This is a genomic window from Romboutsia sp. 1001285H_161024_C4, from assembly GCF_015550185.1.
In the GTDB taxonomy this organism is placed as follows: Bacteria; Bacillota; Clostridia; order Peptostreptococcales; family Peptostreptococcaceae; genus Romboutsia_C; species Romboutsia_C hominis.
In genome coordinates this window covers 1-115,343 of sequence record NZ_JADNAJ010000001.1, presented here as the reverse complement: position 1 = coordinate 115,343, position 115,343 = coordinate 1, and the positions used below count along the sequence as shown (strand labels likewise).

General features: G+C 28.3%; 117 protein-coding genes, 3 tRNA genes, 1 other RNA gene, 1 pseudogene and 1 other annotated feature (1 of these 123 running past the window's edge). Of the genes and pseudogenes, 20 read left to right on the top strand and 102 right to left on the bottom strand.

The features are described 5' to 3' along the window. From I1959_RS00605 to I1959_RS00575, 7 genes and pseudogenes are all read right to left on the bottom strand, one after another. Positions 1-527, bottom strand: partial view of a LytR/AlgR family response regulator transcription factor gene (locus I1959_RS00605; protein WP_166504927.1) — the 5' portion only. 172 nt of this gene lie to the left of the window's left edge; 527 of the gene's 699 nt are visible here — the first part of the coding sequence; it begins with the start codon at positions 525-527; its stop codon lies beyond the left edge, outside the window. Positions 528-899: 372 nt separating this feature from the next. Continuing rightward, positions 900-1,004 (bottom strand): annotated as a pseudogene (locus I1959_RS00600) (hypothetical protein); the annotation flags it as partial. A 142-nt stretch (positions 1,005-1,146) separates the two neighbouring features. Further along, complete coding sequence (locus I1959_RS00595) at positions 1,147-2,208, bottom strand: SH3 domain-containing protein (RefSeq protein WP_166504926.1); 1,062 nt, start codon at positions 2,206-2,208, stop codon at positions 1,147-1,149. Between the two features lie 951 nt (positions 2,209-3,159). After that, a complete protein-coding gene (locus tag I1959_RS00590) occupies positions 3,160-3,927 on the bottom strand; it encodes an ABC transporter ATP-binding protein (RefSeq protein WP_195236828.1) in 768 nt (255 codons plus the stop codon). Next, positions 3,927-5,018: a FecCD family ABC transporter permease gene (locus I1959_RS00585; RefSeq protein ID WP_176579601.1), complete on the bottom strand. Its 1,092-nt coding sequence runs from the start codon at positions 5,016-5,018 to the stop codon at positions 3,927-3,929. Before I1959_RS00585 ends, I1959_RS00590 begins: the two co-directional genes overlap by 1 nt. Positions 5,019-5,027: 9 nt before the next feature. Beyond that, the gene (locus I1959_RS00580; protein WP_195236827.1) at positions 5,028-6,041 is read right to left on the bottom strand and encodes an ABC transporter substrate-binding protein; all 1,014 of its coding nucleotides are present in this window, start codon (positions 6,039-6,041) and stop codon (positions 5,028-5,030) included. Between the two features lie 348 nt (positions 6,042-6,389). Next, positions 6,390-7,328: an ROK family protein gene (locus I1959_RS00575; protein WP_195236826.1), complete on the bottom strand. Its 939-nt coding sequence runs from the start codon at positions 7,326-7,328 to the stop codon at positions 6,390-6,392. A gap of 248 nt (positions 7,329-7,576) precedes the next feature. On the opposite strand from I1959_RS00575, the gene I1959_RS00570 reads away from it, so the two are divergent. Continuing rightward, entirely contained in the window at positions 7,577-8,119 is a 543-nt protein-coding gene (locus I1959_RS00570) for a hypothetical protein (RefSeq protein WP_195236825.1), read from the top strand. Positions 8,120-8,226: 107 nt separating this feature from the next. Further along, a complete protein-coding gene (locus tag I1959_RS00565) occupies positions 8,227-9,414 on the top strand; it encodes an SAM-dependent methyltransferase (RefSeq protein ID WP_092927158.1) in 1,188 nt (395 codons plus the stop codon). A gap of 125 nt (positions 9,415-9,539) precedes the next feature. Here I1959_RS00565 and dnaJ read toward each other — a convergent pair whose 3' ends face one another. The 10 genes from dnaJ to gpr form a co-directional block, all read right to left on the bottom strand. Beyond that, positions 9,540-10,694 carry a molecular chaperone DnaJ gene (gene dnaJ / locus I1959_RS00560; RefSeq protein WP_195236824.1) on the bottom strand — a complete coding sequence of 385 codons (1,155 nt, stop codon included), beginning with the start codon at positions 10,692-10,694 and terminating at the stop codon, positions 9,540-9,542. Positions 10,695-10,842: 148 nt separating this feature from the next. Then, positions 10,843-12,681, bottom strand: coding sequence for a molecular chaperone DnaK (dnaK, locus tag I1959_RS00555; protein WP_195236823.1), 1,839 nt, complete (start codon positions 12,679-12,681; stop codon positions 10,843-10,845). 156 nt (positions 12,682-12,837) lie between these two features. Next, on the bottom strand, positions 12,838-13,395 hold the full coding sequence (gene grpE / locus I1959_RS00550) for a nucleotide exchange factor GrpE (protein ID WP_207733496.1): 558 nt from the start codon (positions 13,393-13,395) through the stop codon (positions 12,838-12,840). 18 nt (positions 13,396-13,413) lie between these two features. Then, positions 13,414-14,430 (bottom strand): heat-inducible transcriptional repressor HrcA, encoded by a 1,017-nt coding sequence (hrcA, locus tag I1959_RS00545; protein ID WP_092927166.1) that lies wholly within the window; start codon positions 14,428-14,430, stop codon positions 13,414-13,416. 99 nt (positions 14,431-14,529) lie between these two features. Continuing rightward, positions 14,530-15,672: a radical SAM family heme chaperone HemW gene (gene hemW / locus I1959_RS00540; RefSeq protein ID WP_092927167.1), complete on the bottom strand. Its 1,143-nt coding sequence runs from the start codon at positions 15,670-15,672 to the stop codon at positions 14,530-14,532. Positions 15,673-15,821: 149 nt separating this feature from the next. After that, on the bottom strand, positions 15,822-17,138 hold the full coding sequence (locus tag I1959_RS00535) for an APC family permease (RefSeq protein WP_195236822.1): 1,317 nt from the start codon (positions 17,136-17,138) through the stop codon (positions 15,822-15,824). Positions 17,139-17,315: 177 nt separating this feature from the next. Then, positions 17,316-19,121, bottom strand: a complete 1,806-nt coding sequence (gene lepA / locus I1959_RS00530; RefSeq protein ID WP_166504910.1) for a translation elongation factor 4 — start codon at positions 19,119-19,121, stop codon at positions 17,316-17,318. A gap of 133 nt (positions 19,122-19,254) precedes the next feature. Beyond that, on the bottom strand, positions 19,255-19,515 hold the full coding sequence (locus I1959_RS00525) for a hypothetical protein (protein WP_092927173.1): 261 nt from the start codon (positions 19,513-19,515) through the stop codon (positions 19,255-19,257). A gap of 9 nt (positions 19,516-19,524) precedes the next feature. Further along, the gene (gene spoIIP, locus I1959_RS00520; RefSeq protein ID WP_166504909.1) at positions 19,525-20,466 is read right to left on the bottom strand and encodes a stage II sporulation protein P; all 942 of its coding nucleotides are present in this window, start codon (positions 20,464-20,466) and stop codon (positions 19,525-19,527) included. Between the two features lie 12 nt (positions 20,467-20,478). Beyond that, on the bottom strand, positions 20,479-21,435 hold the full coding sequence (gpr, locus tag I1959_RS00515; protein ID WP_195236821.1) for a GPR endopeptidase: 957 nt from the start codon (positions 21,433-21,435) through the stop codon (positions 20,479-20,481). A gap of 279 nt (positions 21,436-21,714) precedes the next feature. Here gpr and rpsT point away from each other — a divergent pair, with 279 nt between their 5' ends. Then, on the top strand, positions 21,715-21,981 hold the full coding sequence (gene rpsT, locus I1959_RS00510; RefSeq protein WP_092927179.1) for a 30S ribosomal protein S20: 267 nt from the start codon (positions 21,715-21,717) through the stop codon (positions 21,979-21,981). A gap of 148 nt (positions 21,982-22,129) precedes the next feature. Here the strand turns inward: rpsT and holA are convergent, their stop codons facing one another. Continuing rightward, positions 22,130-23,182 carry a DNA polymerase III subunit delta gene (holA, locus tag I1959_RS00505; RefSeq protein WP_092927181.1) on the bottom strand — a complete coding sequence of 351 codons (1,053 nt, stop codon included), beginning with the start codon at positions 23,180-23,182 and terminating at the stop codon, positions 22,130-22,132. Next, positions 23,151-24,416, bottom strand: coding sequence for a ComEC/Rec2 family competence protein (locus tag I1959_RS00500; protein ID WP_092927183.1), 1,266 nt, complete (start codon positions 24,414-24,416; stop codon positions 23,151-23,153). Before I1959_RS00500 ends, holA begins: the two co-directional genes overlap by 32 nt. Before the next feature lie 611 nt (positions 24,417-25,027). Between I1959_RS00500 and I1959_RS00495 the strand changes: the two genes are divergently transcribed. After that, positions 25,028-26,674 (top strand): EAL domain-containing protein, encoded by a 1,647-nt coding sequence (locus tag I1959_RS00495; protein ID WP_176698705.1) that lies wholly within the window; start codon positions 25,028-25,030, stop codon positions 26,672-26,674. A 228-nt stretch (positions 26,675-26,902) separates the two neighbouring features. On the opposite strand, the gene I1959_RS00490 is transcribed toward I1959_RS00495, so the two are convergent. Beyond that, positions 26,903-28,060 carry a GNAT family N-acetyltransferase gene (locus I1959_RS00490; protein WP_195236820.1) on the bottom strand — a complete coding sequence of 386 codons (1,158 nt, stop codon included), beginning with the start codon at positions 28,058-28,060 and terminating at the stop codon, positions 26,903-26,905. 1 nt (position 28,061) lies between these two features. Then, a complete protein-coding gene (locus I1959_RS00485) occupies positions 28,062-28,967 on the bottom strand; it encodes a DUF2156 domain-containing protein (protein ID WP_092927189.1) in 906 nt (301 codons plus the stop codon). 189 nt (positions 28,968-29,156) lie between these two features. On the opposite strand from I1959_RS00485, the gene I1959_RS00480 reads away from it, so the two are divergent. After that, complete coding sequence (locus I1959_RS00480) at positions 29,157-29,999, top strand: ComEC/Rec2 family competence protein (protein WP_195236819.1); 843 nt, start codon at positions 29,157-29,159, stop codon at positions 29,997-29,999. A 55-nt stretch (positions 30,000-30,054) separates the two neighbouring features. Here the strand turns inward: I1959_RS00480 and I1959_RS00475 are convergent, their stop codons facing one another. The 12 genes from I1959_RS00475 to I1959_RS00425 form a co-directional block, all read right to left on the bottom strand. Further along, the gene (locus tag I1959_RS00475) at positions 30,055-30,387 is read right to left on the bottom strand and encodes a winged helix-turn-helix transcriptional regulator (protein WP_092927193.1); all 333 of its coding nucleotides are present in this window, start codon (positions 30,385-30,387) and stop codon (positions 30,055-30,057) included. A gap of 188 nt (positions 30,388-30,575) precedes the next feature. After that, a complete protein-coding gene (locus I1959_RS00470; RefSeq protein WP_330615146.1) occupies positions 30,576-30,980 on the bottom strand; it encodes an FAD-dependent oxidoreductase in 405 nt (134 codons plus the stop codon). A 118-nt stretch (positions 30,981-31,098) separates the two neighbouring features. Then, positions 31,099-31,188 carry an FAD-binding protein gene (locus I1959_RS15850; RefSeq protein WP_330383778.1) on the bottom strand — a complete coding sequence of 30 codons (90 nt, stop codon included), beginning with the start codon at positions 31,186-31,188 and terminating at the stop codon, positions 31,099-31,101. A gap of 19 nt (positions 31,189-31,207) precedes the next feature. Beyond that, positions 31,208-31,525 (bottom strand): thioredoxin, encoded by a 318-nt coding sequence (trxA, locus tag I1959_RS00465; RefSeq protein WP_092927195.1) that lies wholly within the window; start codon positions 31,523-31,525, stop codon positions 31,208-31,210. A 145-nt stretch (positions 31,526-31,670) separates the two neighbouring features. Continuing rightward, positions 31,671-32,378, bottom strand: coding sequence for a tRNA threonylcarbamoyladenosine dehydratase (locus I1959_RS00460; protein ID WP_092927197.1), 708 nt, complete (start codon positions 32,376-32,378; stop codon positions 31,671-31,673). Positions 32,379-32,726: 348 nt separating this feature from the next. Next, positions 32,727-32,823 (bottom strand) — tRNA-Sec (locus tag I1959_RS00455). Positions 32,824-33,180: 357 nt separating this feature from the next. Beyond that, positions 33,181-33,495, bottom strand: coding sequence for a rhodanese-like domain-containing protein (locus tag I1959_RS00450; protein WP_092927199.1), 315 nt, complete (start codon positions 33,493-33,495; stop codon positions 33,181-33,183). 170 nt (positions 33,496-33,665) lie between these two features. Beyond that, positions 33,666-34,340 carry a uracil-DNA glycosylase gene (locus tag I1959_RS00445; protein WP_092927201.1) on the bottom strand — a complete coding sequence of 225 codons (675 nt, stop codon included), beginning with the start codon at positions 34,338-34,340 and terminating at the stop codon, positions 33,666-33,668. A gap of 14 nt (positions 34,341-34,354) precedes the next feature. Continuing rightward, positions 34,355-36,244, bottom strand: a complete 1,890-nt coding sequence (gene selB / locus I1959_RS00440; protein ID WP_092927203.1) for a selenocysteine-specific translation elongation factor — start codon at positions 36,242-36,244, stop codon at positions 34,355-34,357. Between the two features lie 21 nt (positions 36,245-36,265). Continuing rightward, complete coding sequence (gene selA, locus I1959_RS00435) at positions 36,266-37,666, bottom strand: L-seryl-tRNA(Sec) selenium transferase (protein WP_166504903.1); 1,401 nt, start codon at positions 37,664-37,666, stop codon at positions 36,266-36,268. Positions 37,667-37,886: 220 nt separating this feature from the next. After that, a complete protein-coding gene (gene selD, locus I1959_RS00430; protein WP_166504902.1) occupies positions 37,887-38,927 on the bottom strand; it encodes a selenide, water dikinase SelD in 1,041 nt (346 codons plus the stop codon). A 100-nt stretch (positions 38,928-39,027) separates the two neighbouring features. After that, on the bottom strand, positions 39,028-39,690 hold the full coding sequence (locus tag I1959_RS00425; RefSeq protein WP_207733495.1) for a helix-hairpin-helix domain-containing protein: 663 nt from the start codon (positions 39,688-39,690) through the stop codon (positions 39,028-39,030). Between the two features lie 78 nt (positions 39,691-39,768). On the opposite strand from I1959_RS00425, the gene I1959_RS00420 reads away from it, so the two are divergent. After that, the gene (locus I1959_RS00420) at positions 39,769-41,079 is read left to right on the top strand and encodes a D-alanyl-D-alanine carboxypeptidase family protein (protein WP_166504901.1); all 1,311 of its coding nucleotides are present in this window, start codon (positions 39,769-39,771) and stop codon (positions 41,077-41,079) included. 111 nt (positions 41,080-41,190) lie between these two features. Beyond that, positions 41,191-41,436 (top strand): hypothetical protein, encoded by a 246-nt coding sequence (locus I1959_RS00415; protein WP_092927211.1) that lies wholly within the window; start codon positions 41,191-41,193, stop codon positions 41,434-41,436. A gap of 112 nt (positions 41,437-41,548) precedes the next feature. On the opposite strand, the gene sdaAA is transcribed toward I1959_RS00415, so the two are convergent. The 8 genes from sdaAA to nadD form a co-directional block, all read right to left on the bottom strand. Beyond that, positions 41,549-42,427, bottom strand: a complete 879-nt coding sequence (gene sdaAA / locus I1959_RS00410) for an L-serine ammonia-lyase, iron-sulfur-dependent, subunit alpha (protein WP_092927213.1) — start codon at positions 42,425-42,427, stop codon at positions 41,549-41,551. A gap of 21 nt (positions 42,428-42,448) precedes the next feature. Continuing rightward, positions 42,449-43,123, bottom strand: a complete 675-nt coding sequence (gene sdaAB, locus I1959_RS00405; RefSeq protein ID WP_092927215.1) for an L-serine ammonia-lyase, iron-sulfur-dependent subunit beta — start codon at positions 43,121-43,123, stop codon at positions 42,449-42,451. A gap of 357 nt (positions 43,124-43,480) precedes the next feature. Beyond that, positions 43,481-43,861, bottom strand: a complete 381-nt coding sequence (locus I1959_RS00400) for a RidA family protein (protein ID WP_092927217.1) — start codon at positions 43,859-43,861, stop codon at positions 43,481-43,483. A 160-nt stretch (positions 43,862-44,021) separates the two neighbouring features. Then, positions 44,022-45,239: a threonine ammonia-lyase gene (gene ilvA, locus I1959_RS00395; RefSeq protein WP_092927219.1), complete on the bottom strand. Its 1,218-nt coding sequence runs from the start codon at positions 45,237-45,239 to the stop codon at positions 44,022-44,024. A 347-nt stretch (positions 45,240-45,586) separates the two neighbouring features. Continuing rightward, positions 45,587-48,007: a leucine--tRNA ligase gene (leuS, locus tag I1959_RS00390; protein ID WP_195236818.1), complete on the bottom strand. Its 2,421-nt coding sequence runs from the start codon at positions 48,005-48,007 to the stop codon at positions 45,587-45,589. Between the two features lie 56 nt (positions 48,008-48,063). Then, positions 48,064-48,256 (bottom strand) — a binding site (T-box leader). A 29-nt stretch (positions 48,257-48,285) separates the two neighbouring features. Then, positions 48,286-48,636, bottom strand: a complete 351-nt coding sequence (gene rsfS / locus I1959_RS00385) for a ribosome silencing factor (RefSeq protein ID WP_092927223.1) — start codon at positions 48,634-48,636, stop codon at positions 48,286-48,288. A gap of 70 nt (positions 48,637-48,706) precedes the next feature. Further along, positions 48,707-49,282, bottom strand: a complete 576-nt coding sequence (gene yqeK / locus I1959_RS00380) for a bis(5'-nucleosyl)-tetraphosphatase (symmetrical) YqeK (RefSeq protein ID WP_092927225.1) — start codon at positions 49,280-49,282, stop codon at positions 48,707-48,709. A gap of 2 nt (positions 49,283-49,284) precedes the next feature. Then, positions 49,285-49,971, bottom strand: a complete 687-nt coding sequence (gene nadD, locus I1959_RS00375; RefSeq protein ID WP_092927227.1) for a nicotinate-nucleotide adenylyltransferase — start codon at positions 49,969-49,971, stop codon at positions 49,285-49,287. A gap of 117 nt (positions 49,972-50,088) precedes the next feature. Here nadD and recX point away from each other — a divergent pair, with 117 nt between their 5' ends. Both recX and I1959_RS00365 read left to right on the top strand, forming a co-directional pair. Next, positions 50,089-50,727 carry a recombination regulator RecX gene (gene recX / locus I1959_RS00370; protein WP_092927229.1) on the top strand — a complete coding sequence of 213 codons (639 nt, stop codon included), beginning with the start codon at positions 50,089-50,091 and terminating at the stop codon, positions 50,725-50,727. Positions 50,728-51,003: 276 nt separating this feature from the next. Beyond that, the gene (locus tag I1959_RS00365; RefSeq protein ID WP_092927231.1) at positions 51,004-51,921 is read left to right on the top strand and encodes a ribonuclease Z; all 918 of its coding nucleotides are present in this window, start codon (positions 51,004-51,006) and stop codon (positions 51,919-51,921) included. A 101-nt stretch (positions 51,922-52,022) separates the two neighbouring features. Here I1959_RS00365 and I1959_RS00360 read toward each other — a convergent pair whose 3' ends face one another. From I1959_RS00360 to I1959_RS00320, 9 genes are all read right to left on the bottom strand, one after another. Further along, complete coding sequence (locus I1959_RS00360; RefSeq protein WP_092927233.1) at positions 52,023-53,357, bottom strand: CoA-disulfide reductase; 1,335 nt, start codon at positions 53,355-53,357, stop codon at positions 52,023-52,025. Positions 53,358-53,540: 183 nt separating this feature from the next. Continuing rightward, positions 53,541-53,912, bottom strand: a complete 372-nt coding sequence (locus I1959_RS00355; protein ID WP_092927234.1) for a YhbY family RNA-binding protein — start codon at positions 53,910-53,912, stop codon at positions 53,541-53,543. A gap of 18 nt (positions 53,913-53,930) precedes the next feature. Then, entirely contained in the window at positions 53,931-55,208 is a 1,278-nt protein-coding gene (gene obgE / locus I1959_RS00350; RefSeq protein ID WP_092927236.1) for a GTPase ObgE, read from the bottom strand. Positions 55,209-55,345: 137 nt separating this feature from the next. After that, positions 55,346-55,636 carry a 50S ribosomal protein L27 gene (gene rpmA, locus I1959_RS00345; RefSeq protein ID WP_071121257.1) on the bottom strand — a complete coding sequence of 97 codons (291 nt, stop codon included), beginning with the start codon at positions 55,634-55,636 and terminating at the stop codon, positions 55,346-55,348. Positions 55,637-55,649: 13 nt separating this feature from the next. After that, complete coding sequence (locus I1959_RS00340) at positions 55,650-55,967, bottom strand: ribosomal-processing cysteine protease Prp (RefSeq protein ID WP_092927238.1); 318 nt, start codon at positions 55,965-55,967, stop codon at positions 55,650-55,652. A gap of 13 nt (positions 55,968-55,980) precedes the next feature. Further along, positions 55,981-56,292, bottom strand: coding sequence for a 50S ribosomal protein L21 (gene rplU, locus I1959_RS00335; RefSeq protein ID WP_092927240.1), 312 nt, complete (start codon positions 56,290-56,292; stop codon positions 55,981-55,983). A gap of 116 nt (positions 56,293-56,408) precedes the next feature. Then, positions 56,409-57,812: an Rne/Rng family ribonuclease gene (locus I1959_RS00330; protein WP_195236817.1), complete on the bottom strand. Its 1,404-nt coding sequence runs from the start codon at positions 57,810-57,812 to the stop codon at positions 56,409-56,411. A 65-nt stretch (positions 57,813-57,877) separates the two neighbouring features. Further along, the gene (locus I1959_RS00325; RefSeq protein WP_092927244.1) at positions 57,878-58,579 is read right to left on the bottom strand and encodes a TIGR03936 family radical SAM-associated protein; all 702 of its coding nucleotides are present in this window, start codon (positions 58,577-58,579) and stop codon (positions 57,878-57,880) included. After that, entirely contained in the window at positions 58,579-60,423 is a 1,845-nt protein-coding gene (locus I1959_RS00320) for a TIGR03960 family B12-binding radical SAM protein (RefSeq protein ID WP_092927245.1), read from the bottom strand. The genes I1959_RS00325 and I1959_RS00320 overlap by 1 nt, the downstream gene beginning before the upstream one ends. Positions 60,424-60,763: 340 nt before the next feature. Between I1959_RS00320 and I1959_RS00315 the strand changes: the two genes are divergently transcribed. Further along, a complete protein-coding gene (locus I1959_RS00315; RefSeq protein WP_092927247.1) occupies positions 60,764-61,957 on the top strand; it encodes an FprA family A-type flavoprotein in 1,194 nt (397 codons plus the stop codon). A gap of 115 nt (positions 61,958-62,072) precedes the next feature. On the opposite strand, the gene mgsA is transcribed toward I1959_RS00315, so the two are convergent. From mgsA to polA, 26 genes are all read right to left on the bottom strand, one after another. Then, positions 62,073-62,486, bottom strand: coding sequence for a methylglyoxal synthase (gene mgsA, locus I1959_RS00310; RefSeq protein WP_166504898.1), 414 nt, complete (start codon positions 62,484-62,486; stop codon positions 62,073-62,075). Positions 62,487-62,515: 29 nt separating this feature from the next. After that, a complete protein-coding gene (gene rodA / locus I1959_RS00305) occupies positions 62,516-63,634 on the bottom strand; it encodes a rod shape-determining protein RodA (RefSeq protein WP_195236816.1) in 1,119 nt (372 codons plus the stop codon). Positions 63,635-63,717: 83 nt separating this feature from the next. Then, the gene (gene minE / locus I1959_RS00300) at positions 63,718-64,002 is read right to left on the bottom strand and encodes a cell division topological specificity factor MinE (RefSeq protein WP_092927253.1); all 285 of its coding nucleotides are present in this window, start codon (positions 64,000-64,002) and stop codon (positions 63,718-63,720) included. A 19-nt stretch (positions 64,003-64,021) separates the two neighbouring features. Further along, positions 64,022-64,819: a septum site-determining protein MinD gene (minD, locus tag I1959_RS00295; protein ID WP_092927255.1), complete on the bottom strand. Its 798-nt coding sequence runs from the start codon at positions 64,817-64,819 to the stop codon at positions 64,022-64,024. Between the two features lie 31 nt (positions 64,820-64,850). After that, entirely contained in the window at positions 64,851-65,522 is a 672-nt protein-coding gene (locus I1959_RS00290; protein ID WP_092927257.1) for a septum site-determining protein MinC, read from the bottom strand. 59 nt (positions 65,523-65,581) lie between these two features. Beyond that, complete coding sequence (locus I1959_RS00285) at positions 65,582-68,581, bottom strand: penicillin-binding transpeptidase domain-containing protein (RefSeq protein ID WP_092927259.1); 3,000 nt, start codon at positions 68,579-68,581, stop codon at positions 65,582-65,584. A gap of 11 nt (positions 68,582-68,592) precedes the next feature. After that, positions 68,593-69,081, bottom strand: coding sequence for a rod shape-determining protein MreD (gene mreD, locus I1959_RS00280; RefSeq protein WP_092927261.1), 489 nt, complete (start codon positions 69,079-69,081; stop codon positions 68,593-68,595). Positions 69,082-69,095: 14 nt separating this feature from the next. Then, positions 69,096-69,992, bottom strand: coding sequence for a rod shape-determining protein MreC (gene mreC / locus I1959_RS00275; protein ID WP_240276287.1), 897 nt, complete (start codon positions 69,990-69,992; stop codon positions 69,096-69,098). A 10-nt stretch (positions 69,993-70,002) separates the two neighbouring features. After that, positions 70,003-71,079 (bottom strand): rod shape-determining protein, encoded by a 1,077-nt coding sequence (locus I1959_RS00270; RefSeq protein WP_092927265.1) that lies wholly within the window; start codon positions 71,077-71,079, stop codon positions 70,003-70,005. Positions 71,080-71,108: 29 nt separating this feature from the next. Further along, a complete protein-coding gene (gene radC / locus I1959_RS00265; protein WP_141664395.1) occupies positions 71,109-71,768 on the bottom strand; it encodes a RadC family protein in 660 nt (219 codons plus the stop codon). Between the two features lie 44 nt (positions 71,769-71,812). Beyond that, positions 71,813-72,397, bottom strand: coding sequence for a Maf family protein (locus I1959_RS00260; RefSeq protein WP_195236815.1), 585 nt, complete (start codon positions 72,395-72,397; stop codon positions 71,813-71,815). A gap of 197 nt (positions 72,398-72,594) precedes the next feature. Further along, positions 72,595-73,566: an RnfABCDGE type electron transport complex subunit B gene (locus I1959_RS00255; protein ID WP_166504896.1), complete on the bottom strand. Its 972-nt coding sequence runs from the start codon at positions 73,564-73,566 to the stop codon at positions 72,595-72,597. A 15-nt stretch (positions 73,567-73,581) separates the two neighbouring features. Further along, positions 73,582-74,157 carry an electron transport complex subunit RsxA gene (rsxA, locus tag I1959_RS00250; protein WP_092927272.1) on the bottom strand — a complete coding sequence of 192 codons (576 nt, stop codon included), beginning with the start codon at positions 74,155-74,157 and terminating at the stop codon, positions 73,582-73,584. 13 nt (positions 74,158-74,170) lie between these two features. Next, on the bottom strand, positions 74,171-74,764 hold the full coding sequence (gene rsxE, locus I1959_RS00245; RefSeq protein ID WP_092927274.1) for an electron transport complex subunit RsxE: 594 nt from the start codon (positions 74,762-74,764) through the stop codon (positions 74,171-74,173). Positions 74,765-74,774: 10 nt separating this feature from the next. Then, a complete protein-coding gene (locus I1959_RS00240) occupies positions 74,775-75,353 on the bottom strand; it encodes an RnfABCDGE type electron transport complex subunit G (protein WP_092927276.1) in 579 nt (192 codons plus the stop codon). Then, positions 75,353-76,333 carry an RnfABCDGE type electron transport complex subunit D gene (locus tag I1959_RS00235; protein WP_092927278.1) on the bottom strand — a complete coding sequence of 327 codons (981 nt, stop codon included), beginning with the start codon at positions 76,331-76,333 and terminating at the stop codon, positions 75,353-75,355. The genes I1959_RS00240 and I1959_RS00235 overlap by 1 nt, the downstream gene beginning before the upstream one ends. A 21-nt stretch (positions 76,334-76,354) precedes the next feature. Then, the gene (gene rsxC, locus I1959_RS00230; protein ID WP_092927280.1) at positions 76,355-77,692 is read right to left on the bottom strand and encodes an electron transport complex subunit RsxC; all 1,338 of its coding nucleotides are present in this window, start codon (positions 77,690-77,692) and stop codon (positions 76,355-76,357) included. A 129-nt stretch (positions 77,693-77,821) separates the two neighbouring features. Beyond that, positions 77,822-78,754 (bottom strand): hypothetical protein, encoded by a 933-nt coding sequence (locus I1959_RS00225; protein WP_195236814.1) that lies wholly within the window; start codon positions 78,752-78,754, stop codon positions 77,822-77,824. Positions 78,755-78,859: 105 nt separating this feature from the next. Next, positions 78,860-79,624, bottom strand: coding sequence for an endonuclease/exonuclease/phosphatase family protein (locus I1959_RS00220; RefSeq protein WP_240276147.1), 765 nt, complete (start codon positions 79,622-79,624; stop codon positions 78,860-78,862). Positions 79,625-79,703: 79 nt separating this feature from the next. Next, positions 79,704-80,306: a hypothetical protein gene (locus tag I1959_RS00215; protein ID WP_195236813.1), complete on the bottom strand. Its 603-nt coding sequence runs from the start codon at positions 80,304-80,306 to the stop codon at positions 79,704-79,706. 340 nt (positions 80,307-80,646) lie between these two features. Next, entirely contained in the window at positions 80,647-80,859 is a 213-nt protein-coding gene (locus I1959_RS00210) for a heavy-metal-associated domain-containing protein (RefSeq protein ID WP_092927286.1), read from the bottom strand. 146 nt (positions 80,860-81,005) lie between these two features. Beyond that, positions 81,006-81,092 (bottom strand) — tRNA-Leu (locus I1959_RS00205). A 63-nt stretch (positions 81,093-81,155) separates the two neighbouring features. Next, complete coding sequence (locus I1959_RS00200; RefSeq protein ID WP_195236812.1) at positions 81,156-82,736, bottom strand: ABC transporter substrate-binding protein; 1,581 nt, start codon at positions 82,734-82,736, stop codon at positions 81,156-81,158. Further along, on the bottom strand, positions 82,736-83,296 hold the full coding sequence (locus tag I1959_RS00195) for a lytic transglycosylase domain-containing protein (RefSeq protein WP_195236811.1): 561 nt from the start codon (positions 83,294-83,296) through the stop codon (positions 82,736-82,738). The genes I1959_RS00200 and I1959_RS00195 overlap by 1 nt, the downstream gene beginning before the upstream one ends. Beyond that, a complete protein-coding gene (gene coaE / locus I1959_RS00190; protein WP_195236810.1) occupies positions 83,289-83,891 on the bottom strand; it encodes a dephospho-CoA kinase in 603 nt (200 codons plus the stop codon). The genes I1959_RS00195 and coaE overlap by 8 nt, the downstream gene beginning before the upstream one ends. Before the next feature lie 8 nt (positions 83,892-83,899). Then, positions 83,900-86,548, bottom strand: coding sequence for a DNA polymerase I (gene polA / locus I1959_RS00185; RefSeq protein WP_195236809.1), 2,649 nt, complete (start codon positions 86,546-86,548; stop codon positions 83,900-83,902). A gap of 152 nt (positions 86,549-86,700) precedes the next feature. On the opposite strand from polA, the gene I1959_RS00180 reads away from it, so the two are divergent. Beyond that, positions 86,701-86,786: transfer RNA gene (locus tag I1959_RS00180), tRNA-Leu, on the top strand. Between the two features lie 45 nt (positions 86,787-86,831). Here I1959_RS00180 and I1959_RS00175 read toward each other — a convergent pair. From I1959_RS00175 to I1959_RS00165, 3 genes are all read right to left on the bottom strand, one after another. Then, a complete protein-coding gene (locus I1959_RS00175) occupies positions 86,832-87,710 on the bottom strand; it encodes a metallophosphoesterase (RefSeq protein WP_195236808.1) in 879 nt (292 codons plus the stop codon). 64 nt (positions 87,711-87,774) lie between these two features. Beyond that, positions 87,775-87,957, bottom strand: a complete 183-nt coding sequence (locus I1959_RS00170; RefSeq protein ID WP_092927298.1) for a hypothetical protein — start codon at positions 87,955-87,957, stop codon at positions 87,775-87,777. 53 nt (positions 87,958-88,010) lie between these two features. Further along, positions 88,011-88,718, bottom strand: a complete 708-nt coding sequence (locus I1959_RS00165; protein ID WP_195236807.1) for a hypothetical protein — start codon at positions 88,716-88,718, stop codon at positions 88,011-88,013. 199 nt (positions 88,719-88,917) lie between these two features. Between I1959_RS00165 and I1959_RS00160 the strand changes: the two genes are divergently transcribed. Continuing rightward, the gene (locus tag I1959_RS00160; protein ID WP_195236806.1) at positions 88,918-89,823 is read left to right on the top strand and encodes a selenium metabolism-associated LysR family transcriptional regulator; all 906 of its coding nucleotides are present in this window, start codon (positions 88,918-88,920) and stop codon (positions 89,821-89,823) included. Positions 89,824-89,874: 51 nt separating this feature from the next. Here the strand turns inward: I1959_RS00160 and I1959_RS00155 are convergent, their stop codons facing one another. From I1959_RS00155 to pdxR, 3 genes are read right to left on the bottom strand one after another with little or no spacing between them, the layout of a single operon-like run. Further along, positions 89,875-91,269 (bottom strand): aminopeptidase, encoded by a 1,395-nt coding sequence (locus I1959_RS00155; RefSeq protein WP_092927304.1) that lies wholly within the window; start codon positions 91,267-91,269, stop codon positions 89,875-89,877. A 39-nt stretch (positions 91,270-91,308) separates the two neighbouring features. Next, positions 91,309-91,527 (bottom strand): DUF896 domain-containing protein, encoded by a 219-nt coding sequence (locus I1959_RS00150; RefSeq protein WP_092927306.1) that lies wholly within the window; start codon positions 91,525-91,527, stop codon positions 91,309-91,311. 58 nt (positions 91,528-91,585) lie between these two features. Beyond that, entirely contained in the window at positions 91,586-93,007 is a 1,422-nt protein-coding gene (gene pdxR, locus I1959_RS00145) for a MocR-like pyridoxine biosynthesis transcription factor PdxR (protein WP_092927308.1), read from the bottom strand. 108 nt (positions 93,008-93,115) lie between these two features. On the opposite strand from pdxR, the gene I1959_RS00140 reads away from it, so the two are divergent. Genes I1959_RS00140 through I1959_RS00130 form a run of 3 tightly spaced genes read left to right on the top strand, consistent with a single transcriptional unit; the run spans position 93,116 to position 95,943 of the window. After that, a complete protein-coding gene (locus I1959_RS00140) occupies positions 93,116-93,910 on the top strand; it encodes a histidinol-phosphatase HisJ family protein (RefSeq protein WP_092927310.1) in 795 nt (264 codons plus the stop codon). A 50-nt stretch (positions 93,911-93,960) separates the two neighbouring features. Further along, positions 93,961-95,298 (top strand): polysaccharide biosynthesis protein, encoded by a 1,338-nt coding sequence (locus I1959_RS00135; protein ID WP_195236805.1) that lies wholly within the window; start codon positions 93,961-93,963, stop codon positions 95,296-95,298. A 9-nt stretch (positions 95,299-95,307) separates the two neighbouring features. Then, a complete protein-coding gene (locus I1959_RS00130; RefSeq protein ID WP_195236804.1) occupies positions 95,308-95,943 on the top strand; it encodes a hypothetical protein in 636 nt (211 codons plus the stop codon). 42 nt (positions 95,944-95,985) lie between these two features. Here the strand turns inward: I1959_RS00130 and I1959_RS00125 are convergent, their stop codons facing one another. Continuing rightward, positions 95,986-97,107, bottom strand: coding sequence for a hypothetical protein (locus I1959_RS00125; RefSeq protein ID WP_195236803.1), 1,122 nt, complete (start codon positions 97,105-97,107; stop codon positions 95,986-95,988). Positions 97,108-97,284: 177 nt separating this feature from the next. Here I1959_RS00125 and I1959_RS00120 point away from each other — a divergent pair, with 177 nt between their 5' ends. Next, positions 97,285-98,295: a hypothetical protein gene (locus I1959_RS00120; protein WP_195236802.1), complete on the top strand. Its 1,011-nt coding sequence runs from the start codon at positions 97,285-97,287 to the stop codon at positions 98,293-98,295. Between the two features lie 37 nt (positions 98,296-98,332). Here I1959_RS00120 and ssrS read toward each other — a convergent pair. Further along, a non-coding RNA gene (gene ssrS / locus I1959_RS00115) (6S RNA) lies at positions 98,333-98,517 on the bottom strand. An 83-nt stretch (positions 98,518-98,600) separates the two neighbouring features. Further along, entirely contained in the window at positions 98,601-99,383 is a 783-nt protein-coding gene (locus I1959_RS00110) for a hypothetical protein (RefSeq protein WP_195237118.1), read from the bottom strand. A gap of 232 nt (positions 99,384-99,615) precedes the next feature. Between I1959_RS00110 and I1959_RS00105 the strand changes: the two genes are divergently transcribed. Further along, positions 99,616-100,056, top strand: a complete 441-nt coding sequence (locus tag I1959_RS00105; RefSeq protein ID WP_092927320.1) for a hypothetical protein — start codon at positions 99,616-99,618, stop codon at positions 100,054-100,056. 36 nt (positions 100,057-100,092) lie between these two features. Here I1959_RS00105 and I1959_RS00100 read toward each other — a convergent pair whose 3' ends face one another. From I1959_RS00100 to I1959_RS00045, 12 genes are all read right to left on the bottom strand, one after another. Further along, positions 100,093-100,734 carry a cyclodeaminase/cyclohydrolase family protein gene (locus tag I1959_RS00100; protein ID WP_195236801.1) on the bottom strand — a complete coding sequence of 214 codons (642 nt, stop codon included), beginning with the start codon at positions 100,732-100,734 and terminating at the stop codon, positions 100,093-100,095. Between the two features lie 14 nt (positions 100,735-100,748). Further along, positions 100,749-102,014: an imidazolonepropionase gene (gene hutI, locus I1959_RS00095; protein WP_195236800.1), complete on the bottom strand. Its 1,266-nt coding sequence runs from the start codon at positions 102,012-102,014 to the stop codon at positions 100,749-100,751. A gap of 4 nt (positions 102,015-102,018) precedes the next feature. Continuing rightward, positions 102,019-102,912, bottom strand: coding sequence for a glutamate formimidoyltransferase (gene ftcD, locus I1959_RS00090; RefSeq protein ID WP_092927326.1), 894 nt, complete (start codon positions 102,910-102,912; stop codon positions 102,019-102,021). Positions 102,913-102,994: 82 nt separating this feature from the next. Continuing rightward, on the bottom strand, positions 102,995-105,034 hold the full coding sequence (locus tag I1959_RS00085; protein WP_195236799.1) for a urocanate hydratase: 2,040 nt from the start codon (positions 105,032-105,034) through the stop codon (positions 102,995-102,997). 21 nt (positions 105,035-105,055) lie between these two features. Further along, positions 105,056-106,624 carry a histidine ammonia-lyase gene (gene hutH / locus I1959_RS00080; protein WP_166504886.1) on the bottom strand — a complete coding sequence of 523 codons (1,569 nt, stop codon included), beginning with the start codon at positions 106,622-106,624 and terminating at the stop codon, positions 105,056-105,058. A gap of 154 nt (positions 106,625-106,778) precedes the next feature. After that, complete coding sequence (locus I1959_RS00075) at positions 106,779-107,789, bottom strand: LacI family DNA-binding transcriptional regulator (RefSeq protein ID WP_166504885.1); 1,011 nt, start codon at positions 107,787-107,789, stop codon at positions 106,779-106,781. A 245-nt stretch (positions 107,790-108,034) separates the two neighbouring features. Then, complete coding sequence (locus I1959_RS00070; RefSeq protein WP_092927334.1) at positions 108,035-108,229, bottom strand: hypothetical protein; 195 nt, start codon at positions 108,227-108,229, stop codon at positions 108,035-108,037. 137 nt (positions 108,230-108,366) lie between these two features. Further along, positions 108,367-108,552, bottom strand: a complete 186-nt coding sequence (locus tag I1959_RS00065) for a hypothetical protein (RefSeq protein WP_092927336.1) — start codon at positions 108,550-108,552, stop codon at positions 108,367-108,369. A 154-nt stretch (positions 108,553-108,706) separates the two neighbouring features. Next, positions 108,707-108,928 carry a hypothetical protein gene (locus I1959_RS00060; RefSeq protein WP_330383780.1) on the bottom strand — a complete coding sequence of 74 codons (222 nt, stop codon included), beginning with the start codon at positions 108,926-108,928 and terminating at the stop codon, positions 108,707-108,709. Between the two features lie 165 nt (positions 108,929-109,093). Further along, a complete protein-coding gene (locus tag I1959_RS00055) occupies positions 109,094-109,306 on the bottom strand; it encodes a hypothetical protein (protein ID WP_092927338.1) in 213 nt (70 codons plus the stop codon). Between the two features lie 175 nt (positions 109,307-109,481). Continuing rightward, positions 109,482-109,685 carry a hypothetical protein gene (locus I1959_RS00050; RefSeq protein ID WP_092927340.1) on the bottom strand — a complete coding sequence of 68 codons (204 nt, stop codon included), beginning with the start codon at positions 109,683-109,685 and terminating at the stop codon, positions 109,482-109,484. Positions 109,686-109,737: 52 nt separating this feature from the next. Next, on the bottom strand, positions 109,738-110,139 hold the full coding sequence (locus I1959_RS00045; RefSeq protein WP_092927342.1) for a hypothetical protein: 402 nt from the start codon (positions 110,137-110,139) through the stop codon (positions 109,738-109,740). 150 nt (positions 110,140-110,289) lie between these two features. Here I1959_RS00045 and acpP point away from each other — a divergent pair, with 150 nt between their 5' ends. After that, entirely contained in the window at positions 110,290-110,517 is a 228-nt protein-coding gene (gene acpP / locus I1959_RS00040) for an acyl carrier protein (RefSeq protein WP_092927344.1), read from the top strand. 44 nt (positions 110,518-110,561) lie between these two features. On the opposite strand, the gene I1959_RS00035 is transcribed toward acpP, so the two are convergent. The 3 genes from I1959_RS00035 to I1959_RS00025 form a co-directional block, all read right to left on the bottom strand. Continuing rightward, positions 110,562-110,786 (bottom strand): hypothetical protein, encoded by a 225-nt coding sequence (locus I1959_RS00035; RefSeq protein WP_092927346.1) that lies wholly within the window; start codon positions 110,784-110,786, stop codon positions 110,562-110,564. 252 nt (positions 110,787-111,038) lie between these two features. Beyond that, positions 111,039-112,043 (bottom strand): nucleoid-associated protein, encoded by a 1,005-nt coding sequence (locus tag I1959_RS00030; protein ID WP_195236798.1) that lies wholly within the window; start codon positions 112,041-112,043, stop codon positions 111,039-111,041. Positions 112,044-112,066: 23 nt separating this feature from the next. Beyond that, on the bottom strand, positions 112,067-112,969 hold the full coding sequence (locus I1959_RS00025; protein ID WP_195236797.1) for an RluA family pseudouridine synthase: 903 nt from the start codon (positions 112,967-112,969) through the stop codon (positions 112,067-112,069). A 278-nt stretch (positions 112,970-113,247) separates the two neighbouring features. Here I1959_RS00025 and I1959_RS00020 point away from each other — a divergent pair, with 278 nt between their 5' ends. Then, positions 113,248-114,048 (top strand): NAD(+)/NADH kinase, encoded by an 801-nt coding sequence (locus I1959_RS00020; RefSeq protein WP_092927352.1) that lies wholly within the window; start codon positions 113,248-113,250, stop codon positions 114,046-114,048. Between the two features lie 22 nt (positions 114,049-114,070). Beyond that, complete coding sequence (gene yfcE, locus I1959_RS00015) at positions 114,071-114,631, top strand: phosphodiesterase (protein WP_092927354.1); 561 nt, start codon at positions 114,071-114,073, stop codon at positions 114,629-114,631. A 48-nt stretch (positions 114,632-114,679) separates the two neighbouring features. Here yfcE and I1959_RS00010 read toward each other — a convergent pair whose 3' ends face one another. Together I1959_RS00010 and I1959_RS00005 are read right to left on the bottom strand one after the other, a co-directional pair. Further along, positions 114,680-114,886, bottom strand: coding sequence for a hypothetical protein (locus tag I1959_RS00010; RefSeq protein ID WP_195236796.1), 207 nt, complete (start codon positions 114,884-114,886; stop codon positions 114,680-114,682). 55 nt (positions 114,887-114,941) lie between these two features. Then, a partial coding sequence (locus I1959_RS00005) for a hypothetical protein (protein WP_195236795.1) occupies positions 114,942-115,343 on the bottom strand: 402 nt, incomplete at its 5' end.

Sequence of the window (115,343 nt, the reverse complement as noted above, 5' to 3'; positions counted from 1 at the left end):
AAAACTTTTCCTTCTAATCTTCTCATACTAGCTTCGATAGTATAAGTTTTTTCTTCTGTATATATTGTAACTTCTTTTTTCCTAACCTCAGCATAAAGTATATCTCTAACTGGCAATACTAAAGTTTTTTTCCTAGATTGTATGGATATTATACTATGTTTTTCTAAATATTCTTTTATAGACTTTCTAAGCTGAAGTCTTATTTCCTCATACTTTAAAGGCTTAGCTAAGCATCTATAAGCTCTTGTTTCAAAAATATAATCTGCTGGCGTAGTAAACATTACCTCTACATTCTTATCAATTTCCCTTATTTTTCTGGCAATATCCGTGCTGCTTATTCCGTTAATTTTAATGTCTAAAAATAATATATCTAAATTTTTAGGATAGTCATTTAATAATTCTTCTTTACAAGAGTATTTAAGCAAATTATATTCTATACTCTCATCTTTTAAAATTTTATCTATATGCTTTTCTAATATTCCTATATTTAATACATCATCATCGCAAATGGCTAATGTAAAGCTCATATTTACTCCCCCTATGTTTCTATATTTAAATTAAAATAAATATCAATAGAGATTTATAAAATTAAAATCTTTATATGTAAAAAAATATTGTCATCTTTATATTACTATATTTTTAATTTATAAACTACTTTTATCTAATATATAATTAGTAGGATATACATTTTTGCATTAATTAATAAAACAAATAACTAATATAACCTTCCTAAATAAAAATAAAAGCCTTCTTTTTTAATATTTTAAAAGAAGGCTTTTGTTTAAGTTTAATCATATATTATATTTCTATTTTTTTCAAAACACCTAAAAATGTTGCTAAGTCATTATCTGGCGTACTTATATGTCTTATATTAAATGTATCTACTAAGTATTGAAGCACATTAGGACGTCTTGAAGTGCTGCTATTTCTGAAGTCTTTCCACATACTCCAACTTTAGTACATCCCTTACTTCCTGATGTTTGTTCACATTGATAACAAAACATCGGATAATCAATATAGTACCTCCTTATTTTTTCATTCTATAATAGATTTACTATATCTCGTCTATATATAATTACTTATAAAATTTTATTTAAACAAAAGCCAAGATTAAATTAATTTAATCTTGGCTTTTTCAATTTATATTTATCCTAATATTTGTATTTCTATATTTTGTCTACCAAAGTTTGTACATTGTTGCTCACTACCCATGAATATATCTATCTTATTACCTTTTATAGCTCCACCACAGTCTTCTGCAACGAATACTTTGTCAAACATAGGTATATAAACTTTAGTTCCATAAGGTATAACAGATGGATCTACTGCTATTGTTCCCCACTTAGGAGTAGTTCCTGTAGCTGTTATGCTATGTCCTGAATAAGCACTTGCATTTACAGTAAGTTTACGCCCTTTAGTGTTTGATGTAGCTTTCTCTTCCTTAACTGGCTCTTTTTTCTCAACTACATTAGATTTACTTGCTGAAGTCTTTGGACTATCTGACGTAGTATTTGATACTACATTATTTACTTTTTCTACTCTTTCTAATTGTTGCATTTGAGCTAATTCTTGTTGTCTTTTAGCCTCTTCTTCTTTTTGCTTTCTTTCTTGAGATTCTGTTAATACATATTCAGCAGAAACCCAACCAGTTTTTTCTTCTTTTTTATCATCATTTGAAGCTTCTTTTTCTGATTTTGTAGCTTCATCTTCTACTAACTTAACTTGGTGCCATACTTCTTTTGTATCTTTATTTTCATCTTTAATCTCTGCTGTTTTTAACACTTCAACAACAGTATTATTCTTTAATGTTTCTAACTTTTCTTCATCTGTAGATGGTCCTTTTCTTAAGTTTAATTCATCTACATTTACCTTAGCTTTTTCTTTAACTGTAAATTCACCACTTACCCAACCTTCTTTTCCATCAGAAAGTTTTATCTTATCCCATCCATCTTTAGTTTCTAATACTTCTACGACAGAACCTTCTTTTAAAGCACCTATTTTGTCTTCATCTTCAGATGGTCCTTTTCTTATATTTAATATATCTGCAACTACTATTTCATTGTTTTCTATTTTCATTTCTTGTTTTTTATCTGAATTTACTTCCACTTTGTTATCTGCATATATATTCCCAGCTGATGCGTACATCCCACCTATTACTAATCCTAATGCCAATATCGTTGATTTATTCATTCTCTTTTTCAAACTCATAAAAACCTCCTAATAAGTAAAATTATATATTATTAACTATCTCATATTTTTTAATTCATATTCTTTTGTTTGTTACTTTTTTGTAACTTTTCTTAACTTGTTATTAATCTTAATACACTTTTTAGGATTTGTAAACACCATTTTAGGCAAAAATTAAAAAAGGGTAACAAATTAGTTACAAATTGTAACAGTCTTAATCTATTGAAGTTCCAACGTTTCTTAAACATTAGATTTTGCTAAAAAATTTTAAAAAATTTTTTTTAAAAAATAGCTATTTAAGCATAAATTTTTGCCTAAATAGCTATTTTAATCATACTTACTAACTATTATTTTTACTAGTAATTAGTAAAAAATAGTTACAATATTAGCTTCATTTTTTATTTTTATATTCATATATAAATTTTATTAAAAACATTAAATTTATATATTAAATTTATAGTCAAATTAAGCTGTAACTTTTGCTTTTTTAGCTTTTACCATTCTTAGTTGATAATAATTTACTCTTAACAACTTATAAAAAATATTCATGTATAAAATCATCTAATGATAAAATATTTAATAAAAAATTAACGATATTATATGATTTAAAGTCTTATATCAGTGTTATTTTATCTGTTAATTTATACTAATATTTAATACTAAAATAAGTTTATAGATATCCATGTAAATTAATTTATAAAACCTAGTTATTTCAAGATATCCACCTTATTTTTTATTATTTTTTTCAATTTTTTCTTCTATTTAAAATGAAACCTGTAAAATATATTTATTTTTTATATTTAATATAAATTTTATAATTTAAGTCTATTAAGTTATTTTTAAAGTATAAGTAAACTATAAAGAACGAATTTTTTGACTTTTGTACAATAATTAAACAATATCTTCAAATATAAAAGTAGTAGTTTTAAATCCTATTAAAACTACTACTTTATTTATATATTATTTATTTACCTACTTATATATATTATAAGAAATACTCACTAATTTACCATTTTCATCCTTGTTAATTATAGCATCAACCTCGTAAACTTCTTTTATAAGTTCTTTAGTCATAACTTCACTAGGAGTCCCATATGCTATAATTTTTCCATCCTTTAAAACATATATTTTATCACAATACATTAATGCAATATTTAAATCATGTATTGCAGCTATTACTTCTATATTTAATCCTTTTACAATACTCATTAACTTCAATTGATGCTTGATATCTAAATGATTTGTAGGTTCATCTAATACTAAGCAATCCGTTTGTTGAGCAAGTGCTCTTGCTAGTATTATTCTCTGTTGCTCTCCTCCTGATAAAGTATTGAAACTTCTTTCCTTAAAATCTATCATACCTACTTTTTCTAAAGCATCATCAACTATTTCAAAATCTTCTTTAGAATCTCTCTCCATTATCTTTTTATGAGGTGATCTTCCCATAAGAACAATATCATATACCTTAAAATCAAAATCATAATAGTTATGTTGAGATAATACAGCTAATTTCTTAGCACTCTCCTTAATAGGTATAGTTGATAAATCTTCATCCCCTAACATAATAACTCCGCTAGATGGCTTTAAATTTCTGTAGATACATTTTAAGAGAGTGGATTTTCCACTCCCATTTGGACCTATTATTCCAACAAATTCTTTATTTTCAACATTTATATCTATTCCTTTTAATATGTCATTGTTACCAATACTTAGTTTTACACCTTCTGTTTTTATATGCATTAACTTTTACCTCCAAAACCATAAGTCTTTCTAATCATCAACCAAACAAAACAAGGTGAGCCTATAATAGATATAAGAATTCCTATAGGTATTTCCGTTCCTTTTATTATACTTCTTGATAATACATCTGCCCATATCAAAAATATTGCACCTAATATAGAAGCTACTGGAATTAATTTTTTATGATCTGTCCCAAATATCATTCTAACTATATGAGGTATAATAAGACCTACAAATCCTATCATTCCAGATGAATAAACTAATAGTCCTATCATAAGAGAGGTTATAATAAGGTATAAATGTCTATATTTATGAAGATCAGTTCCTAGCGTAACTGCAACTTCATCTCCAAGCAACATTAAGTTTAAAATTCTAGATTGAGTAGCAAAAAATATTGCCCCAAATAATATAGAAGGAAGTATAAATACTATTTGTTCCCATTTAGCACCAGCTAAGCTTCCCATAAGCCAAAAAGTTATCTTTTGCATACCTTGTGCGTCATCTGCGATATAAACTATAAAACTAGAAAATGCACTACATACAGAACTAAGTGCCATACCTGCTAATAATAACTTTACAGAGTTTGCTCTTCCTCCTATATTTGCTATAATTAAAACTAATATAGACACAAGAAATGCTCCTATAAATCCAGCTATTCCAATATAGTTTCCACCAAATACGCTTCCGACTCCTAACATTATGGCTAATGTTGCACCTAGTGATGCTCCTGATGATACTCCTAGTATATATGGATCTGCTAATGGATTTTTCACTATAGCTTGCATAACTATTCCAACTACAGATAGACCTATTCCAACTGCAATAGCAAGGACTATCCTTGGCAATCTTATAAGCCATACTACATCATGAATTGCACCATTCGATACTGCTTCATTTTGACTTAAGTTAAATATTTTATTTATTATAATGCTATAAACTTCTCTAATACTTATATCTACCGAACCGATTGTTACAGCAAATCCTATTGATAAAAATAATAATATTAATAATACAACAGAAACACCTATATATATAGGTGTCTCCTTAAATATATTTTTTTTACTTGATGATAGATTGATTCTATTCTCCATAAACTACTCCTACTTATTTAAGTTTGGATATAACCCTTTTGCAAATGCATTTATTCCATCTATTGTTCTTATACCACTACAATACATATCTCCTAGTGGTATAGGGTTTACTCTATTATTTTTAACTGCTTTTAAGCTTGAAAGTGCAGGATTTTTAAGTATTTTATTTACTTCTTCTTGGCCTGCTTTTTCATCTCCTCTGTTCATATAAACAACAAATATTGAATCTGGATTTAATTTTATTAAATCTTCTTCTCCAATATTTCCGCCTTCAGGGTTTAATACTTTACCACCCAATCTAGTTACCATATCTCCACCTAAACTTTTAGCTCCATAAGTATATATTTTCCCGTCCATATACTCTATTATTAAAGTTGTTTGCTCTTTTTGGTCTTTGACACTTTTAGAGACTTCATCTATCTTAGTATTTATTTCATTAGCTATTTTCTCTGCTTTATCTTCTACATTAAATATTTTTCCTAGGTTTAATATATCTGTAATTTCATTTTCAACAGTTCTATCTTCAGCTGCCCCACTATTTAAGGCCATATATGTATTTATATTATTTTTATGCCAATAATCAACATCACCTAATCTCTTATCATCAAATATAGAGTACCAAGATAATATAAAGTCTGGTTGCTCCATTAATACAGTTTCTTTATCTGGTGTAAATTGTTCTGAATAATTTACTTTAGAGAAAGCTTCTTTATATTCATCTTTAACATCATGGTCAAGTCCTGCTGCTAATTTTATTTTATCCTCTAACCCTAATGCTAACATAGTTTCTATTGAGTTTTGATATACAGCAACGACATTTTCTGGCTCTTTATCAAAAGTTATTTCTACTGGTTCTTTTTCATAATTATGAGTTGTTATAGTAACTGGATAATGTGAATTTGTTTTACTTGATGCTTGTACATCACTTTCAGTTTTTTCAGTTTTTGCTCCACTACATCCTGTTATTCCTAGTATCATTATAGAACTTAATATTATAGCTATACTTTTTTTCAATTTTTTCATATTATTCCCCCAAATTTCGTCATTTAACTATTGATATTATAGCACACATTTATTTTATTTTATTGTCGAAATTTCCGAAAAATTATGTCATTATTGTGTCATTTTTAGGACATTTTATATAACTTTAATATTTGTTCAAATTTTATCTACTAATTATGTATTTATTTTGGGATATAAACCTTTTGCAAAAGTTTTTATAATAAAAGTATAATCACTTTATTTTAATGTTAGCTCTAAATAAAAATTTAAAAACACTATGTCCTAAGTATTGCCTTTAAAAATTTACATAAAAATAAATCTTAAGAATATTTTTTCTTAAGATTTATTTTTAGATAGTTATGTTTATTTTTAACTTAAAAATGCTGCTCCTATTATACCCGCATCGGCTCCTAAATTTGCACATACTATGTCTGCAAATTCATTGTTTTTGAATACAAGCTGCTCTCTTACTAATTCTTTTAATCCAGGAAGTATAATGTCACTAGCTCCTGACACTCCTCCACCTAGTGATATTATATCTGGGTCTAATGTACTTACCATATTAGCTATTGCCTTAGATAAGTAAAGTTTAAATCTATTTATAGTTTCTACTGCCACTTCATCATTTTCTCTATAAGCATCAAACACTATTTTAGCATTTATATCTTCTGCATTACCATTTGCCATATCTAATATTATACTTGCTCTTCCTTCATTTATTAGCCTTTGTGCATACTTTATTATGGCTGTTGCCGAGCAAAAGGTTTCTAAACACCCGTTATTTCCACAATTACAGTCAAAGTAATTCTCACCTATTATAACATGTCCTAGTTCAGATCCCATACCATGTGCACCTGAAAATGCTTTACCGTTTATTATTATTCCACCGCCTACACCAGTTCCTAGTGTATACATAACAGCACAATTTTTTCCTTTCATACTTCCTGATTTAGCTTCTGCCAATGCTGCAACTGTTGCATCGTTTTCAGCATACACATCAACTTCATTAAATCTATTTTTTAAAGACTCTATAAAATTAACGTCTTCCCAACCTAAGTTTACAGCAGTCGCCATACCTTGTTTGTTTATAAAACCTGGTACACCAAATCCTATAGACTTTATATCTCTCATGTCTAAATTATTTTCTTTTAGTAATCCCCTTACTAAATGTTCTATATCATTCATAACATTTTCAAATCCATTTGAAGAATTAGTCTTACACTCTTTTCTAAAAAGTATTTCACCGTTTTCATTAACTATCCCTGCTTGTATTCCTGTTCCTCCAATATCTACTCCTACAAAATACATGCTTCTCCTCCTTAGTAAATCTAATCATAACATGGTAATTTTTTAACTTAATTATATTATAAATGCTACTTTAATTTAATTCTATCTTATATTATTAATTTTTTTACCAAAATTTAAATTATTTATTTTTTTCTAAAAATACCTTCCTTTTCAATTGAAAATATAATCTAAAAAACATTTTCTTTATTATATATTTCTAATGATTTATACTATATAGTATATATAATAACAACTTAAGGGGGTTTATTATGGAAAGGTTTGAGACATTAAATTTATTTAAAGATATACAAAAAGTATCAGATGTGTATAAAAATTTACAACTTAAAGATGATAATAAAGAAATAGAAGACAATAAAAAATTAAATTCATTACTTGGATTTTATAAGGAAAAGATGGATGATATAACAAACCGCTCTAATCTTTTATTAAAACAAACTAAAGATGAATTAAAAGATAAAAGTTCTAAAGATATACATAAAGTTTTAGTAGATTTAAATACTTTCTCACTTCAAAAACTTAAATCTGTAAAAGGTGCGAATATAGATTCAACTACTGTTATGGCAGTAACTCATGCTACAGTTGATGAACTTAATCTTATAAATGAATCTATAAGAAATAAAGAGTATTTAAACGATAAATATACATACTTTTATATTTATGAAAAAGTTTTATTAAATGCATTCATAACATTCCTGGCTTTAAAGGAGATGGATATGAATAAAAAAACTATCTCAGACCTTTCTCAGGGTATATTTACCCAACTTCAAACATTAGCGATAATATCTATATAAAATTAAAAAAATAGCAATGTATTTAAATATATTTCTATTTTTTATATAATATTTTGTTTTCATATGGTAATTTTTGGGTATGGTTTTTATAGAGGTGAAAAATTATTATGAACAGCATAGACAAAATATTTATAAAAGAATTTCTTTCAAAACTTGACTCAAGTACATTTGAGGTAAAACTTTGGGATGGAGAAGAATTCTTAATTGGGCAAGATGAGCCTAAGTTTAAGGTTTACTTTAATAAGCCAATTAGTAAAAAAGATTTATTAAATAGTACATCGTTGGCTTTAGGGGAAGCATACATGAAAAAAGATATTGATATTGATGGTGATTTACTACTAGTCTTAGATGCTTTATTTAGCTGTCAAAAAGAACATTTTCATACTAACTTTGCAAAATTATCAAAACTATTCCATAAAGCAGGAAATGAAAAGAATCAAAAATTAGAGGTTTGTTCTCACTATGATATAGGAAATGATTTCTATAGCCTTTGGCTAGACGATACTTTAAGTTATTCTTGTGCTTACTTCGAAAATGATGATGATACTTTATACCAAGCTCAAATGAACAAAATACATCATATTTTAAAAAAATTAGATCTATCAGAAGGTGAAACTTTACTAGATATAGGATGTGGTTGGGGATATCTTCTTATAGAAGCCGCTAAGAAATATAAAATTAAAGGAACTGGTATTACACTAAGTGAGGAACAATATAAAAGATTTAATGAAAGAATAGTAGAGGAAGGACTTCAAGACTATTTACAAGTAAAACTTATGGACTATAGAAATCTTGAAACATCTGGTATGATGTTTGATAAAATTGTAAGTGTTGGTATGTTAGAACATGTTGGTCGTGAACACTATGATTTATACTTTAAAAATGTAAATAGTGTATTAAAACCTAAAGGGTTATTCTTATTACATTATATAAGTGGTTTAGTTGAATCTCCTGGCGATGCTTGGATTAGAAAATACATATTCCCAGGTGGAGTTATTCCTTCACTACGTGAAATTATAGACTTACTTCCTAAATATAATTTTTATACATTAGATGTTGAAAGTTTAAGAAGACATTATACTAAAACTTTAGTTGAGTGGTATAAAAACTTTGATAAACAAAGAGATGTTGTAGAGGATATGTTTGATGAAGAATTCGTAAGAATGTGGGACTTATACCTTTCTTCTTGTGCTGCTTGTTTTAATAATGGAGTTATAGACCTACATCAGATCTTAATGAGCAAAGGTGTTAATAATGAAATAAGTATGACAAGAGAATATATTTATAAAGATTAAAAAATGAGTAAATTTTATTCTATAATTTTTTAAATTATATTATGAAATGTGTACATTTTAAAAAAAAAGAGACATAGTTTAAACTATGTCTCTTTTATCTTTTGTTATATTTACTTGTTTATAAATTACTTTCTTTTAAACATGTCTTCTATTTTTTGTCCAAAAGTCTTTTTCTTTTCGTGAACATCTTCTCCACATTCTTTAGCAAATTCTCTTAGTATTTCTTTTTGCTTTTCATTTAATTTCTTAGGAGTATCAACTATAACCTTAACGTATTGGTCACCTCTTGAGTTACCTCTAAGTCTTGGTATACCTTTTTCTCTTAGTCTAAATACAGTTCCAGTTTGAGTTCCTTCTGGTATTGTATACTTAACTTTTCCTTCTAGTGTTGGAACTTCTATTTCATCTCCTAATGCAGCTTGAACAAATGTTATTGGCATGTCAAAGTATATATCAGTTCCTTCTCTTGTAAATAATGGATGAGGTTTAACATTAACTATTATATATAAATCTCCTCTTGGTCCACCTTTAGATCCAACTTCACCTTGACCTGATAATTTTATCATTTGTCCATCATCTATACCTGCTGGTATATCAACTTCTATAGTCTTAACTTTTCTATTATATCCCTTACCGTGACACTTTGGACATGGTGATTCTATAACTTCACCCTCTCCATTACAAGCACTACAAGGTCTGCTTGATGCTATGTTACCAAATGGAGTTCTTTGAACAGTTCTAACTTCTCCTGTACCATTACATGTTGGACAAGTTTTCTTAGATGTTCCTGGCTTAGCTCCGCTTCCATGGCATTCTTCGCACTCTTCACTTCTATTTATCTTTACAGATACTTTCTTTCCAAATGCAGCTTCTTCAAAGCTTATACTAACACTTTGTTTTATATCTGCTCCACGCTCTGGACCTCTTCTTCTGGCTCTACCACCACTAAATCCGCCTCCGAATATATCACCAAACATGTCACCAAATATATCTTCAAATCCGCCGAATCCTTGACCACCAAATCCTCCTTGGCCACCAAATCCTCCTTGACCGTTTACACCATCATGTCCGAATTGATCGTACATTTGTCTTTTACTATCATCTGATAATACTTCGTACGCTTCATTTATTTCCTTGAACTTTTCTTCTGCTTCTTTATCACCAGGATTTCTATCTGGGTGATATTTCATAGCAAGTTTTCTATATGCTTTTTTAAGGGCTTGAGCATCGGCACTTTTATCTACACCAAGCACCTCATAATAATCTCTCTTAGCACTCATTATTTGTCACCACCTTTATTATTACAAAATAATAGCTTGTAGAATATCATACTACAAGCTATTATTATTTTTAAGCATTAGTCTATGACTATATACTTATGAAAAGATACTCTTTTCTATTATATATTAAACTATATATTTTCGTAACCTATTTTTCGTCATTTACTTCTGTGAAGTCAGCATCTACAACGTTATCGTCTTGAGCCCCTTGACCAGCTTCGCTACCTTGAGCCCCAGCTTCAGCTTGTGCTTGTTGATACATCATTTCAGAAACTTTATGGAATTTGTTCATAACTTCATCCATAGCTTTTCTTATTTCTTCACCTGTTGACTCTTCTTTATCTTTAACTGCCTTAAGTTCAGCTATTGCAGCTTCTATAGCGCTCTTATCTTCAGCACTTACTTTGTCACCTAATTCATTTAAAGTTTTTTCTGTTTGGTATATAGTTGAATCAGCTTGGTTTAATGCTTCTATTTTATCTTTCTTTTGCTTATCAGCTTCAGCATTCATTTCAGCTTCTTTAACTTTCTTTTCTATTTCTTCTTCACTTAAATTAGTTCCAGAAGTTATAGTAACTTTTTGCTCTTTTCCAGTTCCTAAGTCTTTAGCAGTAACGTGAACTATACCGTTAGCATCTATATCGAAAGTAACTTCTATTTGAGGTATTCCTCTTGGAGCTGGTGGTATATCAGTTAATTGGAATCTACCTAAAGTAGTGTTGTCATATGACATACTTCTTTCACCTTGAAGAACATGTATATCAACAGCAGTTTGGTTATCAGCAGCAGTTGAGAATACTTGTGACTTCTTAGTTGGTATTGTAGTATTTCTTTCTATTATTTTAGTCATTACGTTACCCATAGTTTCTATACCTAATGATAATGGAGTAACATCTAGAAGTAATAAATCATTAACATCTCCAGATAATACACCTGCTTGTATAGCAGCACCTGCAGCAACACATTCGTCTGGGTTTAATCCTTTGTGTGGCTCTTTTCCTATGAATTTCTTAACAGCTTCTTGAACAGCTGGTATTCTTGTAGAACCACCAACTAATAATACATCATCTATATCAGAAGTTGAAAGACCTGCATCTTGTAATGCTCTTCTTGTTGGTTCCATAGTTTTTTCTACTAAGTGAGCAGTTAACTCATCAAACTTAGCTCTTGATATATCCATAGTTAAGTGTTTTGGACCCTCAGCAGTAGCTGTTATGAAAGGTAAGTTTACGTTAGTTGTCATTGTTGATGATAACTCTTTTTTAGCCTTTTCAGCAGCTTCTTTTAATCTTTGAAGAGCCATATTATCATTTCTTAAGTCTACACCTTCAGCTTTTTTGAATTCTTCAGCTAAGTAGTCTATTAATACTTGGTCAAAGTCATCTCCACCTAATCTGTTGTTACCAGCAGTAGCTAAAACTTCGAAAGTTCCATCTCCTATTTCAAGAACTGAAACGTCAAATGTTCCTCCACCTAAGTCAAATACTAATATTTTTTTATCTTGGTCTAACTTATCCATACCATAAGCAAGTGCAGCAGCAGTTGGCTCATTTATTATTCTCTTAACATCAAGTCCTGCTATTCTACCTGCATCTTTTGTTGCTTGTCTTTGAGCATCTGTGAAGTATGCTGGAACTGTTATAACAGCTTCAGTTACAGGTTGCCCTAAGTAGCTTTCTGCATCTGCTTTTAATTTTTGTAAGATTATAGCTGATATTTCTTGTGGTGTATAATCTTTACCATCTATATTAACTTTGTAATCTGTTCCCATGTGAGTTTTTATTGATATTATAGTTCTATCTGCATTTGTAACAGCTTGTCTTTTTGCAGGCTCCCCTACTATTCTATCTCCGTCCTTAGTAAATGCTACTACTGATGGAGTAGTTCTCATACCTTCTGCATTAGTTATTATTTGTGGTTCTCCACCTTCTAATACCGCTACACAAGAGTTTGTTGTTCCTAAGTCAATTCCTATTATTTTTCCCATGACCAAATTCCTCCTAAATAATTTTTTATGATTTTTATTCTATATAGAATTTAGTTATTATTTATTTTATACATTTAAATATCTAAGTTCTAATTTTGCTAGAACATAAGATATATTTTAGCTAAATTCTTAAACTTTATTGCTATTTATATCAAACTAGCAAGATACTTTAACCATACTTGGTCTTAATACTTTATTTCCTAGTTTGTATCCTTTTTGAAGTACCACTACAACCTTATTTGCTTCAACTCCATCAACACTTTCTTGCATTACTGCTAAGTGTAAATTTGGATCAAAGTCTGCATTTTCAGCTTCTATTGCTTCAACTCCATACTTTGTAAGTATTCCTTGAAGTTGCTTATATACTAAGTCTATTCCTTGGTACATACTTCCTTCTTTGTCATCACAAGCTTCTAAAGCTCTTTCCATACTATCGATAACAGGTATTATATCATTCAGTATTTTTTCATTTGCAAATAATCCTATAGTTTCTTTTTCTTCATTTGTTCTTCTTCTATAGTTTGCATATTCTGCTTGAAGTCTTTGATGCTTATCATTAAGAGCCTCTAATTCTTCTCTTAATTTATTTTCTTCTAATTTGTCATTTATATCTGTAACATTGTCTTCTACAACTTCTTCAGTTGTTTCTTCAATCTCACTTGAAGTTTCTAATTCTTCTTTTACATTTTCATTTTCTAAATTATTCTCTTGCAATATGTTACACCCCTTAATCTATTTTTTGTTAAAAATCAAACTCATATAATTAACAATTGTATAAATCTTAGCATAGTCCATTCTTGTAGGCCCTATAAAACTTATACGCCCTACTAGATCTCTACTTATATTATAAGTTGCTGTAACTATACTACAATCTTGCGCTAACTCAAAATCATTATCACTACCAATGATTATATTAACATTATCCTTCTGTATACCTTTTGACTTAGCCATACTAGATATCATTTCCTTATGTTCTAGCATATGTAAAAATGACTTGGCCTTAAGTACATCATTAAATTCGGGATAGTTAAATATATTAGTTGCTCCACTTAGTGAAATTGATGTATCATCATTGGTATCAAAATTTAGTGCATCTATTAATTCATCTATTAACACTGCATGTTCACTTATTTCATATTTTATAAATGCTATAAGTTTTTCATCTAAATCAACTATACTTTTTCCTGATAATTTTCTAGTTAGATTGTCAGAAATTATGTTTAATTTTGATTGATCTAAATGAGTGTTAGTAGCTAAATTTACATTTTTTATATCACCTTTATCTGTAACAACTATTAATAAAATGTTGTTATCACTCATACTAACTAACTGTATGTGTTTTATAACACTTTGATTAACTAAGTTTTTAGTAACAGCTACAGTTGTATAATTAGTAATTTCTGATAATAGCTTAGAAGTCTCATGAATTAAATCTCTTATATCATTAACATTTTTATTTATACAACTCTCTATTAAAATTTTCTCTTCGTCACTAAGTTCACTTTGACTCATAAGAGAATCTACATAAAGCTTGTATCCTTTCTCAGATGGAACTCTACCTGCCGAGGTATGTGGCTGGATTAAATATCCTAATTCTTCAAGGTCAGCCATTTCATTCCTTATAGTGGCAGCACTTACACCTAAGTCATGTTTTTTTGATATAGTTCGTGAGCCTACAGCCTCAGCTGTTTCTATATAATCTTTAACTATAGCTTTGAGGATCTTTAATTTTCTTTCATTTAATTCCATCACCTTCACTCCTCGCTGTTAGCACTCACTACTTTCGAGTGCTAAAAAGATTATATATATTATATATCATTTTATTTTATTCTTGTCAACACTTTCTAATTAATTTATGAATTCAACAAATACAGAATTTGATATTTCTCGTCCCTTTTGGGTAAGCTTAATACCTACTTTGCTTTCTTTTATTAAGTCTTTATTTTTCAAATCCTCAATTTGCTTATTATATTTATTTTTGAATTCTATATTAAATTCTTTTTTAAAGTCTTCAAAATATATCCCTTCATTCATTCTAAGTCCCATAAATATTTTTTCTTGTATTTTATCTTCTATACTTAAATTTTCTAAATTGCTTATAGGTTTTTCATTTTTTTCTATCATATTATGATACTCATCTAGATTTTCTACATTATTATATCTAATATTTCCTAGATATCCAGATGCCCCTGCACCTAACCCTATATAATGATAACACTTCCAGTATAGTATATTATGCTTACACTCAAAACCTGGCTTTGAATAGTTTGATATTTCATATTGATTGTACCCATTTTGTTTTAGGTAATTTATTGTGTGATTATACATATTTATATCTGTATCTTCATCTATAAGTTCAAATTCATTGTCTTCATACATATCATATAACTTTGTGCCCTCTTCTAATATAAGTGAATAAGCTGATATATGTGATGGGTTTAATGAAATAATTTTTTCTAAGCTTTCTTTCCATTCATCAATGTTATGATTTGGAAGTGCATACATTAAATCTACATTTATATTATCAAAACCAACCTCTAAAGCTTCTTTATAATTTTTCTCAAACTCTTCATATGTATGGATTCTTCCTATTTCCTTTAATTTATTATTTTGCACTGCCTGAAGACCTATACTTAATCTGTTTACTCCACACTTTTTCATAGTTTCTAATTTTTCTCTTGTTAATGTTCCTGGATTGCACTCCATAGTTACTTCAGCATTATCCTTTATATTGAAGTTCTTATAAATATTATTAAATATTTCTTCAATTTCATTAGATGTTAGTATGCTTGGAGTTCCTCCCCCTAAAAATATACTACATATTTCTTTTTCATAATTTTCTTTTTCTATATCTTTCTTATAAAGTTCCATTTCCTTTTTTAAATCATCTATGTATCTTTTCTTTAAGTTTACATCTAATTTGTATGAATTAAAGTCACAGTAGTTACACTTACTCACACAAAATGGAATATGTATATATAATCCTAACATTTATTTTTCTCCTATTCATATATTGCTTACATTATTAAATATATTTTACTATATTATAACAATATATATGTAATAGTTGTTATCTATTTAAAAATGCTTTATTAATTTAAAATATATAAAAGGCACCTAAATGTAAAGATGCCTTTTACTTATCTTAATTTAATTTTATAAGAATATACTAGTAAACCAATAAGTGTAACTATTATTCCTCCTAATGAAACTAAAGTCATTGTTATTAATTGATTTATTATAACAAAAAGTCCACCTAGTATAGCAACAATAGGAACAATTGGGTATAATGGAACCTTATAAGGTCTTACCATATCTGGTTTTTCTTTTCTAAGCTTAACTACTCCATAGAAAGTAAATATATAAAATACCCATATTATAAATATAGTTAGATCACTTAACAGGTTAAATTGTCCAGATAAAGCATATATACATCCAAGACCGGCTATTAACCAAATAGAGTTGTATGGAGAACCACCTTTATTTAACTTAGAAAATATTTTTGATCCTGGTAATAATCCCTCTTTTGAAAGTACATATGGTACCCTAGGTGCTTTAAGTAAATATCCATTTAGAGCACCAAATACTGATATTAGTATACCTATGGATATTAATTTTCCACCTGTATTTCCAAATATTTTTTGTGCGACAAGTGCAGCTGGAGCTACTGATGTAGCAAGTTCTGATGCTGGCGCTACCCATAAATATGCTAAGTTTATCAATATATATACAGCCATAACTATTGATAAACCTCCAACTATAGCTAGAGGTAAATTTTTTTCTGGACTTTTCATTTCACCAGCTATAGCTCCAACATTTATCCAACCATCATAAGCAAATAGTGTAGCTATTAATACTTGTCCTAAAGATCCTATGACAGTAGTTTCACCTCCTACTAATGGTGTTAATATTGGGTTTCCATTTCCTTTTATAAATCCAAATATTATTATAAGTATTAAAGGTAATAACTTACAGATAGTAGATACAGTTTGTATAAATCCACCAAAAGATGATCCTACTGTATTTAGCAAAGCTATAAATATTATTATTCCTAAAGATGCTGGTAAAACTACTACCATATTTTGCGGACCATACCCCATAAGTTCTGATACCTGTTGCGAAAATATAACTGCAAGCGCTGCAATAGTACCTGGAAAATATAATACTGTTTGCATCCATCCTGTCAAGAATCCTATTTTTTCTCCATATATTTCACTGAGATAAGTCATCATTCCACCAGTTTTAGGTATGGCTGCTGATATTTCAGCTGCAGTTAATCCTGCTGTAATAGTTATAATACCACCTAATATCCATGCTATTATACCAAGACCTGGTGCACCATTAGTTGCCGTGTATATTGCTTGAGGCTTAAAAAATACTCCAGACCCTATAACCATACCAACAACTGTTGAAAGAGCTGCTGGTAGTCCTATGGTACTATTAAGCTTACCATTCATATATGTCCTCCTTGTGCTGTTTATATTTATGATATTTTTGTATACTTTGCATTTTTTAGTATTCCCAAGTTTTTATCTATTATTAGAATTTAGATATGAGGACAGGTTTTACACACGATTTTAGTTAATAGAACTTATAATAAAAAAGCCAAAGGAAAAATCCTTTGACTTTAGCTATTATTCATCTAATTTTAATACTGACATAAAGGCCTTTTGAGGAACTTCTACAGATCCGATTTGTCTCATACGTTTCTTACCTTCTTTTTGCTTTTCAAGAAGTTTCTTCTTACGAGATATATCTCCTCCGTAACACTTAGCTAAAACGTCTTTTCTAAGTGCACTTATAGTTTCTCTAGCAACAACTTTATTTCCAACAGCTGCTTGTATAGGAACTGCAAACTGATGTCTTGGTATTTCATTTTTTAATTTTTCACACATAGCTTTACCTCTTGGATAAGCACGAGATTCATGTACTATAAAGCTAAGTGCATCTACTTGCTCTTTATTTATTAATATATCAAGCTTAACAAGTTTAGAAGGAGTGTATCCCTTAATTTCATAATCTAAAGATCCATATCCTCTTGTTCTAGACTTTAATGCATCAAAGAAATCGTAAACAACTTCATTTAGTGGTAAATCATAATGAAGCATAACTCTCTTTTCATCTATGTATTCCATATTTATCATTGTTCCACGTCTTTCTTGACAAAGCTCCATAACAGTACCAACATAATCTTTAGGAACTATTATATCACCTTTAACGATTGGCTCTTCTATCATATTTATTTCTGATGGTTCTGGTAAGTTTGTTGGATTTTGTATCATTACAACTTCCCCATCATTTTTAGTAACTCTGTATATAACAGATGGTGCTGTTGTTACTAAGTTTAAGTCATATTCTCTTTCTAGTCTTTCTTGGATTATTTCCATATGAAGTAGACCTAAGAACCCACATCTAAATCCAAATCCTAATGCAGCTGAAGTTTCAGCCTCAAATTCCAGCGCTGCATCATTTATTTGCATTTTTTCTAATGCATCTCTTACATTTTCGTACTTTTCACCTTCACCTGGGTATATACCACAATAAACCATTGGAGTAGCTTTTTTGTATCCTGGCATAGGTTCATCAGTTGGATTATTTGCATCTGTTATTGTATCACCAACTTGACAACTTCTTATATCCTTTATACTTGCAGCTATGTATCCAACATCTCCTGCAGCTAACTCATCAAGTTCTCTTTGACCAGGAGCCATAACACCAACTTCAGTTACCTCAAACTTTTTGTTAGTATTCATCATTTTTATAGTCATACCTTTTTTAACAGTTCCTTCATAAACTCTAACATACGCTACAACACCTTTATATGCATCGTAATATGAGTCAAATATTAAAGCTTTTAAAGGAGCATCTTTATCACCTTGTGGTGCTGGTACTTTTTCTACTATGGCTTCTAATACATCTTCTATATTTAAACCACTTTTAGCTGATATTAAAGGTGCATCACTTGCATCAAGTCCTATTATATCTTCTATTTCTGTCTTTATTTCATCTGGTCTAGCACTTGGAAGGTCTATCTTATTTATAACTGGTAGTATTTCTAAATCTTGATCTAACGCTAAATAAACATTAGCTAATGTTTGAGCTTCAACACCTTGTGCTGCATCCACTACTAATAATGCACCTTCACAAGCTGCTAAACTTCTTGATACCTCATAGTTAAAGTCAACATGACCTGGAGTATCTATAAGATTTAAATAATATTCATTTCCATCCTTAGCCTTATAAACTAACCTAATATTTTGTAACTTTATAGTGATTCCTCTTTCTCTTTCAAGATCCATATTATCTAGTAATTGATCTTTCATTTCTCTTTCACTAACAAGTCCAGTTTTTTGTATTAATCTATCTGCTAAGGTAGACTTACCGTGGTCTATATGTGCTATTATACTAAAGTTTCTAGTTCTACTTTGTTTACTGTCCACCTTTATTCCTCCTTTTTAATACTTAAAAATTTTATTCTTATTTATCATAACTTTTATTTTATAATATATCCGCATTTATGTAAATAATAAGGACAAAAAATAAGACTTAAGTGCCTATAAGTCTTATTTTTTACTATATATTAAGTTGAGAGATTAGTTTTTTAGTCTTATCTGAAAGTATCTCTAACTTATTTTCTATAAATTTTTGTAAATCTTTAATATTTTCTTCTATATTATATGTATCCTCACCTAACATACTTTTGGCACTTTGATTTATTGTAAATATACATATAAATAAATTTGCAGTCATAAGCAATATAAATAGTACTTTACTTATGAATTTTCTTTTTCTTTTCTTTATTTTTTTTTGTATATTTCTTTCAACTCTACTCATACTTCAAGTCTACTTCTTTTCTTTAAAATATTCGTCTAGTACATTAGCTATATATTTTACACTATTTTGAGCCTGTTCTAAGGTTGTCCCATTACTTCCTACTTCTATAAGAATATGATTATCAGCTACATACTGATTAAATTTACCATATGGCTTTTCTATTACTGGTAAAACTAAATCTGGGTACTTTTTCTTTGCAAAATTTGTAATATCATTAGCTAGTGCTCTTACTTCTTTTACATTTGGATTTCTTTGTCCAACTACAAATAAAAACTTAGCTACTTCTTCACCATTATAATTAGCAACCATTCTATTAGTTTCTTTATCTTTTTTTGCCTTTGTATCTAATGTTCTAGCATCTCTATGTAAGTCAATGGCTATATCTATGCTATTTTGTTCACTCATTATGCTATTTATAGTTTTTAGACTATTTGAATAAGATGAGTTATAATCTGGAAAATCATGATACTTTGTACTATGAACTATACCCCATCCTTTTTTATTTAATTCTTCTGTTAAAAGACTTCCAACAGATACTATCGACTTATTATTATCTTGGCATCTATAATTATTTTCTGGAGAATCTGAATAACTTTCAGATGCATGAGAATGATATATCATCATTGTTGGTTTTTCTCTTGTTATCCTTATGTTGTTAGTGTAATTTGATGCTAATGTATTTGAAGCTTCCTTACTTTCTTCTTCATCACTATTATTTTCTTCCTTTATAGTAGGTATATTTTCTTCTCCTATAAAGAATTCTATATATTCTTCATCTTTACTAGTACTTTCTTTTTTTTCATCTTCTTTTACTTCTTCTTTAGCCTCTGGATACGATGAATTAACTAAAAATTTTAGGAAATCATCTTTACTTATGGCATATGAGACCGTTGGTAAAATACAAATTAACACACATGACACAATAGATGTCTTAATGCGTTTATTAAACATATTTTCTCCTCCTTACTTGGTTATCCTCCCTGGATGAAGAGACCTATTTAAGCCCTCGCTTATTATTATAGATAGGTTTTCTATTGTTTCGTCTATATCTTTTGGTGTAACTATAAGATTTTTATCATATGGTTCTAATGATTCTTTAATAAGATGATACTTTTCTTCTTCTTTAAGCGTTTTTAACATATTATAGAAGTTATCTGCGCCCTCTGATTGATTTATAAGATTATCTATCGCTAAATCTAGTACATCACTAGTTAATGTAGCTGCATCTACTACTGTTGGAACTCCAATCGCTATAACATCTACGCCTAAATATTCTTTATTTAAAGCTTTTCTTTTATTTCCAACTCCCCCTCCAGGAGATATTCCTGCTGTTGATATTTGAATAGTTTGATTTACTCTTTCCATTTTTCTAGATGCTAATGCATCTATTGCTATAACTCTATCTGGTTTTATTCTATCAACTAATGACTTTACAGTTTCACTTGTTTCTATACCAGTAAGTCCCATTACTCCAGGGCTCAGAGCTGATACTTCTGTAAAATCATCATCGTAATCTTTATTGTAATTTTTAAATATATGTCTTGTTACTAACGTCTTAGAGACTGATTTAGGGCCTAAAGCATCTGATGTTATATTCCAATTTCCTAACCCTATAACTAATGTTTTTTTAGTTTTGTCAGTCCCTAATATATCTACAAGTTCATCTTTTAAGTATGTTATAACCTCTTCTCTTGATTCATCATCATCAAACTTCATTAAATTGCTTTCTAATGTTACATATTTTCCTATTCCTTTATTCATTATTTCTGCGCCTTGTTCATTTATAATCTCAACTATTGTTACTGTTGCATTGCCTAATTCTTTTTTATCTAATTTAACTCCAGGTATTTCTTTTGGTTCTTGGCTTTCCTGAACTACTTCACTTGCTTCTAGCGCTAAATCTGTTCTTATATTAATCATACTAAACCTCCAGGTGTAATTTAAATGATACTTATAATTGTTGACAGTTTTTAGCATTTTAAAACCAAATCATATTTAAAAAGTTTAAATTTATAAATCTCTGAATATTTAATTTGGATGTTGTAAATTATTTTTATATAGGTTATAATCTAAAAAGTCAAAACAAAAAGATATTATAAACTTATAAATAATTATCCTTGATTTTTAGATTTATTTCTGTTAAAATCTAATATGTTGACGATGAATAAGATAATAAAGTAAACGAGGGGGTGAACCACGGTGGCAAACATAAAATCAGCTAAGAAGAGAATAAAAGTTATCGAAAAGAAAACTGCTTTAAATAGAGCTAGAAAATCTCAAGTTAAAACTGCAATAAGAAGATTCGAAGAAGCTGTTACTGCAGGAAACAGAGAGGAAGCTACTCAAAGATTCCAATTCGCTCAAAAGAAGATACAACAAGTAGCTTCAAAAGGAACTATACACAAGAACGCTGCAGCTAGAAAAGTTGCTAAGTTAGCTCAAAAGTTAAACGGAATGAACGCTTAATTAACCGTTTAAGTATAGATTTAAACCCTTGATTTATTTCAAGGGTTTTTTGTTTTGCTCAAAATTCAAAATTACCTTATAAAATTTCACCAATATATATCTAAATTTTTTATATAGAAATAAAAAATGAACCCTATTTAGAGTTCATTTATATTACATTATTAAATTCTCTTTTACAATATTTACTAACAAGCATCTCTACTGCTAATGTATCCCTAATTAACCCATTTTTTATCTTATAATCACATTCTAATATATAATTTAACATATCTATTATTATTTCATCTGAAAAGTTTCTACTTTGTTTTATAGCTTTCGTAGCTACAAATGGATGAATTTTCAGTTTTTCAGCTATTACTTTTGATGTGTACCCATCACTTTGTAATTTTCTTGATTGTACAACTACTTTAAACTGTCTTGCTATCATAGAAAATATCCCTAAAACAGATTCACCTTCATTTATCATATCGTTTAATATTTTCATGGCATTAGATGAATTTTTTTCACCTATATAATCTATTAACTTAAATATATCATTTTCTACCTTCTTTTGGGAAAGTTTATCTATTACTTCTCTACTTACAATATTTCCCTTTCCTACAAACGAACTTATTTTATTTATTTCATTTTCTAAATCCGATAATGTTTTTTCACTACTTTTATCTCTATATCCTTCTTGTTCTATAAAATACATTATCTCAGAGTTCTCTACTATTACATTATTGAGTTCAAATTTTTTTCTAACCCATTTAAATAAGTCCATATCAGATAATTTATCACAATTAAATACTATTCCTTTTTTATCTATCTTTTTTACTAGTGACTTTCTTTTATCTATATCCCCATATACTATAAATACTAAAACAGTTGTATCTGGTATATTATCTATATGGTCTATAAAATACTTTTCATCACTATCGCTAAAGTTCTTCTTTTTACCTTTTAATAATTCAAAATCTTTTACTATTACTATTTTTTTATCATCCATAAAAGGGAGTGTCTCTATAGAACTTATAACCTGATCTATAGCAGTTTCCCTTCCATCTATTATATCTAAGTTAAAATCAAGCATTCCTTCGCTTAAACTTTCTTTAAATACTTTTATTGCATTTTCTATTAAATAATATTCTTTTCCATAAAAAAGATATACATTTTCAAAGTTTCTATTTTTAATATTGCCTATAATATCCTTGTAATTCATTTGCCTGCTCCTTCATAACTTTCATTTCTCTATATATCATATATGAAAAAACTACAACATAGTAAATTATTACATATATCAAATTTGGATTTACAATCTCTAAATACAAAAAATCCAACTCACTTATTTTATTTAATATATAATATATATTATCTATTATAATATTATTAAAATACGCTATAAGCTTAGAAATACCCATGTTTACATTAAATAAAATTACACTTACAATACTCATATACATAATAATGCCTATAAAAGGAACTATTATAATATTACTAATTATTGAACTTATTGGTATTCCATTAAAATTATAATATATAATCGGTAATGTTAATATATTTGATGCTATAGTTATTGAAACTAAACTCATATTGATGCTCTTATTTATATATCCGTAAAAGTATATTATAGACAATGTAGAAAGAAAAGACAATTGGAAACTTATATTATATATAATATATGGGTTATTTATTACTAAAAATATGCCTATGAATGATAATGTACTTATACCATCTCTCTTCCTATCAGTAAATATGGATAAGTATAATATAGCAGTAAAAAATATAGCTCTAATTATAGATGGTGACTTATCAATCATCATAGAGTAAAGTGTTAGTAGAGATATAAGTATTATTAATTTATAATATTTATTAATTTTGCCTATTAAAATTGCTATAAAAACACATAAAATCCCCGTATGAAGTCCTGATATAGCAATTATATGACTTGTTCCTGTTCTTGAAAAAACTTCTTTTTGCTCACTAGTCATTTCATATTTTTCACCTAATATCAAAGAATTTATAAAATCAGAATTAACTTTGTATAAATATCTAGTTGTACTTCTTATATATATTTTTAATCTTCCTAAATATTTAAAAATCTTACTTTCACCTATAACTTTATAATCATTTAAATTTATTACTCCTTCATATCCATTGCTTCTCAAGTACTTACCATAATCAAAATCATCAAACTTCATACTATTTAGAGAATTAAATTTTCCATCTACATTTACTTTTAATCCAACCATAATATTTTTTCTCTTGGTATAATCTCTTACTAAGAATTTATCTATTATATATTCATCGTATTTCGCTTTTGTTTTTTTCCCTTTAACTATACCTATTAAATTTATATTAGATTTATCTTCATAAACATCTTCACAAAAAATATTAGTTATAGGGTATGACACTATTAATACTAATATAAATATTATAAGAAGCGGCCTTCTCATTTTTCCTCCTGCTGGTTTTTATCTTGATTATATTCAAATTTTATATTTTATAAACTAATTTCTTATAATTAACTTATACTTAATTTACTTACCGTTAGTTTCAGACTATTCTTCAACCAAGAAAATACATCTTTCCTCTAATATTTACATAGATTCAAATTACATAAAATTTAGTACTCATAAAAAATATACTAAAATATAAGTTAAAACCAAGCATTCTCAATAAAAATAAATAAATGATTTTTGAACTATCTATCAGTGATTTTTTATTTATAATAATGAAATTTCAAGTAAAGTTTTTAAATCGACAATATTATTGTAATATAACTAAAATATGAAATTAAATTACAAAATAAATAAAATATATGAAAATTTTTGTATGAAAGTGCTAAAATAAATATAAGGTAAAATAAGGTAAATAAAGGGTGATTAGTAAGAAATATATTTTAATAAATATAAAGTGCTTGATAGATATTAATTTTTAATATGGAGTAAATTAAAATGGGTGTAAAGCATATAAGAATTTTTATATAGTTAAATTAAGTAAAATACAAGTTTATGGTCACTACTTTATGAATTATATTTTTAAGGGCAAAAGGAGATTATTGACTATGGGAAAACACAAAATTAAAAGTATATTAATTTTAATTATAGTATTTTTAATAACTATATCAAGCTACAATACTTTATATGCCAATGAAAAAGATAGAACTGTAAAAGTAGGAGTGTATGATTTAGATCCATATTTTAATATAAAACCAAATGGTAAAGTAGAAGGTTATTACAAGGATATTTTAGACAAGATTATTTTTAATATAAATAAAAAATTGCCTATAAATAAAAAAGTAAAAGTTAAATATGTAAAAGGTAACATTCCTTCTTTAATTGAAGATTTAGAAGAAAATAAAATCGATATGATGATTGGACTTCATTACACCAATGAAAGAAAAGATAAGCTTATTTATTCTAAAGAAACTATAGGTACTGAACTATTAGGAGTTTACGTTAATAAAGATTATAAAGATATAAAATCTCTTAATAATAAGAAAGTTGCTTTTATAAAAAGTGAATATGAATCTAAATGGTTAATGGATGAGTTAAAAAGAAAAGGAACAAAGCCAATACTTGTATGGGGAGAAAATTTAGATCAAATAATAGATATGCTAAAAGATAAATCTGTAGTAGCAATTATAGCTCCTGTAAATCAAAAGAAATTAAGTAGATTTAAAAAAATCTATGAATTTTCACCAGGACCTGTATATATAACAGCATCAAAAAATAGCAAATGGATTATAGAAGAGATTGATAACTCACTAGAAAACTCTACTAAACATGAAAAAAATGAATTGGAAAAAATACACCTAAATTATTTTTTTAAAGGTATAAACTCAAAAGAAATAGTAACCTTATCTATTATAGCATCAACATGTATTTTATTTATATTGATAAAGCATATAATACCAGCTATAAAGATAAATAAATTAAGAAAAAATATAAAGGAAAACTTATCAAAAAATAGGTATAAACTTTATTATCAACCTATAATTAATCCTAAAAACGATAAGGTTGTAGGGTTTGAAGCTTTAATTAGATACATAAACCATGATGGAAAAATAATCTCTCCTTATTTTTTTATAAGTGATATTGAAAAATGTAATATGACAGAAGAATTATCAATATGGATATTTAAAACTGTATTAGAAGATTATGAATGGTTTAAGCTAAATACAAACTTAAAAAATGAGGAGTTTTATATTTCTATAAATATATCATACAATGAAATAAGGAGCAAAGAATTCTTAGAAAAAGTTAATTATATAATTGATAATGACAATGATTTTAAGTCGAAAAAAATTGTTTTTGAAATTGTTGAAAATATAGAATCAGGTAACTTTAAACAAATAAAAAGCGGAATGGAATTTTTGCAAAGTAAAAATATAAAAATAGCTGCTGATGATTTTGGTATTCAATATTCAAATCTAGATATATTATCTAAATTTGATTTTGATGTTGTTAAAATAGATAAATATTTTATAGATGAGATTAAAGAAGGTAATTTTAATTATGAGCTTATAATATTTTTAAGTAAAATTTGCAAATTATCTGGCACTAAGATAATCGCAGAAGGTGTTGAAAATAAAGAGCAAGTAGATATTATAAAAAATATAGATAGTGATAATATATTTATACAAGGATATTTTTATGCACAGCCTCAAGATAAAGAGGATATAGCTTTAATTAAAATAATTAAAGAATAAAATTTGATAAAACAACAATATAAAGCAAAAAGGAGCTGACAAAGTCAGCTCCTTTTCTATAATTAGATCTTCCCAATTTACACACTGGTATAGACATATTATCTATAATTCTAAGATTATGCTTTTATATCTAATTAATTTTTTTATTATCAAATTCATTCCATCTAAACCTTAGTAATCCATCTATTATATACTATTAAATACATTTAATATACAATTTAGCATCTTTTATACATATTCATTTATATAATTATCTTTCTTATCAAATATAGTTTTAAACAGCTTTATAACATTATCACTAGCTTTATTATTATTTATAATTAAAGCATCTTCTATGTCTATATATGAAAATCCTAACTGAGTCATTGTGTTTATGTTAAATGTAACATCAGCTTCAGATTGTATTTTTTCAACATAAATTCTTTTATTTTCTAATTTTATATTAAATATTCCATTATTTTCTTTTATAAACTTATCTTCAACTTCTATATTAGCACTTAAGATTAAGTCACTTTCTATATTTAAACTTTCTAAATATCCTTTTAAATTTATTATTCTTCCCATCATAAAAGGCTTAATTTTTATGTCTGACGTTTTAGGATTATCTAGTATAAATCTTATCTTATCATTTATAGGAGCTGATATAGTAACTTTCTTACATTGCGTATTATGATTATATATAAACTTAAGCATAGTTTTTAGAGAATCTATATTTTTATAATATATTTCTCTTACAAACATATTATCTCCATTTAAAAAATATATTATATATCCTTTTGCTTTTTCATCTTCATGAATATATATATGACCATTTTCACTTTTTACTTCTTTAAATAAGTTTTCATAGTATGCTTGATCTCTTTCTATATTTCCATTTGTATCCTTAAGAAAAGAATTACTTATATTTATTAAATCTTTAATGTTAGAATCCTTTGCTTTTATCATCTTTCCTTTTATTTTAAAGTTCTTTAATTCTTCTACATCTAAGTTATATTCTATCTGATCGTAACATTGTTCATATCCATATTTTCTATATAATCTATAATCAATAGGCATTAATATAGATACAAATTGACCTTTATTGTACATTTCATTAAGAGAAAATTCCATGATATTTTTCATATATCCCATCCCTCTTGCTTCTGGGAATGTTGATACTCCTACAACATATGATGTATCGTATATTTTGCTATTTAATTTTAACTTATATTGATTTAGTTGAAGAGAAGAAACTATATTTTCATCTTCTTCTATGACAACTGTATTATAATTTTTATATTTATAATTAAAGTAGTAATCTACGAAACCTTCTTCATCATTAAAACAATAATTCCATATATCTTTTATACTATCTATATCATTGTCTTTGGCATATCTTATATTCATATTATTTCTCCCTAACAGTATACTTTTCAACAAATTTACATGGGTGATATGATAATTTAGCTTTTCTAAGGCCTTCTATACCCATATCTTCTTCTCTATTTACAAATTCTACATCTGGAAATTCATTTACTATAAATTGTTGATTTATATAAGGATATAAGCCTCTTATATCTGGATTCGCTTTTTCTATATGAACTAGTGCCATGTTTTTATTTAAAAGTTCTCCTATTGTAAATGCCTCTAACTTTCCATCTACATATATACCAGCTATTTTTACTCTATCTTTTAGTATGTCATAGCTATCAAATATTTTTTTTATTCCTATTAACTCATCATCCATACCTTCATCAAATTCATTGTGTTCTTCCTTATTTATACTCCACTCTTTTAGTAAATTTAGACACTCCCCAAAGTTTTCTTTATCTAAAAGCTTATATTCAAATCTTCCTTCATATTCCTTTAAGAAGTAATTTATATGATTTCGCTTCTTTTGATTTTTTCTTCCCCCTAAAGTTCTTAAGCTCTCTCCTTCATATATATAATCAAATAAATCTCTTTCTTCTATATATTCAAATCTATCTTTAAAATCTTCTTTAAGTGCTTCTATTACCTCTTTTGTTACACCCCTTAAATATATTTTCTTATTTTCTTTTTCAAAATATTCTATAACAAAATCTATAACTTTGTTTAAATTCTCTTTTTTAGTTAATGGTAATATAGAGAAACTATCTCCTTCGTATTCACCAACTAATACTGCGAAATCTTCTTGTGTATAATAACTTGTTTTGTAAACATGTTGCCACATATATAATGTAGCAAAACAATACTCACATGCTTCATAGTCTACCAAATCAAAATATGGATCTAATTCCTTTTTTGCATTTATATCTATTTCTTTAAAAAACATAACTTCCTCCTGTTTACTATCTTCTGTATAATCTTGACTTTCATAATTTTTATCTATGTATAACTTTAAAAATCTCTAAAGTTGAATTTTTCTTTATTTTTTTGTTTAAAATCTTAACATAATAATCAATATTAACTTATATTACCCAAATTATTTTTTAATAAACATTTAAGTGAGGTGGTTTATCACTTGAGAAGTATAATTTTCTCGCTAATACTTATTATAATATCACTTTTATCTGGTTGTGACAAAGTTTCTCATTTAGAAATTCATATTATCGATGTTGGACAAGGCGATAGCATTCTAATCCAAACACCATATAATAAAAATATCTTAATTGACGGTGGAGACGAAGATAGTGATAACATAGTCAAAAGATATCTCAAAAAACAAAATGTAGATGTTATAGACTATTTAATAGCTACACACCATGATTCAGACCATATCGGTGGTCTTGATAACATAATTAATAACTTCAAAGTTAAATCTATTTATATGCCTGAATATAAGCATGATTCAACTTCCTACTCAAACTTAATATCAGCATGTTCTAATAAAAATCTATCTATAAATTACCTGTATAAAAATGATACTTTGCATGTAGAAGATAATATAATTTTATCAGTGTTAAGTCCTTCTTTTATACAAAAAGATAGCAATTTAAATTCTATAGTATTTAAGCTATCTTACCTGAACAAATCATTTTTATTTACTGGTGATGCTGAAGAACCAAATGAAATTGATATTATAAATTCATTTGATATTAAGGATATAGATTTTTTAAAGGTAGGCCATCACGGCAGTAGCTCTTCAAGTAGTGATCTATTCTTAGATGAAGTTAATCCAGATATAGCTGTTATATCTTGTGGTTATAAAAACCAGTATGGACATCCTCACAGAAATATATTAGAAAATCTTTCTAATAAAAATACCCTAGTTTACAGAACTGACATTTTAGGTGATATTGTTTTTTATAGTGATGGAGACATTATCTACACTAAAAATAACTACGAATATAATACCCATAAATAATATAACAATACATTATATTTATATCAATTAGTTACTTTTTAGTAACTATGCAATTTTATTCTTCACAAGTTATGTGTTGATTACTCCACTCTATCATTTTTGCCATTACATTTAAAAGTGCTAACCCTGATTCGCTAAGATAATACGTAGATTCAACAGTATTTTTTATTAATTTTTTATCATTTATAATAATATTATTTTCTATTAATAAATCTAGCTGCTGGATTAGCATTTTCTTGCTACATTTATTCATCTTCCTTTGTAAATCACCAAATCTTACTTTATCATCTTGTATAGCCCATATAATTCCCCCAACCCATTTTTTACCTAATATACTAGCTAATGCTTCAACGGGGCAATCATATACCATATCACTTATATTGTACATTTTTTGTCCTCCTTATTAAATCTTTGTATATATTAAGTTATAATATTATTTCTATTTTGTCCAATTTTAATCTTTTAAATTTTACTTTAATTTATTTTAGATATTATCTCTTTAAATTTTTTAACGATTTAAATTTTTTTAATAATAAAAAAACCTATGGATAAGTAAATTATACCGTAGGTTTTTTATTATTTCTGTAAACTCATTTGGTTTATTCTCAATTTGTCTAAGTGAGATATTGCACTTGATACCGCCATTTGACCTTCTCCTGATGACTTTAGATATTGATATGGCTTACCTGCACAATCTCCAGCTGCATATAACCATTCTACATTAGTTTTCATTTCTCTATCTGCTTTTATATGAGGTCCTTCAACTTCTAACCCTGGTACCATATAACTTGGCGATACACTATCCTCCATAATAAATATACCATCTGCATATAGTTCTGTATTTTTTAGAACTAATTTATTAACTGTTTTTTCTCCTTTTATTTCTAAAGGTTTATCGTTAATTATTTCTATAGATGAATCTAGTGAATTAGTTAATTTATACATTGGTATATAATATATCTTTGAAGCTATTTCACTCAAGAAGTTTGCATCTTCTTCTCCTTCATGATTGTATCCTACTACTGCAACTACTTTATCTCTATATAATCCCGCATCACAAGTTTCACAATATCCTACACCTTTTACTAGATATTTTTCTTCACCTTTTATTTTTATTTCTTATTTTAGCATTTAATGCAGCAGCCATACCTGCTGATCCACTACCTACTATTGCTATATCATATCTCATATTACTTACTTTCTTATATTTATATATGTGATTTAACAATTTCTTCTAATTTTTGTTTTGGTATAAACCCTACTAATCTATCTACTTCTTTTCCTTCTTTAAAAACTATAACTGTTGGTACAGTATGTATCTCAAATTGTCTAGCTAATTCTAAACTTTTATCTATATCAACCTTTAAAAATTTTGCATCTTCTTTCATATCTTGTTCTAATCCTTCAAATATTGGTGATAACATCTTACATGGTCCACACCAAGTTGCAAAAAAATCTACCACTGTTGTTTCATTTGATAATTCTACCTCATTAACAAATTCTTCTGTATTTATTATTCTAGTCATTACATTATCTCCTTTGTTTATTTTGATAAATATACTATACCAACTATAGTTTCTTATAACAATTAGTTACTTATTTGTAACCACCTATAAATATAACTTTTTAAAAAATAAAAAAGAAGAACACAAAGCATTCTTCTTTTTTATGTTATTTATTTATTAAATCATTTATAACAACAGATGCTATAACTAGACCTCCAACAGATGGTACAAATGAAACACTTCCTGGTGTAACCTTTTTGCCATTCATTATTTTTTCTTTAAGCTCTCTTGGCTTTTCAGTTGAAAATACTACCTTTAATTTTTTTATTTTTCTATCTCTTAGTTCTTTTCTCATCACCTTAGCTAATGGGCACATAGTTGTTTTATGCACATCTGTAACTACTATTTTAGTTGGATCTAATTTATTTCCCATTCCCATAGAACTTATTATTTCAAGTCCCTTCTTTTTGCAAGTTTCTATTAAATGTATTTTAGAACTAACCATATCTATTGCATCTACTACATAATCATACTTTTCACTTAATAGTTCTTCACTTGTTTCTTCATTATATAAACTTTTTATAGCTTTTATATTTATATCTGGATTTATATCAAGTATCCTTTCTTTCATAACATCAACTTTATCTCTACCTACAGTTGAGTGTAGTGCTGGAAGTTGTCTATTTATATTAGTTATATCTACATCATCAAAGTCTACTATAGTAAGATTTCCTACTCCTGCTCTTGCTATAGCCTCTGCTGCAAAACTACCTACTCCTCCAACTCCAAATACTATTACATTTGAATTTTTTAGTTTCTCTATACCTTCTTGTCCTATTATTAGACCGGTTCTAGTTGTAAAGTTTTTTTCCATATCTTATTTCTCCTGAAATTATTTATTATTGTTTTAAAAAAATATATTCTACCAAGTTATATAATGAGATTTACATAAAATTTATAAATCTACCTTTTAACTTATTATTAGTTTCATCATTTAATCTTATTATTTATTTTTATACGATAACTGATTGTATTTTTTATTATGTTAAAATTAAATATAATGATAATTATAATTTAATTGTACGAATTTTAAAAGATATAAATAAAAATAATTCAATAAAACATAAAATCATTTTTATATTAAACATTTATATATATTTATTGTATAGTAATTTAATGTACTCTTATAATAAAAAAAGAACTCATAAGAGTTCTCACAAATTGGCGGGAATGCGTGGGAGTCGAACCCACCTAAGAGGCTCTTAACCCCTCATACTAGTTTTGAAGACTAGAGAGCACACCGGCACTCATCCATCCCCATATTAATCATTTAATAAAAATATCATATTTCTATGCATATTTTATTATATTGACATAAAAGTATTTTTAATACCTTAATAATTTGTAATTATACCATAAATATACTCTATTAACAATCTTTATGCAATATATTTTAATAAAAAATTAAGTTCATAGTTTATTTTAATTGTAAACTATGAATCTCTGTACTATTATTTAATCAGATAATATTTATATTGCATTTCTAATAGATATTTACCATTTAAATTGTGACTTTTTAATATATAATATCAATTTGATAAAAATAAAATGTGCTTAGTAAGTTTTTTCAATAATTCTAGCACATCTTATTATATCATTTATTCTTAATATTTTCGTTATTTTTCAAGTTCATATTTATAGCCTTTTATACCTCCAAATAAACTATATAATTTATTAAATCCATTTATACTTAATACCTTACATGTAGCTTTACTTTGGCTCCCTATTCCACAATATAATAATATTTTCTTATCCTTGTAATCTGCCAAGAAATCCATCTCATCATTTATCTCATTCATTGGTATATTTATAGCCTTTGGCAAATGACCATTTAGGTAATATTCTTCATTTCTAATATCTATAATAAGATCGAATTCATTGTTATCTATCATTGACTTTATTTTTTCTGATTCTAATATATATATACTCATATACAGCCTCCTCTCTTATTTAATATATTATGATTTTTTTCACAATAAGTTACATAGTTAAAGTTAATATTATATATCTAATTATATTTTGACAAATATTTATTGATTTTATCTATAATCATATATTCTTTATTAACAAAATAACTACACCTATATAGGTGTAGTTATTTTTATATATTAGGTATTTGCCACTGTATAGGGCTTTTACCTATTGATTTTAATATTTTATTAGTTTCTAAGAAATGGTTACATCCAAAGAATCCTCTTCTTGCAGATAAGGGACTTGGATGAGGAGATTCTAATATATAATGATGATTAGAAGTTATAAGCGCCTTTTTGCTTCTTGCATTTGCTCCCCATAATATAAATATTACAGGATCTTTTCTATTATTTAAAATTCTTATTATTTCATCAGTGAAAATTTCCCATCCCTTCCCTTTGTGAGAATTAGCTTCATGAGCTCTAACTGTTAGAGCTGTATTTAATAGTAATACACCTTGATCTGCCCACGGAATTAAATAACCATTGTTTGGTATAAAACATCCTAATTCACTATTTAACTCTTTATATATATTTAATAAAGATGGTGGTATTTTTTCTCCTGGTTGCACTGAAAAAGCCAGTCCATGCGCTTGATTTTCACCATGATAAGGATCTTGTCCTAGTATAAGTACTTTTGTATCTTTATATGATGTATGCTTTAAAGCTTCAAATATATTATTCATATTTGGGTATATTATTCTTTCGCTATATTCTTTTTTTAAAAATTCTCTTAATTTTAAATAGTAATCTTTTTTAAATTCTTCTTTTAATAATTCGTCCCAGTCATTATTTAAATTTACCATTTTGTCACCCTTATCTAAAATAGTACTCTGCTATTTTCTTTTCTCTTAGTTATTTTATTTCTATCAAAGTTTTCTAATAATATCACACAATTTTTTCGGCTAGAATTAAGTAAGTCTCTGTATTCGCCTAAAGTTATTTCTTTATTTTCTTTTAAATAATTAATCAAATTATTTTTTAGTGTTTCATACAGCTCTTTATCAATAACATGCTTTTCATCTAATTGTTCTACTTCTTGTCCTATCATAGATTCTAGTACTTCTTCATAAAATTTATTTTTGTTACATATACCATCTATTGTTAATATATTTTCTGATTTATTCATGCTAGAATTTAACTGATTTTTTATAGTGTTTTTTATTTCTAGCTGCTTTGAGTTTAACCTTACTTCAAATTCATATAAAGATATTAGATTATCGTTTACTTTTACTACTTTTTCTTTACTTAACTTATCTATTAATAAGTCCATCTCCTTAGTCTTAAACTTACCTTCAACTTTAGATCTAAACTCTTCTTTTACCATACCATTTCTAAGTCTGTAAGATTTATGATACTTAGTAAGTAAGTCTACACTTTTAAATTTTAGAGTCTCATATTTATTAATATGCATATACATACTATTTATACAGATAGCTTTATCCATATTTATAAGCTCTTGTAAAGCTTTATCTACATTTTCTTCATTTTCTCCAATATAGGCCATTATCTCTTTTTTACTTGGATATATTTCAGTATTTTTTTTAAGATACTCTTCTAATATATCTTTTAATTCACCTTTTTCTTTTATCTTTAATGAATTTATAACGTTTGTATCAAATTTTTTATGCTTTTTAGGGTTTGTGTCTATTATAGTTCCTCCACCTATAGTTTCCATAGGTGAATAACTTCTAATAACAAATTTATCTCCTTTTTTAGCTACTATACTTTCTTCTAATCTTAATTGTACATATCCATCTTCTGATGAGTTTATTATTTCTTTGTCTAATGGTACTGCCCTGCACAAAATTTCTTTTGTACCATGGTAAAGCCTTAACCTATCCCAATGTTTTAAGCTTTTGTTTGAATGATTTACAATAGATATTTTAACATCTAACATCATGGATTCTTCTAAAGAATTTTTTGCACCTAAAACATCTCCTCTTTTTAGATCTTCAACTTTGACATTAGATATATTTATTGCAGTTCTTTGTCCTGCATAAGCAGTGTTTACATTTTCGCCATGAACTTGAATACTTCTTATTTTCGTTTCTATATTTGAAGGATATAGCATTAAATCATCTTCAACACTTATTTTTCCTTCTGTTAGGGTCCCTGTTATTACAGTTCCAAATCCTTTTACAGAAAATACTCTATCTATATTAAGCCTTGCAGGTGAACTTATATCATTATCTTCTATATCTTTACTTATTTCATCAATTTTGTTTATAAGTTTATCTATACCCCTTTTAGATATAGAATCAACTTCTATTATATCTGCATCTTCAAGAAAAGTTCCTTTTACCTTTTCTATTACATCTTCTTTTACTAATTCTATAAATTCTTCATCTACTGTATCACATTTTGTTAAAACTATTATTCCATTTTTGACATTTAAAAATTTTAATATATCTAAATGCTCAATAGTTTGAGGCATTACACCTTCGTCAGCTCCAATTACAAATAAAACCATGTCTAAACCAGATGCTCCTGCAAGCATGTTTTTTATAAATTTTTCATGCCCTGGAACATCAACTATACCTGCTCTTTTTTTGCTCGGCAAATCAAAATATGTAAATCCTAAATTTATTGATATTCCTCTCTTTTTTTCTTCTGCTAAAGTATCTGTTTCTCTTCCTGTAAGTGCTTTTATAAGGGTAGTTTTTCCATGGTCTATATGACCTGCTGTACCTATTACTATATTTTTCATGTTAATCTCCCCTCTTGTATACTATTTAAATATATTTTTAAGTTCATTTATTATTAAATCATATTCGTCTTCAAATATAGTCCTTACATCTAATATGTATTTATTTTCATACACTCTTGCTATTATATGAGCATTACTTAATCTTAGTCTTCTCTCTAGTGTTGATACATTCATATTATTTGGAGTTATCGCGACTACCTTACTTTTTATAGTCTCTAAAGGCATAGATCCTCCCCCAACTTGAGATAAACCATCTTCTACACATACTTTTGCATCTATTTTTAGTTCTTTTATTTTATTTAATAAATCGTTAGCTTTTTCTTCTAATTCATCTATTTTATAAGTTAACATTCTAAGCGTTGGTATTTCTTTAATTGCTTTTTCTTCATCTAAATAAGTTCTAAGTGTAGATTCTAGAGCGCATATAGTTAACTTATCTACTCTTAGGGCTCTTGTTAATTGATTTTTTTTCATTTTATCTATGTACTCTTTTTTACCAACTATTATACCAGCTTGTGGTCCACCTAGCATTTTGTCTCCACTAAAAGTAACTATATCAGCACCTTTTCGTAGAGAATCTAAAACAGTAGGTTCATAAGACAGTCCATATTTTGATAAATCGATAAATACTCCACTACCTAAATCTTCTATCACAGGTATATTATGCTTTTTGCTAAGGATAGATAACTCATCTATATCTACACTTTCTGTAAATCCAAGTATTCTATAATTACTAGTATGAACCTTCATAATAGCTTTAGTATCTTCACTAATCGCTTCTTCATAATCTTTTAAATGTGTTTTGTTAGTAGCACCAACCTCTAAAAGTTTTGTACCACTTAATTCCATTATACTTGGTATTCTAAAAGAGCCACCAACTTCTACTAACTCACCTCTTGATACTATAACTTCGCCATCTTTAGCTAATGTGCTTAATACAAGCAGTACAGCTGCTGCATTATTATTTACCACTAATACATCCTCAGCATTTGTAAGCCTTTTTATTGTATCTGCTAGATGATCGTACCTCGAACCTCTTTGACCTTTTTCAATATTGTATTCTAAATTAGAATATCTAGATGCAGAATTCCAAAGTTCTTCTTTTATACTTTCACTAAGTAATGATCTTCCTAAATTAGTATGTAATACTGTACCTGTAGCATTTATAACCTTTTTTAAGGATAATGCATAGCTTATATTAATCTCATTTTTTATATCTTTAATTATATTATTTAAATCTAAATTTATATTATTTTTATCATCCTTAATATCTATTATTTCTTTTCTTTTTCTATCTATAACCTTCCTTATGCACTCTATGACTAAATTTCTAGGATACTCTTCTAATGTATTTTTTATATCTTCTTGGTTTAAAACTTCATCAACTGAAGGTAGCTTAGAAAATAATTCTCTTTTATTCAAATAAATCACAACCTTTGCTCTAAATTTCTAATTATTTAATAATATTTTATATTATTCTATTTTATAGCTAACCCACCTTCTATGTAGTACATAATATTTTCAAAATAAAATTTTATTTGTTTAGCTATTTTATTGATCTATTTTAGTATGTTTTATGCAAATTTTTTCATATATAAAATATGGAAATCATATGCTGTATGATTTCCATATTTTATATTATCTATATAACAGTTATGTACTTACTAGATTTTTCTTTAACTTCACCAATTACTTTAGCCTCTATAGATCCATTTTTCTTCATATCTTTTATTAGCATATCTGCTAATTCTTCTCTAACAGAAATTAGTAATCCACCTGATGTTTGAGGATCGTACAATATATCTTCTATTTCAGTTGCTATATTATTTGTACTAACATCTTTTCCTATGTATTCTTTATTTCTATACATACCTGCAGGTATTATACCCATTCTTGCCATATCGACAGCTCCCTCCAATATAGGAACTTCCTTCGAATCTATTTCAATACTTACATTTGATGCCTTTGCCATTTCTAGGGCATGTCCTAAAAGTCCAAATCCTGTTATATCTGTAACTGAATTAACTTCTATATTATCAAAACTCATTGCTGCATACTTATTTAAATGTATCATAGTTTCTATTACTTTTTCAGAAACTTCTTTATCTACTAATCCTTCTTTCATAGCTGTATTTAATATACCTACACCTATAGGTTTAGTTATAATTAACTTATCACCTACTTTAGATGTTGCATTTGATAATACTTTATCTGGATGAACTATACCAGATACTGAAAGTCCATATTTGGGTTCTTTATCATCTACAGTATGCCCCCCAACTAAAAGTGCGCCACTCTCCTTAACTTTATCAAATCCACCCTTTAATATTTCTGCTAAAACATTCATATCATGACATGATGGAAAACAAACTATATTCATAGCTACAATTGGTTTTCCGCCCATAGCATAGACATCTGATAAAGAGTTTGCTGCTGCTATTTGACCAAATATATATGGGTCATCTATCATTGGAGTGAAAAAGTCTAGTGTCTGAATTAAAGCACTATCATTATTTAATTTATATACAGCTGCATCATCGGATGTTTCTAATCCAACTAATAAATTGTCTGTGCTTTCATTTCTAGGTAGTTTACTTAATACTGATGCCAGAACCTCTGGCCCAATCTTAGCCGCTCAGCCACCTGAAGTAGTCATATCTGTAAGTTTTCTTAACATCTCCATATATATCTCTCCTTGTTATGTCTTATAATAATTATAATATCATATTTTTACTTTTAAATTTACAAGTTTATATCAAATATTATTTTATTTAATGGTTATTTTACTCTATAGTAATCATATCCTTAATATCTTCATATTTTTTATCTCCAATTCCATTTACATTTTTTATTTCCTCAATACTCTTAAACTGACCTTTTTCTTCCCTATAATTTAATATTTTGTTAGCCGTAGCCTCTCCAACCCCAGGCAGTTTGTCTAAATCGCTTACGTTAGCTATATTTATATTGATTTTTGAATTATCTTCTTGAGACTTAGTATTATTTTGTGTTACATTTTCGTTATTATTATTTATTTCTTCACCTATTTTAGGTATTATATAATGCATTTCATCTTCTATAGTCATAGCTAAATTTATTTTATTTAAATCTGCCTCTTCTGTAAATCCTCCTAGTAAATCTATAGCATCTATTAACCTTTTGCTATTTTCAATTGTGACCACCCCAGGATTTTTAACCTCTCCACTTATAAATATCCTTATTTCTTTTGATTTATTTTCATTTATATCATTTTTATTTGCTGTTTTTTCCAATATTTTATCTTTGTCCATTTGTTCATCGTACTTTAAATTTTTAGTTTCTTCTTTCTCACTTTTGCTAACTACATATACATTATCTCTAACTTTTAACCCTCTATTAATTATAGTAGCAGATATAGAAAATACGGTTATGAGTATTACTATTGCAACCTTTTTTTGCTTGTTCAAATAAAATCACTCCTTCATTTTAATTATTGACAAAATTATGTTATACTAAAATATAAGTTTTGTTTTGGAGGTTAGTAAATGAAGAAAATTTTATCAATTTTGGCATCCTTGATGATTATACTCTCACAAATTTTAGGAGCTACTAATGAGGCTTTTGCTCAGGATAAAAAGCCTGACCTTACAGCAGAATATGCAGTATTAATGGACTATGAGACTGGAAAGGTTTTATACAATAAAAATGGACATTCCAGAATATATCCTGCATCAACTACTAAGGCATGGACAGCTTATGTAGTTATAAAGCACGTATCTGATTTAAGTTCAATGGTAACAATAAAAAACTTACCACCTATAGATGGATCTAGTATGTACTTAAAAAATGGAGAATCTTTTACAGTTAAGCAATTATTACAAGCTCTTTTAATACATTCTTCTAATGATGCTGCCTTTGTTTTAGCCAAATATGTTAGCGGTTCTGTGGACAAATTTGTAGACCTTATGAATAAGGAAGCTAAAGCTATTGGAGCTGAAGGTACTCATTTTAACAATCCACACGGTTTACCAGATGAAAAGCACTGGACTACAGCTTATGATATGGCTTTAATGGCCAGACAAGCTATGAGTAATGATGTCTTTAGAGATATCGTTAACACTAAATCTATAAAGTTTGAACCAAATGAGGCTTATCCTCATGAAAGATATTTTATAAATACTAATAAATTTTTAACATCTAATGAGAAAATAGACTACAAGGGTGAAAAAATCGATATTAAATATGATATAGTTGATGGTATTAAGACTGGTTATACAGATGATGCTGGTAGATGTCTTTTAAGTAGTGCTGTAAAAAACGATATGAGATTTATAGCTGCTGTTTTTAAAGCTGTTGGAAATGATTTATATCTAGATTCTAGAACACTACTAGATTATGGCTTTGATAACTTCTCTAATACTACTGTTATTGATAAATCTGACTATATAAAACATAAAAAAGTAATTTTTAGTAAACAAGGAGAATTAATTTACGAACCTGAATATAGTTATAAAGTAGTTCTTCCTAAGGGTACTAAAGATGGAATATATACTACAAAAGTTAAATTAGATGATATTAGTTTACCTATAAAAAAAGGGGACAAAGTTGGTGAACTAGAAGTTTATAATAAAAATAAACTAGAAACTACTATCAACCTTGTAGCTACAGATGATGTCAATAGCATTTTTAGCTTTATAACAGAAAATAAAATCATAATGACAATAATAAAAGTTGTATTGTTAATTGGAATTATTGCTTTTGTATTATTTATAACTATGAGAAGAAAATCAAATAAAAATAGACGTTATGCAAGTATCTATTCAAATAAAAACAAAAAATATAAAAGAAGAAGATAAGAGTAGCAATTTATTGCTGCTCTTTTATTTTGTGTAACATTTGTTACAGACAAGTTTTAACTTTTAAGTTATAATGTATTTTTTAATATATTAAATTATTGGAGGTTTATTATGAGCTGTGGATGTTCAAACATGGATAAAAATAACGGTAGAAATGTAGTAGATTTAGTTAGAAGTAAAGGTAAAGGAGATTTTCCTCTAAGAACTACTCATGATATAGAATGTGTTAATTGTAGTAAAGTATTTACAATGACTACTCATGTAGACAAATGCCCTCATTGCAACATGGTTTATGGAGTTACACCTTGTAGTTCTATGGATAAAAATAATATAAAGCCAGCTGGTGTAAATTATTAATCATTTTAACAAATTAAGTTTTTCAAAGAAGTTACTTTTTATATTTTAAGTAGCTTCTTTATTTTTACTTATATAAAAAGAGCTGTTCTCTATGAGATACAGCTCTTATATATTATCCAAATATTTTCTTAGTTAAAGAACATCCTGTGCAAGTAGCAGCAACTCCACCTAATGCAGTTTCTCTTAACTCCATTGGAAGTGTTTTACCTACTTTGTACATTGCTTCAACAGTTTCATCAAATGGTACTATGTTTAATATTCCAGCTAAAACTAATTCAGCAGATATTAAAGCATTAGCAACACCTATAGCATTTCTTCCTTGGCAAGGCGCTTCAACAAGTCCTGCTATTGGGTCACATATAAGTCCCATAACATTTTGTAAACAGTGAGATGCAGCATGAATAGCTTGTTCAGGTTTTCCACCCATCATTTCAACTACACCAGCAGCAGCCATAGCAGCAGCAGCACCAGTTTCAGCTTGACATCCACCTTCTGCACCAGCAACTGTAGCATTTCTAGTTATTATAGCTCCTATTGCTGAAGCTGTAAATAATGCATCTACCATTTGCTCATCAGTAAATCCATATTCTTTACCTATTGTAACAACAGCTCCTGGAAGTATACCACAAGAACCTGCTGTAGGTGCAGCAACTATTAGACCCATAGAAGCATTAATTTCCATAGTACCCATTGCAGCAACCATAGCTTTATTCATTAATTCTCCACATACACTTCTAGATGAATTTCTATAATTAGTTAATTTCTTAGCTTCTCCACCTATAAGTCCACCCATAGACTTTATATCTTCTTCAACAGCTCTTTCAGTAGCTGCTTTCATTATGCTTAAGCTATACATCATTTTTTCTCTTATTTCTTCTTTAGATAAACCTGACATCTCAGCTTCTCTTTCTAAACATAATTGATGTATAGGCATATTTAACTCTTTACATTTTTCTAATAATTCTGCTCCACTTGTAAAGTTATATTTCATTTTTTCGTCTCTCCTTACTCATTAGAATTTGTCTAAAACTACAACCTTAGCTATTACTTCAAACTTTCTTAATTGCTCAACTAAATCTTGTTCTAATTTTTCATCTGTTTCTATAGTAACAAATGTAAACTCAGATTTAGCTGGCTTATTTGTTGATATTGTTGATATATTTTTATTGTTATGAGCAAGTAATCCTGTTACAAACGATACTGCACCTGGGATATCTTTTATTTCTAGTACTACTGCAGCCTTTGAACCATTAAAATCAAGAGCTAATCCATCCATTTCTGTAAGTTTTATGTTACCTCCACCTATAGAAGCACCCATTACAGTTGACTTTGATCCATCTTCTAAAAGCATTTCCATTTTAACAGTGTTAGGATGTACGTTTTCTCCTAAATCAGTTTTGATAAATTCAAACTTAATACCAGCTTCTTCTGCTAATTTGAAAGAATCTTTTATTCTAGCATCATCAGTCTCAAATCCTAATATCCCACCTACTAATGCTTTATCAGTTCCATGTCCTTTGTATGTTTCTGCAAAAGAACCATGTAACAAGAATTTAACTTCCTTTATACGTTTTCCTGCTATCTTCGAAGCAGTTTTCCCTAGTCTAGCTGCTCCTGCTGTATGAGAACTAGATGGTCCTATCATGTTTGGTCCTACGACATCAAATACACTATAATCCTTAGCCATTGTATTACCTCTTTCTCCTAAAAGTCTTAATTAAAATTTTTTGATTTTAATTGCATTGCATATTAGTATTAATTTTAAATAGCTTAATATTATTATTTATCCAAAACTATCTTATATACATATTTATATCCTTAAATAAATGTATATAAACTAGTTTCTCATAAAATTCAATTTAAAATTTAATCCATTGATAATATTTTATTTAAATTCGTCATATTTTGTCAAGAAGGAAAGCAAAAAAAACTTTTTTGACTATATAATTTTATTTTGTAATTAAACATTTTTTTAACAAACTTTCCTATAAATTACAAAATGACCAGATTTAATCTGGCCATTTTAGTAATTTTTGGTAAAATATTATTTTACAGCTATTACTTCTATTTCAACTTTAACATCTTTTGGTAATCTTGCAACTTCTACACAAGCTCTTGCAGGCTTGCTTTCACCGAAGAATTCAGCATAAACTTCATTTATTTGAGCGAATTCGTTCATGTCTTTTATAAATACTGTAGTCTTAACTACATCTGCAAAGTCATATCCAGCTTCTGTTAATATAGCTTTTATGTTTGTTAGTGATTGAGCTGCTTGAGCTTTAACATCTCCTTCAACTATTTCCATAGTTTCTGGTACAAAAGGAACTTGTCCAGATACAAATAACATATTTCCAGCTTTAACAGCTTGTGAGTATGGTCCTATAGCTTTAGGAGCATTATTAGTGTGTATTACTTCGTGTTTCATTTTAAATTCCTCCTTATACATTAACTATATGTATTTAGTATTAGTCTTTCGATACTATTATACTACTATATTTATATTTGTACACATATTTTTTTAAGCAGGGTTACAAATATACTATATTTTTATTTGTAAACACCTGCTTTTAGTATATTTTTTAAAATTACATTTCTACTATATCAAATCCAGCACTTGTTACTGCATCTTTTATTTCTTTTATATGATCTTCTGATACAGTTTCTACAACTAGCTCAGCAGATTGTTTTCCTAGAGTACTTCCCATTGCTAATCTAGATATATTAGCTGCTAATATATTTCCATTTTTTTCACTTATTATCTTAGTTAATTCAGCAAGTCCGCCTGGCTTATCTTGTATTACAGTATTGAATGAGTATCTTCTTCCTTCTGTAGCTAATGCTGTTCCTATAACTCTATATAAAGTGTTAACGTCTACGTTACCACCAGATATTACACAAACAACGTTTTCATCTTTAGCTGGAACATACTTTCCACTTACCATTGCTGCTGTACTTACTGCCCCTGCACCTTCTGCTATAACTTTTTGATTTTCCATTAAGAATAAAATCCCTTGTGCTATTTCTTCTTCAGTTACAACTATAACATCATCAACTAATTCTTTTATTATTTCAAATGTTAAATCTCCTGGTGTTTTAACTGCTATACCATCAGCTATTGTAGTATCATTGAAAGCTGTAGTTACTTCACCATTTTTCATAGATTCCTTCATTGAAGGTACGTTAGAAGTTTGAACCCCTATAATTTTTACATTTGGGTTTAAAGCTTTAGCAGCTACTGCTATACCAGCTATTATTCCCCCTCCACCGATTGGACATAATATAGTGTCTACTTTATTGTCTAATTGCTCAAATATTTCAAGAGCTATTGTTCCTTGTCCTGCTATTACATATTTATCATTAAATGGATGTAAGAATGTTGCTCCAGTTTCTTTTTGTATTTCAACAGCTTTTGCATATGCATCATCATATACTATTCCGTTTAAAACAACTTCTGCTCCATATCCTTTAGTCGCTGTTACCTTTGCAAGTGGTGCTGTTGCTGGCATAACTATTGTTGCCTTTATTCCAGTCATCTTTGCTCCTAAAGCAACTCCTTGTGCATGGTTTCCTGCACTTGAAGCTATAACACCGTTTGCCTTCTCTTCATCAGTTAAGTTAGCTATTTTGTTACAAGCCCCTCTTAATTTAAAAGATCCTGTTTTTTGTAAGTTTTCGCACTTATAGAAAACATTTGCCCCAGTCTTAGCACTTAGCTTAGCACTTTCTAATAAATCTGTTTTTTTAACTATATCTTTTATAGTTTCTCTAGCTTGTTGTACATCTTGTAAAGTAACTTTTGTCATCGTATAAGTCTCCCTCTTATTAGTAATTTTTGTAATCACCCTTTAACAATTATTATTCTATACTCTTTTTTTACAAAATGCAACAGGAAATCGCTATTTCATAATTTTTTAATTTTTCTAAAAAAGTGACACAATTACTATTTTCTCCTTTATTAATTAAGAGTATACCTTTGTTACACCTTATTTTTTTAACTTGTATACATTATATTTTACTATATATTTTATATCATTTTATTTTAAAATTTTTTTAAATAATTTTAATTTATTTAGTATTTTATTGTATAAGTTTATTTCTTTTATATTATCCCTAAGCGTAAAAAAGAGGTAGCTTAGCTACCTCTTAAAAACTATTTAACAACTATATTAACTAACTTCTTAGGAACAGCTATAACTTTAACTACAGTTTTACCTTCCACTAAAGCTTTTATTTTTTCGTCTTCCATTGCTACTTTTTCCATATCCTCTCTAGATATATTAGTAGCAACACTTAATTTTCCTCTAACTTTTCCATTAATTTGAACTACTATTTCAACTTCATCTTTAACTAATGCAGTTTCATCATATTCTGGCCAAGATATATCAAATATACTTCCTTCTTTACCTATCATTGCCCATAATTCTTCTCCAATATGAGGAGCAAATGGTGAAAGTATAGTAACTATTGTATCTACACCTTCTTTTATAACAGCATCATTTCTAGCTTCTAATTCTTTGTATTTATACATTTCATTTACTAATTCCATTAATGCTGATATAGCAGTATTAAATCCAAACTTTTCATTAAGGTCTTCTGTAACTTTCTTTAAAGTTGCATTTATTGTGTATCTCATAGCCTTATCTTCTTTAGTTAATTCACCTAGAGAAACATCCTTCTTAGCTACATCTGCTAATTCATCTATTAGTCTATATACTCTATTTAAGAATCTAAAGCATCCTTCAACACCTTGATCTGACCATTCTAAATCTCTTTCTGGTGGTGCAGCAAATAATACGAATAATCTAGCCGTATCTACTCCGTATTCTTTTATTATTTCTGATGGTGCTACAACATTTCCTTTAGATTTACTCATCTTAGCTCCATCTTTTAAAACCATACCTTGAGTTAATAAGTTCTTAAATGGTTCTTTAAAATCTAACATTCCCATTTCATTAAATGCTTTAACAAAGAATCTTGAGTAAAGAAGATGAAGGATTGCATGTTCTACTCCACCTATATACTGATCAACTGGCATCCAATTGTTAACTGCTTCTTTATTAAATGGCTCTTCAGTATTTTTAGGATCTATGTATCTTAAATAATACCAAGAAGAATCAACGAAAGTATCCATTGTGTCAACTTCTCTTCTAGCTGGCTTTCCACAACAAGGACAAGCAGCATCCATAAATGTTTTTGAAGTTGTAAGTGGAGATTCACCTTTACCTGTAAATTCAACATCTGTAGGTAATAATATAGGTAAATTTTCTTTCTTTTCAGGAACTATACCACATTCATCACAGTATACTACAGGTATTGGACATCCCCAATATCTTTGTCTTGAAAGTAACCAGTCTCTTAATCTATAATTAACTGTTTTCTTACCTCTTCCCATTTCTTCTATTTTTTCAATTATAGCTTCAAAAGCTTTTGAAGCTTCCATTCCATTAAATTCACCAGAGTTTACCATTATATTTTCTTCATTTATAACTTCAACTACTGGTAATTCATATTTAGCTGCAAATTCTCCATCTCTTTCATCATGAGCTGGTACTGCCATAACTGCACCTGTTCCATAATCTGCAAGAACATAGTTAGCTATCCATAACTGAACTTTCTCTCCATTTACAGGATTTATAACGTGCTTACCTATAAATAATCCTTCTTTTTCTACATCACTTGAAGTTCTTTCTATTTCAGTCATAGTATGCATTTTAGCCACGAAAGCATCCACAGCCTTTTCGTATTCTGTTCCTGCTACTAATTCTTTTACTAGCTCATGTTCAGGAGCTAAAACCATATAAGAAACCCCATAAACTGTATCTGGTCTAGTTGTAAATACCGTTATAGTTTTATCACTTCCATCTATATCAAAAGTTATTTCAGCTCCAGTACTCTTTCCTATCCAGTTCTTTTGCATTGTTTTAACTTTTTCAGGCCATCCATCTAAAGTGTCTAAGTCTTGAAGTAATTCTTCTGCAAATTGAGTAGTCTTGAAATACCATTGTTCTAGATCTTTCTTTATAACGATAGAATCACATCTTTCACATGCACCTTGAACAACTTGTTCATTAGCAAGAACTGTTTCGCAAGATGGACACCAGTTAACAAAAGATTTTTTCTTATATGCTAATCCATGTTCTAAGAACTTTAAGAATATCTCTTGTGTAAATTTATAGTACTCTGGTGTAGAAGTTGCTACTTCTCTATCCCAGTCAAAGCTAAGACCTAATGTCTTAAATTGCTTTCTCATATCTTCTATGTTTTCCATAGTCCATTTATCTGGATGTATCCCATGCTTTATAGCTGCATTTTCCGCTGGAAGTCCAAATGAATCCCATCCCATAGGATGAAGTACATTGTATCCTTGCATTTTTTTAAATCTAGCTACTACATCACCTATAGAGTAGTTTCTAACATGACCCATATGTAATTTTCCTGATGGATAAGGGAACATTTCTAATGCATAATATTTTGGTTTTGTTGTATCATTTGTATCTGTTTTGTATTGGTTGTTTTCTTCCCAAGTTTTTTGCCATTTGGCTTCAACTTCATTTGGCTTATAAACACTCATTTTAATCCTCCTATTATTTTTATAATATTAAAAAATCCCCGTCTCTAAACATAATGTTTAGGGACGAGGATATATTTTCGCGGTACCACCCTAATTAGTCTATAAATAGACTCTCTTAGATAGTTTTTATGCCAACTACGGCTAAATAGATACTTCTAGCAAGTTCAAAGGTATATTTTACTAGTTTTCACCTACCACTAGCTCTCTGAAAAAACATATTCTTTTACTACTCTAGTCTATTTAATTATTTTTAGTTATAATAGTTTATATTATCACCTTTATGCTAATGTGTCAACATCAACATATGGAGCATCTTTCCATAATTTTTCTAGATTATAGAATGATCTATCTTCTTCATTAAATATATGAACCATTATATCGCCATAATCTAAAAGTATCCAAGTTTGAGATTCGTATCCTTCTTTTCCTCTTGGTTCTATACCAATCTTTGTAAGTTCATCTTCTACATTATCAGCTATTGCCTTTACTTGTCTTTGAGATCCTGCTGTTGCAACTATGAAGTATTCACATAAACTTGAAACAGCTCCTATATTTATTATAGATATATCTTGACCTAACTTATCATCTATTGCATCATATGCAATCTTAGTGATTTGTTCTACTGTCATATTATTTCCTACCTTTCTAAAATTAAACATATTTTTATATTATATCATAAATTGTGATTTAAATATATTACTATTTATTGCTTCTATTCTCTAGCATATAGTTTCTTGCTTTTATAGTTTTTTCATGTATCATTTGATTGTTATCTATAACAAATTTTATAGTATTATTAAAAGACAACAACAATGCTTCGTCTAAATTGCCACCATATACAAGTTCTCTTAATTTTTCCACACCATTAAAGTTTCTATCTTCTTCTATTAAGTCAGCTATATATATTATTTTTTCAAGAAGTGACATATTTTCTCTTCCTGTAGTATGAAATCTTACAGCTCTTATAACATCTTCATTTTCTATATTATATTCATATTTACATATATATGAACCTATTATACTATGAGACAATGCTAAACTATTTTTTTCTAATTTATCTAGTTTTATATCATATTTTTTAACATAAAATTTGACATCCTCATTACTTAAGTATTTTGCACAATCATGAACAATTCCTGCTAAATAAGCCATATCTTTATTATATCCGTAAATTTCGCTAAGTTTTACTGCACAATTGGCTACATTCTCAGAATGTCTATATCTTTTTTCTGGTAACATATTTCTTACTTTATCTTTTATATCATTGTAATTCATTTTTAATCTCCATTATTATATAGTTTCTTACATTCTATATACTCTCTAACTTCTTCTGGTACTAAATATCTTATAGATCCATTATTTTTTAATTTTTCTCTTATATAAGTAGATGATATATCTAAAGATGGTACATATACCTCTATAATATTTGCACTATATTTTTTTCTTAAATCATTTATTTTTTCTTTAGTACTAGCTTTGCTTATGCCCGGTCTTGTAGCTGCTATAAATGTTGCTAATCTAAAATTTTCTTCTACATTTTTCCAAGTTTCTATATCACAAATTGCATCTGCCCCTGTTATAAAATATATATCTATTGAGTCGTATTCTTTTTTCATATCCCTAAGCGTATCTATGGTATAAGTTCTTTTATCTCTTATAATTTCCATATCTGATACTATGAAATCTTCATTGCTCATGGTTGCTAACTTTACCATTTCATATCTATCATATTTGTTTACAATGGTATTTTTTTTATGTGGTGGATTGCCCGATGGTATAAATATTATTTTATCTAGTTTATATTTATCCCTAATAAATTCAGCAGTTGCTAAATGTGCAGAATGAATTGGATCAAAAGTTCCCCCCATAATTCCAACTTTTGTACCTTTATATGTTTTGTTAAACTTTCCTAGTTTTGTCCTATTTATCTCCTCTGCTTTCTCAACTAGATTACTAGTAATCATTTTTACTCTCCTTTATATATTTATACTATTATTTTATCATTTTTTTTATAATATTAAAGATTATAAATCATATTTTAGTGTATACTTATATTTATATAATTATAAAGGAGTTTAAATATGGCTATAATTACTAAAATAGAGGCACAAAAAAGGAATACTGACAGAGTAAATATTTATGTAAATAATGAATTTTTCATGGCTATATTTACTGAATTAGTATATACATTCAGTCTAAAAAAAGGTATGGCTATAGATGAAAATGACTTAAAATCTATACTTAAAGAAGAGATGTATATAAAAGCTAAAACAAAAGCTCTAAATATTTTATCTAAAGCAGATCAATCAGAAAATAAAATAAGAGAAAAGCTTTCAAATGACTTTGAAGAAGATACTATTGATTTAGTTATAGAATTTTTACAAAAAAATAATTTTATAAATGATGAAATTTTAGCTCAAAAAATAGTCAATACAAATGTTAATTTAAATAAATATGGTAAAAATAAAATTAGACAAAATCTATATAACAAAGGTATAGATAAAGATTCTATAGAGCAAGCTATATCTAGCTTAGATCAAGATAAAGAATTTGAAAATGCTATGTATTTAGCCAAAAAAAGATATGATAGGATAAAAAACGACGATAAACATAAAATATATCAAAAAATTTATCAACATTTAGCTTATAAAGGCTTTAGTTATGATATTATTAAACGTGTACTAAATAAATTACTAAACGTTGATGAATACGATATGTAGTTTTAGGAGGATTTACTTTGAGCGAGGTTAAAAGAATATTAATAGGTGCTATAAGCCTAGGAATAGGTATATATAATCTTATTCAACTATATAGACAAGATAGCCTTAGATAAAATGGATTATAAATTTATAATCCATTTTTTGCTATAAATCTTAAAGTTTATACTTTATTTAAATTAATATATATTTTTTATCTATAAATATTTCTTTTTGCTACAGCAAATACTATTTCCTGGGTAATTAATTATATAAAAACTATTTTATGAGGAGTTTATAATGATTGATTTAATTTTACTTGGATGCGGAGGGAATCTCCCTACCCCTAATAGATATTTATCTTCTCTTTTTATAAATTACAATGGTAGTAAAATATTAATAGATTGTGGTGAAGGTACTCAAATATCTATGAAAATGAAAAATTGCGGATTTAAAAACCTCGATCTAATTCTTATAACACATTTACACGGGGATCACTTTAACGGATTACCTGGCCTTTTATCTACTATTGGTAATAGTGGCCGTACTGATGACCTAACTATAGTTGGCCCAGTTGGTATAAAGGAATATATAAATGCTGTTATGGTTTTAATTGAATACATACCTTATAAATTAAATATTATAGAAAATCCTAAAAATACTTTTTCCCTAGACCATGATATATTAAAAGACATTGAAATCTCAACTATGGAACTTGACCATTCTAGAGAATGTCTCGGATATAGTTTATATTTTAAGAGAAGGCCTAAATTTAATAAAGAAAAGGCAATTAGTAATAATGTTCCTATTATACTTTGGCAAAAACTTCAATCTGGAAAAAATATTGTATATAACGAGGTAGAATATACTCCTTCTATGGTGCTAGGAGATAATAGAAAGGGAATTAAAGTTAGTTTTATTACAGATACTAGACCTTTACTATCTATACCAGAATTTATAAAGGATAGTAATTTGTTTGTATGTGAGGGTATGTATGGTGATGATATGGATATTTCAAAAGCTGTTAAAAATCATCATATGACCTTTAGAGAAGCTGCAAACCTTGCTAGATTAGGAAATGTAGACAAGCTTATTTTAACTCATTTTAGCCCTTCTCTTGAAGACCCATATATATATTTAAATAATGCTACTAGTATTTTTAAAAATACAATTATAGGAGAAGATAGATTAAGCTTTAATTTAAACTTTAAAGATTAATTATCAAAACGTATTATATTAATATTACATTAAAAATAGGTTATTAAGCATAATAAGCATACCTAATAACCTATTTTTAATCATTTATCGATATTAAGTTACTATTTAGCCACATTTCCTGCTACGTTTAGTACATCCCAAGTTCTAGCAAATGGAGGTGCATAACATAAATCTAACATACCTAATTGATTAGTTGTTAATTTAGCAAATACTGCTGTTGCTATTACATTAGTTCTTTGAACTGCATCTTTAAATCCAACAACTTGTCCCCCTAATATAACCTTTGTTTTTGCATCATATACTAACTTGACATATATCTTATTTCTACCTGGGTAGTAATTAGTTTGGTTAAAATCAGATATAAACTTAACTTTAAAGTCTAATCCAAGCTTTTGTGCTTGTACTTCTGTAAGTCCTGTAGAACCTGCTTCCATGTCCATAACTTTAATACAACTTGATCCTAAAGAACCTTGGAACTTATTATTAGCTCCAGCTAAATTTTCTCCAACTATTCTTCCTAATTTATTGGCTCCTGTCGCTAATGGAACATAAGAATCTTGTCCGCTTACTATATTTTTTATAGTAGCACAATCTCCAGCTGCATATATATCTTCTATAGAAGATTTTCCATATTCATCAACTATTATTGCTCCATTAGGTAACATATTTATACCTGTATCTTTTATAAAATCAGTAGCTGGTCTAACTCCAGTAGCTATTATAACTACGTCAGCTTTTATTTCACCTTTATTAGTTATAACTTTTTCTACTTTAGTTTGTCCAACAAGTTCTGCTGCAAGTTCTTCTAATCTTAAATCAACATTATGTTTTTTAATTTCCTCTTCTAAAACATCAGTCATTTCTTTATCAAATACATTCTCAAGTATTCTACTTGTTGATTGAATTACTGTTACATTTTTACCTAATTTTTTAGCAGCTTCAACAGCTTCTAGACCTATAAATCCAGCCCCTATTATAACTACATCTTTATTTTCTTCTTTATTTAATAATTCTTTTACTTTTATTCCATCTGCCATGCTCTTTAATGTAGATACGTTTTCTAACTGTACATTCTTTATAGGTGGTATTACACTATATGCACCTGTTGCTACCATTAACTTGTCGTAAGAATCTTCAAATTCTACACCAGTTTCTAAGTTTTTAACTATAACCTTTTTATTTATTGCATCTACTTTTACTACTTCATGATGTATATTTAAGTCTATTCCAGTCTCTCTAAACTTTTCTGGACTTCTTGCTATCATATTGTTAGGGTCATCAAAAAATCCTCCAACAAAATATGGCAATCCACAAGCTCCAAATGATACAACTTCTCCCTTTTCATATACCACAACTTCATAATCTGGTTTAATTCTTTTAAGTTTTGCAGCCGCACTCATTCCAGCTGCAACTGCACCAATTATTATAACTCTCATTTTTGCCTCCTAAATTGCAGTCATTTTATATTTTATAATTAAGTTAGTATTTTGCCTTACTTTTTATACCATTCTTAGTTATTATATTAACATTATTTTTTGTAAAAATCTATATACTTCATTATAATATAAAATCTTTTTTATAAAAAATAACCATCTAAAATAGATGGTTATTTTACTAACTTATTTTCTAAATGCCTTTTTAGTAGGCTTTCCTTTTTTAGTCATATTTTCTGGCTTAACCTTTGGTTTAGCTGGTTCTTGACCTGGGAAGAATATCTTTGGTTCTTCTTGATTTTTTCTATATATTGTAAATTTATATCCTATAGCTTGTACAAATTCCGCTCTTAAAGCTTCACATACAGCATTAGCAGTTTCTTTAGCATCTAATCCTGCATTATCAAGTATAGTTACTTTAACTATTTCTCTAACTCTTAACATATCATCTAATTGTTCTAAGAAACTCTCTGTAACACCATCTTTACCTATTTGAGTAACAGGCTTTAAAGTGTTAGCTATTGATCTTAAGTATGCTCTTTGCTTACCTTTTAACATTTTGTCACCTCTTAATTTTTAATTGTAGAATTCAAATTCTAATTCATATATTCTAACAGTATCTCCATCTTCTATTCCCATCTCTCTTAGTCTATCAAAAACACCTTCGCCTTCCATAGCCTTTTGGAAATATTGGATAGATTCCATATCATCAAAGTTAACAGAGTACATTATTCTTCTTAGTGCCTTACCAGTAACAACATACACTCCGTCTTCTATTTCTATGTTTAAACCTTCTTCTTCTGTATTATCAAGTTCTGGCTTATACATTTCTTCTTCTGTGAATAACTCTATTTCTTCAACATCTCTTAGTATCTCAGAAACATATGCTATTACATCATCTACACCCTCTCTAGTAGCAGCAGACATTTTAAATACTTTATACCCTCTGCCTTCTAAGTTGTTTTTAAATTCTTCAAATACACTTTCATCTTCAAGTATATCTATTTTATTAGCAACAACAATTTGTGGTCTAGTTGATAATTTTTCATTGTATAACTTAAGTTCATCATTTATCTTATCAAAATCTTCTAATGCATCTCTACCTTCTAGTCCTGATATATCAACTATATGTATTAATACTTTAGTTCTTTCAACATGTCTTAAGAAGTCGTGTCCAAGACCAACCCCTTCAGCAGCTCCCTCTATAAGACCTGGTATATCTGCTAACACAAAACTATCACCAAATTTAGTTTGAACAACACCTAAGTTTGGTGTTAATGTTGTAAAGTGATAGTTTGCTATTTTGGGCTTAGCCTTAGTAACTACTGATAAAAAAGTAGATTTTCCTACGTTAGGGAATCCTAGTAACCCAACATCAGCTATCATTTTAAGCTCAAGAGTTACCCATCTTTCTTCTCCATCTGTACCAGATTTAGCAAAAGCTGGAGCTTGTCTTACTGAGTTACCAAAGTGTTGGTTCCCTTTTCCACCTCTACCACCTTTAGCTATTACAGCTCTATCTCCCTCTTCTTTTAAATCCGCTAATATAAGTCCTGTAGCTTCATCTCTAACTACAGTACCTGCAGGAACTTTAAGAATTAAATCCTCTCCATTTTTACCTGCTTTTCTTTTTTTACTTCCGTCTCCACCGTTTTCTGCAGCATATTTTCTCTGATATTTGAAATCCATTAATGTTCTAAGACCTAAGTCAACTTCAAATATAACACTTGCACCGCGTCCACCGTCTCCTCCATCTGGTCCACCAGCTGGAACATATTTTTCTCTTCTAAAAGATACCGATCCGTTACCACCGTTCCCGGCCTTAATAAAAATTCTCGCTCTATCTATAAACAAATTAATCACCTACTTGATCGACCTTCAATTAATTTAATTAGGGTCTTTTTGATTATTTTTCCCGATTTAACTGACTTTAATCAGTAAAATATCTATCTACAAGAAAAAGGAGTGCATTAACACTCCTTTTTTAAGTATTACTCAGCTATAGATACTGGGTATACACTTACTTTCTTTCTCTTCTTATCTTTTCTTTCGAATTTAACAGCACCGTCAACTAATGCAAATAAAGTGTCATCTCCACCTTTACCTACGTTAGTTCCTGGATGTATCTTAGTTCCTCTTTGTCTTACTATTATACTACCAGCAGTAACTACTTGTCCGTCAAATCTCTTAACACCTAATCTCTTAGATATAGAATCTCTACCGTTCTTAGAAGATCCTACCCCTTTCTTAGATGCAAGTAACTGTAAGTTCATGTTTAACATTTGGAGTCACCCCCTACTTTTTTAAGATTTTTATGTTTTTGGGATATTCCCTTTTAATTCCTTCAATAGCTAATTGAAAATGATTTAATAATAGTTGAGAATCATTTAGATGTTTATCTTTAACTATACACTCTATATGACCTTCTTGACCTACTACCTTTTCAAATTCAACTTTAACAAGCTTGTCTAAAGAATTTATGACTGCAATTGCATTAGATGTTACTGCAGAACATACTATATCATAGCCTATTTCAGCGAAATCAGCATGACCTTTTAGACAAAAGCCTTTCATTAAGAAATCATCGTTGTAATAATATTTAACTTTAATCATTACTATTCACTAATTAAGCGTTTATTTTTTCAACAACTATCTTAGTGTATGGTTGACGATGTCCTTGCTTTCTTCTGTAGTCTTTCTTAGCTTTGTACTTGTAAACTACAACTTTCTTAGCTTTACCTTGCTCAACAACTTTTGCTTGAACAGAAGCACCTTCAACAACTGGAGCTCCAACTACTAACTCTCCGTCTTTAGTGCAAGCTAATACTTCGTTTAAAGTAACCACATCACCTTCGTTAGCTTCTAACTTTTCAACGAATAATACATCACCTTCAGCAACTTTATATTGCTTTCCACCTGTTTTAACTATAGCGTACATTAAATACACCTCCTCGGTCTCAAACTCGCCATACAGGTACTTCAGTAAGAAGTTTTAAACCTGTTCTGTGCGGCATTACATTTATTAATATTACTACGTTATTATACATTTGTCAACTAACTATTATAAATTATATTCACTTTTTCTATATTAATTTCAGGTAAACCTTTTAACTCAAGATTTATACTATATTTTTTACTTATACTTTTAATTATATCCTCAAAATTTTTATTTATATCTTCATATACTTTTTTATTAATTTCAATTGTTATATTGTTATATGATGTATGTTCTTTAATTCTCATAGTTTCTTTTTCTATATTATCTATTATAGTTTTGGTAGATATAACAAAAGAGTCGCCCTTGCATAAATTGCACTCATCTAAATAATAATTATATATAGGGTCTTTTTCTCTTCTTCTTGCTATCTCAACTAAACCTAATTTTGTCATCCCTAATACCTTAGATTTTCTTTTATCTTTACTTAATTCTTCTTCTAGTACCTTTATAAGTTCTCTTTTTTGACTTTCTTTTTCCATATCTATAAAATCAATTATAATTATTCCAGATATATCTCTAATTTTTATTTGTCTAGCTATTTCTATAGCTGCTTCTAAATTAGTTTTATATATTGTGTCTCTTAGTTTTATATTGCCTATATTTTTTCCCGTATTTACATCTATAACCGTTAAAGCTTCAGTTTTTTCTATTATTAAGTATCCACCACTACTTAACCATACTTTTTTATTAAGACATTTTTGTATTTGAGAATTTACATTGTATATATCAAATACATCTTTATTTTTTTCTAATATAATTTTGCCTACATATTTTTTATCTATAGATTTTAATAGTTCTTTTAATTCATTATACTTTTTTTCATCATTTGTAACTATTTTACCTAAATCTTCACTTATATAATCTTTAATGTATTTACTTGCAAAATCCAATGATTTATAAAGTAGCTTAGGTCCTATTCCTAATTTAAACTCTTTTAAGATTAACTCATATTGACTTTTTAAGTTTTCTATGTCCTCTTTTAAATCTTCTAAGCTACATCCTACTGCTTCTGTTCTTATAATTATACCTGTATTGTCTTTAATAATTGATTTAGCTAGTTTTTTTAATCTAAATCTTTCTTTCTCATCTGTTATTTTGTTAGACATAGTTATTCTATCATTTGACGGTATATAAACTATATATCTTCCAGATAAACTTATTTCAAGATTTAATTTGGCTCCTTTATTTCCTATCTCTTCTTTATTTACTTGAACCATTATTTCTTGCCCTGCTTTTATATTGTCTTCTTTTTTTAATTGAAGGTATGCAAGTCTATCGAAACCTATGTCTACAAAACATGCTTCTATTCCTGGCAATACTTTTTTTACTATACCTCTATATATATTAGAGACTTTTTTGTTATTTTTATTGTCCTCTATATATACCTCACTTAATTTATTGTCTTCAAGTACAGCCACTTTCTCAGATGATATAAGAGATTCTATTATTATATCCTTCATACTTCACTCCTAATAAATCAATAATCTTTTTAACTACTAAAAAAGGTGGATAAATCCACCTTTTTTTACATAGGACTTACTAATTGTCCATCTTTCACTACATATAAGTCTCTTCTTAATATATCTACATCTAATGGGTCCATTTCTAATTCTAACATTTCTAATATTTTTGGTATAAATATAGAAGTATTTAAGTTAGCCTTAGATCCTGTCGCTATTGTAGCTTCTAAAATTATTTTATTATCTTCTGCATCTAATAAATCAAATAATTTTATCATAGGTCTTATATCTGACTCTACTAACTTACCTTTTTTATTTCTCTTAGTTATCATTATTTCTTTTTGAGCCATAAAATCTAATATTTGATTTTTTATGAACTCTTTAGTTAATATTTTTTCTGTTTCTATAGTAAATACATATTCTCCATACTCTATAGTAGATGATAATGATGGAGTTTGTTTAGTTATTTCCTCAGCTTGTATAAATTTTATACCTTCTGGTAATTGTTCATTCATTCTAGATAAATACTCATCTACAGTTATATCACCTTCTATTTCAACGTCTACATACTCTCCTTGACTTTCTGTACCTAGAGCTAAAGCATTTCCGTAACTTATTTTTGGATGGGGATTGTATCCTTGAGAATGTGCTAAATCTATTTCAGCTCTTCTAAAGGCTCTTTGTAAAAGTTTTTGCAAATCAAGATGCGATATATATATCATATCTCCTTCTTTGTTAAATTTAGTTCTTATTATTTTGTTTTCCATTAACAAAGCCCCCTTCCTATTTCATGTGCATTTATTCCACAACCATTACATTTATGTCTACAATCTACTGTAACTGTGTCTTGTTTAGCTTTTTCATTTTCTCTAACTAAGAATTTCTTAGAAACTCCAACGTCTATATGGTCCCAAGGGAATACTTCTTCATATTCTCTCTCTCTATTAGCATAAAATGCTATTTCTAAGTTATTTTTAGCCATAGCTTCTTTCCAAGTATCTAAATTAAAGTGTTCTGACCAACCATCAAATTTGGCACCCATTTTGAAAGCATCATATATAACTTTACCTATTTTTCTATCTCCTCTAGCTACAACAGCTTCCATTAAACTAGTTTTTGAATCATGGTAGTTATATTTTATATTTCCATTTTTTAATTTTTTAACTAAATATCTTTGCTTTTCTATAACTGTTTCTGTTGTATCTTGTCCATGCCATTGGAATGGTGTAAATGGCTTAGGTACAAATGTAGATGTACTTACTGTAACACCAAATGCTCTTCTTAACTTTCCACCATTTACATCTCTGTAAGTATCGATTACATCATAAGCAAGTTTTGCTATTCCATCTAAATCATCATAAGTTTCTGTTGGAAGACCTATCATGAAGTATAATTTAACACTATTCCATCCCATTTCAAATGCTTTTCTAGTTGCATTTTCTAAGTCTTGTTCGCTTACACCTTTATTTATAACATCTCTTAATCTTTGTGTTCCTGCTTCTGGAGCAAATGTAAGTCCTGACTTTCTTACTTGTTGTATTTTTTCTGCTATCTCCATAGAGAAATTATCAAGTCTTAATGATGGTAGAGATATTCCTATATTTTTAGGAGTATATTCATCAACTAAATAATCAGTAAGCTCTGCTAATTCACTATAGTCACTAGTACTTAACGAAGATAATGATATTTCATCATATCCAGTGTTTTTAACTAGTTTTTCTAGTAATTCTTTTAATCTCGCTACACTTTTTTCTCTTATTGGTCTATATATCATACCTGCTTGGCAGAATCTACATCCTCTTGTACACCCTCTAAACAGTTCAAGTACTATTCTGTTATGAACAGTTTCTATAAAAGGAACTATTAATTTTTCTGGATATGGAACTTCTTCCATATTTTTTATTATTCTTTTTCTTGGTTTTTGAGGTACACCTTCTCTATTTGGTACTACTTCTTTGACAGTTCCATCTTCATTGTATGAAACATCATAGAAGCTTGGTATATAAACCCCTTCTATTGTAGATATCTTTTGTAAAAAGTCTTCTCTAGTTGTTTTATTTTTTTTCCATTCTTTATAGGCATTTATAACTTCTGGGTTTACTTCTTCACCCTCACCTAATATTACTATGTCAACAAAATCAGCTAAAGGCTCTGGATTGTAAGCACATGGTCCACCTACTAATATAAATGGATCATCTAGCTTTCTTTCTTCTCTTAATAATGGTATATTAGCTAAATCTAACATATTCAATATATTAGTGTAAGAAAGTTCATATTGAAGCGTAAATGTAACAAAATCAAAATTTGTTATAGGTTCTCTTGATTCTAGAGCAAATAATGGTATATTTTTTTCCCTCATCATCGCTTCCATATCTACAGCTGGAGCATATACCCTTTCGCAAAATACTTCTTCATCCTTATTTATAACATCATATAATATATGACTTCCTAAGTGACTCATTCCTACTTCATATAAGTCTGGGAAACAATGTGCATATCTTATTAAATTTTCATTTGTTGTATCTTTATGAATTGAATTTATTTCATTTCCAAGATATCTAGCAGGCTTTTCAACTTTTTTTAAAATTCTTTTTAAGTCTACTTTATTCATTTATGTTAAAACCTCCAAATAAGTTTATTGTTTATAAGCATAAGTATTATTATACACGATATAGCATTATCTATCAAAATATTATTAATTATTTTATATAGTTTTAAGTTTTTAAAATTAGTATATTAAAACATTGTGCCTATATTTTATAATTAATAAAAAAAATCTAATTTATACCTTTTATAAAAAGTATTTTTTGTTACAATAATAGTAGGTATCAAATAAATAGCTGCCTAAAGTACATAAGTTATTTATTTTTTACATTTAATTTAAAATTAAATTGTTTTAATGTAATTTATATGGGTATAATCTTTATATAATGTTTTTAGGAGGATTTATAATGAGTAATGTATTTGAAGTAAAAAAAGATATTTACTTTACAGGTGTTGTAGATAAAGATTTAAAAGTATTTGATATTATAATGGAAACAGAATTTGGTACTACTTATAACTGTTATGTTATAAAAGATGAAAAAACTGTATTATTCGATACTGTAAAACCAAACTTTAAGGACGAGTTTTTAAAAAACGTATCAGAAGTTACTGATATAAAAGACATAGATTATGTAGTTATACATCATACAGAACCAGATCATGCTGGTTGCTTAAAATATATATTAGATATAAACCCTGATGTGGAAGTTTACTGTACAGCTGTTGCTAAAACTTACTTAGCTGAACAAGTAAATAGACCTTTTAAGTGCCACGTTATAAAAGATGGAGAAACTTTAAACATAGGTAAGAGAAATCTTAAGTTCATAACAGCTCCATTCTTACATTGGGCTGATACAATGTTTACTTATGTTGAAGAAGATAAAACTTTATTCACTTGCGATGCTTTCGGATGTCACTTTGCAAGTGTAGATCCTGATGCTGTAGAAAGTGAAGATTACTTAAAATCAGCTAAGCACTACTATGATTGTATAGTTAAACCATTTGCTAAGCATGTTTTAAGTGCTATAAATAAAGTTGTTGAACTTAAAATAGACTTTGATACAATATTAACTTCTCATGGTCCTATGCTTACTAAAGATCCAATGGCGGCAGTTAAGAGATATTTAGATTGGTCAACTGAAGTTGTTAATACTACAAACCAAAATCAAGTTGCAATATTCTACTTATCAGCTTACACTAATACTTTAGAAATGGCTAAAAACATAGAAAAAGGATTAGTTGAAGAAGGTGCTGAAGTTAAACTTTATGATTTAGAAGAACTTGATTTAAAAGAAATGCATGATGCAGTAGTTATGTCTAAAGTAATATTATTAGGTTCTCCAACTATAAACAGAACTATGGTTAAACCTATGTGGGATTTATTCTCTACTATAGACCCTATGGCTAACCAAGGAAAAATAGCTGGTGTATTTGGTTCTTACGGATGGAGTGGAGAAGGTATAACTATGGCTGAAAACTTATTAAAGGCTATGGCTTTCAAAATGCCAGTTCCTACTATGAAAAAGAAATTCTTCCCTTCAGAAGAAACTTGTCAAGAATGTGTTAACTACGGTAAAGAATTTGCTAAATTAGTTAAATAATAATATATTAAAGTACCTCATATATGAGGTACTTTCTTAGTTACTTACAAAAATTAATAAACTTCTTCATATTAAAAGAGTATAAAAATAAGCACCTAATATTAGGTGCTTATTTTTATACTCTTTGACTTTTAGTTTTTCTAACTTCTCTCCAAGAAAGCTCTCCCCTATCTAAAGCTTTTATAAAAATCTCTGCTGATGCTAAATTTGTAGCTACTGGTACATGATATACATCACACAATCTAATTAAGGCTTGTATATCCGGCTCATGAGCTTGAGATGTAAGAGGATCTCTTAGAAAGATCACTAAATCTATATCTTGAGAAACTACTAATGATCCTATTTGCTGATCTCCTCCTAAAGGTCCTGAAGCTAACCTAGTTATATTAATATCTGTAGCATCCATTATTATTTTTCCAGTTGTTCCAGTTGCATACACCTTATACTTTTTAAGAATTTCTTCATATCCTATACAAAATCCTACCATTGTATTTTTCATTTCATCATGTGCTATTAATGCTATATTCATATTCCCTCCCGTTTATATTTTGACTTTATCTAAAAGTTAATTTTCTTTCTTCTCATACATACATTTAGTACCAGTCCTAAGTTTGCTAAAGATGTTAAAAGTGAACTTCCTCCATAACTTATGAATGGTAATGTTACCCCTGTAACCGGTATTAAAGCTACTGTCATACCAATATTTTGTATTATCTGGTATGCAAACATACTCATAACCCCAACTACAATTAAGGTTCCATAAAAATCTTTTGCTTCTTTTGCTATAATAAGCATTCGTATCAAGAATATTGCATATAAAACTAAAACAGCTATCATACCTATAGCTCCTAGTTCTTCTCCTATGACTGCAAATATGAAGTCACTTTCCTGAACAGGTAAGAAATCCTCCTGGCTTTGTGTACCACCGTATAGTCCTTTACCTGTTACTCCTCCTGACCCTATAGCTATCATTGACTGCATAACCTGATAATTACCCTTTTTAGTTGGATCATCAGGATGTAAGAAAGCATCTATTCTTTCCTTTTGATGCGGCGCCATTACCATATACATAAGTGGTGCTGCTACTAAAACACCTATTATAACTCTTTTTATCAGTTTCATATCAAGCCCTGCTGTAAACAACATTCCACCTATTATACAACTAAATACTATAGCTGTACCTAAGTCTGGCTGAGCAAATAATAATCCTATAAAAGGAACTGCATACATCACAACAGGTATTATCTCCTTTAAATTATTAAGTTTACCTTTTTTTGATTCTACTATCTTTGCATAGCTTAATATAAATGTAAACTTAACTATTTCTGAAGTTTGAAAATCTAAAGGACCTAAATTTAACCAAGATCTAGCTCCTCCTCTTGACGCACCAATTACTGGTATTAATACTATAGCCAGTAAAATTAAACTAACTATATATAAAGCCTTATAGTACTTTCCTAAAAAATTATAGTCTATTAATAATATTCCAATGACCATAACCATACCTAGGCAAAAACCTAATCCTTGTTTGTATATCTGTAGATAATCTCCAGTCATATGGGCATGAGTTGCGCTACTTAATACAACTAATCCAAATCCAAATATTGCTAAAACAGTAGCTATTAGCTTCCAGTCTAGTTGTTTTATTAACTTAACGGTTGACTTATATTCAATCACATTTTCACCAACTTCCTAATGTCTTTTGTCTTATATTTAGTATATTAAAATATGGGGGACTTAACAATCCCCCATTTAGTCTATTATATATTTCTATCCTTTAAATTCTTTAGTGGTATATTAGCGATTAATGCAGATACTGGCATATCATCATCTTCTCCTCTGGTTTTAGACATTTTAATTTCCAGTCCATCTTCTTCTATTTCAGCATAATTCGCTATTACTTTAAGTATATCTGTCTTTATAAGCTCTAAAAACTTTGGAGAACAATCCGCTCTATCATGCACTAAAACTAACTTTAATCTTTCTTTTGCTACTGATTTACTAGTTTTAGATTCATTTGAAAAAACTTTAAATAAGTCTAACATGAATATACTCCCCCCTTTGCTACTTAGCCATACCAAACATCTTCTTTATTTTGCTAAAAAATCCACTTTCTGCTTCTATTTCTAGTATAGGTACATCATTACCTAATATTCTTTGTGTTATATTTTTGTAAGCTTGTCCTGCTAATGATTTTGAATCAAGTATTGCAGGTTCACCTTTATTTGTAGATACAATTATACTTTCATCATCTGGAACTAATCCTAATAGCTTTATAGCCAATATTTCTATTATGTCCTGCTTGTCCATCATGTCTCCACGTCTTACCATATCGTGTCTTATTCTATTTATCACTAATTCTATAGTTTTTATCTCATTGGCTTCTAATAATCCTATTATTCTATCTGCATCTCTTACTGCAGAAACTTCCGGATTAGTTACTACTATCGCTCTGTCTGCTCCTGCTATGGCGTTTTTAAATCCTTGTTCTATACCGGCAGGGCAATCTATTAATACATAATCAAATGTTTCTCTAAGTTTTTGGCATAAATCATGCATTTGCTCAACAGATACTGCATTTTTATCTCTTGTTTGAGCTGCTGGAAGTAAATATAAATTTTCAAATCTTTTATCTTTGATTAAAGCTTGTTTTAATCTACATGTTCCCTCTACAACATCAACAATATCATAAACAATTCTATTTTCAAGTCCCATTACTACATCTAAATTTCTAAGACCAATATCTGCGTCTACTATAACTACTTTTTTATTTTCCAAACTTAAAGCAGTTCCTAAGTTTGCTGCGGTAGTAGTCTTTCCTACTCCGCCTTTACCAGACGTTATGACAATAACTTCACTCATGTTACTACCCCCTATGGATTAATACTTATTTTTAAACTTTATTTGAATAGTTTTCTATGACTATAGTTCCATCGCTTACAAAAGCTATTTCTGGATTAATTGTTTTTCCTTCAAAAAACTCATCTTCTGGAGCTTCAGCTATATTATTTGCTATTTGTAATATTCTAGCATCTAGGTGGTTAGCTACTACATAAGCACTTTCATTTCCATCTGAACCTGCATGGACAAACCCCTTAACACTTCCCATTATTATAACATTTCCATTAGCTACTATTCTTGCACCTGGATCTACATTTCCCATAACTACTACATTTGACTTTGAGCTTACTTGTGATCCTGATTTCATATCATTCATAACTACTACATCTCCATCAAACTCTATGTTTTCACCAGATCTTAGATTATTGACATATTTTGTTTTAAATTCATACTTTTCTTTTTTATACTCATCATCAATAAATTCAACATCAAACCTTGATGATATGTGTTCTTTTATCTCTAAAATTTGTATATCACTTAAACAATCGCAATTAATCTCACATATTTTAGCTCCATTAAAAAATCCTACTGATGACTCTAGCCTGTTTATTATACTTTGTTTTATTTCTTCAAAAGAGGCTTCTTTCTTTATATTTACAATTATCCCTCTTTTGCTACCCTTGAACTCCACAAGTTCTCTGGTACTAAACTCTTTAAAAGACATAACAACCTCCAGAGTAATGTATCATTTTTATATATTCTTCAAAAAATATTTTTTTCCTCTTATTTTTTCATCTGAGAAGCAAAATTTATATCATCATTATTCGATTTATTACTACTTTCTTCTTTCTTAGCAGTACCTTTATTAGCTGCTAAATAATCATCTGTCAATCCAAGATATGTTCCTATTAACTCTCTTACAGGTAACATTGCATAAGTACTTGAATCACCTTGAGGTATCATACATACAACTGCTATCTCTGGATCATCTGCTGGTGCAAACCCTACACTCCATGCAAAAGAATCATAATCTGCTTTGTATCTATCTATTTCTTTATCTGTTATTTTAGGGTTTAATTGTTTTATAGCTTTTCTTAGGTATGCAGCGTTTATTTTATCATCATTTTTATCTAATTTAACGCTTACACCTTCTTTTAATTCTTCTTCTATTTCTTTCTTTCTTTCTTCAGTTATATCTTTAGATTTTAGCTCTTCTTTTAACTCTTTTTCTCTTTCCTCTGATAACTCTTGCTCTCTTCCCTCTTTAAGAGTTTCCGCAAGACTTAGCGCTTGATCTAAAGCCACTCCATAAGATCCCATATGGCTTTTTAAATAATCAACCTCATTTTCTGTAGGTATCTTACCACTTTTTTCAGCTGTTCCTGTTTTTGCTGCTACACTAACAGGGAAGTTCTTAAATAAACTCTTAACAGAACTTGAAGTCGTAACTCTCTTCATACCTTCAGTTATATGCTTTAGATTTTCACTATTTTTAAATGGTATCTTTTCTTTTTTATTTTCATCAATATCAACAGATTTATAATCACTAGGTACAACTCTATTTATAACTGATAAATCAACTAAATCACCACCATTTGCTATGGCTGCAGTATATCTTGCCATTTGAGCTGGCGTATATTGATTCTCACCTTGTCCTATAGATAAGTTAAATGTATCTGCTATACTCCATTTAGCAAATTTTAAGTGATTAAACACTATTTCATCAGCTAAAGGCTCTATGTCTTTTTCTTTAACATTTAACTTAGCAAGCCTTTCAATAGCTTCACCTCTAGTGACTGTAGTTGGTTCGTCTGCCCAACTAACAATTTCATCTATTCTTTTTTCATACTCAGCTTCATTCTTTTCCTTAGTTATATCAGTAAACTTATTTTTCATTTCTTTCTCTAAAAATGTTCTAAGTAAAGCTTTAGCTGATTTTAATTTAGTTTCTATACTTGGTACACTACCCTTTTTTTCATCTATTTCGTCATTAAGACCTGTATAATCATCTAATCCAAATAATTTAGCATATTTAAGAGTATCATTTGGACCTATTTTTACATTAGGGTCTTTCCCACCTACTCTATTTTCACCACTACCAATTGTGTAGAAGTAGATATTACATGATTCTTGTATAGCTTTGTATAAATTTGTTGCTCCATGATTACTTCTTGACTTATGCCATACATAATCGGCAAATGGTCTATTTCCAAGCATTATAACACCTGGATCATTTATTGTGTAATTTGGATTCATTCCATTATCTATAGCTGCCATACCTGTAACCATTTTAAATGTAGAACCTGGTTGGAATACCCCTTGAGTAGCTAAGTTTACTTGAGCGTTAGGTGCTAGTACATCATTTTTATTTTTAGGTTGTAATTTTTCATAGTCTTCATAAGATATACCATTTACAAATTTATTAGGATCGTAATCTGGATAACTAGCCATAGCTAATACATCCCCAGTTTTTACATCTATAGCTACTACAGCTCCTGAATTTGCACGAGGTGCAGCTTGTGAAAAACTTTTATTTCCAAAAGGACTTTTGAAAGTTCCTGCTGTTCTAGCTACATCTATAGTTCTCTTTAATACATCTTGAGCTACTTCTTGTAGGTCTTTATCTATACTTAGATATACAGTATCTCCTGATTGCGGTTCTTGTACATCTAGTTCTTTTGTTACTCTACCTAGTGCATCTACTTGAACTTTTTTATGCCCATCAACACCTTTAAGCTTCTCTTCATAACTCTTTTCAACACCAGTTATACCTACTGTATCTCCCTTTGAGTACTTTTTACCTTCTTTTTCAGGATTTAGATATTTCTCTTCTTGATTATATGGCATTTTACCCATATGACCTATTATGTGAGAAGCTAAATTTGTTTCTGGGTAATATCTAACTGGCTCTACTGCCACAGATACCCCTGGAAGTTCCATTCCTTTTTCCTCAATTTGAGATATTGTATTTTGATTTATATCTTTTGCAATGGTAACTGGATTATATCTAGAATAACCTTGAGATTTTATAAGGTCTCTAACTATAAGTATTTTTCTAGCGTCCGTATTACTTAGCTTAGGGTCTATCTTATAGTCATTTCTAATATCTCTAAATGCATTTTTAGCACTAATATCAGGATTTTTTATTTTATAGCTTTCTAACCAATCTTTTTTATTCTTTTCTTCAGTAAACATCCATTTACTTACAAGTATAGGAGGATATTCTCCATTTTCATTAAGCTTTTTTTGTAGCTTACTAGGGTCTAAATTTCTATCTTCTTTCGTAAGTACACCTTCACTAATTAGCTTATCTACAATAAAGTAGAAACTTTCTTTAGCATTTAATTCTTTTGGTATACCTTCTTCTTCTTTGTATTTATCTATTTTATCATCAAACGTATAATAGAATTTACCATTTTTAAAGTATATAGGGAATTCATCTATATATTGCTCTTTATTAGACTCTAAAAGATTAATTATGTCTAATGATATTTCATTAGCCATAGGCTTACCATCTGCGCCTTTTTTGCTTATACCATCTGCAGATACTTGTACAGTAAATAAATTTTTATTTCCTGCAATTAGACGTCCATATCTATCTCTTATTTCTCCCCTTGGAGCTTTTATAGGTAATTCCTTATATGTCTTATTTTCAGCTAATTCTTTATAATAGTCATGTCTAAAAATAGTCATATATAATATTTTAAAGGAAATAACTATAAATACACATATGATGATTCTCTTTATTATCAATAATCTATCTATCTTTTTGTTTTTCTCCATTAAATCACCAACTAATCTTCTTTTAGTTTTAATATAGATTTTTTAGATATTTTGTATAAAATAATACTTAAAAGGCTATTTAAAGTAGGCATTATTAAAATTCCTACAATCAGTAACTTAACTATTCCATAGCTATTATAAACCAAGATAGTGGTTGCTATATTTACAATAGAATCAACTAGCGTAGTTAAAAAAACTAGCGCAAATATAGTCATACTACTTTCCTTGTATATTTTATCTTTTAAATGGCTTATTGTGTAAGAAGTTAAAAATAATATTAAACCATTAACTCCAAATATTCCACCTACGGCTATATCTTTAGTTAAACCTACTATAGCACCTATTATACCTGCTTCTAATTCATCTAAATACAGAGATATAATAGTCATATATATTATTACTATATTAAAGCTCACGCTAAATATATTTATATAGTTAGTAACACTACCTTCTACTATAACTAACAAAATACCTAAAAGACAAAGTAAAACTCTTTTCATATCTATAGTCTCCTTTATCTTATATTTCTAGGTTCAATGATTTTAACATCATCTATATTTTTAAAATCAGCATAAGGTTTAACAACTACAGATTTCATAGATTTATTCTTGTCATCTATAACTTTATCAACTTCACCTATAGGTATACCTTCTGGATATAACCCAAGCCCTGATGTTACAATTACATCTCCTGGGATTACATCATAATTACTATCAAACATATATCCATATAAATATCCTTTATTTTTGTAGTTTTCCTTATTATCTAAAGTAGAGTTTTGAGTTAATACGCCTTTAAATTTAGAGTCTTTTAATAGTCTAAAACTTACTGATGATTTACTATCAAGTAATGAAACTGCTTTGCTATAGTTTTTAGAAACTTCATATACCATACCAACTAAACCATTACCATTTACTACTAAACTATCTTTTTTAACTCCATCTGCACTACCAGCGCTTAGTACAAAACTTTCGTACCAATTGCCATCATTTTTTGAGACAACACTAGCTGCTACAGACTTAGCTTCGTACTTTTCGTCTATAAAGTTTAATGATTTTTTTAAACTTTCTAGTGATTCTACTTCATCTAGTTTTTTATTCAATTCAGCTATTTCTAATTTTAACTCATTCTTTTCTTTTTCTAGCTTATCTATTTTATTAGCATTTTTCTTATAATTAATTAGATCACCAAGGCCATCACCTAGGAATTTAAAACCTTTATTAAATGTCGATTCTACAGCAGATACAGCATCTAAAATAGGTCCAGGACCTATTGGATTTCTACCTGAAAATTTACCTATTGATATTCCTATAATTCCAATTAAAGTGATAGCAACAGTTCCTGTTGCTATCACTTTAACGTTGATCTTTTTCTTTCCTTTTTTATTGTTATCAAATCTCAAAGATATCACCAACTTTTAATTACTTTCTTGCATTCATCATTAATACTTTTTCAAATATTTCTTGGTCTTCTACTGATTTACCAGTACCTAAAGCAACACAATCTAGTGGGCTTTCTGCTATTGTAACAGGCATGCCTGTTTCTTGTTTAACTAACTTATCAAGACCTCTAAGTAATGCTCCCCCTCCAGTTAACATTATTCCATTTTCCATTATGTCTGATGCTAATTCTGGTGGTGTCTTTTCTAAAGTTGATTTTATCGCATCTACTATTGAGTTTATAGGCTCTTTTAAAGCATCTCTAACTTCTGCTGATCCTATTTCTATTGTTTTAGGAAGACCTGATATTAAGTCTCTACCTCTTATTTGCATATTAGTTTCTTGATCACCTTTAAATGTTGATCCTATGCTTATTTTAACATCTTCAGCTGTTCTTTCCCCTATAGCTAAGTTATATTCTTTTTTAACATATGCTACTATAGACTCATCAAACTCGTCCCCACCAATTCTTATTGACTTAGCAGTAACTATACCTCCTAAAGATATAACAGCTATTTCAGTAGTACCTCCACCGATATCTACAACCATATTTCCTTCTGGCTCTTCAACTCTAAGACCAGCTCCTATAGCAGCTGCCATAGGTTCTTCTATTAAGTATGCATCCCTTGCTCCTGCTTGTCTTGCAGCTTCTTCTATAGCTCTTTTTTCTACTTCTGTAACGCCATAAGGTACACATATTGCTATTCTAGGACTTACTACACCCTTTTTAGCTGCTGCTTTTTGTATAAAGTAACTAAGCATTGCTGATGTAACATCAAAATCAGCTATAACCCCATCTTTCATAGGTCTTATAGCTACTATATTACCTGGTGTTCTACCTATCATCTTTTTAGCTTCTTCTCCAACTGCTAAAACTTCCTTGCTATCATCTCTTATAGCAACAACAGATGGTTCTCTTACTACTATACCTTGTCCTTTTATATAAACTAAAGTATTTGCTGTACCTAAATCTATACCCATATCCTTTGTCATCTTTTTAAATCCAAACATCGACATTAACCCTTTTTTCTCTTTTTTTTCTTTTTTTTCCTTAGACATACTTAATTCTCCTTCCTTACTATATCCAATTAGATTATCATACTCTCTTTAAAGCTAAAATATAATCCGTCACCTATGATTATATGATCTATTACTTCTATTCCTATTAGTTCTCCGCACTTAATAAGTCTTGATGTAATGTTTTTATCTTCATTTGATGGCTCGACAGAACCAGATGGATGATTGTGCATTAGAATTATCTTATTTGTACTTCGTTTTATAGCCTCTCTAAATACATCTCTTGGATGTACTAAAGAAGAATTTAAAGTACCTTTTGATACTTCTACATCTGATATTATTTCATTTTTCGTATTTAAAAGAACCACCTTAAAAACCTCTTGCTTTTCATATCTTAAAATATCCATATAATACTTGTATATATCCCAAGGGTTTTTTACCTTATATCGACTAGGCTTAAAACTAGCGATTCTAGACCCTAGTTCTAGCGCTGCCTTTATTTGCGTTGCTTTAGATAGTCCTACTCCATCTATTTCACATAACTCTTCTATGGTCATATCCTTTAGGTATCTTATACCTTGAGTGTCTTTATTTATGATATAATTAGCTAATTCAATAGCATTTTTTGATTTAGTGCCTGTTCGGATAATAATTGCTAACAACTCTGAATTAGATAAGCATTTTTCTCCTTTAACAAGCATCTTTTCTCTAGGTCTTTCTTCTAATGTCATATTCTTTAAAGTCATTTTAACATCAAAAGAGTCCTTCAGTTATATCATCCTCCATAAAAAAAGTTTATATCAAAGTGCGTTTTGACTAAATCACTTAACTTTGATATAGGTAATCCAACTATATTGAAGTAATCACCTTGTATCTCCTCAATTAGTAATGATCCATACCCTTGAATTCCATATGCTCCAGCTTTATCTAATGACTCACCAGTATTAATATAATCATTTATATCATCTTCTGATAAGTCCTTAAATTTAACTTTACTAACTACATAATCGATTATTTTTTTATTTGCACTTAAATTAATTAAACTAATACCTGTTATTACTTCATGAGTATTTCCAGATAATAACTTAATAGTATTTCTAGCATCTTCTTTGTCCTTTGGTTTCCCTAATATTGTGTTATTAAACACAACAATTGTATCTGCTCCTATAACCAAAGACTCCTGATTAGATTTTGCTACATCCATACTTTTCTCAAATGCAAGTCTCATTACCACTTGAGGTGGTAACTCATCCTCTAATATAACCTCATCTATATCACTTTTAACTATATCAAATTTTACGTTGATATTTTCTAGAATTTCTTTCCTTCTAGGAGATGCTGATGCTAAGATTATATTCATTTTATCACCTCATTTGGTACTTAGAATTGTACTTATTTAGTCTATCATTATATTGTAAAAAATTCAACACAAATGTCGAACGATTTTTGTAACATAATTGTTATATTTCAATGAGTAGATTTTATTTATTTATAAATTTATTATAATTCCATAAAAAATAAAGGTATGGAAAAAACCATACCTTTATCTTATCCATATTATATAGTTTTAATAGCCTTTTTAGGACATTTTTCTAAGCATAAATGACATCCAACGCATTTTTCCTTATCAACTTTATGCTTACCTTTTAATTCACCTTCTATGGCGTCAAACTTGCATTGCTTTTTACAAATAGTACAACCTATACATAAGCTTTCTTCTATCATAACTTTTTTTCTATTTTCTAAGCTACCTTGTATAACTTTGGTTGGACATTTTTCAACACATACCATACACCCTACACATTTATCATAGTTTACTTTAGCAATTTTATTTTCAAATTCTATTGCATCAAATTTACATGCCTTAGCACAAATTCCACATCCTATACATCCAGCACTACATTTTTCCTTAACTTCTTTTCCAAAATCTTTACTGTTACATTCAACTACAATTTCTTGTTTTGCTGGCTTTTTCGATATTATTCCCTTTGGACAAACTTCAATACATTTTCCACACATTACACATTTTTCTTCATCTATTACTGCTAATCCATCTATTATAGATATAGCACCAAATTTACAATAATCTTTACATGTTCCAAGACCTAAACATCCATATTTGCATAATTTAGCTCCAGAGTTCAATGTAGCTGCTGATCTGCAGTCATAAATACCTTCATATGTATATTTATCTTTTGCTACATCACATCTTCCTTTACATATAACCTTTGCTACTTCTTTCTCACCTTCTTGAGATGATATTCCCATTATTTCTCCTATTTTTAAAGAACAATCAGAACCTCCAACAGGACATCCATTTACAGGGGCATTTCCTTCTACTATTGCATTTGCTAATCCCCCACATCCTGGAAATCCACATCCTCCACAATTAGCTCCTGGAAGTATACTTAATATTTTTTCAACTCTTTCATCTACCTCAACATAAAACTTTTTAGAAGCATATGCAAGTATTGCTCCAAATATAAGTCCCATACCTCCTAAAACAAAAATCGAATTAAGTATAGACATATTATCCCCCCTATTTTATAACTTTATTAATCCAGCAAATCCTAAAAAAGCAATAGACATTAAACTTGCTGATATAAGTGTTATAGGGAACCCTTTAAAACTTTCTGGTATATCTGCTAGTTCTAATCTCTCTCTTATTCCCGCAAATAATACTATAGCTAATGTAAATCCTATACCTGCACCAAATCCGTTAACTATAGTTTCAATTAAGTTATACCCCTCATTTACATTCACTAAAGCTATACCTAAAACTGCACAGTTAGTTGTTATTAATGGTAAAAATACACCTAACGCTTGATATAAGGCTGGACTCATTTTTTGTATTACCATCTCAACAAATTGAACTATAGATGCTATGACTAGTATAAACGCTATAGTTTGTAAAAATTCATTATTAGTTATAACCAATAGTTCTTGTATAAAGTATGTTATTATTGATGCTAATGTTAAAACAAAAGTAACTGCTGCTCCCATACCTAATGCAGTATCAACTTTTTTAGAAACTCCTAAGAATGGACATATACCTAAAAACTGACTTGTTATAACGTTATTAACAAGAACTACACTTAAAAATATAAGTACTAAATTCATTTAATCCACCCCCCTACGCTTTTTTACTTCTTATTTTATTAAATCCTGCTAAAAGAAAACCTAATGTTAAAAAGGCTCCAGGAGGAAGTATAAATAGCAATATAGGTTCAAATGAAGCTCCAAATATACTCATTCCAAATATACTTCCATTTCCAAGTATTTCTCTTATAGTTCCTAAAACTGTTAATGCTAAACTAAACCCAAGTCCCATACCTAATCCATCTACAGCTGATTCAACAGAACCATTTTTAGATGCAAAACTTTCTGCACGTGCTAATATTAAACAGTTTACAACTATTAAAGGTATAAAAAGCCCTAGTGCTTTATCAAGTGAAGGCACATATGCCTTTAAAAGCATACCAACTATTGTAACAAACGTTGCTATTACTACTATAAATGCTGGTATTCTTATTTTATCTGGCACTATCTTTCTAATTAATGAAACAACTATATTTGAACAAATCAAAACTGCTGTTGTAGATAATCCCATACCTAATCCGTTTATAGCTGATGTTGTAACAGCTAATGTTGGACACATACCTATTACTTGGACAAAGGCTGGGTTTTCATCTATTAAACCATTTTTGAATATTTTACCTAATCTCATATTCTTCCCCCTATTTATTCAAGCTTTCATTAAATACTTTTATTGCTGCATTAACTCCCCTAGTTACAGCTTCAGATGTTATTGTAGCCCCTGAAATCGCAGCTATTTGATTATCACTTGTTGCACTACCTTTTACTACACTAAGTTCTTTGGCTTCTTTTTCACTAAATTGCCCTTTAAAATTAGGTTCATTTGCTTTCGTTCCAAGCCCTGGAGTTTCAGCCATATTTCCAATATTTACTCCTGTTATTTTTCCATCTTTTGATATCCCTACTATAACTTCCATAACCCCACCATATCCGCTAGGTAAAGTTTTTATAGTATATCCAACAACATCACTTCCACTAATACCTTCATATACTTCTGATACTATCCCCTCTTCTAATCCATCGATATTTTCTATTACCTTTTTATCTAATTGCTTAAATTCTGTTGCGTCTTCAAGCACTAATTGTCTTAATTCATTGTTTGCTTGTATATTTCTATCTTCAATAATTGGCGCTGTTATTTGATTTATAAACCCAAGTGCTAAAGCTGCTACTGCACATATTGTAAATAATATGGCTCCTAGCCTTAATATATTTTTCATTATTTAGCCACCTCCCCAAATACTCTACCTTTCATGTATTTGTCTATAAGTGGAGTAGCTACATTGGCTAATAATATAGAATATGAAACTCCTTCTGGGTATCCACCATACATTCTTATAACTATAGTTATAACTCCTGCTAAAATAGCATAAACAATTTGACCTGCTTTGGACATAGGTGATGTTGTGTAATCTGTAAGCATAAAAAATGCACCTAACATAAGTCCACCTGCCGCTAATTGATATATAGCAAAGTTTATGTCAAATCCTCCTAGTATAAATGCTAATATAAAAACTGTTCCTATGTAAAATACTGGAATTATGTAATTTATTATTCCCTTATAGATTAGATAAAGCCCACCTAGTACTATGAATATAGATGATGTTTCCCCTATACATCCTCCTATATTACCTATTACCATATCTGTTAGGCTAATTCCATTTGATGTTAATTCTGATATGCCTATTGCTCCACTTTTTAGAAAACTTAATGGAGTCGCTGTTGTATATGCATCTATATTTCCCGAACTTACCCAGTTAACTCCAGGTATTGTCCAAGCTGTCATAGCTACTGGAAATGATGCAAGTAAAAATGCTCTTGCACCTAATGCTGGGTTTAAAAAGTTATTTCCTATTCCACCAAAAACCATTTTAACCACTATTATAGCAAACGCTGAGCCTAATATGCACATCCACCATGGAAGAGATGCTGGCACATTAAATGCTAATAATATTCCTGTAACTACTGCTGAAAAATCTCCTATAGTAACATCTTGTTTAGTTAATTTTTGATATAAAAATTCACATCCTACTGCTCCTACTGTACAGAAGAAAATTACATTTAATGCACTTAATCTGTAAAGAAACACTGCTGATGCCATAGCAGGTAGTAAAGCTATTATTACTTGTTTCATTATGTAAGACGTATCTTGGTTACTTCTCACATGCGGAGAAGACGATACAATCAATTTATTATTCATTTAAATTCCCCCTAGCCCCAATTATTTTTTAGCTGATTCTTTTCTTCTATTTGAAATAATTTCCCTTTTTGCATTTCTTACTGATTGAAGTAGCGGTCTTCTTGCTGGACAAACAAATGAACAAGATCCACACTCTATACAATCTAAAGCTCTATAACTTTCTGCACTTTCAAAATCATTTTTTAAAGAATAAGCACTTATATATAACGGTTGTAAAAATGCTGGACATACTGTTAGACATTTACCACATCTTAGGCAGTTTTGTGGTTTTGGTGTTTTAGACTCTTCATCGTCTAAACATAATATACCTGATGTTCCCTTATTTGTAGGTATGTCTATTGTATACTGCGCTAGTCCCATCATTGGACCACCCATTATTACCTTCCCAACTATCTTATCTTCTTTAAAGCCTCCACATTGGTCTATTATCTCTGATACTAGTGTTCCAACTTTTGTAACTAAATTTTTTGGTTCATTTATACAACTACCTGTAACAGTAGTAATTCTTTCTATTAATGGCATTCCTGTTTTTATAGTTTTAGCAATTTGTGCTGCTGTTCCCACATTATTTACTACTGCCCCTGCATCCATAGGTAGCCCACCGGATGGAACTTCCCTTTTAGTACATGCATATATAAGTTGTTTTTCTGCCCCTTGTGGATACTTAACTTCTAGACCTACAACTTCAATATCATCATATTTTTGAGCTTCTTTTTCTATTGCAGAAATTGCATCAGGTTTATTTACTTCAATTCCTATATATCCCTTTGATACATTTAAAGATTTCATAAGTACTTTTAATCCATAAACTACATCTTCTGGATTTTCAAGCATTAGCCTATGATCTGCTGTTAGATATGGTTCACACTCAGCTCCATTTAATATAACAGTATCAATTTTCTTATCTGGTGGTGGTGATAGCTTTACATGAGTTGGAAAAGTAGCTCCTCCCATACCAACTATTCCAGCCTCCTTTATTATTGATACAATTTCTTCTTTACTTAAATCTTCTAAATTCCCTTTAGGTTTTATGCTTTCGTGTATTTGTTCCTTAAAATCGTTTTCTATAACAATACATGTGCCTCTTCCACCAGCTAATTCATGTTCTTTTATAGCTATTACTTTACCAGATACAGAAGAATGTACGTTACAAGAAACAAATCCTTGTTGCTCACCTATTTTTTGACCAACTTTTACTAAATCCCCAACCTTAACTATCTCTTTAGCAGGTGCACCAATATGCTGTTGAAGTGGTATATAAACTACCTTTGGTGACTTAGCTATTTCAATAGCTTTTTTCTCTGAGTACTCTTTTTTATATGGAGGATGTATTCCTCCTTTGAAAGTTAAGAGTTTCATTCCTTTACCCCCTTACTTATGTATTTAAACATTCCTATCCCTTAGTATAAGTATACTATATCTCATATTAAAACTTAACTATTGTTAAAACTTTATCAACTTAAAAAGACTGTTAATAAAACAGTCCTTTTAAGCCTTACTTATTGATGTTATAAATGTAAAATATCCCTGCATTGATGATAAATACAAGCTTTTTGCCATACTATATTCTCCTTTGTCTATAGATGCAATAGACATATCTATTTTTTCCTCTAAACCTTCTACATACTTAATTAGGTTATCTTTAAATAAATCAGCTGGTTTATAATCAATTTTATCGGCCTCTTTTTTCATATTAGCCACTATATTTTTTCTATCTATTAATATTTTTTTATATTCTTTTACATCAATATTTTCATTACTTTTATCCCAAAATTCTGATTCTAACTTAAAATTAGATACCAATTCATTTAAAAAATTTGATAATTCACCTAAATATGAGTACTTACTTGTATACTTCATAGATAATACTGGTACTTTAAGTTCTGATATAAATGCATCATCAAAAACTTTTTTAACACTATCTATATTATTTTTTAATGAATCTTTGCTAAATGATGAATACGTCTGTACTTTTTTTGTTCCATCAACTTCTATAACAGAAAAAGGTAAATTATTTTCATTCAATTTAGCTTCTATTTTATTCATTTCATTTTCATTATCTATTGATGCCACTTGAATAGTATATAAACTCCAAGAATCTGCTATAGCTACTTTAACATCTCCTTCTACTTTTTCACTAGCTTCTTTTACAACTTTTTTTTCAACTTCTTCTTTGTTATTTTCTTCAGAAACTTCTTTTATTCCAAAGTCTTCAAATCCTTTAAACTTGTCCTCTTTAATATTTATACTTTTAAGAGATGCAATCTTTTCATCCATAACTTTTACAATATCACTATTTTTTAATTTAATAGCTCCAAATGTTCCTATTGATATAACAGGAATCATAATTAAAATTAATCTTAACGTTTTTTTCTTTCGTCTTTTATTAAAACCTCTATATATAGTTTTTCTTTTATTCATTAGTTTGTCCCCCCTAAAACTATTATTACTAATATATATTTTAGGGTTGTACAGATTATGATTAATTTTTGGCTTTAATATAGAAAATAACTATTTTGTATTAATTTATATCCTTATCTTAGCTATTATAGGGTAATGATCTGACATACTCTTTATTAACACATTATAGTCTAATATTTCAATATTATTAGATACAAATATATAATCTATTCTATCAAGACCCGTTGCAAAGGTTAATATGTTTGACTTTTCTAATTCTATAGCTACATCTCTTAAAATATTTTTATCGACACCTATATTGCCTTGATTAAAATCACCAACAACTATATATGGTTCATTATTTAATGTATTTATAAATTCTATAAGTTCATTGAGCTGCCTCTCTCTTTCTTCATTCCCAAGCCCAAGATGTACGTTTATAATATTTAACTTACTTCCTTTTACATTTACTACTGTATGAAGCATCCCCCGTTGTTCTCTTTTGCTACTTAAATATATATGATTCTCATATTTTATAGGATATTTAGAGTATGTAACCAACCCATAATTAGATCCAAGTTTTGTTACGTTTGCACCAAAATGAGAATACATTTTTAACTCTTCTTTAAAACTACTTACTTGAAATCCAGCCTTAGCAGATTCATTTACTTCTTGAAGACAAATAATATCTGCGTTACATACTCTTAAAAAATCTATAATATCAAATAATGTAGGAAACATATTTTTATCTAGCCCACTATGTATATTGTAACTAACTACTTTTAATTCTTTTTTAGGTGGAAGATAAACTATTTCTATAACTACACTTATAGCTATACATATAAATACACATACAAGACTTATTATCTTTCTGATTTTTATACATATCAACTCCTATCATAGTTTTATTTTATATTATATGCCTTTTTATAAAATTAAAGACGTCTCAAAGACGTCTTTAATTTTATATTTATTTTTTATTTAACTTTTCTTTCATAATATAATTTATAACCTTTCTTCTTATATCCTCCGCATTATCTTCATCATCAACACTTATTTCTAGCAATTTAGCTATAGACTTCATATCATTTCTAGCTTTTGATTTATAACTTTCAATTAAGTCTTCTTTTATTCTCTCAGGCTCTAAAATATATTCTCTATCTCCTCTTTGGTATGAAAAATATCTTTTGGAATACTCACTTCTATTTGAATAAATATGGCTAGCTATTCTTCTTAATATACTATTGTAAGAGTTTTTTGTTGTGGCATTTATACCTAAGTATCTAGCAAACTTAATTAATTCTTTTTTGGATTTAAACAAATCTTCTGATTTTATAGACTTTACAATTAAGGATATATTTTTCTCATTAGATCCATTTTTCAATATATTTAAATATACATTGTTACAAGACATATCACTCGATGCTTTTTTTATATTTTCATTTATTATTTTATCTATATTTCCTTCAAGGTATTTTTTTATACCTCTCTGAGATGCATTTCCTTCTAAATCTTTTTGAGTCATTTCAAGTACAATTTTTTTTAAATCATCTCTATATCCTCTTTCATCCACGACACTCCCCCCTTAATTATTTATATTATATTCAAAAGTTTTTTTAATTGTGAATTTTGCTATTGGATTTCTAATTATATGAATTATTTTTTATATTGCTTATGTATATATTATTGATATAAGGACATAATATTAATGTAAAATCAAACATACTCAATCTCCCCCATTTAGACTTCTATTATTTCCCCCAATAGAAGTCTTTTTTTATTTCAAAAATCTTATATAAAAAATTCACTTCGCCCATGTGGCAAATAACTTTGTCCATTGCTCAAAATATTATTTTTTACATTATATACAAAAAAATATGCACAACTGTAAGTTAACAGTTGTGCATATTTTTTTATTCAATTCCAACTAATTCATAACCTATATCTTCTATAACAGATTTTAATTCATCTTTACTTACTGAATCATCCATTTCTACTATAGCATATTTACCTTCTAGATTAACTTCTATTACATTTACACCTTGTATATCTTCACTTAATGCTGTTTTTAAATGATTAACACAATGTCCACAGCTCATTCCATCTATAAGTAATTTTTTTCTCATAGTAATTACCTCCTTTTATACCCTATAAGGGTATTTTATCATACTTTTTATAACTTGTGTCTATATTTTTCTCAAAAAAATTAATAATATTTAATTCCAATATAAATCCTTGTATAAAAAAAGTAGACATAATGTCTACTTTCTAATGGTGCGGAAAGCGGGACTTGAACCCGCACGAGCATAAGCTCGCTACCCCCTCAAGATAGTGCGTCTGCCTATTCCGCCATTTCCGCATATCCTTTATATTATAAAGGATATGACTTTTGCTTTTTTAAGTCAATTATTTTTTTATTAATTTACTTATTTTTTATAGTTAAATTTGTTATACCCTCATAAACGTCAAAATCATTTGGTTGTATTTTACCTTCTATTCTACTATTTGTAACCATATAATCATTTCTTATAACTAAACTTATCATAGGCACATTGTTATTTACATATTTTTGTATAGAATCATATATGTCTTTAACTTGGCTTTCGCTAGTTGCTCTTGTTAAAGAAGCCATATAGTCATTAAGTTTTTCATCTTTATAATCTAAACTTTTTATTATAGGAGTTGCATCAGGTATAAATGATAGTTCCCATCCAACTAGTGCTAAGTCATATTTTTTCCCAGAAATAGCTTTTTCAAGATCTTCACCTTCTAGTTCATCCACCTCAGATTTTATTCCTATAGCTTTTAGATTTTCTGAAATAATATGTGCAGACTTTACCCTATCTGTATTATTCTTATTTACAACTATTTTTAAGTTTATCTGTGAATTACTCTTTGTATTACTTTTGTTTTCTTTTTGATCTTTTGAGTTACTCTTATCACCATCAAACTTAACTTTACTTAAATATTCTTTAGCTTTTTCTTTATTATAATTAATAGATTTTATATCTTTGTTGTAATATTTTGAACTTGTATTAAGTGGGAAATTAACAATATTAGCATCCCCCATATAAGCCTCTTCTAATATTTTTTTCTTATCTATTGAATATGCTATAGCTTTTCTTAAGTTAGAGTCTAATAATATTGGATTATCGTAATTAAAGATTATATTCTCATAATCTCGTCCTTCATATTTAGTAATATTAAATTCAGTTTCATGAAATTTACTTAAATCATTTAAAGATACCTTGGCTATATCACTATCTAACGCCATAACCATAGCAACTTGTGCCTCTTGATCTGGAACTATACCTACTCTTATATCTTTGGCTGTACTTGGTATTTCTTTATAATAATCTTCATTTTTAGTTAAGAACATTCCGTCTCGTTCTTCATATTTTTCTATTTTGTAAGGTCCATTTCCTATTAAATTATTCTTATTATTAGTTATATCTTTTTTAGATAAAGAAGATAAATTATTTTTAGATAATATAGGGAATATAAGTGTCTCTATAGAAAATGAATAATTTTCATTTAAGTTTATATTGAATTCTTTATCATTTATTATATGCACTGATTTTATATTTTTCACTAATTCACTATAAGGATTTTCTTCACTTTTTTTTATAAAATCTACTGTAAACTTAACATCACTAGATGTAACTGGGCTTTTATCATGCCATTTTGCATCTTTTAGTTTTATATTTATTTCCTTACCACCATTTTCAATTGAGTACTCTTTTACTAGTTGCGGTACTACATTGTAATTTTCGTCTATTGTAAATAAGCTATCATATATTAGATTCATTACATACCCAACAGACTTGTCTTTGTTTAATATAGGATTTATAGTCTCGGGCTTTACCATAGTTAAATTTATATAATCTGAGTTTATATCACCCTTACCACTTTCTTTTTTATCTTCAGTTTCAATTTTAGAACTACATCCTACTACAATCATTGCTATAACTAGGATTATAGATAAAACCTTAGTTTTTTTCATTAGTTTTTTCCTTCCTTGCCATATATACTATTATAGTTTTTATAATTATTTTTGACTTTATCTAAATAGTTAGATGTTTCTGTAAATGGTATATTGTGAAGCATTTTACCATCCTTGCTATACTCATTATTTCCAAGCCATTTATTAACGTTACCTGAACCACCATTGTATGCTGCTACAACTAAATCCAAGTTTCCAAATTCTTTATATAGCTTACTTAAATACCAACATCCTATTTTTATGTTAGTTTCAGGATCAAATATATCTATATTATTTTCTAGATTAAGCTCATCTATAGCCCAATTTCTAGTTATATCACTTATTTGCATTAATCCTTTCGCTCCCTTATTAGATATGGCATCCTTTTTAAATTTGCTTTCAGCCTTCATAATACTATAGACTAAATTTTCTTCTATATTAAATTCTTTTGAGTATCTTTCTACATAATCTGAATACTTTTTAGGATATAAGATTTTATGTATTGTTTTAGTTTCTATTAAAAAACCAGTTAATATAATCAATGAGATAGATAATATTATAAGTATCTTTTTATTATTCACACCAATTCTCCTTTATATATTCAATGAGTTGGTTAGCTTTTATCTCTAATTCTTCAAATGAATAGGAATTATCTATTGTATAGTCTGCATATTTGATTTTTTCTTCTTGACTCATTTGAGACATTATGCGACTTAAAGCTTCATCTTTTGTACAATTATCCCTTTTTTGTATTCTTTCTATCTGTATATCTTGATTACATGTTACAACTAGTAATTTATCTACTACATCTAAATATCCACCTTCAATTAATAATGCTCCATCAATTAAAATAATATCGTTATGTTTTAACCTATATTCTTCAATTTTACTAATTATCTTCTCATAAATTTTAGGATGGGTTAAATTATTTAATTCTATAAGTTTTTCTTCATTGTTGAAAACTATATTACCAAGTGCCTTTCTATCTAAAGTCCCATCTTCTCTTTTTATATCCATTCCAAATTTATCGAATACTTCTTCAAGAAGCAAATTATCTTCAAATATATTCCTTGAAATTATATCTGCATCTATTACTTCTATGTTTTTACTCTTAAATATGTTAGATAGGCTACTTTTTCCACAGCCTATATTCCCTGTAAGTCCTAATATTAGCATATACTCACCTACTTTGTTTCATACCAAGAATTACCTATATTTAAATCTACATCTAAATGCACATCCATGTTAACTGCATTTTCCATTTCATCTTTAACTATTTTTTTAACTTCTTCTACTTCATCATCATAAGCTTCTACTATAAGTTCATCGTGTACTTGAAGTATTAATTTTGACTTTAATTGTCTTTCTTCTAACTTCTTGTAAACATTTACCATAGCTATTTTTATTATATCAGCTGCACTACCTTGTATAGGCGCGTTCATTGCAGCTCTTTTACCTGCATTTCTTAGCATAAAGTTACTTGATTTAAGTTCTGGAATATATCTTCTTCTATTTTGTATAGTAGTTATATATCCATTTTCTGTTGCATTTTCTACTACCTTATCCATAAAATCTTTTATTTTACTATATTTATTAAAGTAGTTTTCTATATATTCTTTAGCTTGCTTTACAGGTATATGTAAATCCTCTGATAGTCCAAAATCACTTTTTCCATAAACTATGCCAAAGTTTACAGCTTTTGCATCACTTCTTTGCTTACTTGTAACTTCATCCATATTAACATTAAACACTTGTGATGCTGTTTTTGTATGTATATCTTCATTGTTTTTAAATGCTTCTATCATAGTTTCATCTTGACTCATGTGAGCTAATACTCTTAATTCTACTTGAGAATAATCCGCATCAACTAAGCTACAACTTTCATCTGATATAAATACCTTTCTTATGTTTCTTCCCATTTCAAGTTTAACAGGTATATTTTGAAGATTTGGCTCTGTTGATGAAATTCTTCCTGTTGTAGTTATAGTTTGATTAAATGATGAATGTATCCTACCATCTAATGGATTTATTATAGCTAATAAGCCTTCAACATAAGTTGAATTTAACTTAACAATTTGTCTATACTCTGTTATTTTATCTATTATTGGACTTTTATCCCTTAGCTTCTCTAATACTTCTGCATTTGTTGAATACCCTGTTTTAGTTTTCTTGATTATAGGTAATTCTAGCTTTTCAAATAATATAACACCTAATTGTTTTGGTGAATTTATATTAAATTCTTCTCCAGCTATATCATATATTTCTTGTTCTAATTTTTTAATTATAGTTTTAAATTCTATACCTAATTCATGTAATTTTTCTTTATCAACCTTTATTCCTTGATATTCCATCTCACCTAAAACTTCTACTAAAGGCATTTCAACATGATAAAGTAATCCATCCATTTCACTTTCTTTTATGCTTTTTTCCATTATAGGATATACTTCATATACTGTATTTATAACTTTTCCTATATAATCACATAGCTCTTCTAATTCTAAATCCTCATATTTTTTTGCTTTTACACCCTTACCTAGCAACTCTTCTTTTGACTTAACTTTTTTAGTAAGATATTTCATAGCTATTGCACTACATTCATAAGATGTAGATGATGCTGAATCTATTAAATACTCTGCTATTGTTATATCAAAGTGCATGTTCTCTAATTTTATATTATAAGGTCTTAAAGCTATATAATCCTCTTTTAAATTATATCCAAATTTCTTTACTTCCTTACTTACAAGTACTTCTTCTAGCTTATTTATCTCTTCTTCATTTATATAATATATATTAGTTCCATCTACACTTATAAAAATATGTATAATATTTTTTTCTAATATGTTCCCTTGTCTACTTACAGTATCTATGTATAGCTTTCCTTCTTTTTTAATATCATTTATAAATGCGTCTATATTTTCTAATTTTTTTATATTTAAATTAGACTCAATTTCCTCTGTTTCATTTCCTACATCTATACTAGATAGTCTAGATAATAAACTTGTAAAACCTAAATTCCTAAATGATTCTATTACCTTATCTTTATCATAATCTCCATATTCTAAATCATCTAGATTTATCTCTATAGGCACATCTCTTATTATAGTAGCTAACCTCTTACTCATTATGGCAAGTTCTTTATTTTCTTCTATTTTCTTTTTCACACTACCTTTTAGGTTTTCTACATTTTCTATTATATTTTCTATGCTAGAATATTCTTTAATAAGTTTTATCCCTGTTTTTTCACCTATACCTGGTACGCCTGGTATATTATCCGATTTATCCCCCATAAGACCTTTTAAGTCTATAAATTGAGTTGGAGTCATTTCATATTTTTCCATTACAGAATCAAAATTATACTCTTCAACTTCTCCTACACCTTTTTTAGTTATTAAAGTTGTAGTCTTATCTGATGCTAACTGTATAGCATCTTTATCTCCTGTAACTATGTATACATTGTATCCATTTTCTTCACCTAGCCTTGATACTGTTCCTATTATATCATCAGCTTCATAACCATCTATTTCTAATCTATTTATATTAAATTTGTCCAATAAATCTTTTAATGGTTCAAATTGTTCTCTTAATTCGTCTGGCATTTTCTTTCTTCCAGCTTTATATTCATCAAACTCTAAATGTCTAAATGTAGGAGCCTTTCTATCAAATGCAACACTCATGTGAGTAGGCTTATATGTATCTATTATCTTAAATAACATTGTTGTAAATCCATATATAGCATTTGTTCTTAGCCCTTCCTTATTAGTCATTTCTGGTAATGCATAAAATGCTCTATTTATTATAGAGTTCCCATCTATTATAATTAATCTCTTATTCAAATTTATCACTCCTAGTTTTTGTCTATCTAGTATAATAGTTATTATATACCACTCTTATACTATTTATATTACCATAATATTAAAAGTATATTAACCATAAATATGTTGCAAACGTTTCATTAAGTTGCTACAATATTTATATACTAATACTTGCCGAATTGGTGGAATGGCAGACACGACAGACTCAAAATCTGTTGATAGTATTATCGTGTGGGTTCGAGTCCCACATTCGGCACCATTTAAGTTCTAACTATAACAGTTAGAACTTTTTTATTTATAAGTACTATTTTTTTGACTTTAAGTTTATTTGTACTATTTCAGGCTTACAATTTATTCTTATTACTACCTTAGAACCGCCTAATCCTTTACTTAAAATCATCTTAGATCCATTAAGATTGTATTCACCTAAATCGTATTTTGGGAAAAACTCTCTATTTGGTGAAAGCACCCCTCCTATTTTAGGTATCCTTACTATTCCTCCATGAACATGTCCTGAAAGTACCAAATCTGCTCCCCAATTAGAATAATTTTCAAAAAAGAATGGATTATGAGCAAGTAATATATTGTAGCTATTTTTATCTATTTTACCTAAACTTTCATCCATGAAATTTTTATCTAAAGCTTTATTTTTATTTCTATAGTTACTGAAAAAATATGGATAATATTCTAGCGGTACTACTACCCCATATAAATTTATATAACTACTTCCTTTATTAACTTTTATCTTATCATTATTTAGATCTATTATGTCTTTATCTTTAAGTAATCTAAAATATTCTTTATATTCTTTTTTATATTTCTTATTAAGAGATTTCTGCTCGTGATTTCCAACTACATGGACTACTTTATATTTACAAGATATATAATCAATTAAGTCTAAAGCCACTTTAAAATTATCTTTTTCTCCATCTACTAAATCTCCAGTAATTACTATTATATCTGGATTTATTTTGTCTATCTCTTCTATAAGTTTTATATTACTTTTTCCAAATGTTTTATTATGTAAATCACTAATTTGTAATATTTTATAATTATCAAATTCTTTAGGTATCTTTTCATCTTCTATATTATATTCTATTTTTTCTAATGTAGTTGCTTCTCTTTTTAAAAATTTATATGTAATACCAACTGCTATGCCTGTTATTAATATTTCACTTATCATTGATTTACCTTCCTTGTCTAAATTTAAAAGAGCGACTAATTACAAATTAATCGCTCCTTTAAGCTTAATCCTTTTTCTTTACTTTGCTATAAAGTTTTGATGTCTTAGTCCTATTGCTTCCACTATCTTTTGCTCCTATATGAAGACCATCTTTTATCCCTAGTTCTGATCCATGCTCTGAAAGCATGTTTCTCCTTTCAGATTTAGTCTTAGGTCTATCTTTTAATCTATTTTTATTGTTATTCATTATTACTTCCTCCTAAATACTTAGTATTTAGGATTAATTTAACCAAAAAAAACTTATTTATTATCTAAATATTGCTTTAATATATTAACAAGTTTTTCTTGATTAATGATTTTTATATCCTCTATCTTATTTTCTTTGCTAAAAATTACTAGTAATTTAATCTCTCCGCTACTTTCAACTTCATACAAATCTATATTTCTATTACCTGCCTTGCTATATGCTTCTAAACTTGGGGATTTATCACCAAAGTATTCATATACTAACCTTGTATCCTTTCCTATGAAATTGTTAATATCTATTTTTTCTACACTGCTTAATGATATAGGTAATGCATCATTATATCTATCTACAATTATATCAGCACCATCATTAATATATTTTTCATTTAAATCTTCCTTAGATATCTCATAGGTTTGTACTTCTACAACATGATCATCTCTTAAATTTATATATAAAGCACTCTTATCTAACTTATTGCCTTCAGTATATTTTGGATATATAAGCCTTTTATCTCTTATTTCCCTTGGATTATCCGAGTCTATATAATAAGTTGTACAATATGGTTTCCCCATATTTTCTATAACATATTCATAGTCTTTATTCATTATCTCATTAACATTATTTTGAACCTTCGTCATCATCCTATGTTTCATTTCTTCATTAGGTAGGCTTTCATTTGTATTAATATTCTCGCTCTTACTACATCCCGTTACAAATGCACTAATGATAATGATGCTATATAATAATTTCCGTAGCTTCATAAATTAGTCCTCCTTTTGTTTATTAACACTTATTTTTTCCGATTTTATTTTACACATAATTATTCTAGTCTATCATTTATATGATTATATACTATTTATATAATAATAATAATACTTTTATGTATTTTGTAATGATTTTGTAACAGGTCATTTTTATACTATGCTATAATACTTATAAACAATATAAGGAGGTTTTGTCTTGGATTTTAAGCAATTGGAAGTGTTTGTTGCAGTTTGTAAGTATGAAAGTTTTTCTAAAGCTGCGAAGGAATTATTTTTAACTCAACCAACAGTTAGCTCTCATATTAATAACCTCGAAAAAGAACTCGGTACTGTTCTTATAAATAGAAATAATAAGAATTTAACTTTAACAAAATCAGGAGAAATACTTTACAATCATGCCATATTAATATTAAATAATTGTAAAAAAGCAGTTTATGATATAAAAGAGTATTCCGAAAAAATAGAGGGTATTATAGATATAGCTTGCAGTTCTATCCCTGAATCTTATATTATTCCTAATTTTTTAAATAATTTTTCTAACCAATTTAAAGATGTTAAGTTTAATATTAGTCACTATGACTCTAAGTCTGCAATTTCAGAAATCTTAAATGAAAGAATAAGTTTCGGACTTGTTGGTTCAAAGTCTAACAACCCACAAATTGAGTACATAGATTTAATGGATGATGAGTTAGTCCTTATAACTCCTTTAGACGTTGTCCTTCCTAATTCTAATGGATTTATAGATATTGATTTATTATATTCTCTTAAGTTTATTATGAGAAAAGAAGGTTCTGGAACTAAAGATTTAATTATAAATAAGCTAAAATCTAATAATTTTGATACGGACAAACTAGATGTAATAGCCCATCTTGAATCTAATGAATCTATAAAAAAACTTGTACAATCTGGTCTTGGAGTTTCTTTTGTATCATATATATCTTGCATTGATGAATTAGAATCTAAAAAACTGAACATCTATAGAGTAAAAAATATAGAATTTAAAAGAAAGTTTTATTTTATTTATTCTAGAAAAAAAGTTTTTTCACCTTTAGAAAATAAATTTTTAACAGGACTATATAAATATTTCAATATAAAAAGATAGACCAAAATAAAAGGTCTATCTTTTTTAATAGTCAATTACTTCTAATATTACTTAAAGGTTTATGTTAAAGAATGCTTTATATCCTTTATACATCTCATATATATCAACTTTAGAAACTATTTCATATGGAGCATGCATATTTAACACACCTACTCCACAATCTATAACCTCAGCACCATAGTTTGCTAATATATAGGCAATAGTTCCACCACCACCTTGGTCTACTTTTCCAAGTTCAGCAGTTTGCCATACAACTTCGCCTTGGTTGAATATTCTTCTTACTTCTGCCATAAACTCTGCATTAGCATCATTGCATCCGCTTTTTCCTCTTACACCTGTATATTTGCTTAAAACTATACCATGTCCCATGTATGCAGAATTTCTCTTATCATACACCTCTGGGAAATTAGGATCATATCCTGCAGATACATCAGCCGATAATACCTTAGTATTTGCCATAGCTCTTCTTACTCTTAAGTTACAATAGTTTCCTTCTAAAGCTATAAGCTCTGCTACTGTATTTTCAAAGAATTTAGAGTGCATACCAGTATTTCCTTGAGACCCTACTTCTTCCTTATCTACACATAATGCTACTGCACAGTATTCAGGTTCAGTAGTTTCTATTAAGGCTTTGACAGCACCGTATGAACAAACTCTATCATCATGCCCATAAGCTAATACCATAGATTTATCAAATCCTAAGTGACGAGCACGACCAGAAGGTACTATTTCTATTTCAGCACTTAAGAAGTCTTCTTCTACCATATTGTATTTTTCATTTAATATCTTTAATACATTTTGTGCTACAGTTTCTTTTTCTTCGCCTTCAAGCGGCATATGACCAACTAGTAGGTTAAGTCCTTCTCCAGTTATACCTTCAGAAAGTTTCTTTTGCATTTGATCTCCTGAAAGATGTACTAGTAAGTCAGTTATACAAAATACTGGATCTTCTTCATCTTCACCTATACATATATCAATTTTTTTACCATCATTTAGGATAACTACTCCATATATTGAAAGTGGTATTGCTGTCCATTGATATTTTTTTATTCCTCCATAGTAATGAGTTTTAAAAAGTCCTAGATTAGCTTCTTGATATAGAGGGTTTGGTTTTAAGTCAATCCTTGGAGCATCTATATGACCACCTACTACTTTCATACCTTCTTCTAAAGATTTTTTACCCATAACAAACATAGCTACTGATTTATCTTTATTGACTGCATATATTTTGTCTCCTGGATTTACCTTTCCTTTTTGTATAGCTTCCTCTAGTGATATGTATCCATTTTCTTTTGCCATATTTACTATTTCTCTAGCAGAGGTTCTTTCTGTTTTTCCTTTGTCTAAAAATTGCATGTAATCTTTAGAATAAGACATTACATCTTCTATATTATTTTTACTTCTTTCAATATCCCATGCATTTTTAGCTTCATACTTTAAATTCATATTGCCCCTCCTTAAGTAATTATTAAATTTATATTATATTTAGTTTTGACTATTTTGGTTATTTTTCATATGCTCGTCGTATTCTTCTTTTGATACTACCTTTATATTATCTAATCTAGATCTAAAGTGCGCTCTAAAATGTTCTAGATATTCTTTTCTTAATCCTTCTCTTTCTATAGTTTCTTCTTTTGTTAATCCTTCTGCTTTATTCTTTTTAGCTAATTCATTTATTCTGTCTAGTTTCTTTTGATCAAACATTATTTCATTCTACTTAAAATAAATTTATTTTAAGTATTCTCCTTTCTATTTTCTTGTCTTAATAAAAAAATTTATTATTTTTTATTGTTATATTATCTTTATATTTATAAAGAAATTCGTCTAAGTTATCACTTATTATAGATATTCCCTTTTCTATATCTTGTATACTTGCCCTAGCTATATTTATCCTAAAAAACCTATCATCTACTATATTATCAAAAAAGTAAGTTCCTGGAAGAACAGATACTCCTTTATCTAATAAAAATTCTGTTAAGTCATGTGATAAATAGCCTCTTGGTAGTTCTATAAAAAAGTTAATACCTCCACTTCCATTTCTTATCTTTAGTCTATCGCTTAATTTATTATATATCAACTCTTTTGCCAAATTATATTTTTGTGTATATTGACTTTCCACACCTTTAAGATATTCATCCCAATTAAAGTTTTCCATATAATAATACATTGATTTTTGAATCAAACCTGGCGTTGATATATCAGATGAGTACTTAGCCCAAAGTACCTTTTTTAGTAATTCACTTGGAATTTCAACTATACCTATTCTAAGTCCAGGCATAAATATTTTAGAAAAACTTTTTATGTATATAACCCTATTTTTATCATCATAACTCTTTAATGGTTTATTATCAAGAGAATTAAATTTAAAATCACTTATAAAATCATCTTCTACTATATAAAAATCATATTTTTCAGCTAGTTCTATTAGTTTTTTCTTTTTATATGTAGAATATGATATGCCTGTTGGATTTTGAAAATTTGGCATAGTATATATTATTTTAGGCTTTATCTTTTCAAGTTTAAGTTTTAATACTCCTATATCGATTCCATCATCTAACATTGGTATTGATATTATCTTTGCTCCTCTACTCTTAAATACTTCTATAGCTCCATTATAAGTTGGCTCTTCAACATATACTACATCTGAGTAATTTATAAGACCTTTGCAAACAATGTCTATACCTTGCTGAGCTCCTGATATTATTTGTAGATTATCCTTAGTTGTATTTATATCTTTATTATGTAGATATTGTGCTATTTTTTCTCTTAATGGTTCATATCCTAAACCTTCATCATATTCGAATATAGTACTTCCTTCATTAGTCAAGGCCATATTTATAGCCTCTTTAAAATCATCTATTGGAAATATTTCTGTAGAAGGATTTCCTGTATCAAAACTTATTATACCTTCTTTTCTTTGTATAGTACTTGAACTTTCTTGATTTATAGATGTAGCAAAAGTTCCACTTCCCATACTTTTATTGACATATCCTTCTTTTTCTAATAATTCATATGCCTTTACTATTGTCGTATTATTAACCCCTATTAACTTTGCTAACGTTCTTATTGGCGGTAGCTTTTCATATTCCTTTATTTTATTTTCACATATAAGTCTCTTTACATGATTATATATTTGTAAATATTTAGGACTATCTTTGATTAAATCTAAGTTATATTTTTCCATACTATCCCCACTTGCTTCTTTGATATTATCACTTGATGGTTATTACTATATTTGATAAGATTTATTATGTATATAATACCAAAATTTTATCAAAAAGGGGAAGTTTTTATGTTTTATGATTACCATATGCACTCAAGTTTCTCAAATGATAGTAAGACCGATATGGAAGATATGATTAAAAAATCAATAGACTTGGGTCTTAAAGAAATATGCTTTACAGATCATGTTGATTATGACCTTGCAAATGATTTTGATTGGGGTATTGATTATGATAAATACTTTGAAAAATTAGATTTCTTTAAATCTAAATATGCTAATCAAATATCTATAAAAAAAGGTATAGAACTTGGTCTTCAAAAGCAAATAATAACTAAGTGCAGTAATGATGCTAATAAATATCCTTTTGACTTTATAATATGTTCTTTACATGCTATAGATAGAATTGACTTATATTTTGGCGAGTTTTTTAAAGATAAAACTCAACATCAAGCTTATGAAGCTTATTTTAAAGAACTATATAATATTGTTAAAAACTACAAAGACTATTCTGTATTAGGACACCTAGATCTAGTTAAAAGATATGGAGATTATAAAAATATTTTAGATGATAGCTTATTTTCAGATATAATAGAAGCTATATTAAAACAAGTTATACAAGATGGAAAAGGAATTGAGATAAATACATCTTGTTATAGATATAATCTTCCTGACTTAACACCTTCAAGAAGTATAATAAATATGTATAAAGACTTAGGTGGTGAAATAATAACTACAGGATCTGATTCTCACCATCCATCTCAAATAGCATATCAATTTGATTATATTTACTCTTATCTAAAAGAAGTAGGATTTAATCATGTATGTAAATTTACCAATATGAAACCTGAATTTGTAAATATATAATTATTTTTTCACCTCCTTATGAATATATTTAAACATAAGGGGGTGATTTATTGAGAATACCCAATCTTATTTTTTCTACAGCCGTGTTGTTTATTTCCAACTTAATAGTTAGGGTAATTGGTTTTTTATATAAAATATTTTTATCAAGGTCAATTGGTGAAATTGGTCTTGGAATATACCATATATTATTTAATTTCTTAATGATTTGCTTAGCTTTAACTACTACAGGTATACCTACTACTTTGAGTTGTTTAGTTGCTAATAAAAAGGCTCTTAATGATAAACACAATAGCAATGTATTGTTTATATCTACACTTTATGTAGCATTTTTTATATCACTTGTGATTTCTCTTATAATAGCTTTTAATGCCCGTTTTTTGTCATTAAAACTATTAAAAGATGCTAATTTAAGTTTATTAATTTTATCTATCTGTCCAGCAATAGTCCTTATAACAGTATCAAATATATTAAGAGGATACTACTATGGTTTGAAGGAAGTCGTAGTTCCTGCTATAGGGCAAGTTCTAGAGCAATTAAGTAGAATATTTTTCGTAGCTTTAACTATTTTATTTATAAATAATAAATCTTTTAATTGTTATATTGCACTTTTAGGTATTTCTATTGGAGAGGCCATAAATATATTATATATATCAATTTGCTTATATAAAAACTCAAATTTATATAATACCTATACTATAAAAATAAATGATTTTTACAATGCTTCTATAGAAACTATTAAAATGTCTATTCCTATAACTTGCAATCGTATGTCAAATATATTACTTCATTCTTTAAGCTCTATAATTGTTCCTTCTAGGCTAGTCTTATCAGGCATTAGCTATAGTCAAGCATTAAGCATGTATGGTGTTATAAATGGGATGGTTATGCCTTTTATATACTTACCATTTACCTTAGGTTCTGCATTAATTGTAAACTTGATACCTAGCATATCTCAAGAGATGTCGCTTGGTAGATACAAAAGTGTAAAAGAAAAAATTAATTTTGCTATGCTTTTAACACTAGGTGTAGGAATATTTTCATCAGTATTTTTTTATATATTTGGTGAAAAATTATGCCTTTTAGTATATGATAATGAACTCGCAGGTACTTACTTAAAATCAATGTGGTTAATACCTCTATTTATGTCTTTAAATCAGACATTATCAGGCATACTTCATTCTATAAGGAAAGAGGTAATTTCAAGTTTAATTACTATTTTTAGTATGTGTATTCAGCTATTTGGAGTATATTTACTTACTCCTCTACCTAATCTAAATATTTATGCATATATCTATACAACAACTTTAATGTCATTTTTCACATGTATATTACATATTTTTGTTGTTATCAAAACTTTAAAAAACTTTTCTAAAAATATTAAATCTTAGGAGGTTATTATGAAAAATATTAATCCATTTTATATATATACAGATAAAAATGTTTTATATATTAAAAATATAAATGGGCAAACAGAAAGATTATCTCACAATATACATTCTTATTGCGCAACTATAGATAATTCTAGTAATATACATATCTGTGCACTTGACACTAGGGGTAGACTAAATCATTTTCTCAAGCACAATGGCTCTTGGAAAAAAAAATCTATTTTGAAAGCCCTTAATACTACAAAAAATATTAAGGATATGAGATTGTATTCTATTGATGATTCCTTAAATGTTTTTATCGTCGAAAAATACCCTCTATCAGATAATTTGCATAAGCTATCTCACTTTAACTTTGATGTACCTAATTATCGATTATCTAAATATATAATTGATAATGTTCTAAAAGATAATGGATACTTTTATAAACTTGATATAGATGATTTTTCAAATATAGTACTAGAATATAAACCTTCTTCATCTTCTGATCGAACTACATCTAAACTTTTTTTTAATAGTAGTTCTAAACAATGGTCTAAATCTAATATTGAAAATACCATTCATTCAAGTAGATGTTCAAATGAAGGTAAAACAACTATAAAAGATGATATTTTTGAATATTGTTATGGGATAACATATAAAATATGAAAAAGAGCTATCTAAAACAGATAGCTCTTTTTCCTTTATATACTATTCTCCACAACTTCCAAAGTCACAAACTTTAGAGAATGTATCTACAACTCTTGGTTGCACACCATTTGGTGAAGTTAAAACAACTAGTTGCTCATTAATTAAAGTACTGACATTATTTTGTAAGCAAAGTATTAAATCTATATCATTTGGTATGCTTAATTCACAATGACATTCACAATCATCATGATCTATACAGCTTAGTAAAGCTTTTCCGATACAATCTACTGTTAAATGTGTTTGGAATTCTTGTCTTAATGTAAATCCTCTTCCATCTGATGGCACACCTATTGGTGCTGATAATGTATTAAATAAGAATTCAACATCACGGCATCTCTTAGATTGACCTCCATGGCATTTTACAGCAGGAAATGCAAAAGCTATAAATTCTGTGCATCCGCATCTTCCTCTTAATTCTAGTACTAAATCTTCTACAAGTACACTTAATCCTTTTTGTTTATATACTACTGATTGTCCTTTTCCCCTATTACAACATCTTCTATGTGTTTCTCCACATACTGCATATTCAAAAGTAGTTTCACATCTTTTTCCTACTGTTGGTTCTAACGGTTCTATATCAAAATCTTCTAAAGTTGTCATTCCTGTATTTATTATTATTCCATTATGGTTTATACAAATTTTTTCTATTTCTACATTTACTTGACCTACTCTAGGTATTGGACCATTTATTTCTACTAATTCAACATCAAATACTAATGGAGCACCATTTGGAGCTGTTGCATCTGTAAATGTTTGAAATACCATAGTATCAAATATCCTATTGGCCTCAATTGCAACTGGTACACTGTTTGATACATTAAATCTTGGTGGATTTATAGGACCAAGACACTCAGGTCCACATTTATTTTTTATACATGTATCAGCATCTGGTTCACAAGGCTCACAGCACTGTGGTTCTGGATGACATACACACTCGCACTCGCACTTCATATTGTGGTTACAATCTGAATGTTTATCACAGTTTGAGTCTTTTTTACATCCACATCCTCTAGTTAAATCATCATCTACTTCTTGACTTACATGTTCTTCTAAACAGTCGTTTTCCATTTGATCTATATGCTGATTAGGAACTCTTTTTCTATTTCTTTTTAAATCTTGCATATAATGTCCTCCCCTTAAATGAATTATTGTTAATATTCAGCTTTTCACGCTTAATAAATATTATGCATTTAACTTATGATTTGTTACTTACTTGTACTTCTATTTACTAAAACTAGAATAATTTTCTATTATGACAATATACATTTAATATGAATTAATTTACAGGGAGATGATTTTTTGGGTTTTGTTAATGATTGCCATACAATAATTAGACGTTCTAACAAGGATATATTTAGATTTAGAACATCTAATGTTTTAACTTATGATTATTTTGATACCTATAGTAATCTGATCAAATCAACATATATTACAGATAAACCTTTAGATTTTACCAAGTTTTATTTTAACCTAGATAATAATGATAACATATATGGTATTTACATAGATAATAGCTTAAAATTAGTTGATATAAAAAATTCTGAAACTACATTTACTAATTTTGATGTGTTTACTTATAATAGCAATAAGTTTACTTTATTATTTCCTTATATTAAAAAATTAGATAATGAAATTCATATTTTATACTATGTTTATAGCAATGATAGCGGTAATATTTGTGCACTTATTCACCATCATAAATTAAATGGTGTTTGGACGGAAAATAAAATAGATTTTATAAATAATACTATTTTAAATAATTTCACAGTGATTTGGATTCAAAACTCACCTACAGTTTTTTACCTAAACCTCGTAAACGGATTTGAAGAAGTTTTTATGTCAAAGTTTAATTTAAGTACTTCAACTTGGTCTAAGCCTTCTCAATTAACTAATACAAGAAAAAATAAAATATACTTATCTGTATTAAAAGATAGCCTAAACTTTTGTCATATAGTATTTTGTGAAAATGTTGATAATGGGTATGCTGTTAAATATATAAATGGTTATTTAATGGATAATAAACTAGATATTAATATATCTAAATATATAACAGGTTCTTCATCCTGCATGTATCCAAGTATTATGAAATTTAAATATGATATATATATTATGTGGGTTAACTATAATAGATTACATACATCTATTTCAAATGATTTAGGAAAGACTTGGAGTGATCATAAGATTGATGAGTTTAGTTTAGAGGAAGAGTTTACTAGATCTTTATTTTACTCTAATTATAAATATGACTTAGATTACAATACAACTTCAGTATTTACTACTTTTGATGACATAGGTATATTGGGATTTTAAATTAAAAGAGTGTTGCTTTTGCAACACTCTTTTAATTTAAAATCCCGAAACACCGTTAGCTTACGTAAATTCATACCCGAGATACTCCCAGGTGGGTGACCTGCCAATAACTTTTAACTTCCCAGTTAAAAACTAGGCTTGTTATCCATCATTAGACTTAGTCTCCCTTATAACATTTGTCGGTTGAATTTAAATAAGCAATATCGTATGCTTCAGGATTTTATATACTTATTATATAACAAAATCAGTAATTTTAAAAGTAGTTTTATATAGTAATTAATGAAATATTAAGATATATTTCCATATTATTCATCTAAATCATCTATGTACTCACAAAAGTCGTCATCATCTTCATTAAAATCATCATATGCATCATATTCACTATCATAACTATAATATTTTTTATCATCTTTATCATCATCGACTCTTAAAAGGCTTCCCAATAATTTTAAATTATTCATGCTTCCCAAATTATTTAAACTCGCTAGAGAACTTATACTAAATCCATTTTCTTCTATATCATCTGGTAAAAATAATTCTGCAAATAAATCTATTTTCTTTTTCATATCTATAGCCTTTTCTATAGATTCTTTCCTTTTTTCAGGAAAAACTTCTAAAATTTCCCTAATCATCATATTCTTCTTATCTTCCTCATCCATACATCTAAAAAAGTTTGTTTCTTCTTCCTCGATATCCTCTATTGAACTAAGTTTCTTTATTCCCCTAACTAAGTCTAATACACTCTCAATCTTAACTAAAAACTTTCTTTCATCTTGTGACATATACTTTTTAGTTCTAGTTATTATTTCCATGCCACGCTCTAAATCTTCATCACTTAAATCCATAAGTTTTAAACCTTTATTTATATCATTTATACTAAATGCAATAGAATTATTATTTGAATTATCACTACTCTTTTTTCTTCTTTTTTTATTAACTCTTACTTTTTTTGTTTTATCTCTACTATTTCTATCATTTTTTTGAGTCATATCAATATTTTCCTTAACCCCCTTTGATTTAGCTTTATTTTTATTATCAAATAAGGATAAATCTCCTAATGATATATTCCCGTTACTAAGTGCAATCATTCCAAGTATTAAAAGTAGATTATTCAATAATCGTCACCCCTTAAAATATACTTCTCCCTCATATATATTTATGTTTTATTTGTTATTAGTGTTACTTTTTTTTATTTCGTGTGCATATATATTATCTATAGAAATTTTTATCTAAGATAGAATCTCTTCACATTTTATAATTTTTTCTATATATAAATAGTATGAGAAAAATTCAATATATATTATAGAAAGGGGCATTTTTATGAAAAAGATAAATGCAGAAGCTCTAGAGAAAATGGCTAAAGAAAAAAATATAGATAAAGATAAAATAGAACAAATTGCTGACAGCTATAAAGGTAAGTCTGAAGGTGAGTTAATGGATGAACTAATCAAAATAGGTCAAACTCTAAAGGGAAGAGATGAAGTTGTCTCTAAATTTAAGACTTTCCTAGATGAAGAACAGCGAAATAAACTAGATGTTATAATGAAAAAAATATCTGATGCTGAAATTGAAAATAAAATTAATGCTAAGAAATCTAAAACTAAAAAAGGATCTGGAGCTTCTACTAGTGAATCTAAAAATTCTAAATCTAGTAAAAAGTCTAAGCCTAGCAAAAACAAAATATCTTCTCCTAGTGAGTCATCTTCCCCAGCACATCCAAAAAAAGTAGTTAAAAAAGTCAAAAAAACTAAAAGACCATAAATAAAAAAAGCTATCCTAAAATTAGGATAGCTTTTTTTAACTTATTTTAGAATGTATATCCTCTATTACCTTATCTTTAATCTTATTTCCTAGCTCTAATATTTCACCACAACATTTAGTATAGTGATTTTTTGTATTATCATCCTTAATACTAGATAAATTTACCTTTACATTAAGTATAGCACCTTCTAACCCTGTATAAATCATTAATGTCCCTACACCTATATCTGTTATGGCATTTTGATTTCCATAAGTAGCTATATAATCTACTAATTTTAATGCTTCTAGTGATAATTCTGCTGTCTTATACGGAACTTCTATTGAAAATAAAGTTGCATCTTGAATTGCACTATTTCTATTTTTTATTTCTTCCTCACTATTTTTAGGCATTTTTAAAGCCTTCATAACTTCATTAAATGCTTCTGTATCTTTATCAACTAAGTTTACTAGTTCTTGCCTTATATCTGATAGTTGATTAAATATATTTACAAATTCTATTCTTGTAGCTTCATCTAAATTTTCATATTTTTTCTTTCCAAAACTTAAATGAGCCATCATTTTGCAAAGTCCTACCCCTATATTACTAGCTAAAGCAGCTACTGAACCTCCACCAGGAGCTGGTGAGCTAGAATCTACTTCATCAGAAAATTCATTTAAACTCATATCTATTAATTTCATACTTTCCCCATCCTTTAATTGTTATAACATACACGCTTATCTTTTACTACTAGTTTTCCATCTTTATAAACTCTATCTACATGGTTTATTCCAAAGTGATACATTAAGTATTCTATATTAGGAGAATCAAATATAACAAAATCTGCTCTTTTACCGACTTCTATTGATCCTATTTCATATTGCCTATCAATACAATACGATGCATTAATAGTTACTGCATTTAAAACTTCATTTGGAGTCATTTTCAATCCTAAACATCCTAATTGCATTGCAAATTGAAGATTTTCACTTGGACAACTCCCTGGATTATAATCACTAGATATAGCTACTCTAACACCTAAATCTATCATTTTTCTTGCATTTGCATATGATTTATTTAAATTAAATGATGTTGCTGGAAGAATATTAGCTACTACATTTTCTTTTGCCATCATTTTAATACCATCTTCACTAGCTGCCATTAAATGGTCGGCTGATATACAGCCTAATTTTGCAGAAAGCTCTGCTCCTCCTAGTGATACAATCTCATCAGCATGAATTTTTAGTTTATATCCACATTCCTTTGCCTTTTTAAGTATTAATTCACTTTCTTCTATTGAAAATACACTATCTTCACAAAATACATCGCAAAATTCAGCTAAATCTAATTCCTTTATCTTCTTCATGTCTTCTAATATTTTAAATATAAACTCATCATGATTTTCTCTACATTCTAACGGTATAGCATGTGCTCCTAAATATGTATGTACTAAATCTATAGGATGATCATTATCTAACTCTTTTGCAACTTCAAGTTGTTTTATTTCTGTATCTAATTCTAATCCATAACCACTCTTAGCTTCTACTGTTGTTACTCCAAACTCTAACATTCTATCTAAGCTTTTTTTAGCTTTATCGTATAATTCTTCTTTAGTAGATATTTTAGTAGCATTAACCGTGCTTAAAATTCCTCCACCTTGTTTTAATATATCTATATAAGAAACACCCAAAAGTTTCTTATAAAATTCATTTTCTCTTGATCCGCCATGCACTAAATGAGTATGTGAATCTATAAGCCCTGGTGTTACTAATAAACCATTTGCATCTACTACCTCTGTTTTTTCATCTATCATGCTATGATAATCATCTTTACTTCCTATTGAAATGAATTTACCATCTTTTATTGATATATATGCATCTTCTATCATTTCTATATTGCTCATATCTTTTTTACTTTTAGTTTCATCACTTTTACAAGTAGCTAATTTACCAATGTTTTTTATAATCAAATCTGCTATCATACTATTACTCCATCAAACTAGTTTCTAATACTTTTTCTAAATCAAAGTTTTCTAATCCTAAATAATAAGAAGCAACATCTATAAGTGCCTCCATAGGGCAAAGTCCTACTACTTCACTTCCAGTAACATTTACTCCAAACCTTCTAGCTTCCATTTTTACAGCTTCAAAAGCCCTATACATACTAGTTTTTGTGTAATCAGTTAGATTCATCGTTACTTGAGTAATTTTTCTTTCTGGTATTTCAACAGGTCCCGCTTTTATATACCTATAACCTCCGCTTGAGTGTCTAATAGTTTTAGCTATTTTATTTGCAATTTCTATGTTATCAGTATCAAGGTTTATATTATATGCAATAAGAGGTCTCCTAGCACCTATAGCTATTGCACCTGCGCTTTCATGCTTTTTAGCTTCTCCAAAATCAGGTATCCAATTGCTATCTTTTAGCTTTTCATCTAAACCTTCAAATTCTCCTTTTCTTACGTTAGCAAGATTTTGTCTATCAGGTTTTGTCGCTGCATCTTCATATAAAAATACTGGTATACTTAATTTATCTGAAACTTCTCTTCCAAGTTCTTTAGCTAAATTGACAGCATCCTCCATAGTCATATCTTTTATAGGTATAAATGGACAAACATCAGTTGCACCAAATCTTGAATGTTGCCCCTTATGATTATTCATATCTATTATATTTTTAGCAACTTCTATAGACTCAAACACTGCCTTTTTAACTTGTTGTGGTTCTCCTATAACTGTTACAACCAGTCTATTGTAATTTTTATCAGCTTCATAGTTTAATAGCTTTACACCTTCTTTTTTTCTTAGTGGTTCTACTATTTTCTCTATTTTTTCTAAATCTCTTCCTTCACTAAAATTTGGTACGCATTGAACTACGGCCATATACTTCCCCCCCCTATAACTTTATATGTTTTATATAGAATTTAAAATTTATTATGTGGTTAATATTTTCTATAATAATTTGCTAAAAATTTAAATTCTCTATAATCTCATCTATAACTTCTTCTTCTACCAAATATGGTAATGTTATATGATCTTTGCCTTTACACATTTTATTATATTCAATAACTGTACTTATAGAATTTTCATTTCTAGCCCATGCTCTTCTTGCAACACCACTCATAACATCCCAAGGCATAGAACTTCTTAATATATCGTCAACTCTTAAAGATCCATCTAATACCATTCCAAACCCGCCATTTATAGATTTACCTATACCAACTCCTCCTCCATTGTGAAGAGCTACCAAACTCATTCCTCTTGCACAATTACCTGCAAAACAATGAGTTGCCATATCAGCCATTATATTACTTCCATCTTTTATATTTGATGTCTCTCTAAATGGAGAATCTGTACCTGACACATCATGGTGATCTCTACCTAACATTACTGGTCCTATTTCACCTTTTCTTACCATGTCATTAAATTTAAGTGCAATGTTAGTTCTTCCCATAGCATCTTGATATAATATTCTAGCTTGAGTACCTACAACCAAAGCATTTTTCTTTGCATCTCTTATCCATATCCAGTTATCTCTATCTTGATATCTTCTGTCTGGATCTATTATCTCCATCGCTGCTTTATCTGTTTTTTCTAAGTCTTCTTCTTTTCCTGATAGGCATACCCATCTAAATGGACCATATCCATAGTCAAACAATTGAGGCCCTAGTATATCTTCAACATATGATGGGAATATAAATCCATCTTTTTCATCTACTTTACTTTTTGATATTTCCTTACACCCTGCATCATATATAGCTTTCATAAAACTGTTACCATAATCAAAGAAATATGTTCCTCTTTTATTAAGTTCTTTTATCAAATTAAAATGATTTACTAGAGTTTTATTTACAAGTTCTATAAATCTAGTTTTATTCTTATCTAAAAGCTCTGTTCTTTCTTCAAATGTAATACCTTGTGGGCAGTATCCTCCATCATAAACAGCATGACAAGATGTTTGGTCAGAAAGTAAGTCTATAAATATGTTATTATTAACAGCATATTCTAATAAATCTACTATATTTCCATGATATGCAATGGCACATTCTTTTCTTTTGTCCATATACTCCTTCGCTAAATTAAATGCTTCTTCACAGGTATTAGCAATTTTACTAACCCAACCTTGATTATATCTTGTTTCTATTCTTGAATAATCAACTTCAGCTATTATACCTACTCCACCAGCAATTTCTATAGCCTTACCTTGAGCACCACTCATTCCTCCAAGGCCCGAAGTTACAAATAGTTTGCCTTTTAAATCTTCTTCCTTCCCTAAACCTAGTACTAATCTTCCTGCATTTAAAAGTGTTGAATAAGTTCCATGAACGATTCCTTGCGGACCTATATACATCCATCCTCCAGCTGTCATCTGTCCATAATTTGAAACACCTATAGCAGCTGCTCTTTTCCATTCTTCTTGGTTATCAAACATTCCTATCATAAGACCATTTGTAAGTATTACTCTTGGGGCATCTGGTTTTGACTTAAAAAGACCTAATGGATGGCCAGATTGTATAACTAATGTTTGATCTTCAGTTAAAACTTTTAGATACTCTTTAACCAGTACATATTGCATCCAATTTTGAAACACTTGCCCTGTTTCTCCATAAGTTACAAGCTCATATGGATAAAGAGCTATATCAAAATCTAGGTTATTATCTATCATAACCTGAAAGGCTTTACCTTCTATACATTTTCCTTCATACTCTTCTATAGATTTTCCTTTTATATTTCCTTTTGGTCTAAATCTATATCCATATATTCTTCCCATTGTCATTAGTTCTTTTAAAAACTCTGGTGCTAATTCTTCATGATAATTTTCAGGTATATATCTTAATGCATTTTTAAGCGCTAACTTTATATCCTCTTTAGATAGTTTTGCCTCTCTTTTTGGCGCTCTTCTTATTCCTTTAATAAATTCACAATTATCTTTAGGTATTTCATTAATTTTTATAGACATTCCTTCAAATATTTCTTGATTTAAAATATTTAATGTTTTCTCCATTAGCATCCTCCTTATAGTGCTTTATATAAAACTTACTTCTGGAATTTCTTCATTTACTAAAATATCTTCTTCTATAGCTTCTTCTACTTTATCAATTATTAAATTTGAAATTATTATATCTTCGCATTTATCAATATCTTTATACATTATCCTATCTTTATCAACAAATGGTATATTATCTCTCACAACTTTATAGGCAGCCTTACTTCCTACTCCTAAATTATTATTTTCTCTTAAATCTATGGCTTGGACTGCTCCTAATATTTCCATTGATAATACTTTTCTAGTATTTTTCATTATTTCTCTTGCTTTTCTAGCTGCTATAGTTCCCATAGAAACATGATCTTCTTGATTTGCTGATGATGGTATTGAATCTACACTTGCTGGATGTGCTAAAACTTTGTTTTCAGATACTAGAGATGCTGCACTATACTGCACAATCATAAATCCTGAGTTTAATCCACCTTTATTTACTAAAAATGCTGGCAAATTATGATTTATTGCTGGGTTTACTAATTTTTCTAATCTTCTTTCTGATATATTAGCTATCTCTGCTAATGCTATTGATAAAAAATCAAAAGCTAATGCCATTGGTTGTCCGTGGAAGTTTCCACCTGATATAACTTCTTCTTGATTTGGAAATATTATTGGGTTGTCTGTTACTGAGTTGATCTCTATATTTACTTTATTTTTAACATATTCTATAGCATCTTTGCTAGCACCATGTATTTGAGGAGAACATCTTAATGAATATGCATCTTGTACTCTTATTTCTCCTTGTTTTGTTGTCATTTCACTATCTTTAACTATATTTAATATATTTTTAGCTGTATTTATTTGACCTTTATGTGGTCTTACTCTATGAACCTTCTCGTCCATTGCACAAGATATTCCATTTAAACCTTCCATAGTTAAAGCTAATGCTATATCTGCATGCTTTAATAGATTTATGGAGTCATATAGTGTTAATAAACCTATTGCCGTCATAACTTGTGTTCCATTTATAAGAGCTAAACCTTCTTTATAAGATAAGTCTTCTAATATATCTATGTTTGCTTTTTTCATTGCTTCTTTTGAAGGTAATCTTTCACCTTTATATATAGCTTCACCTTCTCCTATCATAGTTAAAACCATATGAGATAGTGGCGCTAAATCTCCAGATGCACCAAGTGAACCTTTCTCTGGTATTATAGGATGTACTCCTTCATTTACCATACTTATTAATACTTCTAATGTTTGTAATCTTATCCCTGAATATCCCTTTGACAAAGCATTTATTCTAAGTAGCATAATAGCTCTTACTATTTCTTCGTCTAGTGGATTTCCCACTCCACAAGAATGACTTATAATTAAATTTCTTTGTAATTCTTTTGCGTCATCTTTAGATATAACTATATCTGAAAATCTTCCAAAGCCTGTAGTTATTCCATAAGATACTTTATCTTCTTTCACGAATTTATCTACTAAAGCTCTAGATTTTTGAATATTATCTATAGCTTCCTTACTAAGCTTTACCTTATAATCATTCCTTGCTACTTTTACAACATCTTCTATGGTTAAATCATTTCCATTTAGTGTAATTATCCCCACAGCATAACCTCCCCAATGTAAAAATATATTCTATTTAAAAGACTTCTATACTTTTTTATGCAATCCTCCTTAATAATAATTAAAATTATATGATATAGCTATAATAAAAAAGTGTCTTAAAATAATGCTAGTATTATTTTAAGACACTTTTTTATTATCTTTCTATTACACTTTCTCTTTCAACTATTCTGTATGGTAATTCTATTTTCTTTTCGTCTAACTGTTCTTTATTTATCATTTTGATTACCATTCTTATAGCTACAGCTCCCATATCATATAATGGTTGATGTACTGTAGTTAATTTTGGTCTATACATATTAGCTATTTTTACATCATTAAATCCTGCAACTGATATATCTTCCGGTACTTTATATCCAGCATCGCATATTGCATTTATGGCTCCTATTGCAGCTTCATCTCCCGTTACAAATGCTGCATGAGGTATTATTCCTTCATCAAGTAGTTCTTTCATACTTTCATATCCAGCTTCATAAGTAGTTCCACCATATTTAACTAAGCTCTTATCTAATTGTATATTTCTTTCATTTAAGGCTTCTTCATATCCCGATAATCTTTCCATTTCAAGTACTGTATCATCTTTACTAGTCATCACAAATGCTATTTTTTCATGCCCTTTATCTAAAAGATATTTAGTCATATCATAAGTAGCTTCTTTATTACTTGTACTTACTGTATATATATCATAATTTCTTGCTGTTTTACTTATATAAGTTGCTGGTATTCCACAGTTTTGTATATAGTTTATATGATCTTCTTCTACTTTCCAAGATATCATAACGATACCTTCAACTTGTTTTGCTCTTAGTAAATTTATACTTTTTAATTCTTGTTCTTTATTTGAGTAAGTATTAGCTAATAATATCTCATAATCATACATTTTAGCTACTTCCTCTATACCATTTAATATTTCATTTACAAAAGAATCCGATACTTCTGGTACTATAACTCCTATTAGCTGACTTTTTTTAGTAACTAAACTTCGAGCTAGAGGGTTTGGTATATAACCTGTTTCCTTTATAACATCTAAAACTTTTTGCTTTACTTCATCAGTAACTGGTTTTGAATCATTTATAACTCTCGATACCGTAGATATAGAAACTCCAGCTCTTTTTGCCACATCTTTTATAGTTATGTTGCTTTTCATTTTAGTTCCTCCTTATACATATTTTATGTATTTTAAAGTTTAATCCGTCTACTTTCTTAAATTTTAATTTTACCATATATTATAAATTTTATAAATATTTTAAGACGATTATTTATTAGTTTTATTATGTAATATAATTTTTATACCCAAAAACAGCGTATTAATTTACCTTCATAAGTAAATATTTTATCTCTAAATTAAAAAAAAAGCAACGGTATTTAACACCGTTGCTTTTTTGGTAAATATTAACAGCAATCTCCGTCTTCGAAAAGACCTCCACAAGAACATGTTATTAATAATAATATTAAGAATGGTATCCAATCAGTTATACAAATCTCACTCCAACATTCTTGGAAAGCTAAGAATAAGAAGAATAATACTATTATCCACCAAGCTCCACCTGCGAAAAATCCACAATCTCCAAAAAATCTATCTAGCATAACAAATTCCTCCCTTTGATAAATTTTTTAATGAATTAACTTTTAGATGTCTATACATAATCTAAAATTTTGTATAGTATATAATATGAATCTTTTAAATTTTTGTTACTCATAATGTTTTTTATTTTTTAATTTTACTAACAATCTCCTCCAATTTCTCCACAACTACAAACTATTAATAGTAATATTAAGAATGGTATCCATTCAACTATTTCTATTTCACACCATTGTTCTCCAAATACTAAGAATAAGAAGAATAATATTATTATCCACCAAGCACCTCCAAAGAAACCATCACAACCACCAAATAATCTATCTAACATTTTGCTACCTCCTGTTGTTATTATAATTTGAGTTTTCACTCTTAACATATAATATGCAAGAAATTAAATTTGTGATATTAGTTTGTATAATTTTTATTTTTATAATTTAAAATAAAAAAACAAAAGAATGCAAAGCACTCTTTTGTTTTCTTATTTAGCATCCACAGTCGAAGTTAGCCTCACAGCATCCAAAATCTCCATCATTAACTCCTACACATGAACACACTATTAATAATAATATTAGGAATGGAATCCAGTCAGTTATGCATATATCGCTCCAACATTCTTGGAAAACTAAGAACAAGAAGAATAGTATTATTATCCACCATCCTCCTCCTCCCATACAATCAAAAACTCTACTTAATTTGCTACTCACAAAAATCCCCCCTACATAAGAATAATTCTTTAGTGAAGTATATTTATGTCTCGTTAGGGCTTTTGCCCACTTAATACATAGTATGTAATTTTTCAAAAAGTGTTATTATTTTTTTATAATTTATAAAATTATTTGTTAATAAAGAACTCTAAATAGAGTTCTTTATTAACAACATCCACATCCACAATCAAAATCAAAATTAGTCAATAAAAGTATTATAAGAACTATCCAAATAATACCCATATCATCACATAATATCCATTCAAGAAGATCATCTCCTAGTAAAAGTATTACACCTATTACTATCAATACTATTAGACCAGTGTTGCCAAATAATCCTCCTCCAAAGAATCTTGATAATCCTTGATCTGTTGACATTAATATCCCACCTTTAATTTTATGAATAATAGTATATTACTAACTATTTAATAAATATTATGTAATAATGTGTAAAATTGTTACCCTTTTATTAAATTAAATCATAATATATTTGTCTATTACTAAATTTTTTGACACAAAAAAAGAAATCAAATGATTTCTTTAAAAAAGCTTATTAACAAAGACTTTCATCAAAATTAAATAATAAAAGTAGTACTAATATAATCCACATCCAAGCATTATCGTTTTCTAGAAAGTCATCTAATAAATCTGTAAATATAACAATAAATACTAATACTATAACTATTAGCATTCTATTGTTTAAAATATTATTATTCCCTCCAAACAAACGAGTTAGGGTATCTTCTAATTTTGCCATTAAACCCCCCCCTTTTAATTCATGATGTCTTTATTAAATGTATATAAGATTACTATACTAAGTTTTTATTGATTATTAACCTATCAATCTCTCTATCACATAATTTATTGTACTTTTCTACTTCTCCTAAATATATCTTTTTACCTTCTGTCTCTTTTAAGCTTTTTACTAAACTATCTATGGACTTTACCTTATAGTTTTTATAATTATCTATTAAAAATGTTGTATCAGTATTATTTAATCCTTCTTTAAGACTATTAAGTCTTTTTATATAGTCTTGTTTATTTTCTAATACATAATATTCCTTATCTATTATATCTTCTAGTATAATATTTGTTTCTGCCACATAATCTTTAATCTTTTGCATATCTAATGTTACTGAATTATAATAAAAATTTCCTAATATTACTAAAAATACTCCAATTGAAGATATTAGTAAACTTATATACTTCATAACAATTCCTCCTATGTATAAAATTTATATATTAATTTATATTCTCATTAAAAAAGTTTATTACATTTTCTTAAAAACTCTATTGAAAAATTTTTAATATTATATTAAACTACAAGTAAATTTATAAACCGTTTCTAGGAGGGTTAAACCATGTTTGAAAAAATAAAATCAATAATAGCTGAACAATTAGGAATAGATAACACAAATGTAATGACTAAAGATACTTCTTTAATAGAAGATTTAGAAGCTGACTCTTTAGATGCTGTTGAAGTTATAATGGCTCTTGAAGATGAATTTGGAATAGAAATTCCAGATGAGGAAGCTGAAAACTTCAAAACTATAGGTGATATCTGTAAATATATAGAAGATAACCAATAATCTAAAGAAATAAAGCCGAGCATATGAAGCTCGGTTTTAACTTATTAACAGCAAAAATCATCATGGCAACCATCATTTCTCCCAAGCATAAATACTAAAAAGACTAAAAGTATAATCCAAACTAATGAATTATTTTGGTCGAAAAAACAATCTAAGTTTCCATTTGAATTAATTAAAAGAAGTACAACCAATCCTATTATCAAAAAAAATATCATTGGATTATCATCTACAAAATCAAACCCTCTTAACATATCTTTTAGTTGTTCCATATTTACCCCCTTAATATGTAACAATTTTAGTCCTATTATATTTATATGGCTTTCAATAATATATATTGCATGTACACTAAAAAATTAAATTTACTCCTAATAATTAAAATATTATTTTTAACATGCGCAGATTTCTTGAAATTACTTTACTCTAAAAATTAAACATATATTTTAAGTTTAATACAGAAAGTTTAATACAGAATATTTGTATACAAAAAGCACCAAAGCTTTATAAGTCTTTGGTGCTTTTTGCTACTTCTCTTCGTAAAATCTAATATTTTTTAATGTTATATCTATACTTCCATCTGGGTTTTGCTTTACACTGTATTTCATTGGGTCTTCAAAATCTTCTAAATTTCCTTTTAAATCAAATCCATTATCCGTTTTTATACTTCTTTTCTTAAGCTTTTTTTCAACCCATGTTTTATCTATATTGAAACCTTCATCTAATCCCTTATCTTCCATATGTTCTTTGAAGCTTTCTTTTAGATTTTCATCTTTTATATTATTTTCTATAAAATCATTCACATCTATTTCATGCTTTTCTTTTAATGTATAATTAAGTACACTTCTCATATCTTCTGCTTGTTTTATATTTTCTGTTAATGCATTTGTTATCCAATTTTCCGCTGACTTTTTAAATACCTTCGTCTTATATTTGTCATCATCAATTCTTTCTGCATTTAAGAATTCCTTAATGAACTTTGATTCACTTTCTTCCTTCTCTGCATCTTTATCTAACAATCTTAAATGAAACTCATCATTTATTCCACTTACTCCTATAATTGCACATTGCTTTTGTCTTCCTGTTTCTGGTATACCTATTTCATTTGCAACCATTTGTATATTAAACTTATCATCTATAAATTCTATAGAGTGAGTGTAAAGTTTTTTATAATCTAGCTTAAGTATAGCTACATATTTTTCATCCTTAACTGTATATAAACATATTGCTAAATCACATGAATCTATTTCTGAATTGATTTTCATTATATCAAATAAATATGCTGCTATTTCCTTAGAATTTTCTAAGAAAGTGCTTTCATCATATATTATCTGCTCACAGCAATTTTTTATTATATTATTGTTATAATCCTTAAATATTCCTTTTCTTAAATCATCATCTTTAGTTACTCTTTTTATTATTTTTTGGAAAAACTTATCTACCTCAGGATTTATTTTTCCCTCATAGTCATTTAGTATTGGAACATCACTATTTTTATCTAATACATGTATTATAAACTTATGAATTATCATAATCTCACCTCTAATTATATTTGTTATTTTAGCTTATTTATTAAGTCTTCTATATCTTTTGGTAAATTAGCCTTAAACTCTAACTCTTCTTTCGTTCTAGGCTGATTAAATTTTAAGCTATATGCATGTAATGCTTGTCTATTTATGAGATTTTCATCTACATATCCATAAAGCTCATCACCTATTATACCATGACCTATATAGTTCATATGGACTCTTATTTGGTGTGTTCTCCCTGTCTCAAGCTTCACTTCTAGTACTGTAGCATCATTTAATCTTTCTAATACTTTATAATGAGTTACAGATTCCTGCCCTCTTTCATCCACAACTCTTTTTATACTATCTTCCGTGGGTCTATATATTGGTTGATTTATAGTTCCAAAATCTTCTTTTACTATTCCTTTTACAACAGTTATGTAAGTTTTTTCAACTTTATCTTTACTCATATCTAATGATAAAGTATGATGTGCATAAGCATTTTTGGCAACTATAACTAACCCAGATGTATTCATATCTAATCTATTTACAAACCTTACTTTAACTTTTTCATTTTTCTTGATTATATAATCAGTTATTCCATTTGCTATTGTACCTTCACTATGACTTTTAGTCGGATGTACCACCATAAACGGTGGTTTGTTAACCATTATTATATCAAAGTCATCATACAATATGTCTAAATTTAAATCTTGTGGTGTAAAATTCGCCATATCTTCTTCTATTTTTACTTCTATTAAATCACCTTTTTTAACTTTAGTACTAGGCTTTTTAAATTCACCGTTTACTAACATACTTTGTTCTCTTTTCATCTTTGATAATGATCTTACAGAGAAATTTAATTTATCTAATAGTATCTCTTTTAACGTTGAATTTTCTTCACTCGTATAAGATATGATATTATACCTTTGTTCTTCCTTTTTAAACAAATCTGCACCTACCTTCTTTTCTTATAACATTATATATTTTATACTATTTTAGATTAATAGATAAGACCTTTTATTATTAATATCTTACTTATATTTGTTTATAAACTTTAAATTTTACTTATTTTTAGTATACATAAATTCTTTCTTTATGTATTATCTTATATATGTACCTCTATAATCAACTATTTGAGTATAAAGAGTTTATTTGTCTACTTTTAATTAACTATAATTTAACCTATTAAGTTATGCTATAATACAAAGTATAGAGGGGTGGAAAAATGAGAAAAATTATAACTGTAAAATCAAATGAACTTAAAAAATCTATTGCAACGAAAAACTTATTAACTAACAAACTGATTTCTGCTGGATTTGAGGTAATCGATTATTTCCATCCAGATACAGAACTTGTTATATCAATTGGTGGAGATGGATCTTTTTTAAAGACTGTTCACGATTTTAATTTTCCTGATGTTCCAGTAGTCGGGATAAACACAGGGCACCTTGGCTTTTTCCCAGATATTTCTCCAGATGATATTGATAGATTTATAACATCATACATAAATGAAGATTATTTGATACAAGATATACCTCTTCTTGGTGCTAGTATCTGTACTGATAAACATTGTAATGATATATTTGCTATAAATGAAGTCGTTGTAAAAGGAGATAAATCTAGGATTATACACATTGACGTAAATATAAATGATAGACATATACAAAAATTTAGTGGAGATGGAATGATTATATCAACTCCTACAGGTTCAACAGCCTACAATTATGCAGCAGGAGGTAGTATTGTTGATCCAAGTATAAGCTTAATGCAGCTTACTCCACTTTATCCTATAAATACAAATGCTTATAGAAGTTTTACTTCTAGTATTATATGTTCTAATGATTCTGTAATAAATATTACTCCTGAATATAGATTTGAAAACTCAATTATAATAGTAATAGATGGAGTCGAGCATAAATTTAATCGTATTTCTAGCATTAAAACTTTTATGTCTGATGTTAAAATAAAATTACTCAGAATGTCAAACTATGAATTTTGGAGTAGGGTTTCTGAAAAATTCTTGTAATCTTAACTTAGGAGGAAATGAAATGAAAATAGGTGTAATGAGCGATACTCATGGAAGTTTACTTTATTTTGAAAAGGCACTAGATGCATTATCTGAGTGTGATGTGATTTTACATGGTGGTGATGTTCTGTACCATGGACCTAGAAATGATATTCCAGAAGGTTATAATCCAAAAGGAGTAATAGCCAAAATTAATGAACTTAATAATATAATTATCGCTAGGGGAAATTGTGACGCTGACGTTGATCAAATGGTTATAAATCATCCTATCCAAAGTCCGTATGTTATGAATCAATTTGGTGAAACTAGAATAATAATGACTCATGGATATACTAAGTCTAAAGAAGATACTATACAAGATGCTAAAAATATGGGTGGAGATATACTTATTCTTGGTCATACTCATGTTAAAGAACTTTATATAGATGAAAATTTAATAGTATTAAATCCTGGAAGTACATCAATTCCTAAAGATGGCACTCATTCAGTCGCTATCATAGATATAAATCAAAGTGATGATGAAGTTGATATGGAATTTAACTTACTAGATATAAATAGCGGTGACGTAATACATATAAATTAAAAGGGAGAGGTTATTTTAGCCTCTCCTCTATTTATATATATCTACTTTTTATTCATCGTCTCCACTTTTTTTAACCGTTTTAGAATCGCTCACTTTTTTACTATTTTTTATTGGTTCACTCTTACTATCATGTTTGCTATCGTGTTTGTTGTCATGCTGGCTATCATGTTTGCTATCATGCTGGCTATCATGTTTACTATCGTGTTTGCTATCATGCGAGCTTTTACTACTCTGCATTTTTTTTCTAAAATTCATATCCCATATACTCCTTATTTTTTAATAATTATATTTTCCTATTTTCTTGCTAGTCCTAACAACAATTGTTATTGTTATTGTTATTGTTATTATCATTATCACAATTATCATCATCGCAATTGTTATTATTGCAATTTATTTCGTCATGTTCAAATTTATGTTTTTTTCCACAACATCCACAAGTAACATATATATTTATAGGTGTATGAACAGTTATTGGTCCTATATTGTTGTTTGCATTTGATTGATTGTTTGCACTAGATTCTGATGTTGAATCTACATCTGCACTTGCATCTGCTGTTGAGTCTGAGTCTGATGTTGAATCTGCATCCGCTGTTGCATCTGAGTCTGATGTTGAATCAGATGTTGCATCTGTATCTGCTGTTGCATCTGAGTCTGATGTTGAATCAGATGTTGCATCTGCGTCTGCTGTTGAGTCTGCATCCGCTGTTGCATC

Bases quoted from the DNA above. Each gene is read 5' to 3' on its own strand.
- I1959_RS00595 (WP_166504926.1), bottom strand. From the start codon at position 2,208: ATGAGTTTGAAAAAGAGAATGAATAAATCAACGATATTGGCATTAGGA.
- I1959_RS00590 (WP_195236828.1), bottom strand. From the start codon at position 3,927: ATGCATATAAAAACAGAAGGTGTAAAACTAAGTATTGGTAACAATGAC.
- I1959_RS00585 (WP_176579601.1), bottom strand. From the start codon at position 5,018: ATGGAGAATAGAATCAATCTATCATCAAGTAAAAAAAATATATTTAAG.
- I1959_RS00580 (WP_195236827.1), bottom strand. From the start codon at position 6,041: ATGAAAAAATTGAAAAAAAGTATAGCTATAATATTAAGTTCTATAATG.
- I1959_RS00575 (WP_195236826.1), bottom strand. From the start codon at position 7,328: ATGTATTTTGTAGGAGTAGATATTGGAGGAACAGGAATACAAGCAGGG.
- I1959_RS00570 (WP_195236825.1), top strand. From the start codon at position 7,577: ATGGAAAGGTTTGAGACATTAAATTTATTTAAAGATATACAAAAAGTA.
- I1959_RS00565 (WP_092927158.1), top strand. From the start codon at position 8,227: ATGAACAGCATAGACAAAATATTTATAAAAGAATTTCTTTCAAAACTT.
- dnaJ (WP_195236824.1), bottom strand. From the start codon at position 10,694: ATGAGTGCTAAGAGAGATTATTATGAGGTGCTTGGTGTAGATAAAAGT.
- dnaK (WP_195236823.1), bottom strand. From the start codon at position 12,681: ATGGGAAAAATAATAGGAATTGACTTAGGAACAACAAACTCTTGTGTA.
- hrcA (WP_092927166.1), bottom strand. From the start codon at position 14,430: ATGGAATTAAATGAAAGAAAATTAAAGATCCTCAAAGCTATAGTTAAA.
- hemW (WP_092927167.1), bottom strand. From the start codon at position 15,672: ATGTTAGGATTATATATACATATTCCATTTTGTGTGAGTAAGTGTAAC.
- I1959_RS00535 (WP_195236822.1), bottom strand. From the start codon at position 17,138: ATGAATGGTAAGCTTAATAGTACCATAGGACTACCAGCAGCTCTTTCA.
- I1959_RS00525 (WP_092927173.1), bottom strand. From the start codon at position 19,515: ATGAGTAGAGTTGAAAGAAATATACAAAAAAAAATAAAGAAAAGAAAA.
- spoIIP (WP_166504909.1), bottom strand. From the start codon at position 20,466: ATGTTTAATAAACGCATTAAGACATCTATTGTGTCATGTGTGTTAATT.
- gpr (WP_195236821.1), bottom strand. From the start codon at position 21,435: ATGATTAATATAAGAACAGATTTAGCGCTAGAAGCAAGTGAAGTAGTT.
- holA (WP_092927181.1), bottom strand. From the start codon at position 23,182: ATGAATTACAAGGATATTATAGGCAATATTAAAAATAGAAACTTTGAA.
- I1959_RS00500 (WP_092927183.1), bottom strand. From the start codon at position 24,416: ATGAGAAGGCCGCTTCTTATAATATTTATATTAGTATTAATAGTGTCA.
- I1959_RS00495 (WP_176698705.1), top strand. From the start codon at position 25,028: ATGGGAAAACACAAAATTAAAAGTATATTAATTTTAATTATAGTATTT.
- I1959_RS00490 (WP_195236820.1), bottom strand. From the start codon at position 28,060: ATGAATATAAGATATGCCAAAGACAATGATATAGATAGTATAAAAGAT.
- I1959_RS00485 (WP_092927189.1), bottom strand. From the start codon at position 28,967: ATGTTTTTTAAAGAAATAGATATAAATGCAAAAAAGGAATTAGATCCA.
- I1959_RS00475 (WP_092927193.1), bottom strand. From the start codon at position 30,387: ATGTACAATATAAGTGATATGGTATATGATTGCCCCGTTGAAGCATTA.
- I1959_RS15850 (WP_330383778.1), bottom strand. From the start codon at position 31,188: ATGAGATATGATATAGCAATAGTAGGTAGTGGATCAGCAGGTATGGCT.
- trxA (WP_092927195.1), bottom strand. From the start codon at position 31,525: ATGACTAGAATAATAAATACAGAAGAATTTGTTAATGAGGTAGAATTA.
- I1959_RS00460 (WP_092927197.1), bottom strand. From the start codon at position 32,378: ATGGAAAAAAACTTTACAACTAGAACCGGTCTAATAATAGGACAAGAA.
- I1959_RS00450 (WP_092927199.1), bottom strand. From the start codon at position 33,495: ATGAGTATATATATATTAGAATCAGAAAAAATAAAGTCAATGATAGAT.
- I1959_RS00445 (WP_092927201.1), bottom strand. From the start codon at position 34,340: ATGGTAAATTTAAATAATGACTGGGACGAATTATTAAAAGAAGAATTT.
- selB (WP_092927203.1), bottom strand. From the start codon at position 36,244: ATGAAAAATATAGTAATAGGTACAGCAGGTCATATAGACCATGGAAAA.
- I1959_RS00420 (WP_166504901.1), top strand. From the start codon at position 39,769: ATGAAGAAAATTTTATCAATTTTGGCATCCTTGATGATTATACTCTCA.
- I1959_RS00415 (WP_092927211.1), top strand. From the start codon at position 41,191: ATGAGCTGTGGATGTTCAAACATGGATAAAAATAACGGTAGAAATGTA.
- sdaAA (WP_092927213.1), bottom strand. From the start codon at position 42,427: ATGAAATATAACTTTACAAGTGGAGCAGAATTATTAGAAAAATGTAAA.
- sdaAB (WP_092927215.1), bottom strand. From the start codon at position 43,123: ATGGCTAAGGATTATAGTGTATTTGATGTCGTAGGACCAAACATGATA.
- I1959_RS00400 (WP_092927217.1), bottom strand. From the start codon at position 43,861: ATGAAACACGAAGTAATACACACTAATAATGCTCCTAAAGCTATAGGA.
- ilvA (WP_092927219.1), bottom strand. From the start codon at position 45,239: ATGACAAAAGTTACTTTACAAGATGTACAACAAGCTAGAGAAACTATA.
- leuS (WP_195236818.1), bottom strand. From the start codon at position 48,007: ATGAGTGTTTATAAGCCAAATGAAGTTGAAGCCAAATGGCAAAAAACT.
- rsfS (WP_092927223.1), bottom strand. From the start codon at position 48,636: ATGACAGTAGAACAAATCACTAAGATTGCATATGATGCAATAGATGAT.
- yqeK (WP_092927225.1), bottom strand. From the start codon at position 49,282: ATGAATTACAATGATATAAAAGATAAAGTAAGAAATATGTTACCAGAA.
- nadD (WP_092927227.1), bottom strand. From the start codon at position 49,971: ATGATTACTAGTAATCTAGTTGAGAAAGCAGAGGAGATAAATAGGACA.
- recX (WP_092927229.1), top strand. From the start codon at position 50,089: ATGGCTATAATTACTAAAATAGAGGCACAAAAAAGGAATACTGACAGA.
- I1959_RS00365 (WP_092927231.1), top strand. From the start codon at position 51,004: ATGATTGATTTAATTTTACTTGGATGCGGAGGGAATCTCCCTACCCCT.
- I1959_RS00360 (WP_092927233.1), bottom strand. From the start codon at position 53,357: ATGAGAGTTATAATAATTGGTGCAGTTGCAGCTGGAATGAGTGCGGCT.
- I1959_RS00355 (WP_092927234.1), bottom strand. From the start codon at position 53,912: ATGTTAAAAGGTAAGCAAAGAGCATACTTAAGATCAATAGCTAACACT.
- rpmA (WP_071121257.1), bottom strand. From the start codon at position 55,636: ATGTTAAACATGAACTTACAGTTACTTGCATCTAAGAAAGGGGTAGGA.
- I1959_RS00340 (WP_092927238.1), bottom strand. From the start codon at position 55,967: ATGATTAAAGTTAAATATTATTACAACGATGATTTCTTAATGAAAGGC.
- rplU (WP_092927240.1), bottom strand. From the start codon at position 56,292: ATGTACGCTATAGTTAAAACAGGTGGAAAGCAATATAAAGTTGCTGAA.
- I1959_RS00330 (WP_195236817.1), bottom strand. From the start codon at position 57,812: ATGAAGGATATAATAATAGAATCTCTTATATCATCTGAGAAAGTGGCT.
- I1959_RS00325 (WP_092927244.1), bottom strand. From the start codon at position 58,579: ATGGAAAACAAAATAATAAGAACTAAATTTAACAAAGAAGGAGATATG.
- I1959_RS00320 (WP_092927245.1), bottom strand. From the start codon at position 60,423: ATGAATAAAGTAGACTTAAAAAGAATTTTAAAAAAAGTTGAAAAGCCT.
- I1959_RS00315 (WP_092927247.1), top strand. From the start codon at position 60,764: ATGAGTAATGTATTTGAAGTAAAAAAAGATATTTACTTTACAGGTGTT.
- mgsA (WP_166504898.1), bottom strand. From the start codon at position 62,486: ATGAATATAGCATTAATAGCACATGATGAAATGAAAAATACAATGGTA.
- minE (WP_092927253.1), bottom strand. From the start codon at position 64,002: ATGTTAGACTTATTTAAAGTTTTTTCAAATGAATCTAAAACTAGTAAA.
- minD (WP_092927255.1), bottom strand. From the start codon at position 64,819: ATGAGTGAAGTTATTGTCATAACGTCTGGTAAAGGCGGAGTAGGAAAG.
- I1959_RS00290 (WP_092927257.1), bottom strand. From the start codon at position 65,522: ATGTCTTTTAAAGAGTTTAGTACCAGAGAACTTGTGGAGTTCAAGGGT.
- I1959_RS00285 (WP_092927259.1), bottom strand. From the start codon at position 68,581: ATGGAGAAAAACAAAAAGATAGATAGATTATTGATAATAAAGAGAATC.
- mreD (WP_092927261.1), bottom strand. From the start codon at position 69,081: ATGAAAAGAGTTTTACTTTGTCTTTTAGGTATTTTGTTAGTTATAGTA.
- I1959_RS00270 (WP_092927265.1), bottom strand. From the start codon at position 71,079: ATGTCTAAGGAAAAAAAAGAAAAAAAAGAGAAAAAAGGGTTAATGTCG.
- radC (WP_141664395.1), bottom strand. From the start codon at position 71,768: ATGACATTAGAAGAAAGACCTAGAGAAAAGATGCTTGTTAAAGGAGAA.
- I1959_RS00260 (WP_195236815.1), bottom strand. From the start codon at position 72,397: ATGAATATAATCTTAGCATCAGCATCTCCTAGAAGGAAAGAAATTCTA.
- I1959_RS00255 (WP_166504896.1), bottom strand. From the start codon at position 73,566: ATGTCTATACTTAATTCGATTTTTGTTTTAGGAGGTATGGGACTTATA.
- rsxA (WP_092927272.1), bottom strand. From the start codon at position 74,157: ATGAATTTAGTACTTATATTTTTAAGTGTAGTTCTTGTTAATAACGTT.
- rsxE (WP_092927274.1), bottom strand. From the start codon at position 74,764: ATGAGATTAGGTAAAATATTCAAAAATGGTTTAATAGATGAAAACCCA.
- I1959_RS00240 (WP_092927276.1), bottom strand. From the start codon at position 75,353: ATGAAAAATATATTAAGGCTAGGAGCCATATTATTTACAATATGTGCA.
- I1959_RS00235 (WP_092927278.1), bottom strand. From the start codon at position 76,333: ATGAATAATAAATTGATTGTATCGTCTTCTCCGCATGTGAGAAGTAAC.
- rsxC (WP_092927280.1), bottom strand. From the start codon at position 77,692: ATGAAACTCTTAACTTTCAAAGGAGGAATACATCCTCCATATAAAAAA.
- I1959_RS00225 (WP_195236814.1), bottom strand. From the start codon at position 78,754: ATGAATAAAAGAAAAACTATATATAGAGGTTTTAATAAAAGACGAAAG.
- I1959_RS00210 (WP_092927286.1), bottom strand. From the start codon at position 80,859: ATGAGAAAAAAATTACTTATAGATGGAATGAGCTGTGGACATTGTGTT.
- I1959_RS00200 (WP_195236812.1), bottom strand. From the start codon at position 82,736: ATGAAAAAAACTAAGGTTTTATCTATAATCCTAGTTATAGCAATGATT.
- coaE (WP_195236810.1), bottom strand. From the start codon at position 83,891: ATGCTAATATTAGGACTTACAGGGAATATAGGCTGTGGAAAAAGTAGC.
- I1959_RS00175 (WP_195236808.1), bottom strand. From the start codon at position 87,710: ATGATAAGTGAAATATTAATAACAGGCATAGCAGTTGGTATTACATAT.
- I1959_RS00170 (WP_092927298.1), bottom strand. From the start codon at position 87,957: ATGAATAACAATAAAAATAGATTAAAAGATAGACCTAAGACTAAATCT.
- I1959_RS00165 (WP_195236807.1), bottom strand. From the start codon at position 88,718: ATGAAGCTACGGAAATTATTATATAGCATCATTATCATTAGTGCATTT.
- I1959_RS00155 (WP_092927304.1), bottom strand. From the start codon at position 91,269: ATGAATTTAAAGTATGAAGCTAAAAATGCATGGGATATTGAAAGAAGT.
- I1959_RS00150 (WP_092927306.1), bottom strand. From the start codon at position 91,527: ATGTTTGATCAAAAGAAACTAGACAGAATAAATGAATTAGCTAAAAAG.
- pdxR (WP_092927308.1), bottom strand. From the start codon at position 93,007: ATGGAAAAATATAACTTAGATTTAATCAAAGATAGTCCTAAATATTTA.
- I1959_RS00140 (WP_092927310.1), top strand. From the start codon at position 93,116: ATGTTTTATGATTACCATATGCACTCAAGTTTCTCAAATGATAGTAAG.
- I1959_RS00130 (WP_195236804.1), top strand. From the start codon at position 95,308: ATGAAAAATATTAATCCATTTTATATATATACAGATAAAAATGTTTTA.
- I1959_RS00125 (WP_195236803.1), bottom strand. From the start codon at position 97,107: ATGCAAGATTTAAAAAGAAATAGAAAAAGAGTTCCTAATCAGCATATA.
- I1959_RS00110 (WP_195237118.1), bottom strand. From the start codon at position 99,383: ATGATTGCACTTAGTAACGGGAATATATCATTAGGAGATTTATCCTTA.
- I1959_RS00105 (WP_092927320.1), top strand. From the start codon at position 99,616: ATGAAAAAGATAAATGCAGAAGCTCTAGAGAAAATGGCTAAAGAAAAA.
- I1959_RS00100 (WP_195236801.1), bottom strand. From the start codon at position 100,734: ATGAAATTAATAGATATGAGTTTAAATGAATTTTCTGATGAAGTAGAT.
- hutI (WP_195236800.1), bottom strand. From the start codon at position 102,014: ATGATAGCAGATTTGATTATAAAAAACATTGGTAAATTAGCTACTTGT.
- ftcD (WP_092927326.1), bottom strand. From the start codon at position 102,912: ATGGCCGTAGTTCAATGCGTACCAAATTTTAGTGAAGGAAGAGATTTA.
- I1959_RS00085 (WP_195236799.1), bottom strand. From the start codon at position 105,034: ATGGAGAAAACATTAAATATTTTAAATCAAGAAATATTTGAAGGAATG.
- I1959_RS00075 (WP_166504885.1), bottom strand. From the start codon at position 107,789: ATGAAAAGCAACATAACTATAAAAGATGTGGCAAAAAGAGCTGGAGTT.
- I1959_RS00070 (WP_092927334.1), bottom strand. From the start codon at position 108,229: ATGCTAGATAGATTTTTTGGAGATTGTGGATTTTTCGCAGGTGGAGCT.
- I1959_RS00065 (WP_092927336.1), bottom strand. From the start codon at position 108,552: ATGTTAGATAGATTATTTGGTGGTTGTGATGGTTTCTTTGGAGGTGCT.
- I1959_RS00055 (WP_092927338.1), bottom strand. From the start codon at position 109,306: ATGTCAACAGATCAAGGATTATCAAGATTCTTTGGAGGAGGATTATTT.
- I1959_RS00050 (WP_092927340.1), bottom strand. From the start codon at position 109,685: ATGGCAAAATTAGAAGATACCCTAACTCGTTTGTTTGGAGGGAATAAT.
- I1959_RS00045 (WP_092927342.1), bottom strand. From the start codon at position 110,139: ATGAAGTATATAAGTTTACTAATATCTTCAATTGGAGTATTTTTAGTA.
- acpP (WP_092927344.1), top strand. From the start codon at position 110,290: ATGTTTGAAAAAATAAAATCAATAATAGCTGAACAATTAGGAATAGAT.
- I1959_RS00035 (WP_092927346.1), bottom strand. From the start codon at position 110,786: ATGGAACAACTAAAAGATATGTTAAGAGGGTTTGATTTTGTAGATGAT.
- I1959_RS00030 (WP_195236798.1), bottom strand. From the start codon at position 112,043: ATGATAATTCATAAGTTTATAATACATGTATTAGATAAAAATAGTGAT.
- I1959_RS00020 (WP_092927352.1), top strand. From the start codon at position 113,248: ATGAGAAAAATTATAACTGTAAAATCAAATGAACTTAAAAAATCTATT.
- yfcE (WP_092927354.1), top strand. From the start codon at position 114,071: ATGAAAATAGGTGTAATGAGCGATACTCATGGAAGTTTACTTTATTTT.
- I1959_RS00010 (WP_195236796.1), bottom strand. From the start codon at position 114,886: ATGAATTTTAGAAAAAAAATGCAGAGTAGTAAAAGCTCGCATGATAGC.